Source organism: Rhizobium sp. 2MFCol3.1, assembly GCF_000377565.1.
Lineage (GTDB): Bacteria > Pseudomonadota > Alphaproteobacteria > Rhizobiales > Rhizobiaceae > Rhizobium.
Window position 1 is genome coordinate 1 of sequence record NZ_KB898373.1, and the last position, 97,498, is coordinate 97,498.

Here is a 97,498-nt window from a genome sequence, read left to right on the forward strand (position 1 = left end):
AATCCGAAAAGTGTCAGGCATGTCTCCGAACATCTGTCAGGTATGTATCAAGGCTGTACAACGAGCCCGAGGATGACGTCGAGCGAGTTTTTGACTCGGCGTTTCAATGCGTTACGGCCGGCGTCATCCGTTTCGCCGTAATCCTGACTTTGCCCCGTGATCTCGTAAGCATCCCTCAAATATCGTAGGTATGCGCGGCGTTGATCGTCGAGATGAAGCGCTTGGTGCGTTCGCGTTCCGGGGCGGTGAAGATGTTCCGCGCGCTGCCGGTCTCGACCACGCTTCCCGCTTCGAGGAAGACAACATCGTTGGCGATTTTCGAGGCTAGCCTCAGGTCGTGGGTCGCCATGACCATGGTCGTGCCCTCGCTGGCGAGGCGGCCAAGGACGTCGACGACTTCGGCGGAGAGTTCCGGGTCGAGCGCGGATGTCGGCTCGTCGCAGAGGAGGACGCGGGGTGAGGGAGCCAGCGCGCGGGCGATCGCCACGCGCTGCTGCTGGCCGCCCGAGAGTGTCGAGGGCCAGGCGTCGGCCTTGTGGGCCATGCCGACCTTGGTCAGGAGTTCCATGGCGCGGTTGCGGGCCTTTTCCTTCGGCCATTTCAGCACGGTCACCAGGCTTTCCATGACGTTTTCGATCGCCGTCTGGTGCGGGAAGAGCTGGAAGTTCTGGAACACCATGCCGGTCTGCCGGCGGATCTTCTGGATCGCCTGCCAGCTGGTCTTCTGGCCGGGCTTGAAGGTCAGGGTTTCCTCGCCGAGGCGGATCGTGCCCGCCGTCGGGATCTCCAAGAGGTTGATGCAGCGCAGAAGCGTGCTCTTGCCGCCGCCCGAGGGGCCGACGAGTGCTGTAACGCTGCCTTCGGGAATGCGGATGCTGATGTCCTTCAGGATGACGGCGTCGCCGAAGCGCTTTTCGATGTTATCAAGCTCGATCATGCGTTTGCCTCCAGCATGCCGCCATAGCGGGCGAAGCGGCGTTCCAGCCTGACCTGCAGGGCCGAGAGAACGGAACTCAGCGCGAGATAGATGAGGGCCGCCTCGATGTAGAGGATCAGCGGTTCATAGGTGGTGGCGACGATGCGCTGGGCGGCCTGGAAGAGTTCCGGCACGGTGATGGCGGCTGCGAGCGACGTATCCTTGACCAGCGAAATGAAGGTGTTCGACAGCGGCGGCACGGCGACGCGGCCGGCCTGCGGCAGGATGGTGCGGCTCATCGCCTGGCGCCAGCTCATGCCGATCGAGTAGGCGGCCTCCCACTGGCCCTTGGGGACCGAGGAGATGACGGCGCGGATGATCTCGGAGCTGTAGGCGCCGATGTTGAGCGTGAAGCCGATCAGGGCTGCCGGGAAGGCGTCGAGCAGGATGCCGATGCTGGGCAGGCCGTAGAAGATCACGAAGAGCTGCACCAGAAGCGGCGTTCCGCGGATCACCCAGACGTAGAAGCGGGCGATCGCCACGAAGGGGGCGGCGCCGAAGAGCCGGGCAATGGCGGTCGCAAGGCCGAGCACGAGCCCGAAGGTGAAGGACAGCAATGTCAGCGGAATGGTGAAGACCAGCCCGGCCCACAACAGGGGCACAAGCGAATCCGCCATCAATTGAAGCCAGTGCGGCACGAGCGTTCCCTTTCGCGGGGGTTATCGGTTCGACGTGGAATACCCCTCCGCAACCCCTTCCCACAAGGGGGAGGGGTGAAGAGGCGGCACCGTGCGTGCAAAGTTAGTCTGAAAGCGCCCAATAAAAAGCCCCTCCGCCTTGCGGGGAGGGGTTGGGAGGAGATCTGCGCTGTCGATCAGACTTACTTCGAGACGTCCTGGCCGAAATACTTGTCGGAGATCGTCTTGTAGGTGCCGTCGGCCTTGATATCGACGAGCGCCTTGTTGATGGCCTCAAGCAGTTCCGGTTCGCCCTTGCGGATGATGATGCCGGAGTGGTCGGCATTTTCTTCCTGTGCGGCGATCTTTACCGGAGCGTCGGGCTTGTGCTTCTTGAAGTCGAGGAAGGACAGGCTGTCGTTGATGGTGGCGTCGGCGCGCTTGGTCAGAACCAGCTGGATCGACTGGTCGAAGCCATCGGTACCCACGAGCTCGGCGCCGGACTGTTCGGCGAGCTTGCCGAAGTTGCTGGTCAGCGACTGGGCCGACTTCTTGCCCTTGAGATCGGCGAAGGTCTTGATGCTGTCGTCGCCGTCGCGAACGATGAGGACGGCCTTGGAGGCGATGTAGGGCTCGGAGAAGTTATACTTCTGCTTGCGCGCATCGGTGATGCCGACCTGGTTGATGACGGTGTCGTAGCGCTTGGCGTCGATGCCGGCGATCAGGCCGTCCCACTTGCCTTCGACGAACTCGGCCTTGACGCCGAGCTTGGCGGCGACGGCTTCGCCGATCTCGACGTCGAAGCCGACAAGCTTGCCGCTGGCATCATGGAAGGTGAACGGGGCGTAGGTGCCTTCGGTGCCGATCTTCAGCACGCCTGCCTGCTTGATGGCGGCGAGGTTTTCGCCGGCCAGTGCCGGCATCAGGGCGGCGGCCTGGATCAGGGCTGCGGTGGCGAGGGTCTTCAGGAGGTTCATGTGTCTGTCCAATTCACCAGTGTGTTCGATGGCTGGAAAATCGCAGAAAAGCCGATGTTGCGATGCGTCAAAAACTGCGAATAAAATCGGCAACTGCGAATATTTTTCTCATTTATCACGGTTTTGGTGTTCAGTGTTTCACAATGTGAAGAGATGATTTGTTCGCTGCTGCTTGTCTGCACGTTTGTATCGGTTTATGCATGATTCAATCGATTTGAGATTTGTCAGGCTAAATCCGGCATGAACACGAACGAACTTCTGCTGCAGGAGCGCAAGAGCGTAATTTCGCGCAAGCTGCAAACGCATGGGCGCGTGCTGGCCGCCGAGCTCGCGGCGGAATTCGGCGTGTCCGAGGATACGGTTCGCCGCGACCTGCGCGAGATGGCGGCAGCAGGGCTCTGCGAGCGGGTCTATGGCGGCGCGCTGCCGGTTTCGCCTGCCGGCGGCAGCCTCAATCACCGCGCCGGTATTGCGCGCGACCGCAAGCAGGCGCTGGCAGCGGCCGCCGTTTCGCAGATCGCAACCGATATGACCGTGTTCTTCGATGCGGGCAGCACGAACCTGGCGATCGCCATGGCGCTGCCGATGGATCTGCCGCTGACGGCGGTGACCAACGCGCCGTCGATCGCCGCGGCGCTGATCGACAAGCCGCTCGTCAACGTCATCCTGATCGGCGGACTGATCGACCGGCAGGTGGGCGGCGCGCTGGGGGCAAAGGCGATGCGCGACATGGAGCCACTGTCGCCGGATCTCTGCATTCTTGGCGCCTGCGGCGTCGATATCGCGGCAGGTGTCACCGTCTTCGGTTTCGAAGACGCGGAGTTCAAGCGCTTCGTCGCAACCAAAAGCCGGCAGGTGCTCGTCGCCGTCACTTCCGACAAGTTCGGCACGGCCGCGCCACATGGCGTGCTCTCGGCCGCCGATTGCGGCTGTCTCGTGGTCGAGCGCGACGCCGATCCTCAGATGCTTGCGCGCTACCGCGATCTTGGATGCAAGACGCTGGTTGCCGGCGAAACCGAATAGATATCGTTCAATGATGCGCCGGACGAGGAGTGCCGGCGCCAGTGCATATGGGAAGAGACATGGATAATCACGTCAACACAGCGCTTCCGGTGAGAAGCGGCTACGTCACCAAGAACAGGACAGCGGTGTCGCTGCTGTTCCTGATCAACGGTTTCACCGTCGGTTCCTGGGCGCCGAAGATTCCGGAATTCGCAGAGCGGCTGGAGCTCAGCAAGTTTCATCTCGGGCTGATGATCCTGGTGCTTGGGATCGGCTCGCTGACGCTGATGCCGATCGCCGGCGCGCAGATCGCGCGGCATGGATCGCGGGTCGTATCGCTGGCCATGGCTGTCTGCCTGCTGCCCGGCCTGCTGGCGTTGACGCTGGCGCCCAATATCGTGACGGCGGCGATCGCGATCTTTCTGTTCGGCGGCTTCATGGGGGCCATGGACGTTGCCATGAATGCCAATGCGGTTGCCGTCGAGCAATCGATGCGGCGGGCGATCATGTCGTCCTGTCATGCCTTCTGGAGCCTCGGCGGCTTGATCGGCGCCGGCCTTGGTGGACTTTTGATCGCGCATTTCGGCGTGTTCGCGCATGCCGTCGTCGCCACGGCTCTCGCGGCCATTACGCTTGCGATTGCCTGGAACATGATCCTTGCCGACCAGCCGCATCCCGATACGAAGAAAGAGAAGACACGCCTGCCGATGGTGCCGCTGCCCTGGCTGCTCGGTCTCGTCGCGCTGTTTTCGATGATGCCTGAGGGGGCGGTGCTCGATTGGGGCGCGCTTTATCTCCGCGAGGAACTTGGTGCTTCGGTTGCGCTCTCGGGCTTCGGTTTCGCGGCCTTCTCGCTGACGATGGCGGCGATGCGTTTTGCCGGCGACCTCGTTCGTGATCGCCTGGGCGGCGTCATGACGCTCAGGATCTGCACCCTGTTCGCCATCGCGGGCATGCTTCTCGCAGGTTTCGCGCCGAATGCGGAGATCGCCATCCTCGGCTTTGCCTTCTGCGGTATCGGCATCTCCAACATGGTGCCAATCGCTTTCTCGGCAGCGGGCAATATTCCGCATCTGAAGGCAGGCATCGGTATCTCCGTTGTTACCACCATGGGCTATTCCGGCATGCTGGTGGCACCGTCGGCGATCGGCTTCGTGGCCGAGCATGTCGGCTTCTCCGTGGTGTTCATGGCGCTGCCGGTGCTGCTCCTCGTCGTGCTGGCGCTTTCCAGTCTGGCGCGCTACGCCGACGGCATTTCCGGTGGCGGTCACTAAGAGACGTCAAACAAAGTGATGGATGCCGCGGGTTGACAAGCGGGCGGTCATGATCCACCTGAAAGGCACGAAATTTAAGGGTTCAAGAGCTCTATCCATGTCTTCAGCTACGGATTTTGATCCGAAACCGCGCCGCGCATCCGTTGCCGTCGATGTCGGCGGCGTCATCGTCGGAGGCGGCGCGCCCGTCGTCGTGCAGTCGATGACCAATACGGATACGGCCGATATCGACGCCACGGTCGCCCAGGTGGCCGCGCTCTACAAGGCCGGCTCCGAGCTCGTCCGTATCACCGTCGATCGCGATGAAAGTGCCGCCGCCGTGCCGCGCATCCGCGACCGGCTGCTGCGTCTCGGCATGGACGTGCCGCTGGTTGGCGACTTCCATTATATCGGCCACAAGCTGCTGGCCGATCATCCTGATTGCGCCGAGGCGCTGGCGAAGTACCGGATCAATCCTGGAAATGTCGGCTTCAAGGACAAGAAAGACAAGCAGTTCGGCGACATCATCGAGATGGCGATCCGCTACGACAAGCCCGTGCGTATCGGCGTCAACTGGGGGTCGCTCGACCAGGAACTGCTGACCGCGCTGATGGACCAGAACTGGGCGGCGGGTTCGCCGCTTTCGGCGCGTCAGGTCACCCGCGAGGCGATCGTGCAGTCGGCACTGATCTCGGCCAATCTTGCCGAAGAGATCGGCTTGCCGCGCAACCGCATCATCCTGTCGGCCAAGGTCAGCCAGGTGCAGGACCTGATCGCCGTCTATTCCATGCTGTCTGAACGTTCCGACCACGCACTGCATCTCGGCCTCACCGAAGCAGGTATGGGCACCAAGGGCATCGTCGCCTCCTCGGCTGCCATGGGCTATGTGCTGCAGCACGGGATCGGCGACACGATCCGCGTGTCGCTGACGCCGGAGCCGAATGGCGACCGCACGCGCGAAGTGCAGGTGGCACAGGAAATCCTGCAGGTCATGGGCTTCCGCCAGTTTATTCCTGTCGTCGCGGCTTGTCCCGGCTGCGGCCGTACGACGTCGACGGTCTTCCAGGAGTTGGCGCAGAACATCCAGAACGACCTGCGCAAGAACATGCCTGTGTGGCGCGACAAGTATCCGGGTGTCGAGGCGCTCAACGTCGCGGTCATGGGCTGCATCGTCAATGGTCCGGGCGAGAGCAAGCATGCCGATATCGGTATTTCGCTACCCGGAACCGGCGAAAGCCCGTCGGCGCCCGTCTATATCGACGGGCAGAAGGCGATGACGCTACGCGGACCGAATATCGCGTCGGATTTCGAGGCGTTGGTCGCCGATTACATCGAAAAGCGTTTCGGCCAGAACAGGACGGCGGCGGAGTAATCCGCGCCGTCGCTTTCCTTACCCAAATCAGATGCGGCTGGTGAGCAGCTTCAGCCCTGCGAAGCAGTAGAAGGCTGCCATCGCGCCTTCGATCCAGCGACGCAGGCTTGAATAGATCTTCAGCGCCTGCGGTGTCGAGAAGAGCACGGCATAGCCCATGAAAACGATAAAGCCCGTCGTCAGGCAGATGCCGACGATCAGGCCTGCAACGGATGCCGGCGCGCCCTGCGGCATGCCGAGCGCGATGATCGCCAGCCACGCGAAGATCGCCTTCGGATTGGTGACGTGAATGCCGTAGCCGCGCAGGAGCAGCGCGCGCGTCGACATGTTCTTCGGCGTCGTGGCCTGCTGGATATCGGGGTTGGCGCGCACGGCCTTGAAGGCCTTATAGGCAAGGTAGAGCAGATAAAGGCCACCGAATATCTTCAGGATTTCGAGCGCCACCGCATAGGTATTGAGGATCGTGGCAAGCCCGAGTGCCGCCGCACAGGCCCAGGTGAAGGAGCCGGCGAAAATGCCGAGCGAGATCGTCATGCCGGCCTTGCGGCCATGCACCATGGATGTCGAGACGATCGCCATGATGGCCGGGCCGGGGCTGATGACGGCGACGATATAGGCGATATAGGCAGGCAGGATCTGCGGAAGGTAGCTGAGGGTCTCGTGCATGGCGCTTCTCTTGGAAACGGCCGCGCATCGTTGCGGCCTTGCGCCAAGTTTTAGGCGCGCCACGTGTCGCTCGGCAAGAGAGCGGAGCCCGAGGGAGCGCCGGAATCTTGTCTCGGTGACGCTTTTTCAGCAGTTGCTGATGCTTGTCCGCCTCAGCTCTTGCGCTCGGCGATGAAGCGGGCGGCTTCGACGAGAGCCGTGGCGCGCTCGCCATAGGGGGCCAGCAAGGCCTCGGCTTCCTTCACATGGGCGGAGAGTGTCGCCTCGGCCCAGGCCATGCCGTGCAGGCCCACCAGTGTGCCCTTGCCGCGGCCGGCGTCCTTGCCGGTTGCCTTGCCCATGGTAGCGCTGTCGGCAGTCAGGTCGAGGATGTCGTCGGCCAGCTGGAAAGCGAGGCCGATGCGTTCGCCGAACCGGCGCAATGTCGCGCGGTCTTCAGCCGGGCGGCCGGCCACGATGGCGCCCGCCTCGCAGGCGAAGCGGATGAGCGCGCCCGTCTTCATCGCCTGCAGCATGATGATGCCCTGTTCGTCCGGCGCGTGCTTTTCGGCGGCCAGATCGAGCGCCTGTCCGCCGGCCATGCCGCCGAGACCGGAGGCCCGCGACAGCGCCAGGATCAGCGCGACCTTGCGCGACTCGTCGAGGTCAGGCGTCGAGGCGATGATGTCGAAGGCATAGGTGAGCAGGCTGTCGCCGGCGAGAATGGCGGTCGCCTCGTCATAGGCGATGTGCACCGTCGGCTTGCCGCGGCGCAGGTCGTCGTCGTCCATCGCGGGAAGGTCGTCATGGACGAGCGAGTAACAGTGAACGCATTCGAGCGCCGCGCCGATCCGCAAGGCGGTGTCGCGATTGCCGCCGAGCATCGTTGCCGTCTCGACAACCAGGAACGGGCGCAGCCGCTTGCCGCCGTTCAGCACCGCGTAGTGCATGGCCGAGCGCAAGTTTTCCGGGCGGGCGATCTCGTCGTTCAGAACCTGCTGCGAGAGCAGCGCGTCGAGCACGCCTTCGATCTCACGGGCGTTGGCTGAGAGCCGGCTTTCGAATGTCTTCAGATGCGCGTTCATGCGGCGTTGTTTGGCACGGGCGGGCTTGGGCTTGCAACGGAATTGTCGACAGAGCGACCAAGATTTCCTTTGTGTCTGGCCATGCCAGTTTGCAGGCGGTATGGAGAAGAGGGGAACGAGACTGGGTCAGGGGAATTGGACATCACGCCGGAGACAGACGACAGCATGGCCATGCCGATCCATCGGCGCGCCCTCGTTTGGCTAAAGGGTCGTTCGCTTATGATGCGTATTGTTCTGGCGATCGCCGCGCTGCTTGTTCTGCCCTATGTGCTGATCTTCCTTTATGTGCTGCCCTTCATCCATCCGGTCTCGACCTTGATGCTGCGCGATCTGGTGCTTTTGCGCGGCTATGACCGGCAATGGGTGTCGATCGACCAGATCTCGCCGGTTCTAGTGCAATCGGTGATGATGTCGGAAGACGGGCAGTTCTGTTTCCATGGCGGCGTCGATTGGGGCGAAATGCGGATGCTGGTGACCGACACGCTGCGCGGTGAAGCAACGCGCGGCGGCAGCACCATTCCAATGCAGACGGCGAAGAACCTGTTCCTGTGGAACAGCCGCTCCTTCGTGCGCAAGGCGATGGAGTTGCCGCTGGCGGTGACCGCCGATTTCGTCTGGTCGAAGCGGCGGCTGATGGAGATCTATCTCAACATCGCCGAATGGGGGCCGGGTATCTACGGCATCGAGGCGGCGGCGCGCTATCATTTCAAGGTGCCGGCGTCGAAGCTCACCAGCCGGCAGGCGGCCCTGCTTGCCGTCTCGCTGCCCAACCCGATCGACCGCAATGCCGGCAAACCTGGCCGCGGCCTGCGCAGTCTTGCCGGCGTCATCGAGCGCCGGGCGCGCAGTTCCGGCGAATACATCAGATGCATTTATGACTGACATCAGAAGATGTCGCTGGTGAGCCCAGATGTCATCTGGCATGCGTGATCGCACGTATGAAGGATGGTGTGCGGCTCGGCCGCGCTTGCTTGCAAGGGAGAGATCTTTGGACCGGCTGACGCTCTATATCGGCAACAAGAACTATTCCTCGTGGTCGTTTCGTCCGTGGATCGCGCTGACGGCGGCCGGCATCCCGTTCGACGAGGTTCTGGTTCCCTTCGACAACGCGGCCGGCAATCCGCACTTCCGGGCGTTTTCGCCGACCGGGCAGGTGCCGGTGCTGCAGCATGGTGCCACCCGCGTGTGGCAGTCGCTCGCCATCATCGAATATGTTGCCGAGCTTTTTCCCGAAGCCGGACTGTGGCCGAAGGCGCGCGAAAAGCGGGCCGTGGCGCGCGCGGTGTCGATGGAGATGCTTTCGGGCTTCAGGGCGCTGCGCAACGCCTGTCCGATGAACATGCGCCGCCCGAAGGGGCGGATCGCGCTCGCCGACGGTGTCATGGCCGATGTGGCGCGCATCGAGACGATCTGGCGGGATCTGCGCGCCCATTCCGGCGGTCCCTTCCTGTTTGGTGAGTTCTCCGGCGCCGATGCGATGTTCGCGCCTGTCGTCAATCGCTTCGAGATCTACGATCTGGTGGCGTCGGGCGACACGTTGAGCTATATGGCGGCGATGAAGGCCCTTCCGGCCTGGAAGGCCTGGGAGGACGCGGCGCGCGCGGAGCCCTGGATCGTCGAGGAAGACGAGGTCTGATGAGAGATTCAAGTGAATCTCAAAAAATAAAGCTGGGGACTGGTCAAGCCCCTCCAAGGCATGTATAAGCGCGCAAAATTTCCGAAATCGCGATATGTCGTTTCGGCCGCCAGTCTGGCCGTTGGATGTGTTCGCCTGTGAAGTGGAGTAAGAAAAATGGCTGTACCTAAGAGAAAAACAAGCCCGTCCAAGCGCGGTATGCGCCGCTCTGCTGACGCGCTGAAGGCCCCGACCTACGTTGAAGACAAGAACTCCGGCGAACTGCGTCGCCCGCACCATATCGATCTGAAGACCGGTATGTACCGCGGCCGTCAGGTTCTGACGCCGAAGGAAAGCGCATAATTTCATTATGCGTTCTGCTTCAGCAGAATTCGCAAGGCCGGCCGTGTGCCGGCCTTTTGCGTTTTGGCAATAATATATCGCATGATCACTTGAAGTGACGCGGTGATTTACGGCACTATTCTTCCACCGAGGGAGAATACCGCCACATGTTCACTGCAATTCCGCTGATGGTCGTGCCTTTCATTCTCTATAATCTTGCGATGGTCGGGTTCATGGGCAGCGGCGGACTTCCCGCGCTTCACAATGACCTCATCGTACTGTCGATGATCTCAGGGGCGATCTGGAGCATGTCGCTCGGCGACCTGTTCATCGTCGTGGCGCTCGTCGTCCTGTTCTTCGAGATCTTGCGCGCAACCCGCAACGCGCGCGGCAGCCTGGCCAACCACATGCTGTCCATGCTTGTCTTCATCGCGTTTCTGGTGGAGTTCCTGCTCGTTTCCGATGCGGCGACGCAGGTGTTCTTCATTCTTCTGACGATCGCGCTGATCGATGTCGTCGGCGGCTTCGCGGTATCGATCCGCAGCGCCGGGCGGGATGTCTCTATCGGGCTTTGAGTTTAGGCATCTCCCCGAGCTCTCGGCTTGAGGAGATGCGAAGCGATCGGGGTCTGGTATCAGAGACTGTCGAGCTTGCTCTGAAGCGCGCGCAGCTGTTCCTTCAGTTCGTCGATATCCTTGGCTTCGGCCTTACGGCTTTCCTTGGCGGCAGTCGCCGGCGCCTTGAAGGGCGAGAACATCTGCATGGCCTGCTGGAACATCTCGGTGTTGCGGCGCACCTGGTCCTCGACCATCTGCATGGGCAGCTGCAGGTTCTTGGTCAGCGGCGTCTCGCCGAAGGCACGCGTCACCTGCTCGCGCATCTGCGTCTGCTGCTCGGTAAAGGCGCGCATGGAGTGTTCCAGGAAGCTCGGAACCACCATCTGCATCTGGTCGCCATAGTAGGTGATCAGCTGGCGCAGGAAGGAAATGGGTAGCAGCGTGTTGCCGGTCTTCGATTCCTGCTCGAAGATGATCTGCGTCAACACGGAATGCGTGATGTCGTCGCCGCTCTTGGCGTCCTGTACGGTGAAGTCCTCTCCCTTCTTCACCATCTCCGCCAGGTCTTCCAGCGTCACGTATGTGCTGGTGCCGGTGTTATACAGTCGGCGATTGGCGTATTTCTTGATTGCTACCTGGCCCTCATTCTTCGCCATATGAATCTCCCAAAGCCCGTCTTATTGTCATTGAAATTCCTCCACTTGGGAGTGTAGACGCAAAATCGGGCCGGTGACAATCTCTTTGTGCGATGCGGCAAGCCCCTTTTAGTGCAACACAATTCACGCAGCGTAAGTTCTTTCGAAAATTCGCATGTGCTGTCTTGTCGTTTGACTTGGCGATGAAGCTTTGTCAGTTTCAACCTATATGTGGTGGAGCAAACGAGGAGACCTTCATGTCCAGTCCGTCTATCGTCATCGCCAGCGCCGGCCGTACGGCTGTCGGCTCTTTCAACGGCGCTTTCGCCACCGTCGCCGCCCATGAACTGGGTGCCGCGGCCGTCAAGGGCGCGCTCGATAGGGCAGGCGTCGATGCCTCCGAAGTCGACGAAGTGATCCTCGGGCAGGTGCTGCCGGCGGGCGAGGGGCAGAACCCGGCGCGCCAGGCGGCGATGAAAGCCGGCGTTCCCAAGGAAGCGACCGCCTGGGGCCTCAACCAGCTTTGCGGTTCCGGCCTGCGCGCGGTCGCACTCGGTATGCAGCAGATCGCGCTCGGCGATGCGAAGATTATCGTCGCCGGCGGCCAGGAATCCATGTCGATGGCGCCGCATGCAGCACACCTGCGCAGCGGTACCAAGATGGGCGACATGAAGATGGTCGACACCATGATCAAGGACGGCCTCACCGACGCCTTCTACGGCTACCACATGGGCGTGACCGCCGAAAACATCGCCCGCCAGTGGCAGCTGACGCGTGAGGAGCAGGACATGTTCGCCGTCGCCTCGCAGAACAAGGCCGAGGCCGCGCAGAAGGCCGGACGTTTCGCCGACGAGATCATTCCCTTCGTCATTCAGACCCGCAAGGGCGACGTCACCGTGGATGCGGACGAATATATCCGCCACGGCGCCACCATGGAGGCGATGGCGAAGCTTCGCCCGGCGTTCGACAAGGAAGGCACGGTCACGGCCGCCAACGCTTCGGGTCTCAACGATGGCGCGGCCGCTGCCGTGCTGATGACCGAACAGGAAGCATCGCGTCGCGGCATCCAGCCGCTGGCGCGCATCGTCTCCTGGGCCACCGCCGGCGTCGATCCGCAGATCATGGGCACCGGGCCGATCCCGGCTTCGCGCAAGGCGCTGGAGAAGGCCGGCTGGTCGATCAACGATCTCGACCTCGTCGAGGCCAACGAGGCCTTCGCCGCGCAAGCTTGCGCGGTCAACAAGGACCTCGGTTGGAACCCCGAGATCGTCAACGTCAATGGCGGGGCGATTGCCATCGGCCATCCGATCGGTGCGTCCGGCGCGCGCGTGCTCAACACGCTTCTGTTCGAAATGAAGCGCCGCGGCGCCAAGAAGGGACTTGCGACATTGTGCATCGGCGGCGGAATGGGCGTCGCCATGTGCTTCGAAGCATTCTAATAGCCTGCTTTACATCATGTCTTGGTTGAGCTCCGGTCATAGCGGAGCCTTACATTTGGGGAGCGGAACATGAGCAGAGTCGCTGTTGTCACCGGCGGTACGCGCGGTATTGGCGCCGCCATTTCACTGGCCTTGAAGAGTGCAGGCTATCGGGTTGCGGCCAACTATGCGGGCAATGACGAGGCCGCGCAGGCTTTTCACGCGGAGACCGGCATTCCAGTCTTCAAGTGGGACGTGTCGAGCTACGAGGCCTGTTCCGAAGGTCTGGCGCGGATCGAGGCCGAGGTCGGCTCGATCGAGGTGCTGGTCAACAATGCCGGCATCACGCGCGACGCGATGTTCCACAAGATGACGCCGCAGCAATGGCACGAGGTGATCAACACCAACCTCACCGGCCTCTTCAACATGACGCATCAGGTCTGGGCCGGCATGCGCGAGCGCAGCTTCGGCCGTATCGTCAACATCTCGTCGATCAATGGTCAGAAGGGCCAGATGGGGCAGGCGAACTATTCGGCGGCGAAGGCCGGCGATCTCGGCTTCACCAAGGCGCTTGCCCAGGAAGGCGCGGCGAAGAACATCACGGTCAACGCCATCTGCCCCGGCTATATCGGCACGGAGATGGTGCTGGCGATCCCGGAGAAGGTGCTCAACGAGCGCATCATTCCGCAGATCCCGGTCGGACGTCTCGGCACGCCCGACGAGATCGCGCGCTGCGTGGTGTTTCTGGCTTCGGATGATGCCGGCTTTATCACCGGCTCGACGCTCAGCGCCAATGGCGGGCAGTTGTTCGTCTAAAGCGCATCGCGCTCTAGCGATGCATGCTTAGCGGATCGAGGCGGTATGTTCGGTATCGCTGACGGTCGTCTGGTGCGACGGCTTATGCGGGGTCTTGCTCGTGTCGTATGGGTTGAGCGAGGCCGCATAAGTGGCGAGCGCAATCGTCAAGATTGCCGCAGCGCCGATGATCTTCGTCATTGTCTTTCCCTCCCAAGCCGGTCGAGGCATTCCTGATCCCGACCGGTGTCGATATTGGGGCGAATTCGAGGAATTATTCGGTCATTCAACCGTTGGGATGGTGCCGGTCGCGGACCTTCACAGGCACGCGGACGCGCACCTGGTTTTCAGTGCGGAGCGCCATTGCAGCCGTTGCCAGAAATGCCGCCGCGATCAGGATGGCGGTTGCCGAATTCAGGATGATCTGGGCCATGATTTTGTCCTCTCACAGGGGTGGCGCATCTGATGCGCCGCCGTTTCGTGGGAGGAATATGAGCCTGCCCGCCGTTAACGGATAGACCAGGCTTTACCGACCGATTGTCAACGCATAATTGACAATCGGCATTTCGCGGTCACGCAGGCTCGCCGCTGATCCAGGTCTGGTTGATCTTGATGCCGTCGCTCATATGCACGAGATCGGCGCGCAGGCCGGGCGCGAGGCGACCACGGTCATCGAGCTTCAGGAAGCGGGCCGGATAAAGCGTGGCCATGCGCAACGCTTCCGCGAGCGAGAGGTCGAGATAGGTGAGGCCATAGCGGATCGCCGAGGCCATATCCACGTCGGAGCCGGCGAGCGTGCCGTCGGAGAGAACCAGCCTCGAGCAGAAGGCGCCCGTCTCGCGCCGCACCGTGCGGCCGTTCAGCGTGAAGCTGTTCTCTGCGGAACCTACCAGCGACATGGCGTCGGTGACGAAGAACAGCTTGCCCTCGCCACGCTTGGCTCTCAGCGCCGTGCGCAGTGCCTTGGGATCGACGTGGTGGCCATCGGCGATGATGCCGCACCAGACGGACGGATGATCGATTGCCGCGCCCACCAGCCCGGGCGTGCGATGGCCAAGCTGGCTCATGGCATTGAACAGATGCGTCACGCCACGGGCGCCGGCGTCGAAGCGCGACTCGGCGGCCTCGCTCGTGCAATCGGAGTGACCGATGCTGACGGTGACGCCGGCTTCGCTCAGTTCGCGCACCTGTCGTGCCGTGACCTGCTCGGCTGCCATCGTGACCAGAAGCGTGCCGATCGCCTCGGCGGCGGCGGAAAGCGCCTTGACGTCGCGATCCTCAACCGGGCGCATCAGTTCGGCCAGATGCGCGCCCTTCCGGGCAGGGGCAAGATGTGGACCTTCGAGGTGAAGGCCAGCCACGCCGCGGTTCGCCTTGACCGCTTCTTTCGCGGCGTCGATCGCGGCGGCCGTCGCCTCGCCGGTATCGGTGATCAGCGTCGGCAGCAGCGATGTCGTGCCATAGGGGCGATGTCCCTCGGCGATGCGGTACATGGAGGCGGGCGATGGTTCGTCGTTGAGCATCCGGCCGGCGCCGCCATTCACCTGGGCGTCGATGAAGCCGGGCGCGAGGATGCCGCCGTCGAGCGTGATCGTCTCGCCATCAGGAAGGTCGTTCAGGCCGGCGATCGTCTCGATGCGGCCGTCGGCGACGACAAGCGTCTTGTCGTCGTGAAAGCGCTCGCCGTCGAACATGCGGGCGCCGGTGAAGATCTTGCGCGACATCAGACGGTCTCCGTCACCTTCAAGAGGTTCGCCGGCTTGTCGGGGTCGAAGCCCTTGCGGCGGGTGACCGCCTCGATCATGCGGTAGTAGACCAGCAGCGAAACCAGCGGGTCCAGTAGGCCGTTGCCTGTCGTGGGGACGCGCAGGTTGATGCCGGGGAGTTCCTTGGTCGAGAAGGGTACCGTGGTGGCGCCGAGCTTGCTCAGGCGCTCCAGCGCCTTGACGTTGTTGGCATAGGCGGCGTCATCGGGCGTGAAGGCAAGGATCGGGAAACCCGGCTGCACGAGGCGCATCGGGCCGTGCATGAGCTCGGCAAGCGAGAACGCTTCGGCATGCAGGCCGGCGGTCTCCTTGGCCTTCAACGCTGCCTCGAGAGCGATGGCGAAGGCCGGGCCGCGGCCGCCGGTGTATAGCGAGGTGGCGTTGAAGAGCACGTCTTCGGCGGCAGCTGTGTCGATGCCCGATGTGGCGCTTAGCGCTTCGGGAAGCTTTTCAAGCGCTGCCTGCAGGTCGCCACTGGCGCCGATTGCCGCCGTGACGCCCGACAGGGCCGCGACCGAGGCGATAAAGGACTTGGTTGCCGCGACGCTCTTTTCGGCGCCGGCGTTGAGGTCGAGCACGAGATCGGCCTGCTTCGCGAGCGGGCTGTCGGTGACGTTGACGACGGCGATGGTGGTCGCGCCGCCGCGCTTGGCCGCTTCCTGAAGCGCCACGATATCGGGGCTCGCGCCCGACTGCGATACGGTGAAGTGAATGCCGCCCTTGAGGCGCAGTGGCGTGCCATAGACCGACGCGATCGATGGGCCGACCGAGGCCACCGGAATGCCGCAGGTGATCTCGAAGAGATATTTGAAGAAGGTGGCGGCATGGTCGGACGAGCCGCGCGCGGCGGTGGTGACGACGCTTGGCGCGTTCTTGGAAAAGAGCTTGGCGATCTCGTCGAAAACAGGCTTTTCCTTGCGCAGCAACGTGGCGACCACCTCGGGGGACTGGCCGGCTTCCTGCAACATCAGCGACTGGGTTTCACTCATAGCTCGTCTCCAATTCTCAATTCTGCAACAAAATCATATGCATCGCCACGATAGTGGGAGCGGGTGTATTCAACGACGCGCTGGTCTTCCAGGCGCGATACGCGTTCGATCAGAAGGGCCGGCGCACCGGCCGCGACGTCGAGCGCTGCCGCCGAGGTCGCGTCGAGCGTGACGGCAGAGAGTTTCTGCAGCGCGCGCACCGGGCGGTGGCCGCTGGCCGTCAGCGCGTCGTAGAGCGAGCCTTCGCCGCCGGCGGTGTCATCGAGAAACTTCACGGGAACCACGGAGCGATCGATCGCCAGCGGCAGCCCGTCGGCAAGGCGCAGGCGATCGAGGCGCAACACACGCTCGTCGACGCCGAGCCCCAGCAGGAAGGCCTCCTCCGGCGAGGGCTTGTTGATGGTGCGCGACAGGATCCTTGCCGCCGGCACGCGGCCGCGCGAGCGCATGTCTTCCGAGAAGGACGAAAGCCGCCAGAGCGACTGCTCCATGCGCTCCACCTTGGCCGAGACGAAGGTGCCGCTGCCATGGCGCGATTCCAGCGTGCCTGAATTCAGGAGATCGCGATAGGCGGTGCGCACCGTGACGCGACCGATCTTCAGGGATTCGGCCAGATCGCGCTCGCTCGGCAGTGCTGCCCCTGGCTTCAGCAGGCCCTCATTGATCAGGCCGGTCAGTGTCTGTGCCAGACGGCGATAGAGAGGCCCGCTGCGCGCTGTGTCGCGCAGTCCGCGTGCCTCGATCTCGGCTATCAGACTGGTTCTATCCATGAGATTAAAATAGAACCTCTTTGGAACCAATTGCAAGCGCTAACTTGTATGAAAAAACCCTCGCAGAGGTCTGCGAGGGTTTGATGACATCAGGAGCGGTCGGCTTGCTGCCGTCAGTTCTTCGAGAAAATGTAGTCCGTTTCCTGGCGCAGGACTTCGCCGGGGCGCAGAACCGCGTTGGGGAAGCCCTCGTGGTTGATGGCGTCGGGCCAAATCTGCGTTTCCAGGCAGAAGCCGGCGAAGGGGCCGTATTTGCGGCCGCCGATACCAGGCACCGGTACATCGAGCTTGAAGGCGGCGTAGAACTGGACGCCGGGCTCGGTCGTTCGCACTTCCATCGAGACGCCGGAATAGAGGCTGCGCGCCAGCACCACGGAGCGCTTGGCGACACGTTCGGACGAGAGGCAGAAATTGTGGTCGTAGAGCGCCTGGGTGTCGCCTTCGAAGCGCTTCAGCGAGGCCATTTCGCGGAAGTCGAACACCGTGCCTTGCACTGGGCGGATCTCGCCGGTCGGGATCTGGCGCTCGTCGGTCGGAAGATAGCTGTCGGCCGCGATCATGATGTCGTGGCCAAGCGTGTCATCGCGGCCGTCGAGATTGAAATAGGCGTGCTGGCAGACATTGGCGATGGTCGGCTGGTCGCTGGTCGTCTCGTAGACGACCGAGAGTTCGCCGTCGCCATGCACGCGGTAGGTGACGAGGATGGTGCAATTGCCGGGATAGCCGCCGCGGCCATCGGCATCGACGATCTTCAGGACGACGCGGTCGCTGTCATGCTCGACGATCGTCCAGTTGCGCAGCGCGATGTTCTCGAAGCCGCCATGCAGGTGGCTGACGCCGTTTTCGTTGAGGTCGAGCTGATAATTCTTGCCATCGATCGTGAACTTGCCGCCGCCGATGCGGTTGGCGTTGCGGCCGGGCGTCGCGCCGAAATAGGCGGAATGGGCGGGATAGCTGTCGAAATCATCGAAGCCGAGGGTGAGCGGCGCGTCATGGCCTTCGAGCCTGAGATCCTGGATGACGGCGCCCCAGGTGATCACCTTGGCAGTCAGGCCGCCGCCCGAGATCTCGACGCGATGGACGGTTTCGCCCGTCTTCGTCGTTCCAAAAACGTCCCGCTTCAATCCATCCGCCATCCTGTTTCCTCCCCGGTTCGCGTCCGCAATTTCGGGCCAGAACCTGCTCTCAATTGAATGAAATCGCAACCGCCGCGATATAAAAAACAAACGCCGCCGGTCAGGTCCGGCGGCGTATCAAGCAAAGCGAAAAGGTCTCAGCCGTCCTCGCCAATATCTTCCAGATTGTAAGGCGTCGTCTGGTAGATTTCGTTGATCCAGTTACCGAACAGCAGATGCGCATGGCTGCGCCAGCGGTTCTGCGGCGGAATCGACGGGTCGTTGTGCGGGAAATAGTTGTGCGGCATCTTGATCGGAACGCCGGCATTCACGTCGCGGAAATACTCGTCGCCGAGCGATGTCGAATCATATTCGACGTGGTTGAAGATATAGAGCCGGTTGCCCTTCTTCTCGTGCACGAGGCACACGCCCATCTCGCTCGATTCCATCAGGATTTCCAGCGTGTCGGATTTTTCGATATCGGCGCGGCGCACTTCCGTCCAGCGCGAGACCGGAACCTCGAAATTGTCGGAGAAACCGTTGAGATAGACGGAAGACGGCTTGAGGTTCTTGTGGCGATAGACGCCAAAGGCCTTTTCCGTCAGCGCGTGCTTGGGAATATCGTGGAAATGGTAGATCGCGGCCATTGCGCCCCAGCAAACATTCATCGCGGAGTGCACGTTGGTGCGCGTCCAGTCGAAAATCTGCTGCATTTCATCCCAATAAGTAACGTCTTCGTATGGAAGCGTTTCGATCGGCGCGCCTGTGATGATGAAGCCGTCGAACTTCCGGTGTTTGATCTCCTCCCAGGTCTGGTAGAAAGAGAAGAGATGATCTTCCGAGGTGTTCTTCGCCTTGTGGTTCCCGACGCGAACAAGCGACAGCTCGACCTGCAGCGGCGAGGCGCCGATCAGGCGCGCCATCTGGATCTCGGTCTTGATCTTGTTCGGCATGAGGTTCAGAAGCCCGATCTGCAGGGGGCGAATGTCCTGACGGATCGCGGCCGTCTCGGTCATTACGCGCACACCTTCCTGAACCAGGGTTTCAAAGGCGGGCAGGGTATCGGGGATCTTGATCGGCATAGCGGTCACTCGATGAGAAAACGAAAATATCGCTATCGGTCCGCACGCGGCCCTTTAGCAACTTCTTTAACGTGGCTGCAAGCCGGCCGGCCAAATCACCACGGAGCGCTCTAAATAGACCCAGTCAGGCCGCGAATCAATGACCGATACGTGGCGTCGCTTATTTGCCGAGGTAACTCGCGCATTACCTGATGCTAGAAACTGTTGCTGGACAGGCTGACTCACGGTGCTATTCAGGGGCTACATACGCGTAAGGAAGCATGATGGCAGAGGACGTCAAAAGCAGACCGAGCATCCAGGGGCAGGACCGGGTAGGATATGATCTCAGCCTGATCTTCCGCCTCAAGGTGATGTTTTCGGCATTCTGGCACTCCAGGGTGCGCGCGCCGGTGCTCATTCTCTCGACGGCGCTGATCGGGATCATTCTGGCGACAGCCTATGCCACCGTCATCCTCAACCAGTGGAACGCGCCATTCTATGACGCCATCTCGCGCCGCGACCTGCCGGGGTTCTTCCACCAGCTGAAGATCTTCGCGCTGATCGCCGGCATGTTGCTTTTGCTCAACGTGGTGCAGGCCTGGCTGAACCAGATGACGGCGCTTTACATGCGCGAGGGGCTGACGCGCGATCTCGTCGACCAGTGGCTGCAGCGCAAGCGGGCGCTCAGGCTCGCCTCCAGCGGGCTGATCGGCGTCAATCCGGACCAGCGCCTGCATGAGGATGCGCGCAATCTGGCGGAAAGCACCACCGGGCTCGTCATCGGTCTGGTGCAATCGACGATCCTGTTGGTGAGCTTCATCGGCGTTCTCTGGGAACTGTCGAGCGGGTTCGTCTTCCGTTTCGGCGAATACGCCTTTTCCATTCCGGGCTATATGGTCTGGGCGGCGATCTTCTATGCCGCGTCCGCCTCGGTGCTCAGCCAGCTCGTCGGGCGCAAGCTCGTCAAGCTCAATGCCGACCGTTTCTCCAAGGAAGCCGAGCTGCGTTTCGCGCTGATGCATGCCAACGAGAACATTCCGGCGATCACGGCTGCGCGTGGCGAGGAGAACGAGCGGGGGCGGATCAACACCGATATCAGCGCCGTTCTCGCCGTCATCAAGAAGCTGGCTATGGCCAACGTCAACCTGACCTGGGTGTCGGCTGGTTACGGCTGGCTCGTCGTCGTCATTCCGATCATCGTGGCCGCACCCGCCTATTTCTCCGGTGGCCTCACCTTCGGTCAGCTGATGATGTCGGTCGGCGCCTTCAACCAGGTCAATACGGCGCTGCGCTGGTACGTGTCGAACTTCGGCCCGATCGCCGAATGGCGCGCGACATTGATGCGCGTCACCGATTTCCGCCAGGCTCTCACCACTATGGGCGACGATGTCGATCTCAAGGAAACGATCGCCTACGAGCGCAGCGCGCCGGGCACGTTGACGCTCGAGGACGTGACCATCGCCACCAAGATGGACGAGGAGATCGACCAGTGCGGCGGCTTCCGGCTGCATGAGGGCAGCGTCACCATCAAGGCCGGCGAGAAGGTAATGATCAACGGCGATCACAACGTCAATCGCAAGCTGCTGTTCCTGGCGATGTCGGAGCTGTGGCCCTGCGGCAGCGGCAAGATCGGCCTGCCGCCCACCGACGACATGCTGTTCGTGCCGCAATCGGCCTATATTCCCGGCGGTACCTTGCGCGAAGCGCTGGCGTTTCCTGCGGCCGCCGACACCTACAAGAACGACGATGTGGTGGCGGCGCTCGAAAAGGCGGGGCTGCACAATCTCGTTGCCCGTCTGGATACGCGCGCACGCTGGGACAAGCTGCTCGATGCCGACGAACAGCGGGCTATCGGCTTCGCGCGCCTCTTGCTGGTGCGGCCGCAATGGATGGTCTTCGACGAAGTGCTCGAGGGCATGGAGCCCGAATGGCAGTCGACGATGATGAAGGTGCTTGAGGCGATGCCGGATGCGACGATGATCTATATCGGCCGCTCCGACGCCTATATCGAGGCCTTCCATCCGCGCGTGCTGCATCTCGAAGCGCTTGCCGCCAAGCCCGATGAGAGCAAGATCGCCGATAAGGCGCCGAACACGCCGGCGCCTGCGCTCTGATCGCTTCGATCGGGATCACATCGGCGGAACGACGCCGTTGGTGCCGACCGTGACCTGTGCCGCGGAGACCGTTCCGTCGGCTGCCTTTTGGCCCATGACGATGACATGCGCGCCTGGCGTCAGGTCGGACTTCTGCGCGGCGGTGAAGGTCACAATCGGCGTATCGTTCGATATCGAGATGGTCTTTTCCTTGCCCTGATAGGTCAGCGTCACGGTGTGGCCATCGACGGATTTGACCGCCTTGGCGACGGTCGCGTTGGTCATGCTGCTGTTGGGCTTCAGATCCCAGGGGCGGCTGCCTTCGCCGGTGCCCTTCATGGCTGCCGGAAAGATCAGCACCTCAAGCGCGCCATCGCCGCCATCCTGCTTGGGCAGCGAGGCGATGCCGACGAAATCGCCGGGCTTGATGTCCTCGACCGACGCCTTCTTGATGCCACCAACCTTCCATTCAGGCTTCAGCGTAATGGTCTGGTCGGCGCCCTCGCGGGTCTTGACGACAAGCGTGTCGCCGGTGAGGCTAGCGATATCGCCACGGACGCGCACGCGCTGCGCATCAGCCGCCAATGTGATCTGCGACGTGCTCAGAAGAATGCCAACGGCAAGCGCCGCGACATGGCTGGTAATCAGATAGCGAGACATGGGTTTTCTCCTCTTGGCTCCGGGGGCGGGAGCCTTCGGGAGCTTAGACACGAGGTCTTAGCGCTGGCCAATCAATGAAATGTGAGGGTTTCCGGCTCCGAGACGGGAACTATCTGGCAGGGTATGCCAATGGGTGGGAGAGCTTGAATGCCGGAGACGAGACTTGCGGCTGTATATCGCGCCTATATCGGCTGCCTGAATTCCCAGGATTGGGAAAACCTCGGCACCTATGTCGGGCAGGATGTGAGCTATAACGGCCAGGTTGTTGGGCTGGATGGCTATCGGCAGGCGCGTGAGGCCGAGTTTCGCGCGATCCCCGACCTCCATTTCGACGTCCAGATTCTGATCGCCGATGACACCACAGTCGCCAGCCGGCTGAATTTCAACATCAGCCCGCAAGGCACATTTCTCGGCGTGCCCGTTAACGGCAGGCGGATTTCATTTTCCGAGAACGTGTTTTACGAGTTTGCCGACGGCAAGATCGCCAACGTTTGGTCGATCGTCGACAAGGCGGCGATCGAGGCTCAGCTTTCAGCGGCATAGAGGGCGATCAGCCCTCCAGCTCTTCCCGGAGCATTTCGAGTTCCAGCCACTCTTCTTCCATCTTCACTAGGCTGTCGCGGAATTTCTCCATCTCGGCGGCCAGGCGGCTGAAGGTCGTGGGGTCTTTGGAGAAGAGGTTGGGGTCGGCCATCTTTTCCTCGCGCTTGGCGATCTCGGCTTCGGCCTTTGCCATCTCCTTGGGGAGATTTTCGAGCGCGAACTTCTGCTTGAAGGAGAGCTTTCCCTTGCCCTTCGGCGCTTCGGCGGCAGGGGTTGCCTCCTGCGTTTTCGCTTTTTCGGCTTTTTCCGCCTTCTTGCGCTCGTCGGCGGCACCCTTGCGCTGCGCCAGCATGTCGGAATAGCCACCGGCATATTCGATCCAGCGGCCATCGGGCGCATCGGGAACGGCAGGTGCGATGGTCGAGGTCACGGTGCGATCGAGGAAGTCACGATCGTGGCTGACGAGGATGACGGTGCCCGGGAAGCCGGCCACGACCTCCTGCAGCAGGTCCAGCGTCTCGATGTCGAGGTCGTTGGTCGGTTCGTCGAGGATCAGCAAGTTGGACGGTCGCGCCAGCATGCGGGCGAGCATCAGGCGGGCGCGCTCGCCGCCAGAGAGGTTCTTGATCGGCGTGCGGGCCTGCTCCGGCTGGAACAGGAATTCCTTCATGTAGCCGGTCACATGGCGCTGTTCGCCGTTCACAAGCAGATTTTCGCCGCGCCCATCGGTCAGATAATGCGCCAGCGTGTCCTCTGGGTTCAGATCCTCGCGCTTTTGGTCGAGCGTGGCGATCTCCAGATTGGTGCCGAGCTTGATGATGCCGGTGTCGGGCGGCAGCTGGCCAGTCAGCATCTTCAGGAGGGTGGTCTTGCCGGCGCCGTTCGGGCCAACGAGGCCGATGCAATCGCCGCGATGAACGCGGATCGAAAACGGCGTGACGATCGGGCGTTCGCCATAGGTCTTGGTGATCTTGTCGGCTTCGATAACGAGCTTACCGGATTCCTGCGCGTCGGAGACGGTCGCCTGCACGGTGCCCTGCGGCCCCTTGTGGCCGCGATAGCTGGCGCGCATCGTCTGCAGCTCGCCGAGGCGGCGCATGTTGCGCTTGCGGCGCGCGGTGACGCCGTAGCGCAGCCAGTGCTCCTCGCGCTCGATCGCCTTGCCGAGCTTGTGCTGTTCCATCTCCTCGGCCTCGAGCACCTGGTCGCGCCAGGCTTCGAAATGGGCGAAGCCGCGGTCGAGGCGGCGCGAGGTGCCGCGGTCGAGCCAGACGGTGGCGGTGGAGACCTTTTCAAGGAAGCGACGGTCGTGCGAGATCAGAACCAGCGCGCTGCGGGTCTTCTGCAGTTCGCCTTCCAGCCATTCGATGGTGGGTAGGTCGAGGTGGTTGGTCGGCTCGTCCAGGAGCAGGATATCGGGCTCGGGCGCCAGAACGCGGGCAAGCGCCGCGCGGCGCGCTTCGCCGCCTGAGAGGTTCTTCGGGTCTTCCTCGCCGGTGAGGCCGAGATGCGAGAGAAGGTAGGTGACGCGGTAAGGGTCGTCGCCCGGCCCAAGGCCTGCTTCCGCATAGGCCTGGACGGTGCTGTAGCCGGCGAAATCGGGCGCCTGTTCGAGATAGCGTACGGTCGACGACGGATGGCGGAACACCTCGCCGGACTGCGCCTCGACCATGCCGGCGGCGATCTTCAGCAACGTCGATTTGCCGGAACCGTTGCGGCCGACAAGGCAGATCTTGTCGCCGGGCTCCACCTGCAGGGCAGCGCCCGCCAGAAGCGGCGCGCCGCCGAAGCTCAGGAAGATATCGTCGAGTTTAAGGATAGGGGGCGCCAAAAATCAGACTCCGGAAAGATCGTAAGGGCGGGCGAGCACGATGGCGCGGCCGCTTTCAAGCGAGAAGCGCACGGGGCCTTCCGCGACATTGGAAATGGTGCGTGACGAGCCGAAGGGCAAATGGAAATCGCTGAGCGGATAGCGGGCGTTTTCGATGAAGAGGCCGTTGAGCTCGCTGAAGGCGGGCACGGAAAACAGGCTGTTCTTCGGCAGATCGAGCGTGATGCTGCCCGCGATCAGCGGCACGGCTTCCTCCGTGCCCGAGGTGAGGAGCACGTCGAGGCCGGTCTCGGCGAGGCTGACGGCGTAGAGCAGGTGCTGCAGCGCGTGGTCGGAGCGGTCGCCTGAAAGGGCGCCCACAAGGATCAGCCGCTTTGCACCGCGGGCAATCGCTTCCGATACGGCGATCTCGCCATCGGTGGCGGCCTTGGCGGCGGGGTAGGGCTTTCTCGGGATATCTGAGAAAGCGGCCGTCAAATCATCCGGCGTGGAATCGAAATCGCCAACCCAGAGCTCCGGCCTGACGTCGAGCGCCAGCGCGTGCCGCATGCCGCCATCGGCCGCGATGAAACGGCTGCCGGAGACGGCGGCGCGAAGGCGCTCCGTCATGTGCAGCTCGCCGCCGAGCAGGATGGTGAAGGTGGATTGGCTCATGGGCATTGCCCATAGCGCAAAGCGGGGGAAAAGGGAAAGGGCGCGGACATGGTTTGTCCGCGCCCTCTGGCGTTTCTGCGTGAAAGACTGGTTTAGAAACGGTAGGTGACGCCGGCGCCGATCAGCCAGGGATCGAGCTTGGCCTTGCCGGTCATGTCGGTGCCGCCGACGTTCACGTTGAAATCGGGACGCAGGAAGATCTTCTTGACGTCAACGTTGAGGCCCCAGTGCTCGTCGAACATGTAGTCGAAGCCGGCCTGGAGCGCGACGCCGAAGGTGTTGTCGATGTCGAGGCTCTGGGCACTCTTGCCCTTCTCGTTGTAGAAGATGGTGTAGTTCAGGCCGGCGCCGACATAGGGCTTGAAGTTGCCGAAGTCGGTGAAGTGGTACTGCAGCGTCACCGTCGGCGGCAGCAGCCAGGTCTTGCCAACCTTGCCGAGCCCGTCGATCGTGCCTTCGCCGGTGACGTTGGCGAATGTCGTGCCGAGAATGAGTTCGGCGGCGATGTTGTCGGTGAAGAAGTAGGTGACGTCGAATTCAGGAACGACGGTGTCCGAATAGGAGAGATCCGATCCTGCGACGCCGCCAACGTAGCCGGAATCCTGGGTGATGACGCCAAGCGCGCGCAGGCGGATCATCCAGGGGCTCTGGCTTTGTGTCGCTTCCTGTGCCGCGGTCGGCTGGGTCAGGTCGGCGGACATAACAGGATGGGCGGCGGCAACCAGAACGACGGCAGCGAACATGCCCTTTAGTTTTGCCAGGCGGCGTTTCATTCGATTCTCTCCTGAGTTTATGGTCAGGGGGAGTTCTATGAAACGCGGCAAGGTAACTGTTTGATTCAGATCAATCTCTCGATCTATTTTCCGGCTTTTGGTGTCGCAGGCAAATGTTTGTCCGGCATGGCGAAAACGCGCTCGAAGCCGGTCATGTACCGATCAAACAGCTCGGCGAAGTTTTTGGCATCCTCGGACGACCAGTCGGAGACGACATCCTTGATGATCGCGAGCTTCTGAGATTTCAGTTCCGTGAGCAGGCTCCAGCCGGATGGCGTGATCACCACCAGGATCCGCCGGGCGTCCTGCTGCGATGCTGCGCGTTCGAGCACACCGCGGCCCACCATATCGGCGACAATGCGGCTTGCGCGGGACGGATCGATGCGCATGGCCTCGGCAATCGTCCCCACGGTCACCTCGCCATTCCTGCGGGCGAGCTTGACGGCTTCGAGAACATCCAGATGCGAAAGCTCCAGATCCGGAGCCACCTTTTCGATGGCCAGGCGAGCAATGAGCCGTCGCCCCGTGATCATGCGCATACGGCTCATGCTTTGGCCGATATGGGCGATATCGTCTTCGGTCGGCGTGGTGTCGGGGTCGATTTGCAAACTATCTGTCATGGGGTGGAGGATAACAGAAGCGATCGGGGAGGAAAATATGCTGATGTCATTTATATGACGTTGACATTTATATGCTGATAGCACATAAATTGCGCCGCAACCAGAAAGATCGCCCCCATGAATCCACAGATCGCCGCGCAGCCGCTGGTGACCGATCCCCGTCGCCGGCTCATTCTCTTTCTTTTCCTGATGACCGCCATGTTCATGGCCATGCTCGACAACCAGATCGTCGCCACGGCGCTTCCGACAATCGTCGGGGAGTTCGGGCATCTCGAGCGGTTCAGCTGGGTCGGCTTGGCCTATCTGCTGGCTGTCAGCGCCGTGATGCCGCTCTACGGCAAGCTCGGCGATCTCTTCGGCCGCAAGTATGTGATGATGGCGGCGATCCTGATCTTCACCGTCGGTTCGGCGGTTTGCGGGCTGGCGGTTTCGATGAACACGCTGATCGCCGCGCGCCTGCTGCAGGGTCTCGGCGGCGGCGGCATCATGGTGTCGATCTTCGCGGTAACGGCCGATCTCTTCGAGCCGCGCGAGCGCGCCAAGTATCAGAGCTATGTCAGCCTTGTGCTGATGGCGTCGGGCGCTATCGGGCCCGTGCTCGGCGGCACGATGAGCGATCTTTTCGGCTGGCGCTCGATCTTCCTCGTCAATATTCCGATCGGTGTTGTCGTGCTCGGCGGCCTGGTTTTCATGCTTCCCTATCGCAAGCCGAACCGCCGCCCGACAATCGATTATGCCGGCGCCATTTTGCTGGCGCTGACGACGACAAGCATCGTTCTGGCCGCTGATGGCGCGCAGGTGTTCGGTTCGCTAATCGCGCCGCTGAACCTTGCAATCATCGCCGCCGGCGTGGTCTTCCTGGTGTCGTGGGTGTTCGTCGAGCGCCGTGCCGCCGAACCGATCATTCCGCTGTCGCTGTTTCGCAATTCGACCTTCAGCCTGCTGCTGATCATGTCAATCATGAGCGGCGGCATTGCCATCGGCATGGTCAACTATTTCGCGCTCTTCCTGCAGACCACGACAGGGCTTTCTCCGTCCGCGGCCGGGCTGCTCTTCATCCTGCTGACCGGAGGCCTGATGTGCGGGTCGATCTCGGCCGGGCGGATCATCTCGGTGACTGGGCGCTACAAGCCGTTCGCCGTCGCCAGCCTCAGTTGCAACGCCTTGGCCTTCGCGCTGTTGTCGCAGTTTCATGCCGGCACGCCGATCATCTTCATCGGCGCGGTGATGACACTGCAGGGTGTCGGCGTGGGCCTGGCACAACAGGTGCCGATCATCGGCGTGCAGAACGCGGCGCCGGTGCGCGATATCGGTGCGGCGACCGGTTCGGTGACACTGTCGCGCATGGGCGGGGCCTCGATCGCGATCTCGATCTACGGCGCGATCATCGGCTCGCAGCTCTCGCGCGTCGGTTCCTCCATTCCCGGCGTGGCCGATATCGAGCAGCTGACGCCGAAGATGCTGGCCGCCTTGCCGGAGGCCGCACGCCAGGCGGTTGCCGAGGCCTATGCCAACGCCTTCGTGCCGCTGTTCATGACCTCCTGCGGTATCGCGCTGATCGGGCTTGTGGCGGCACTGATGCTGAAGCCGGTGCAACTGCCGCGCACAGGTGGCGCGCCGGCGAAAGCGGCCGCCGAGGCTGCCGAATAGCCAACGAACCTGGCTGACTGAACCTGGCCGACGTCCGCTCTTGCCAGACGCCGGCTACGGATATACACCTTGCGACGCTCTAACGGGGTGCCTTGTGTCTTCCAGATGCTTGGCTGAGAGGCTTGCAAAAGCCAACCCGCGGAACCTGATCCGGCTAACACCGGCGGAGGGATTAGACGCGTGACACCAGGCACCGCCCTTTTCCCCTTCATTGAACCTAGAGGAGAGGTGTCATGACCCATTTCAAGACCTATGCGCTCGGCGCCGCCATGCTGTTGGCGGGCTTTTCGGCAACGGCAGCACATGCGGCCGACAAGACGCTCACCATCTACACCTATGAGAGCTTCACCTCCGAGTGGGGCCCCGGTCCCAAGGTGAAGGCAGCGTTCGAGAAGACATGCGGCTGCACGGTCAATTTCGTCAGCGTCGCGGATGGCGTGGCGCTGTTGTCGCGTCTCAAGCTCGAAGGCGCAGGCACCAAGGCCGATGTCGTGCTCGGTCTCGATACCAACCTCATCACCGAAGCCAAGGCCACCGGCCTGTTCGATGCCAGCGGCGTCGACACCAGCGGGCTCCAGGTCCCCGGCGGCTTCAAGGACGACGTCTTCGTGCCTTATGACTACGGCCATTTCGCCGTGATCTACGACACGCAGACAATCAAGACGCCGCCGGCGAGCCTGAAGGAACTGGTAGACGGCGATCCCGCGCAGAAGATCGTCATCGAGGACCCCCGCACTTCGACGCCGGGCCTCGGCCTGCTGCTCTGGGTGAAATCGGTCTATGGCGACAAGGCGCCGGAAGCCTGGGCCAAGCTCAAGAAGCGCGTGCTGACGGTGACGCCCGGCTGGTCGGAGGCCTATGGCCTTTTCACCAAGGGCGAGGCGCCGATGGTGCTCTCCTATACGACGTCGCCCGCCTATCACATGGTCTCGGAAAACACGGATCGCTATCAGGCAGCCGCATTCTCCGAGGGGCACTACATCCAGATCGAGGTGGCGGGCCTGCTGAAGAACGCGCCGGACAAGGCGCTGGCGCAGGACTTCCTGAAGTTCATGGTCACGCCTGGCTTCCAGGACACGATCCCGACCAACAACTGGATGATGCCGGTGTCCAAGACTTCGGAGCCGCTGCCGGATGCTTTCGGCAAGCTCGTCAATCCGTCGAAGACCTTCCTGATGAGCTCGGATGAGGTCGCCAAGAACCGCAAGGCCTGGATCGACGAATGGCTGGCCGCCATGAGCATGAATTGATGAGCATGAACTGATGCTTATTGCGCCGTCCGAAAGACGATACGCGCTGGCCGGCGGGGCGCTCAGCCTCGCCGCCATCATCGTCTTCGTGACGGTCGCGACGCTATCCCTGCTGATCTCCACCGACGGCATGCCTGTCGGTTCGATCGTTTCTGATCCATACATCCTGCGCGTCTTGCGCTTCACGCTTTTACAGGCGACGCTGTCGACGTTGCTGTCGCTCGTGCTGGCCATCCCGGTGGCGCGCGCGCTGGCGCGGCAGCCGCGGTTTATCGGCCGCATCTGGATCATCCGGCTGATGGCGGTACCGATGGGGCTGCCGGTGCTGATCGGCGCGCTCGGCCTGATCGGCATCTGGGGCCGGCAGGGCGTCGTCAACACGATGCTGTCATGGGCGGGTATCGATCAACCCGTCAGCATCTATGGTCTGTCGGGCATTCTGCTCGCGCATGTGTTCTTCAACCTGCCGCTTGCCTGCCGACTGATGCTGGCGGCGCTGGAGCGGGTGCCGGGCGAATACTGGCTGGTGGCGAGCGGTCTCGGCATGCGGCCGGTGTCCGTCTTCCGCTTCATCGAGTGGCCGGTGCTGCGTTCGGTTATCCCTGGCGTTGCCGGGCTGATCTTCATGCTTTGCGCCACCAGCTTCACGCTGGTGCTGATGCTCGGCGGCGGACCGGCAGCGACCACGATCGAGGTGGCGATCTACCAGTCGCTGCGCTTCGATTTCGATCCTGGCCGCGCGGTGGGCCTGTCCCTACTGCAGATCGCGTTGACGGCCGTGGTGCTCGGCATCCTATCGCTGCTGCCGGCATCCGGAGATGCGGGGCTGACGGCGGGCCGCACGATCCGGCGCCCTGATGGCGCGCTGCTCGGTGCATGGGTCGCCGATCGCGCGCTTCTCACGTTGGCGGTGCTGTTTCTCGGCCTGCCGCTGCTTTTCATCGTCATCGCCGGCCTGCGCGCCGATCTGATGAAGCTCGTCGGTGAAGCGATCTTCTGGCGAGCGCTTGCCACCAGCGGTGTGATGGCGCTCTCGTCGGCCTTGCTGTCGTTCGCCCTGTCGATGCCGCTCGTGCGCGCGCGCCATACGCTTTCGCTTGAGCGCAAAGCGCGGTACGGCACGCGGTCCTTCTTTGCTGCCATGGGTGCGGCATCATCGCTCGTGCTGCTCTTTCCGCCCATCGTTCTCGCCACGGGATGGTTCCTGGCGGCGCGGGATGTCGGTGACGTCAATGTCGTGGCGCCGGTGCTCGTCGTTGCCATCAATGCGCTGATGGCGATGCCTTTCGTCGTCAGGGTGCTGGAGCCGGCCTATGCGATCCACCAGCGCCGCACGCAGCGGCTGAGCGCCAGCCTCGGCATCTCCGGCCTCGCCAAGCTGCGGCTCATCTCGTGGCCGGATCTGCGCAAGCCGGTGCTGACGGCGCTGTCCTTTGCCATGGCGCTGTCGCTGGGCGATCTCGGCGCCGTCGCGCTGTTCGGTTCGGATAGTTTCGTCACGCTGCCGTGGCTGGTCTATTCCAGTCTCGGGAGCTATCGCACCAATGATGCGGATGGGCTGGCGCTGATCTTGGGGGTGATCTGCCTGCTGTTGACGATTTCGGGCACGATAGGCTCGGGGGTGGCGGATGAACCGAAGCGGGAGGCGCTATCGCATGACTGATGCCATCGAGATGCGCGGCGTGACGCTGCGGCTGGGCCAGAACTCATTCGTGTTCGATTGCGCGCTGCCCGAAGGCGCCGTTATCGGCGTCACCGGCGCATCGGGCGCGGGCAAGTCGACCTTCCTCAATCTGCTGGCCGGTTTCGATACGGCGGATGGAGGACAGATCCTGTTTGACGGAAAGGATATCGGCCACCAGCATCCAGCCGAACGTCCCGTGTCGCTGGTGTTTCAGGACAACAATCTCTTTGCGCACCTCAATGTCTTCACCAATATCGGGCTCGGCATTCATCCGGCGCTGAAACTTGGCGATGCCGATCGGCGGGCGATTACGTCGGCGCTCGCGAAGGTCGGGCTGTCAGGCTTCGAAAAGCGGATGCCGGCGACGCTTTCCGGTGGCGAGCGGCAGCGGGTGGCGTTTGCCCGGGCGCTGGTGCGTCAACGCCCCATCCTTTTGCTCGACGAACCCTTCGCCGCGCTTGATCCAAGCCTTCGGCGCGACATGGCGGCGTTGCTTCTGGTCATGCATCGCGACAGCGGCAACACCGTCGTGATCGTGTCGCACGATGCCGACGAGATCAGGCGGATTGCCGACTATGCGATTTTCATCGATCAGGGCAGGGTCGCGGTGGCGGCGCCGATCGAGCGGTTTTCGACCGGCGAGAACAATTCCGCGCTGCGGCAATTTCTGCGGATCGACGAATCTTAACAAGACAACGGCACTTTCGCCATAATTTGCGGCGACCCAGAGAACTCCTTAACCACGTTAGGCTTGCTAAAGTATAAAGCCGCCATATTTAGGCAGAGTCTCGCTATGCAACCGATGCGGAAATCAGCTAAAGCAAAGACTTGGGTCCTCGATTGTGCACTGCGGAAACGGGGGCGTACGCCTGTTGAACCTTGATGAAGACGACCGGGGCGCCATGACGGCGAGCCGGCCGAGAAGCGCGATGACTCGGAGAGCCAGACTGGACCGCATGACGACGTGGAAACTGCCCGCGCCTTCCAGTGATGTGTTCTTCGCAGCGTGCCGCTGGGCGCGACGGGCGTCGATCCTGTCCGCCTCCACCGTGGCGCTCTACGGCTGTCAGTCGGCGCTCGAACAATCCTATCAGCCCAGTGTCGGCCCTTCGTCCAATCCGCAGATCGTCGACGAAGTGCAGAAGAACGATCCGCGTGCGGCCATGGGCGCGCGCGAGCATCCGCGCATCGTCGCGAGCTATGGTGGCGAGTACAAGGATGCCAAGACCGAGCGGCTGGTGGCGCGCATCGCCGGCGCGCTGACGGCGGTGTCGGAAAATCCGAGCCAGTCCTACCGCATCACCATACTGAATTCGCCCGCGATCAACGCGTTCGCGCTGCCCGGCGGCTATCTCTACGTGACCCGCGGTCTTCTGGCGCTCGCAAACGATGCGTCGGAAGTGGCCGCCGTGCTGTCGCACGAAATGGGCCACGTCACCGCCAACCACGGCATCGAGCGGCAGAAGCGTGAAGAGGCGGAAGTGATCGCCAGCCGCGTCGTCGCCGAGGTGCTTTCGAGCGATATCGCGGGCAAGCAGGCGCTGGCGCGCGGCAAGCTGCGGCTTGCCGCCTTCTCGCGCCAGCAGGAATTGCAGGCCGACGTCATCGGCGTACGCATGCTCGGCGAAGCCGGCTATGATCCTTATGCGGCTAGCCGCTTCCTCGATTCCATGGCCGGCTACAGCCGCTTCATGTCGGTCGATCCCGATGCCGACCAGAGCCTGGACTTCCTGTCGAGCCATCCGAACTCGGCGCAGCGCATAGAGCTTGCGCGCGACCACGCCCGTGCCTTCGGCCAGGAGGGCAAGGTCGGCGATACCGGGCGCGGATATTATCTCGACGGCATCGATGGCCTGCTCTACGGCGACAGCCCCGAAGAGGGCTATGTTCGCGGCCAGACCTTCCTGCATGGTGGTCTCGGCATTCGCTTCGACGTGCCGCCGGATTTCAAGATCGACAATAAGGTCGAGGCGGTCATGGCGACCGGTCCCGGCGATATCGCCATCCGCTTCGATGGCGTGGCCGACAACCAGAACCAGTCGCTGACCAATTATATCTCGAGCGGCTGGGTCACCGGGCTCGATCCGTCGACCATCCAGCAGATCACCGTCAACGGCATGGAGGCCGCCACCGCACGCGCCAGTGCCGATCGCTGGGATTTCGACGTGACTGTCGTGCGCAACAACTCGCAGATTTTCCGCTTCCTCACGGCCGTGCCGAAGGGAAGCACCGCGCTGCAATCGACGGCTGACGTGCTGCGCTCCAGCTTCCGGCGCATGACGCCGGCCGAGGCCGCGTCGCTGAAGCCGCTCCGGGTGCGCGTGCTGACGGTGCAGCCGGGCGATAACATCACCACGCTTGCGGCACGGATGATGGGGACGGATCGCAAGCTCGATCTGTTCAAGCTGATCAACGCCCTGCCGACCGGTGCCTCGGTGGCACCCGGCGATCGCGTGAAAATCATCTCGGAATAAAAAGAGGCCCGGCTTGCGCCGGGCCAGTTGCATCACTGGGGAGTAATCTCGGAGTAATCGGGGTTAGTGCGCGGCCATGTACGGATCGGCGCTGACGAGCGCTGTCCGGAGCTTTTCCATGGCGCGGCTTTCGATCTGGCGGACGCGCTCCTTGGAGATGCCGAGGTCGGCGCCCAGCTCTTCGAGCGTCGCGCCATCTTCTGCAAGGCGGCGGGCACTGATGATCTTCATCTCGCGTTCGTTGAGATGCGTGAGCGCGGAAGCGAGCCACACCCGGCGGCGTTCGCCGTCGATCATGTTGGTGACCTGTTCATCGGGCAGCGGTTCGTTGCTGACCAGGAAATCCATCTTCTCGGCGCTGTCGGCATCGCCAGACACCGAAGGTGCCTGGAGCGAGGCGTCGTTGCCGGAAAGGCGTGCATCCATGGTCTGAACGTCGGAGAGGCTGACGCCGAGTGCCGCGGCGATCTCCTGGTGGATCGATTGCAGCGTCAGCTGCGTGTCGCCCTTGGCGAGCTTGGCGCGCAGGCGGCGCAGATTGAAGAACAGCGCTTTCTGCGCCGAACTGGTACCGCCGCGCACGATCGACCAGTTGCGGAGAATGTAATCCTGGATCGAGGCGCGGATCCACCAGCTTGCATAGGTGGAGAAACGGACATCGCGCTCCGGCTCGAAGCGGGCGGCAGCCTCCAGAAGGCCGACATAGCCTTCCTGGACAAGGTCGCTCATCGGAAGTCCGAAGTTGCGGAATTTCGCGGCCATGGAAATGACGAGGCGCATATGCGCCATTGCGATCTGGTTGCGTGCCCCGCGGTCGTCGTTGTGCTTCCAACGGACGGCGAGGTCGTGTTCTTCCTCGCGGGCAAGATAGGGAGCCGCCATGGCGATCTTGATCATGCGCCGGTCTGCAGACATGTTCTTCATATCGGTCTCCTGAGTTCAGACTTTTAGCCCGGAAAAAGGGCAAACAAGGCTTGCTTCCGGACATTGCGGGCCGGATCAAATTCATGGCTGGAAGATATGAAGGCCTCTAACTCTGGACGTCTCAGAGAGAGGCCCTAGTTACTGCTATGTGCTGGTTATGCCGCGAGCCCAGACCGTTTTCTTCACGTTGCCAAACCGGCAATTTGTGGAAGGCATGATCCGCTCCTCGTCGCATCCTGACATGAAAACCGGACCTCCAGCGAAATTGCTTTCTCCCGGAAGTCCGTGGTGACAGTGTGTAAACGCGCGACCGTGGAAAAGGTTCCAATAAAAAAACCCGGCACGATGGCCGGGTTTTTTGGTGAGAAGAAAGCCTTAGATCAGGCTGCTTCTTCCTCTTCTGCTTCGTCTTCTTCCACAGCCTTGCCGCGCTTCGGACCCTTGTTCAGGTTCGTCTCGACGAGGCGGACGGCTTCGGTTTCCGAGAGCTTGTTCACGGCGGCGATTTCGCGCGCCATGCGGTCAAGCGCTGCTTCGTAAAGCTGGCGTTCGGAATAGGACTGTTCCGGCTGGTTTTCGGCACGATAAAGGTCGCGAACGACTTCAGCGATCGAGATCAGGTCGCCGGAGTTGATCTTGGCATCGTATTCCTGCGCGCGACGGGACCACATGGTGCGCTTGACGCGCGCCTTGCCCTGCACGACCTTCAAAGCACGCTCGACGAAATCCGTCTCGGAAAGCTTGCGCATGCCAATGCTCATGGCCTTTGCGACCGGCACTTTCAGGCGCATCTTGTCCTTCTCGAAATCGATAACGAAAAGTTCGAGCTTCATCCCGGCAACTTCTTGCTCTTCGATGGCGCTGATGGTACCGACGCCATGAGCGGGATACACGATCGATTCACCGGTCTTGAAACCATGGCGGGCTGCTGAAGGCTTTTTCTGCTGGATCGTCATTCTTGTCAAAAACTCCCTGTTACGCTTCCGGCCAAGGCCGGAGCCGGGTCAGTCAGGCCCGGATGAGACGGTCGGATCCGTCGGGTGACTTTACTTCTGGTCCCACCGGGAAGAAGCAAGCATATTCAGACACGCAATCTTGGGGCGTGACAGCTCAAGATTATGATATGTCACGGAAATCGCGCTTGGATTTGTTTGCTTTCGTGGTGGTTTGGGGCATCCTTGATGCCGCAAAAGGAACAGTGTGTGAAAGTTACCACAAAAATATGAGGAAATCAATAATTTACTGCGTATGAGTCATGCGGGCAACACATGTCGCCCCCATAAGTCATGCATATCCGCCGTGAGATTGGGCAGATTCCGCCCCTGTCTCAGACTATAGTATCAACGGGCGATCAATCGCCGGCGCCGGGCTTTTCCGAGAAGTATTTCTCGAACTTTCCGGTCTCGCCATCCACGTCCTTGGCGCCATCCATCGCGTCCTTCTTGACGGTGATGTTGGGCCAGATGCTGGCGAACTCGGCATTGATCTTCAGCCACTTGTCGAGGCCCGGTTCGGTGTCCGGCTTGATCGCCTCGGCGGGACATTCCGGCTCGCAGACGCCGCAGTCGATGCATTCGTCAGGATTGATCGCGAGGAAATTCTCGCCTTCATAGAAGCAATCAACGGGGCAGACTTCAACGCAATCGGTATATTTGCAGCGAATGCAGTTGTCGGTCACGACATAGGTCATGAAGAACTCCAGGATTTTCACGCAGACGGGGCCGGGCAACCTGGAACGTCGCGCCTTTCCCCTGGCCGGAGACGGACATGACCAGTCTTGGGAACTGCCACGCCATCCGGCAAGTTGCTTGTGAAGTATCGGCTTTAGTGCCGGATTTCAAGGATAAAGAAAGCGCGAAAGCGCCGAGTTTGGAGACGGATTTTCTAATCGTCGTCGGACATCAGGCGGTCGATTGCGCGGCGCTCTTTCTTGGTCGGTCGTCCAGCGCCCGTATCGCGGGTCGCCTGCTCGTAGGGCGTCAGCTGTTTGCGGTCTTGCGCGGAGGGTGAGATGTCGTCGTAGAGGAGGCGGGCCTCCTCGAAAGGGCCGCGCCGCGCGCCACCGGATTTGACGATCAGAACGAACTCGCGACGGTCGAGCGAGAGCTCGATCCTGTCCCCGGTCTTGATCTGGTGGCTTGGCTGGGAAACGCGCTCGCCATTGATGCGCACATGCCCCGATTGAACATGGGCCTGTGCCAGCGAGCGCGATTTGATCATGCGCGTGAAGAACAGCCACTTGTCGATGCGCTGGCGCGAACCGCTTGATGGCTGTGTCTTCTCGCTCATCGATTACTTCTTCATCTGCTCCTTCAAGGCAGCGAGCTTTGCGAAGGGCGAATCCGGATCGACCGGCTTTTCCTTGCGCGGGGGCTTTGCCTCGAAGCGCAGCGGCTGGGAGCCGCCACGGTTGTTGTTGCGGTCGTCGCGACCCTTGCCGCCGCGGTCCTGACGGTCGCCGCGCTGGTCGTTGCGGCCCTGGTGCGGCTTGCCGCCGTCCTTGCCGCGGTTCTGGCGGTTGCCGTCGCGGTTCTCGCCTTCGCCGCCTTGGCGACGATGGCCGTGGCCACGATCCTGGCGATCACCCTGGCGCTCACCGCGCTCCTGACGCTCACCCTGGCGTTCGCCGCCACGGCGCTCGCCATGGCCGCGTGCCTGACGCTGGTTGCCGTCGGTGCGGCCGCCAAGGCGCCAGAGCAGAACCGGCTTCGGCTCTTCGGCTTCGGCAGCCGGCGCTTCCGCTGCGGGCGCAGCTTCGGCAGAGGCTTCCGTCGCGGTTGCTTCAGCGACGGGGGCTTCGGCGGTTTCGGCGGCCGGTGCTTCCGCAGCCGTCTCGTCAGCAGAGGCGCTGTCGGCGTCGTCGTGCTCGGCCGTTTCAGCGGCGGCGTCAGCGGTTGCTTCCGTCGTAGCTGCTGCGGCAGGCGTCGCGGCGGCGTCCTGTGCTGCCAGATAGGTGGCTGCTTCCTCGGCCTTCACGGCGTCGGCGCGGTAGCCGAGACCCTTCAGTATCTCTTCCATGTCTTCGAGCGTAGCGCCGAGAATGGAGAGCATCGCCGTGGTCGTGGTGAAGCGGCGGCCGTCATAGGCACCCTCGGGGCGGTTCGGCTGACCCGGCTTCCACTGCAGCAGCGGACGGATGATGTCGGCCAGGCGCTCGAGGATGTCGACGCGAACGGCGCGCTTTCCAAGGAAGCGGAAGCCCGCCAGCTTGTAGAAATTGCGCTCATAGCTCGGATCGGTGACGACAGAGGTGCGGCCGGCGGCCAGAACTGGAATGAGGTCGCCGTAACCCGGCTTGTCGAGACCGTCATTCTTCAGCGCCCAGAGCAGCGTGATGAGCTCGGCCGGAGCCGGCTTCAGGAGCGCTGGAACGAAGATGTGGTAGGCGCCGAAGCGAACGCCGTAACGGCGCATCGAGGCGCGCGCGTCCTGATCCAGCGACTTGACCTCTTCGGTCACGTCGCGACGGAAGAGCACGCCGAGATTTTCCACTAGCTGGAAAGCAAGACCCTTGGCGAGGCCCTGCAGGTCTTCAGCGCGCGACAGATCGTCGAGCGGCTTCAGCACGGTCGAGATGTGGTGATTGACGAAGCGCTCCAGGCGGGCGGCGACGTGGTCGCGCGCATTGCCGGTCAGCTGTTCGTCGGCAAGCAGGATCAAGCGCGGACGCATGATGTGCTCGGTGCCGGCCAGACGTGCCACGGGATCGCCGAGCCAACGGATCGAGCCGTCGGAGCCGATCGCCAGATCGCCGTTGCCAGACGCGTGAATACGCGCTGCGCGGGCTTCGAATTCCAAAGCAAGCGCCTTTTGCGAAGCAGCCTGGACAGCCTTCGCGTCCGGACCATCCGCTCCCGATACAGGCGTGAACCGGAAACCCGACAACTGCCCTACATGATGTCCTTCTACGAAGACATCGCCATTTACACTGATTTCAGCTTCCAGCATCGCATTCTCTCTCAGGCGCTTCATGAGCACAGATGTCCTGCGATCAACAAAGCGTTTCGTCAACCTTTCATGTAACGCATCGGACAATCGATCTTCGATTTCCCGCGTCTTTTCCTGCCAGTGTGTCGGATCGGCAAGCCAGCTGGGCCGATTCGATACATAGGTCCACGTCCTTATCTGCGCGATTCGCGCCGAAAGCGTGTCAATTTCACCGTCAGTTCGATCTGCGCGGTGCACTTGTTCGGCAAGGAAATTCTCATTTACCGTGCCATAGCGCACGAGATCGGAAAAGAGGGTCGCGATCAGATCGGCGTGCTGGGCCGGCGTAATGCGCCGATAATCCGGCAGCGCGCAGGCCTCCCACAGCTTTTCGACCCTTGCCGGCGTGTCGGCCAGATCGCGAATCTCGGGATAGCGCGACAGCTGCTCAAGCGCCTGCTGGTCGACTGCCGGCAGCGCGCGCGTCAGCCCGGGCACGCGGGGCCCGGTTTCAAGGCTGGCGCGCAGCGTCTGTATCGACTTGAAATCGAGGTCCGTGGTGCGCCACTGCAGCACCTTGACGTTGTCAAAGTGGTGGCCCTCGATGCGGCCCACCAGCTCCTCGTCGAACGGATCGACATGGCCCGTGACACCGAATGTGCCGTCGCGCAGATGGCGTCCGGCGCGGCCGGCGATCTGGGCGAGCTCGGCGGGATTGAGGTTGCGGAACTGGTAGCCGTCGAACTTGCGGTCCTGGGCAAAGGCCACATGGTCGACATCGAGGTTGAGCCCCATGCCGATCGCGTCCGTCGCCACCAGATATTCGACGTCGCCTGCCTGGTAGAGCGCCACCTGGGAGTTGCGGGTGCGCGGGCTCAGCGCGCCGAGAACGACGGCTGCGCCACCGCGCTGGCGGCGGATGAGTTCGGCGATCGCATAGACCTCGTCGGCCGAAAAGGCGACGATGGCCGAGCGCTGCGGCAGGCGGGTGATCTTCTTCTGGCCGGCGTAGAGCAGATGCGACAGGCGCGGACGCTCGACGACGGTAATGCCGGGAAGCAGATGCTGGAGGATCGGCCGCATGGTGCCGGCGCCGAGCAACAGCGTCTCGTCGCGGCCGCGCAGATGCAGGATACGGTCGGTGAAGATGTGGCCGCGCTCAAGATCACCGGCCAGCTGCACTTCGTCGATGGCGACGAAGGCGGCCTTGGTTTCGCGCGGCATGGCTTCGACGGTGCAGACCGAGTAGCGGGCATTCGGCGGCGAGATCTTCTCTTCGCCGGTCACCAGGGCTACATTGTGGACACCGACTTTCTCGCAGACACGCGTATAGACCTCGCGCGCGAGCAGGCGCAGCGGCAGGCCGATGATGCCGGTGCCGTGGGCAACCATCCGCTCGATGGCATAATGGGTCTTGCCTGTATTGGTTGGACCGAGCACCGCGGTCACGCCGCGCCCACTCAGTATCATCGGCTGCGATGTCAGTGTCTTTGTCCTGCAGACGGGGCGGGGGTGCCCCGGGGGTAAAACCAAGCTCCTGATCCGAAGCAGACAAACAAATGGACAGCCGCTGGCGCAAACGCAAGGGCTGATTTCAATTTCACCGGCGGATTTTAGCTCTCGCGAATAGCTTGTGGAATGCTCGCATAACGATTCGGAACAGCTGTAGAACGAATCGGAGACGAATCGCTGACTCCCGATGATTCAGGGTTTGTTCACTGCTAAGTATTGATTTTGAATCACTTTTTCCCACCAGATGCTGAATCGGAAGATTCTCGTTTGGCGTGTGTCGAGGTTTTTGTTCGGCGGATAAGGAAGGGGCTCCCAGCCGTGACTTCGGTCCCGCCCGAGATGTAAAAAATCCGTTTCGAAGCGGACCCGATCAAATCCGGAACAAAGAGCAGACGAATCAGCGACTTTGCCGACTTCCTGCTTTGTTCACGACAACCTATTGTATTTTATGGAAATTTTAACCATAGGCGCAAATGCGCTTCTTGCGCCGTGCCTGCCATGCGTCAGCGCGATGATGCCAGGTGACGTCGGCTTACCTGCTGAAAAATATTGTCCTCTTGGAAAAATAGACGGAACCAAAAGCCGGCTTACGTGTTTCTGGCTCATTCAAACTCGAAATGCGCTGAGGTCACGGGATATGCTTGGAACGATACTACTCATTATCCTTATTCTGCTTTTGCTCGGAGCCCTACCGAATTGGGGTTATAGTCGCAGCTGGGGCTATGGACCTTCTGGCGGTTTGGGCTTAGTTCTTGTGATTATTATCATTCTCGTACTCATGGGCCGCATCTAAAGCGCGCCAAAAACCCTGGGAGACATAGTTATGATGAAGAAGATTGTACTCATCGGCGCTCTGGTCGGCGCGCTCGCATCCTGCACGGCCACGGAACAAGGCACGGCGATCGGCGCCGGCACCGGCGCCGTCATCGGCGGCGCGGTCAGCCACAGCTGGGGTGGTGCGGCAGTCGGCGCTGTTGCCGGTGGTCTCGCCGGCGCGCTCATCGGCCAGTCGGTCGAACGCCGCGGATACTGCGTCTACCGCGACCGCTACGGCCGCCGCTACGAAGCACGTTGCCCGCGCTAATGGCTTTGGCCTGAGCGATCAGGCCTACGGATAAGAAAAGGCGTCGGTTTTCCGGCGCCTTTTTTGTGTCTTGTAGCCGGGGAAAACCGTCAAAGAAAAAGGCCGCATCGCGGAAGCGATACGGCCTTTGAAGCTTCGGTCGGCGCCGGATTAGTTCTTGGCGCGCTCGACGTAGGAGTTGTCTTCGGTCGCGATGACGACGCGGGTGCCGGCGTCGATGTGCGGGGGAACCGAGGTGCGGACGCCGTTGGAAAGCATAGCCGGCTTGTAGGAAGACGATGCCGTCTGGCCCTTGACGACCGGCTCGGTCTCGGTGATTTCGAGCGTCACGTGGCGCGGCAGCTGCAGGGCAAGCGCTACACCTTCGTGCATCGACAGGATGCAGACCATGCCTTCCTGCAGGTAGGCCTTCTGGTCGCCCATGGTTTCGACATCGACGACAACCTGGTCATAGGATTCCGGGTTCATGAAGTGGAAGCCTTCGCCGTCCTCGTAGAGGAACTGGTGGTTGACGTCTTCCACGAAGGCGCGCTCGACCTGCTCGGTCGTGCGCCAGCGCTCGGAGACCTTCACGCCGTCGACGATGCGACGCATGTCGACCTGGGTGACCGGCGTGCCCTTGCCCGGGTGGAAGTTGTTGGCCGTCAGAACGACGTAGAGCTTGCCGTCCACATCGAGGACGTTGCCCTTGCGGACGGAAGAGGCGATGACCTTGACCATAAGAGTTCCTTGTAACTCGGCTTTTGGCGTCGTAGAGGACTGTCGAAATGGCCCCGGAGACGCAATCAGGTGTTCTTTGGGGGCGCAACTAACCTAAAATCCGGCAAATAGCCAGCCCTTGCGTTGGTTGATCCGGTCAGGACAGCATTCGATGAAACCCTCGATCGCCAAAGCGTCGCCCTGGTGGACGCCCAGTGTGCATGCCGACCGCCGGCCGTTCCTGATCGGACGCAACCGGATTCAGGCAGCGCTGCGCGGCTATTTCGCTCGCGAGGATTTCATCGAGGTGGACACGGCGACGCTGCAGGTGTCGCCGGGCAACGAGGCGCATCTGCATGCGTTTGCCACAGAGGCGTTGACCACGGACGGTCATGCCGCACCCTTTTATCTGCACACCTCGCCCGAGTTCGCCTGCAAGAAGCTGCTTGCCGCCGGGGAACAGCGCATTGCCTGCTTCGCGCATGTCTATCGTAACCGCGAGCGCGGACCGCTGCATCATCCCGAGTTCACCATGCTCGAATGGTATCGCACCGGCGAGAGTTACGAGAGCCTGATGATGGACTGCGTGCGCATCATAGCGCTGGCGGCCGAGACGATGCAGACGACGATGCTCAGCTACCGTGAGGCGGCCTGCAATCCCTTCGCCGGGCCGGAGCGCCTGAGCGTCGCCGAGGCGTTCCGCCGTCATGCTGATATCGATCTTCTGGCCTCGGTCAGCGCCGATGGCTCGACCGACCGCGAGCATCTGGCGGCCGAGATGCGGCGCAATGGCATGCGCGTTGCCGAGGACGACCAGTGGGCCGATCTCTTCAGTCGGGTTTTGGTCGAGAAGGTCGAGCCGCATCTTGGCATGGGGCGCGTGACGATCCTTGACGAATATCCGGTCTGCGAAGCAGCGCTCGCGCGGCCGTCGGCCGCCGACCCCCGTGTGGCCGAGCGCTTCGAGGTTTATGCCTGCGGCGTCGAGCTGGCGAACGGGTTCGGCGAGCTGACCGATCCCGTCGAGCAGCGCCGTCGCTTCGAGATCGAGATGGCAGAGAAGAAGCGGATTTACGGCGAGACCTATCCGATCGACGACGACCTGCTCAACGCGTTGGCAATCATGCCTGACGCCAGCGGCATCGCGCTCGGCTTCGACCGGCTGGTGATGTTGGCAACGGGCGCGCGGCGGATCGATCAGGTGCTGTGGGCGCCGGTTGCGGAGTACGGGCAGTGACGATCACCCGGCCGATCAAGACGGTGGACGAGCTCGCCAATGCCGGGCTCATCGCCGATCGCGACCGCGAGGCGCTGGACGAGGTCGCAGCGCGTTATGCGATCGCGGTCACGCCTGATATGGCGCGGCTGATCGACCATGACGATGCCAATGATCCGATCGCGCGCCAGTTCGTGCCCGATGCCGCCGAGCTCGTGATGACGCCGGAAGAGCGGGCCGATCCGATCGGCGATCACGCGCATAGCCCGGTCGAAGGCATCGTTCACCGCTACCCCGATCGCGTGCTTCTGAAGGCGGTGCATGTCTGTCCCGTCTACTGCCGCTTCTGTTTCCGCCGCGAAATGGTGGGGCCGCAGGGGCTGGGGACGCTCGATCCGGCCGCGATGACGGCGGCCTTCGATTATATCCGGGGCCATGACGCGATCTGGGAGGTCATCCTCACCGGCGGCGATCCGCTGGTGCTGTCGCCGCGCCGGCTGCGGGATATCCTCGAACAGCTCAAAGATATCGATCACGTCAAGATCGTCCGCTTTCATAGCCGCGTGCCTGTCGTCGACCCTGACAGGATCGACGCGGCGTTGATCGAGGCGCTGAAGGCGAGCGGCAAGACCACCTATGTCGCGCTGCATGCCAACCACCCGCGCGAGCTCACGACCGAGGCGCGCGCCGCCTGCGCCCGGCTGATCGATGCCGGCATCGTCATGGTCAGCCAGTCGGTGCTGCTCAAGGGCGTCAATGATGATCCCGATGTCCTGGCGGAGCTGATGAAGGCCTTCGTCGAGACGCGGGTGAAGCCCTATTATCTGCATCACCCCGATCTGGCGCCCGGCACCAGCCATTTCCGGCTCTCGGTGGAAGAGGGACAGGCGATCGTCGCTTCATTGCGCGGTCGCATCTCTGGATTGTGCCAGCCGACCTATATTCTGGATATTCCCGGTGGATACGGCAAAGCCGATATCGGCCAAAACTCGATCCGCAGAAACGCGGAGGGTTGCTATTCGGTTTCCGACTACAACGGACAAGAGCATATCTACCCGCCGCGCGGGAGTTAACTGTTCCGTTCTTCGTTTCATTTCAGCACTTGCGATCATCCTTGCATGGGCAAAGCGTTGTTTAAGCTTTTCCCGCAAAGCAATGATCCGATTTGCTTTATCTCTACTGATGAGCCGAAGACGCTAAATTCTTAGCTTTTCATCATGGCCAGATTTAACCACATGCCTTAGCGGAATATTGGGTTTTCCTCCTTAAAAGCACCTCCATGACAGGGCGATGAGCGCCCGCTCTGGTTATGACAGCTTGGAGATGTGAGGATGAATACGACGATCCGCGAACTGCTTGCGAAATTCGGCAAGCTGCCTGTGGCCATCGACACCGTGGCCGACGATGCCGATTTGTACGCGGCGGGGCTCACCTCCTTCGCTTCGGTTCAGCTCATGCTCGGCATCGAGGACGCCTTCGATATCGAGTTCCCGGACAATCTCCTCAATCGCAAGTCCTTCGCCAGCATCTCGGCCATCGCCCGGACCGTTGATCTGATCAAGGATAGCCGGAAGGTCGCCTGATGAACTTCCCGGTCAAAATCACGGAAGACAGTTATGCAGCAAGGGCTGCCCGCGTTGCCGCTATCGCGGCGAAATTCGCGGACGCCGTCGATTTTGAAGGCCGGTTTCCTCAGGAAGCCGTGGATGCGATGAAGGCGGAGCGCCTGCTTAGCATCCAGATTCCACGCAGCCTCGGCGGCGAAAGCGCAACGACGACCGAGATCGCCGAGCTTTGCTCTATGCTTGGCCAGGCCTGCGCCGCCAGCGCCATGGTTTTCGCCATGCACCATATCAAGCTCTCAAGCCTCGTCGAGCATGGGGCGGAGAGCGCGTGGCACGCCGACTTCATGCGCCGCATCGCTGCCGAACAGCTATTGATCGGGTCGGCAACGACCGAAGGCGGCATCGGCGGCAATCTGCGCAACAGCATTTGCGCCATTCATGTCGAGGGCGGTGTTTGCCGTCTCGAAAAGGATGCGACGGTCATTTCTTACGGCGCCCACGCCGATGCGATCCTGATTACCTCGCGCGCTCATGCGGATGCCGCGCCTTCCGATCAGGTTCTGACGGCGTTTCTGAAGGATCAGTATACGCTCGAAAAGACGCATGCCTGGAACACGCTTGGCATGCGTGGCACCTGCTCCGACGGCTTCCTGTTCAAGGGTGAAGCGCCGGCGAGCCAGATCCTGCCGAAGCCTTTCGCCGAGATCGCCGCGCAGTCGATGCTGGCGTCCTCGCACCTGCTCTGGAGCGGTGTGTGGTACGGCATCGCCATCGATGCATTCTCGCGCGCGCAGGCCTTCGTGCGCGCCGCCGCTCGCAAGTCGCCGGGCGCGCCGCCTCCGGGCGCGCTGCGTCTCGCCGAAGTGTCGAACCTGTTGCAGATGGTGAAGTCCAACGTCGTCGCGGGCCTCAAGGCCTACGAAGATGCCAAGGCCGATCCCGACAAGCTGTCGTCCATGGCCTTCGCCGTGGCGATGAACAACGTCAAGATCGCATCGTCGGAAACGATCCTCGAGATCGTCAACCACGCCATGCTGATCTGCGGCATCATGGGCTACAAGAACGGTACGCCCTTCAGCCTCGGCCGCCATCTTCGCGATGCGCATTCCGCTCAATTGATGATTTCCAACGACCGCATCCTTGGCAACACGTCGAGCATGCTCCTTGTCCACAAGCAGGACACTAGCCTACTGGGGTGAACGACATGGATATGCAGACCTCCTTTCTGGACCGGCTCTTTGAATCCGGCCTTCTGATCGATATGGGCGTCGATGGCCTCTATGGCCGCAGCGGCCAGTTCGAGGACGTGATTGCCGCCTTCGAGCGCCTGATCGATCGCTTCGGCGGCGAGGACGGCGCGGAAGCGATGCGCTTTCCGCCAGGCATGAACCGCGAGATCTTCGAAAAGAGCGGTTACATGAAGAGCTTCCCGCAGCTGGCCGGTACGGTGCACAGCTTCTGCGGCAACGAGCTCGACCACATGAACCTGTTGCAGTGCATGGAAGTGGGCGACGACTGGACCAAGGGCCAGGAAGCCACCGAAATCGTGCTGACGCCGGCCGCCTGCTATCCGCTCTACCCGACGGTCGCCCGCCGCGGCAACCTGCCGAAGGACGGCGCGCTGTTCGACCTGCAGTCCTACTGCTTCCGCCATGAGCCGTCGCGCGATCCGGCCCGCCAGCAGCTGTTCCGCATGCGCGAATATGTCTGCATGGGCACCGAGCTGCACGTCACTGATTTCCGCCAGAAGTGGATGGATCGCGGCCTTGAGATGATGAAGCTCGTCGGTCTCGACGTCACCATCGACGTCGCCAACGATCCGTTCTTCGGCCGCGCCGGCAAGATGATGGTCAACAACCAGCGTGACCAGAACCTGAAGTTCGAGCTTCTGATCCCGATCACCTCGACGGCCAATCCGACGGCCTGCATGAGCTTCAACTTCCATCAGGATTCCTTCGGCCAGAAGTGGGGCCTGAACCTCGAGGACGGCAGCGTCGCGTTTACCGCCTGCGTCGGCTTCGGTCTGGAACGCATCGCGCTGGCGCTGTTCCATCACCATGGCCTCGACGTCAAGCTGTGGCCGGCCTCCGTGCGTCAGGCGCTCTGGGGCTAAGGGGAACGATGGCATCCGTCTTCCCGGGGATCAGCCCGGACAGCTATTCCCCACATGCGCTGCATTCCATGGAGCGCATGTGGCCGGAGACCAATTGCTATATCGACCTCTGGATCGAAGTGCTGAACACGCTTGGGCTCGCGCCTCAGGCGATGCTCGGCTTCACGCTCGGCCAGGATTTCGAGGGCGACCAGTTCACCTTCTTCAAGGTGCCGCTCGAGGATCTGGAAGCGCTCTACGGTATCAGGGTCACCGAGCTTGCGATCTTCGACAAGGTCGAGCGGCACGTCACGACGCAGATTGCGCGCGGGCGTCTTTGCCTGATCGAGATGGATAGCTTCTACATGCCCGACACGCAGGGCACCGCCTACCGGCAGGAGCACGGCAAGACGACGGTTGCTATCAACCGGCTGGATGTCGCGAATAAGCGGGTCGACTACTTCCATAATGGTGGCTTCTTTTCGCTCGAAGGTGAGGATTTCGACGGGCTGTTTCAGCTCAATCTTCGCGACGAGGATCCGCAGTTCCTGCCCTACACCGAGTTCGCCAAGTTCCCCGACGTGCCTGTCGATCCGCAGGCAACGCGTGGCGTTTCGCGCGCGCTGCTGTCCTCGCATTTCGCCCGCCGCCCGCGTGAAAACCCGATCCGAGCTTTCGCTGGCGTGTTTCCAGAGCAGGTCGAGGCAGTGGCCGAGCGACCCTTCGGCTTCTTCCACAAATACGCCTTCAACACGCTGCGCCAGTTCGGCGCCAATTTCGAGCTCATGGCCGATCATCTGGTCTGGCATTCGGAGGCCGAATTCGGCGAGGCCGCCGAGCATGCGCGCAAGCTGTCGGAGGCTGCGAAATCCGTGCAGTTCCAGCTGGCGCGCGCCGTGACGCGCAAGAAGTTCGAGCCGCTTGCGACCGCGCTTGATCCGGCGGCCGATGCGTGGGATTCGATGATGGCTTCGCTCAAGAAACGTCTTTGAAGCCGGAGGCCTGATCATGCGTGGGAGACTGGCGAGCATCGCGGCGGAGGAGATTGCGCTCAGCGAGGGATGGAACCTGGTTCTGACGGAACCCGGCGTCTGCGCCAATCCGCACGACCTGCCGCTTTCCGCCCAGTTCATCCCCGCCGAGGTGCCGGGCACTGTCGCTGCCGCGCTGGAGAGAGCGGGCTTGTTCGATCGCGAAAATCCCGTGCCGCTCGACACCAGGGACGCCTGGTATGTCTGCCGCCTGTTTGACGCCGCGCCGGGTGACGCTATCCTGCGCTTCGAGGGGCTGGCGACGCTTTGCCATGTGTTCATGAACGGTCAGGAGATCCTCTCGTCCGAGAGCATGTTCACCATGCATGAGGTGCCGGTGACGCTGTCCGGCGGCGACGAACTGGCGCTTTGCTTCCGCGCGCTTGCGCCCCGCATCGCCGAAAGCGGTCCGCGCGCTCGCTGGCGGCCGCAGATGATCACGCCGCAGGGCTTGAAGAACGTCCGCACCACGCTGCTCGGCCGCATGCCCGGCTGGTGCCCTGAGATCCACGCCGCCGGCCCTTGGCGGCCGGTCACTCTGGTGCGCCGCGACGTCGTTTCGCTGGATGATGTCAGCGTGCGGGCGGTGCTGGAGCCGGATGGTTCGGGCAAGCTCAGCGTGTCGGTCCGCACCGACGCAGAGGCGCCCGAATTGTCGCTGCGCTGCGGCGGCATCGAGCAGGCGTTCGAAAAGGTGGGCGAGCGGCATTATTCGGCCATTCTGAGGCTGAAGGACGTGGAGCCCTGGTGGCCACACACGCACGGAACGCCGCGTCTCTATGACTACGCCGTCGTCATCGATGGTGCCGAACATCCACTGGGCAAGACCGGCTTCCGGAGCGTTGCGGCCGATCGCGGCACTGACGGCAGCGATTTCGCGCTTCTCATCAACGGCGAGCGGGTGTTCTGCCGCGGTGCGGTCTGGACCACGGCCGATATCGTGAAGCTTCCCGGTGCGCGGGCGGATTATGAGCCGTTCCTGCGGCTGGCGGCCGAGGCCGGCATGAACATGATCCGCATCGGCGGCACAATGGCTTATGAGACGCCCGAATTCTTCCGGCTTTGCGACGAGCTCGGGCTGATGGTCTGGCAGGACTTCATGTTCGCCAATTTCGACTATCCGAAGAACGACAAGGCCTTTACCGCGCATGTGCATGCCGAGGTCGAGGAGTTCCTGCACGGCGTGCAGGGTTCGCCGTCGCTTACGGTGCTCTGCGGCGGCAGCGAGATCTATCAGCAGGCGGCGATGCTCGGCCTGCCGCCGGAATTCTGGTCCGGCCCGATCATCGACGAGATCATTCCGGCGATCGCGGCGCGGCTCTGCCCCGAAATCCCGTACGTTCCCAATTCGCCCTCCGGCGGCGACATGGCGTTTTCGCCGAATGCCGGCGTGACGCATTATTACGGTGTAGGCGCCTATATGCGGCCGCTCGACGATGCGCGCCGCGCCAATGTGCGCTTCGCGGCCGAGAGCCTCGCCTTTGCCAACGTGCCGCAGCAGAAGACGCTGCAGCGCCATCTTGACGTTCCGCCGGTGCACAGCCCGCTATGGAAATCCCGCGTACCAAGGGATCGCGGCGCCTCCTGGGATTTCGAGGATGTGCGCGATTTCTATCTCGGCGCACTCTACGACGTCGATCCGGCGCGCCTGCGCCGCGAAAACCGCGATCTCTATCTCGACCTGTCGCGCGCCGTCACCGGCGAGGTGGCGGAGGAGACCTTCGCGGAATGGCGGCGCAAGGGGTCGAGCTGCAATGGCGCGCTGGTCTGGACGCTGCAGGACTTGTTGCCCGGCGCCGGCTGGGGTGTGATCGATTCAACCGGCGCACCGAAGCCGATCTGGTACGCGCTGCGCCGCGCCTTCCGGCCGGTGCAGGTCTTGATGACCGACGAGGGGACCAATGGCCTCGACGTGCATGTCATCAACGAGACCGAACACAGCCTGCAACTGGATCTCGAGGTCATCTGCTTCAGAAACGGCCGGCAGAATGTGGCAAGCGGCGGACGCATCCTGACGCTTGCGCCACGCAGCGCCGAGACGTTTGCCGCGACCGATCTCTTCGGCGCCTTCTTCGACACCACCTACGCGTTCCGCTTCGGGCCGCCGGCGCATGACGTCACGGTGGCGCGCCTCAGGCTTCCCGAGGGTGGCGCGGTGGTGGCCGATGCCTTCCATTTCCCGCAGGGGCGCTCGAGGGCCGTGCACGATGCCGAGATCCAGGTGTCGCTGGTCGAAGACGGCGGCGCGTGGTTTGCGGATCTCGCGACCGACAGGCTGGCACAGTCGGTGCATCTTAGCGTCGATGGTTTCCGGCCCGACGATGACTGGTTCCATCTGGCGCCGGGGGCCGCCAAGCGCGTTCTCCTGCGGCCGCTTTCCGGGCGAGGAGCGGATGATCGTCCGACCGGCGAGGTGCTGACGCCAGGCGGCGCGCGCGCCTTTTCGTTCTAGAGGCGCTCGTCGCAAAAGATGAGGCGCAATCAATTTCGAAAGACTTTCTTATTAAAATAGGCCCTTCGAACGGCCTAAAGCGGATACGGTATGTCTAAGGGAATTATCGCGAATTCTGTGATGAACGGCGCGGCGGGAATGCTGCTTCTGGTAACGGGGTTCCTGTCTTCCATCATCACCGCCCGGCTGCTCGGGCCGGAGGCGAACGGCATCGTCGCCTTCTCGCTCTGGCTCGTGGTGACAGGCGCGTCGATCGCCGAGCTTGGCTCCAGCATCACCATGTCGAAGACGCTGCCGCAGCTTCAGGCGGAAGGTTTTGACGCGCGCCGGCGACTGGGTTTCGCCTCGCTGCTCGTCACCGTCATGCTGTGCTCCACCTTGTTTTTGCTCGGCCTCTACGCGGTCTTCTTCCTGACATCAGAGAAGATGCATTGGGCGAAGACCGCCCCCTCAGTCGCCTACGTCACGGGCGCGCTGTTCTTCGTGCAGGCGATCGGATCCTTCGTCAAATTCTACCTCATCGGTGAGCGCCGGCTGACCGATTTCTTCAAGCTCGCCATGGGTGTGTGCCTGCTGCAGCTGATCGGCGTCGGCGCCGGCGCCGTGCTTTATGGGGTCGAGGGCGTGCTGGTCGGCTATCTGCTGGGGCAGATGGTGTTCTTCATCGCCACCATCCCGATCCTGATGACGCCGCGCGACCGCTGCGGGGTTCCGCTCAAATATCTGGCGGCCTCCTCGATCGTGCTCTCGGCGCAGTTCCTGATCGATTCCATCTTTCTCAACAGGCTGGAGCTTTTGTTCCTGCAGCAGTTCTGGTCGGTCGAGATGGTCGGTTTCTATGCCGTCGGCCTGTCCGTCGCCAATATCGCGCTGCAGCTGCCGATCCAGATGACGGGCAGCCTGCTCCCCTATTATTCGGAGCGGCGCCACTCGAGCGACGACCGCACCCTGCCGGTCGAGGTATTCGCGGCCGTGACCCGCAGCATGGCCTATATCATCCTGCCGATGAGCTTCGGGCTTGCCGCCATATCGAGCGAGTTGGTGCGCGCGGTGTTCGGTGAGGCATTCGCGCGCAGCGGAACCGTCGTGGCGCTGCTGGCGCTTGCCGCCCCGTCCTACACCTTCATGCAGACGCTCAGCCTCTATCTGCTGTCGATGGACCGCGCCCGCGACCGGCTGAAGGTCAGCCTCGTCGGCGCTGCCGTGATGACGCTTGGTTGCCTTGCGGTCGTTCCGTTCTTCGCCGCCGAGGGTGCCGCGATGGTGCGCATCGGAGTGTTCACGATTATGTGTATAATCATGGTGCGGCAGACCGGTTTCGGCTCTCAGCTCTCTGGTCTTTACGTAAATCTGCTCAAGACGCTTGCCGCGTCGGTTCTGTGCGCAATTATAGCCATCGGAATTTTACACTATATCAATGGTTCTATTGGACTTCTTCTCGCAGTCGTTCTTGGGGGCGCTGGCTATATTGTTGCGCTCAAGCTTTTAAAGGCAATTCCGCGAGAGGATGCCGACGTTATGTTGTCGATCGTTGAAAAATTGCCCGGCTCGGTAGGAAAGTCCGCCCACAAGGCCGTCGCCTTCATCGCGCCGGCAAACGCCAAGGCGGCGGAAGCCGAAGAGGCGATCGAGATCACCGTCGAGACCGGTCTTGCCGAGGGCGCCGGCAACGAGGCCGCGCTGCCATTCGCTTTCGATGGCACGATCGGGATGTTCAAGCCGGAGAACGCTGGCGTTGCCAAGCGCTCCACGGCGGTGCTCTTCGTCAATCCCTGGGGGCTTGAGGAAATGTGCAGCCGGCGGTTCTTCCGCGTCACGGCGGAGCATTTCGCGGGCCTCGGCGTGCCCAGCCTGCGCTTCGATTATCCCGGCGCCGGCGATGCACTCGATGTCGACGACACTGTTGGCCTGAAGGTCTGGGAAGACGCGATCCGCGACGCCGCCGAGCGGTTGAAGCAGTTGAGCGGCTGCAGCCGCATCATCATCGTCGCGCAGGGGCTCGGTGCGGCACTGGCGCAGAGAACCGCGCCGTCGATCGAAGGCGTCGATGCCATCGTCCTGCTCGGTCCCGTCATCAATGGCCGCGCTTATCTGCGCGAGCTTCGTGCATGGGCGACGTTCATCAATCATCACCTGGGATTGGGCGAGGATGCCATTCCTGAGGGCAAGCACATGATCGCCGGGCTGCAGATGCCCGATGGGATCGCCGCGGAGCTTTCGAAGGTCCGCATCGCCGCGCCGGAAACGCTGGCAGCACAGCGTTACCTCATTCTCGAGCGCCCGGAGCGCGCCGACGACACGACGCTTGCCGACAATCTGACCGCGCTCGGCGCGACGGTCGAGCAGCAGACGTTCAAGGGCTATGACAGGCTGATTTCCGACCCGGTCTTCTCGCGGACGCCGATGGAGGTCGTCGAGACGCTGGCGCGATGGGTGGACGAGCAAACGTCGGTCGATCCGGCCGCCGTGCCTTCCGCCTCCGCTGTCGATGCCCAGTCGCTCGCAGGCGATGGCTTCGAGGAAGTGCCGGTGCGTTTTGGCGCGTTCAATCATCTGGTCGGCGTCGTCACGCGTCCGGTCGGAAGGCCGCGCGGCAACAGCGTGGTGTTCCTGTCGACCGCCTACGACCGCCAGTCCGGCTGGGGCCGGGCGATCACCGACATGGCCCGGGGGCTTGCCCGCGAGGGCGTCGCGTCGATCCGCTTCGATTCCGCCAATGTCGGTGACAGCCCGCCGCGTCCCGATGCACCGGATCAGATCCTCTATTCCGCCACCCAGAACGCCGATGCGCAGGCCGCACTCGATCTGCTCGAAGGCATGGTGCCGGGCCCGCTGATGGTCGCCGGGCGCTGCAGCGGCGGCTATGTCGCCATCCGCTCGGCCGTCGACGATGTCAGGGTCAAGGCTGCCGTGTCGATCAATCCCTTCGTCTATTACTGGGATCCGAACCAGCCGGTCGAGCGCAAGCATGTCGTGTCGGTGCCGCGCAGCTTCGAGGATTACGGCCAGCGGCTTTCCAGCTTCGCCACAGTCAAGCGTCTCATGAAGGGCGATATCGACGTGCTGGCGGCGACGCGCAATGTCATCATCGCCTTCTCGCGCCGCATGTCGGTGCGCATCGCGCCGCTGCTCGAATATCTGCCGAGCCGCCGGCACACGGCGAGCGAGGTGAAGAAGTCCTTCGTCACCGTCGGCAAGCGCAAGGTGCCGCTGACGCTAATCTACAGCGAAGGCGATGTCGGGCTGGAGCACATGTATTTCCACTTCGGCCCTGGCGGCCGCAAGTTCGAGCGCCATCCGAACGTCCGGCTGGTGATGCTGCCCGATGCCGATCACAATCTGACGCCGCCGGAATCGCGCCGGACGGTGTTCGCCGAGATCGCGCGGCTGGCGAAGGCCTGAGCGGGCACAGGCATGCGCCTGTCCGCTTCGGGGTGGTCGATTTCTCTGATTATCGAGGATTGCGCCGGTTTTTGTTAGCCGGCGATAAGCTCTTTGTAGACGCCGATATAGCGCTCCGCGACGACATCCCAGGAATAGGCCGAGGCGTCGGAGAGGAGGGCGGCTCGCACCGCCGGGCCTTGCGCTTCCAGGCGCTTGTAGGCCGTTTCCAGCGCGAGGGCTGCGGCGGCCGTATCGGCGAAGTCGGCGAGCAGGACGTCCTTGTGCCGCGCGCCGAGCGTTCTAAAGGCCTCGTTGGTGTTGAGCACCGGCAGCAGGCCGGCGCTCATGGCTTCCAGCGCCACAAGCCCAAAACCTTCATAGGATGATGCGGAAGCGAAGATCGAGGCGTCGGCGATGATCCGCCCGACCGCGCCGTTGTCGGCGTCGACATGGATGGTGACGGCGTCGTTGAGCTTCAGCCGGTCGATCTGGGCCATCAGGTCCTGCCGGGTCAGATCGGATTCGACGCCGGCGATATCGAGATGCCAATCCGGATTGCACACCCTCAGCACCGCCAGGGCGTCGATCAGCCTGTCGAGACGCTTGTTGACCGAGAACCGGCCGATCGTGACGATCCGGCGCTTGGGTGTGCGGGATGCGCGGTCGGCGAACTTGCCGATGTCGGCGCCGTTTTCGATGAGAATGCTGCGGCTCGGCGCGATCTTCTCGAACTGCGCGAGATCCGACATGCTGCAGCCGATGACCCGCTTGTAGGCCATGGCCGACAGGCGGGTGATGGTCTGGAACCAGACCTTCTTGATGGCCGCGAATTTCGTCGTGTGGAAGAAGCCGCCATGTGTGGTGACCACCATCGGCTTGCGATGCAGGAAGCGGCCCCAGGCGAGCGCATCGAAGAAGAAGTCGATCGCATGCACGTGGATCAGGTCTGCATCGCCGAGATGACGGAAGACTTCTGGCGCGAGCGGATAGCGCGTGCTGCCTGACCAGGGAATGCGGACGATGTCGATGCCGTCGATGGTCTCGCGTGAAGGCAGCTTCTTGTCGCGGGCGGTAAACAGGCTGTCGAGCGTGACGACGCGGACGCGGTAGCCGCGCTTCAGCGTCTGGCGCGAGAGGTTGGCGATCACGTCCTCGAGGCCGCCGCGATTGGGCAGGAATTGGCGAATGACGTGAACGATCAGCGGCGCGCTGGCGGCGACCGGTTCGGCGTCATGGGAATAGAGCTCGGCGGCGGACATAGGTCATTCCTTCGGCCGCGATGGGATGGTCGCGGCTTTCATCGATGCCACATGGCAACCGCCTGCGTTAAGGCGGCGTTAAATGTCCGCGGCTTCGGGGATTTGCTTTTGGGAAGAGTTAACCGACCGTGACCCGAGGTCAGAATGCGCGGAAGGTTAGAGTCGTCAGCGAGCGGACAATGCCCGGAATGCTGGCGATTTGATCGTTAACGAATTTCCCGATGTCCTCGCCTTCCTGGATATAGACCTTGAGCATCAGGTCGTAATCGCCGCTGGTCGAATAGAGCTCCGAGACGCGTTCGGTCTTGTAGATGGCGTCGGCGACCTCGTAGGTCTTGCCGGGGGCGCATTGGAGCTGGACGAAGATCGGCTTCATGGGAATTTCCTGCATCGAATTCTGTTGCGGCGCATAATGCGCGAAACGACGGGTGCGGCGCAAGCGGTTCCGTCAACCGGCGGCCTCGCGGACGATCCAGTCGCGGAAGGCCGAAAGCGGGGCGTAATCTGCGCGCTCGGCGGGAAAGGCCAGATAATAGCGTTCCTTGCTTTCCATCTCGCGATTGACTGATGCCACGAGATCGCCGCGCTTCAGCTCGTCTTGGATGAGGAAGGTCGGCAACAGCGCCACGCCGAGGCCGGCGATCGCCGCTTGGGCGGCCGTGGCGAACTGGTCAAAGAGCATGCCGTGAACAGTCTGCGGCGGCACCTCATTGTCGGCGAACCATTGCTCCCAGGCATCCGGGCGGGTGGTGAGATGCAGGAGCGGCACGTCGACGAGATCGGATGGCTGGCTGATGCCGTACCGGTCGCGGAAATCGGGGCTGCAGGCGGGCACGGTCTTTTCCGACATCAGGAAGGTAAGCTCGGCGCCCGGCCAGAGCGGATGGCCGAAATGGATGGCGGCGTCGATCGAATCGAGCCGGAAATCGAAGGAGGAAAGACGGGTGACGAGGTTGATGGTAACGCCCGGATTGGCGGCGAGGAAACGGCCGAGGCGCGGCGCCAGCCAGCGGGTGCCGAAGGTCGGCAAGATCGCGAGGTTGAGCGTGCCGCCGTGCGGATTGGCGCGCAGGTTCAAGGAGGCGCTGGAGATGCGCCGCAGCGCCTCGCGGATCTCGCGGGCATAGCCGTCGCCGGCAAGCGTCAGGCGCACGGTCTGGCGCTCGCGGATGAAGAGCTCGACGCCGAGTTGCTCCTCCAGCGTCTTGATCTGGCGGCTGACGGCGCTTTGCGTCAGGTCGAGTTCCTTGGCGGCGGCCGTTACGCTGCCGGTGCGCGATACCGCCTCGAAGGCGGAAAGCAGCGCGGTGGAGGGTAGAAAACGCCTTGACGTCAGCATGGGTCATTCCATTTCAGAATGAGCTATTTCCGAAATGTCGATATTTATGGCTTTCGGGCGCTTGTAAATAGCTGCACTAATCATAATCGGAATGAACGTGGGGATCTCTATCATGGCAGGCTTCGTTTCCACAGACCGCATCCGCTCGCTGTTTACCGAAGCGATGTCGCAGATGTATCGCGCCGAGGTGCCGCAATACGGAACGCTGCTGGAACTAGTTTCCGACGTCAATGCCGAGGTGCTTGCCAAGGACAACGCGCTGCGTGAGCGCCTGACGCGGGCCGGCGAGCTGGAGCGCATCGATGTCGAGCGCCATGGCGCCATTCGTCTCGGCACGCCCGAAGAGCTTTTCACCATCCGCCGCCTCTTCGCCGTCATGGGCATGCAGTCGGTCGGCTATTACGATCTCTCGGTGGCCGGCGTGCCTGTGCATTCCACCTGCTTCCGCCCGGTCGACCAGGCGGCGCTCAGCGTCAATCCGTTCCGGGTCTTCACCTCGCTGCTCAGGCTCGAGCTGATCGAGGACGAAGCTCTGCGCGCCGAGGCTGCCGATATTCTCGCGAAGCGCCGCATCTATACCGAGCGCGCCATCCAGCTGATCGAGCGCCATGAAGAGGCCGGCGGGCTGACGGAGACGGAAGCGCAGGAGTTCGTCGCCGAGGCGCTGGAGACCTTCCGCTGGCATGGCGAGGCGACGGTCACCGCCGAGATCTACAAGCGCCTGCACGACGCGCACCGGCTGATCGCCGACGTCGTCTCGTTCAAGGGCCCGCATATCAATCACCTGACCCCGCGCACGCTCGATATCGACGCCGTGCAGGCCCGCATGCCGGAGCGCGGCATCACGCCGAAGGCCGTCATCGAGGGGCCGCCGCGCCGCGATTGCGATATCCTGCTGCGTCAGACCAGCTTCAAGGCGCTGGAAGAGGCGATCGCCTTTGCCGGCGAGACCGGTGCCACAAAGGGCACGCATACGGCGCGCTTCGGCGAGATCGAGCAGCGTGGCGTGGCGCTGACGGCCAAGGGCCGCGCACTTTACGACCGGCTGCTGGCCTCGGTTCGCGGCGAGGTGCAGGTCGGTGCCGCCGGCGCCAAGGCCGGCGATTACGACAGCGAGCTTGCCGAGCGGTTCCGCGAACTGCCGGACAGCTGGGCGGCGCTCCGGGCCGAGCAGTTGGCCTTCTTCCATTATTCCGCGACGCCCAAGGGCGTTGCCGCGGCCGTCGATGGCGCGCTTCCCGATGATGCCGAGGCGCTGATCGAGATGGGCTATCTGACCTTCGATCCAATCGTCTACGAGGACTTCCTGCCTGTCAGTGCTGCCGGGATATTCCAGTCGAACCTCGGCACGGATCAGCAGCAGAATTACGCGACCCGCTCCAACCGCTCGGCCTTCGAGGAGGCGCTCGGCGCGACCGTCACGGATGAGCTTGACCTTTACGCGGAACGTCAGGCACGCTCGCTGGAGGCGGCGATCGATCTGCTCGGGCTTTCCAGCCTGCGCCTGAGCAACGTTGCCTGATATCCGCGAACGGAGCTCTCCGATGCTGAATGATCCGCGCTCCCACGGCCTCTGGGAAAAGACCGCGCCGCAGCCGCCGGCAACGGTGCCGCTGTCAGGCTCCGTTGCGGCCGATATCGTCGTGGTCGGCGGCGGCTATACCGGGCTGTCGTCCAGCCTGCATCTGGCGGAGGCCGGCAAGTCGGTGGTGCTGCTCGAGGCCAACGAAGTCGGCTTCGGCGGCGCGGGGCGCAATGTCGGGCTGATCAATGCCGGCATGTGGGTGATGCCAGACGATCTTCCCGGTGTGCTTGGCCCCGTCTATGGCGAGCGCCTGCTCGACCTGCTCGGCAATGCGCCGAAGCTGGTGATGGAGCTGATCGACAAGCACAAGATCGCCTGCGAGCTTGAGCGCAACGGCACGCTGCATGTCGCCGTCGGCGCCGATGGCCTCAAGGAAATCACCGATCGTGCCAGCCAGTGGGCGGCGCGCGGCGCCGATGTGAGGTTGCTCGACGCCGCCGAGACGGCGCGCCGCGTGGGTACCAGCGCCTACACCGGATCGCTGCTCGACATGCGCGCCGGCACGCTGCAGCCGCTCGCCTATGCGCGCGGCCTGGCGCATGCCGCCGTCAACGCCGGCGTGGCGCTGCACACGTCGAGCCCCGTCATCGCCACCGAGAGAAACGGCAATCGCTGGACGGTCAGAACCGCGAAGGGCTCGGTTACCGCGGACTGGATCATCGTGGCAACGGATGCTTACAGCACCGGCCCCTGGGAGCAGGTGCGCAACGAGCAGGTGCATCTGCCCTACTTCAACCTCGCGACCCGGCCGCTTGGCGACAATCTGCGCAAGTCGATCCTTGCTGGCCGCGAAGGCGTATGGGACACCAAGGAAATTCTCTCCTCCTACCGCATGGACCAGGCCGGCCGGCTGGTGTTCGGTAGCGTGGGCGCACTGCGCAATACCGGGCTTTCCGTCCACAAGGGCTGGGCGCGGCGCGCGCTGAAGAAGCTCTTCCCGCAGCTCGGCGATGTCGAGTTCGAATGCGAGTGGTACGGCAAGATCGGCATGACCGACAATGCGCTGCCGCGCTTTCACAAGTTCGCCGACAATGTCGTCGGCTTTTCCGGCTATAATGGCCGAGGGATCGCGCCGGGAACGGTGTTCGGCCGCACGCTTGCCCGCCACATCCTGGGTGAGATGAGCGAGGCCGAGCTGCCGTTGCCGCTGACTGATCCCGCCGAGCCGCGCTTCCGCGCCGCCAAGGAACTATGGTACGAAGCCGGCGCCCAGGTCGTCCACTTCGCCGATGCCCGCTTCTAAGAACAATAAGGTTGGAACCACGACAATGACCATCGAAACGCTCGATCTCGCCACCGAAACCAAGACCCTGCTTGCCAAGCTCGGCGTCAGCGCCGACCGCTTCACCGGCGGCACGCTGCGGGTGACGTCGCCCGTGACAGGCAAGGAAATCGGCGCGCTGAAGGAAGTGTCGGTCGCCGACGCCAAGACCGCGATCGACAACGCCCACAAGGCGTTTCTCGAATGGCGCGCCGTTCCGGCGCCTAAGCGCGGCGAGCTCGTGCGCCTGCTCGGCGAGGAACTGCGCGCGGCCAAGGCCGAGCTCGGCCGGCTGGTATCGATCGAGGTCGGCAAGATCACGTCCGAAGGCCTCGGTGAAGTGCAGGAAATGATCGACATCTGCGATTTCGCCGTCGGCCTGTCGCGCCAGCTCTATGGCCTGACGATCGCCACCGAGCGCTCCGAGCACCGGATGATGGAAAGCTGGCACCCGCTTGGCGTCGTCGGCATCATCTCGGCCTTCAATTTCCCCGTCGCCGTCTGGTCGTGGAATGCGGCGCTGGCGCTGGTCTGCGGCAATTCCACCGTCTGGAAGCCGTCCGAAAAGACACCGTTGACCGCACTTGCCACGCAGGCGCTGTTCGAAAAGGCGCTGAAGCGCTTCGTGGCCGAAGGCGGCACGGCGCCGGCCAATCTCTCGACGCTGCTGATCGGCGGCCGCGATGTCGGCGAGGCGCTGGTCGATCATCCGAAAGTGCCGCTGGTTTCGGCCACCGGCTCGACGGCCATGGGCCGCGCCGTCGGTCCGCGCCTGTCGCAGCGCTTTGCCCGCGCCATCCTCGAGCTCGGCGGCAACAACGCCGCGATCATCTGCCCGACGGCCGATCTCGACCTGACACTGCGCGGCGTCGCCTTCTCGGCCATGGGCACCGCCGGCCAGCGCTGCACCACGCTGCGCCGCCTGTTCGTGCATGAGAGCGTCTACGACGCGCTGGTTCCGCGCCTGCAGAAGGCCTACGGCTCCGTCAGCATCGGCAATCCGCTGGAGACGGGCACGCTTGTGGGACCGCTGATCGACAGCCAGGCTTACAAAAACATGCAGTCGGCGCTGGAGCAGGCGAAGGCCGCGGGCGGCAAGGTCACCGGTGGCGAGCGTGTCGAGAATGGTGCATCCGACGCCTTCTACGTGCGCCCGGCGCTGGTCGAAATGCCCGCGCAGACGGGTCCGGTCGAGAACGAGACCTTCGCGCCGATCCTCTACGTCATGAAGTACAGCGATTTCGACGCGGTTCTGGAAGACCACAACGCCGTGCCGCAGGGCCTGTCGTCGTCGATCTTCACCAATGACATGCGCGAAGCCGAAACCTTCGTCTCGGCGCGCGGGTCGGATTGCGGCATCGCCAACGTCAACCTCGGCCCATCGGGTGCCGAGATCGGCGGCGCGTTCGGCGGCGAGAAGGAAACCGGCGGCGGCCGCGAGTCGGGCTCCGACGCATGGCGCGCCTACATGCGCCGCACCACCAACACGATCAACTACGGCAAGACGCTGCCTCTGGCGCAGGGCGTGAAGTTCGACGTCGAATAAGCGTCGCGATCAATTGCTGCATTGCAGGAAGGGCGATAACGTAACCGCGTTATCGCCTTTTTTCATTTCGCAGGTCCTTCATGCATCTGACACTCGCCGCCGCTGAGACCCTGGTTTTCGATGGGTTGACCAGAAACCGGGTGAGCGAGGCGAATGCCCGTTCGGTCGCCCGCGCGCTCGTGGCGGCGGAAGCGGCCGGGCAGGGTGGCCACGGGTTGAGGCGCGTCGAGGCCTATTCGAAGCAGGCGAGGGCCGGCAAGGTCGATGGCTTCGCGACGCCATCGCTCCTGCGCCCGCTACCCGCCGTCGTGCAGATCGACGCCAATCACGGATACGCTTACCCGGCTATTGATCTCGCACTGTCTGTTGTTCCCGATATCGCGCGCGAGCAAGGCATCGTTGCCGTCGCCTTCCGCCGCTCGCATCATGCAGGCGTGCTGGCGCTGACGGTCGAGCGCTTCGCCGAGATGGGGCTGGTGGCGCTGATGGTCGCCAATGCGCCGGCCTCGATGGCAGCCTGGGGTGGCCGCAAACCTGTCTTCGGCACCAATCCGATCGCCTTTGCCGCACCGGTGCCGGATGCCGATCCTGTTGTCATCGACATGGCGCTGTCGCGGGTCGCGCGTGGGAAGGTGATGGCGGCCAAGCAGAAGGGCGTGCCGATCAGCGACAACTGGGCCTTCGACCGCAACGGCCAGCCGACCACCGACGCCGTCGAGGCATTGGCCGGCACCATGATTCCATCGGGCGAGGCCAAGGGCGCGGCGCTGGCGATGATGGTCGAGATCATGGCCGGCGCGCTCACCGGCGCCAACTTCTCCTTCGAGGCCTCATCGCTGTTCGACGATCAGGGCGATGCGCCGGCGCTCGGCCACATGCTCATCGTCATCAATCCCGATGCCACCGGCGGCGCTGTCGCCGCCGCGCGCATGGGCCGGCTCGCCGAGGAGATCACGTCCGATCCCGATGTACGGCTACCCGGCCGTCGCGGCCAGAATGCCCGCCGCGCGGCGATCGAAAACGGCATCGACGTCGAGGACGATCTGATCGCCCTTATCCGGTCGCTCTAGAACGATTCTAAAATATACCAATTATTTCAAGCCTTTGTGATGGCCTTCGGGTCGCCTAAACTTGAAATCGAGTGCCAAGGAAAATATACCGCTGCAATATCATGGATATCGCAGATGAAATGCCATGGAGGGCATCATGACCGTCTCCCTTAATCGCCTCTCGCAGGCCGCCGCGTTCGGCGCCATGCTTCTTGCCGCGACATCGCTCGCTTCGGGCGCCAAGGCGCAGGAAGATGAGTCCGAAGGGATCGTCGTCTACAATGCCCAGCACCAGAGCCTCGGCCAGGAATGGGTGGACGCCTTCACCAAGGAAACCGGCATCAAGGTGACGATGCGCCAGGGTGGCGACATGCAGTTCGCCAACCAGATCATCCAGGAAGACGAGGCGTCGCCCGCCGACGTGTTCCTGACCGAGAATTCGCCGGCGATGACCTTGGTCGATGCCGCAGGGCTGTTTGCGCCGATCGACAAGGCAACGCTCGACCAGCTGCCGGAAGAGTTTCGCCCGAAGGACGGCATGTGGGCCGGCATCGCGGCGCGCTCGACCGTGTTTGCCTATGACAAGACCAAGCTCACCGAGGACAAGCTGCCGAAGTCGATGATGGATCTCGCCGATCCGGCCTGGAAGGGCCGTTGGGGTGCATCCCCCGTCAACGCCGATTTCCAGGCGATTGTCAGCGCGCTCTTGCAGCTGAAGGGCGAGGAGGCGACGGCGGCATGGCTGAAGGGCCTAAAGGAAAACGCCACCTCCTACAAGAGCAACACCGTTGCCATGAAGGCCGTGAACGCTGGTGAGGTCGAAGGCGCGCTCATCTATCATTACTACTGGTTCGGCGATCAGGCGGCGACCGGTGAAAACAGCAGCAACGTCGCGCTGCATTATTTCAAGAACCAAGATCCGGGCGCCTTCGTCAGCCTGTCGGGCGGTGGCATCCTGAAGTCGAGCCAGCACCAGAAAGAGGCGCAGGCGTTCCTGAAGTTCATCACCGGCAAGGCCGGCCAGGCGATCCTGAAGACCGGCACATCCTATGAATATGCCGTCGGCAAGGGCGCGGCTTCCAACGAAAAGCTGGTGCCGATGGCTGACCTGCAGGCGCCCGTTGTCGATGCCTCGCAGCTCAACAGCAAGAAGGTGGTCGAGATGATCACCGCCGCCGGCCTGATCTAGCGGCTGCCAATCGGTCGCGGGTGCTTCGGGCGAAAACTATTGCTTTTGGCTCAAGAAAACCTTAGGGCAGGACGATAAAGGGCAACTGCTTTCCAACGGCGGTTGCCTTCCTTTTTCAGCGTGTCAAAGGCGGCGGTCTTGCTGCAGGACAACAGATTTCTCAACTCCGGCCAGAACGCGCCGGCAGCCCGGCCGGCACTGAAGCTGGCGCCGCCGCGTCGGCGCATGCCGTATATGCCGGTTGTCGCCTTCGCCGCCATCGTCGCCTTCTTCAGCCTCGTTCCTCTCGGCTTTATTGCCTGGATCACTGTCGATGTCGGCTGGGAAACGGTGAAGCAGCTGGTGTTTCGCCCGCGCGTCGGCGAGCTGCTCGTCAATACCGTGTTTCTCGAAGTCATCACCGTGCCGCTGTCGATCGTGCTGGCGGTGACGCTTGCCTGGATCACCGAGCGCACCGATGTTCCCTTCGCGCGCCTATGGGCCTGGCTTGCCGTGGCGCCGCTTGCCGTGCCGGCCTTCGTGCATTCCTACGCCTGGGTCAGTCTGGTGCCAGGGATGCGCGGGCTGCAGAGCGGCGTCTTCGTTTCGGTGCTCGCCTATTATCCGTTCCTTTATCTTCCCGTTGCAGCGGCCCTTCGCCGGCTCGATCCGGCGATCGAGGATGCGGCTGCCTCGCTGGGGCTCGGGCCCTGGGCGGTGTTCTTCCGCACCGTCCTGCCGCAGCTTCGGCTCGCCATCTGCGGCGGTTCGCTCCTGATCGCACTGCACCTGCTGTCGGAATACGGGCTCTTCGTGATGATCCGCTTCGACACGTTTGCGACCGCGATCGTCGACCAGTTCCAATCCGCCTATAACAGCCCGGCTGCCAATATGCTCGGCGGCGTGCTGGTCGCCTGCTGCCTGCTTCTGCTCGCGATCGAGGTTTTGGTGCGCGGCAACGAGCGCTATGCCCGCGTCGGTTCCGGCTCGGCGCGCCCGGCCGATCGCCGCCGTCTCGGCTGGTTCGCTGTGCCGGCGGTGCTCCTGCCCCTCATCGTCGCGGCACTGACGCTCGGTGTTCCCTTCGTCACGCTGGTGCGCTGGCTTTATCTCGGCGGCGCCGGCATCTGGCGTGTCGAAGTCGGCAATGCCTTCGTGCAGTCGATCGTGCTGGCGTTTGCCGGCGGCATTCTGGCGACGATCGCCGCGGCCCCGATGGCGTGGCTCTCGGTGCGCGCGCCGGGCCGCGTGCAGCGCGTGCTCGAAGCCTGCCATTATTATGTCGGCTCGCTGCCGGGTGTGGTCGTGGCGCTGGCGCTGGTGACGATCACCGTGCGCCTCGTGCTGCCCCTCTACCAGACCTTCGCGACGCTGCTGCTTGCCTATATCCTGCTCTTCCTGCCGCGCGCCATGGTCGGCCTTCGCGCCAGCATCGCACAGGCGCCGGTGGAATTGGAGCGCGCCGCGATGGCGCTCGGGCGCACGCCGGGCCAGGCGGTGCGGCAGATCACCATGCGGCTTGCAGCGCCGGGTGCTGCGGCCAGCATCGCGCTGGTGGCGCTCGGGATCACCAACGAGCTGACGGCAACGCTGATGCTCTCGCCCAACGGCGTCGAGACGCTGGCCACGAAATTCTGGTCGCTCACCAGCGAGATCGATTACGTCGCCGCCGCCCCTTACGCCTTCATGATGGTCGTGCTGTCGCTGCCGCTGACCCTTCTTCTCCATGCTCAATCGAAACGGACTGCCGGACAATGACGCTGCTTACGATAGAGGGTGCCAGCAAGCGTTACGGTCAGGTGCAGGCGCTCGACAACATCTCGCTGGAGGTGACGGCGGGCAGCCGCACCGCGGTGGTCGGCCCGTCCGGCTCCGGCAAGACGACGCTGCTTCGCATCATCGCCGGTTTCGAACAGCCCGATCAGGGTCGCGTCACGCTCAATGGCGAATTGCTGGCCGATGGGCCGGCGGCGGTGCCGGCGCACAAGCGCGGCATCGGCATCGTCTCGCAGGAAGGCGCGCTGTTTCCGCATCTCGACGTTGCCGGCAATATCGGCTTCGGTATTGCCCGCAGCACTGATAACCGCGACAAGCGGGTGTTGGACCTGCTCGATATGGTCGAGCTCGATCGCGGCATGCTGACCCGCCGCCCACACCAGCTTTCCGGCGGCCAGCAGCAGCGCGTGGCGCTGGCGCGCGCGCTCGGCCGCGAACCGCGCCTGATGCTACTCGACGAGCCCTTCTCGGCACTCGACACGGGCCTGCGCGAAAACATGCGCAAGGCGGTGGCCCGCGTGCTGCAGGCGGCCGGCATCACCAGCATTCTCGTTACCCATGACCAGGCCGAGGCGCTGTCCTATGCCGATCAGGTGGCCGTTCTGCGCGATGGCAAGCTTGTGCAGGCCGGATCGCCGCAATCGCTCTATCTCGCGCCGCGTGATCGCGAGACGGCGCTGTTTCTCGGCGACGCCGTGATGCTGCCCGCGATCATCCGCAACGGCCATGCCGATTGCGCGCTCGGCCATGTCGCCGTCGACAGCCAGCATCAGGGCAAGGTCGAGATCATGCTCCGACCCGAGCAGATCCGCGTCGTCACCGACAGCAGCGAAAAGCCCTATGGCGGGCGCGTGATCGAGGTGGATTTCGGCGGCGCGACCTGCACGGTCGCCGTGTCGCTCGACGGCGTGGCGCTGCCGCCGATCCTGATCAAGACCTCGAGCGTGGCACTGCCTTCGCGCGGCGACCGGGTGCGGCTCGAGATCGCCGGCAAGGCGCATGTTTTCGTGCGCTGAGGGGCGCCCTCCGCGCTTGCCCGCCAGTTAAACGCCGTCAGGCGATCTTGAGCTCTTCGTCTTCTGCTTCATCTTCTAGCCAGCCGCCGGTAAAGCCTGCCCGTTCCAGGCCGGTGCGGATGACGTCGGACTTGCGCATCAGGCTCCAGATGAAATCGGAGCGATCGTTTTCGATCGACATGACGAGCAGCCCCTGGTCGATGCCGACGCAGCGATCGTCCACCCACCCCTCTGGTCCCGCCGTCTTGACCGATGGGTTGAAGCCGCCGGGGAAGCGTCCTTCGTAGCAGAGGTCGGGATAGGCCTGCAGCAGCGCCCGCGTCCCTGAGATCGCCGCCTCGCGGTCATAGGGCAGAGCGGCGAGCGCGCACCATGGGGCCAGCGTGCCATCATCGGGGCCGAGCGGCGCGCCACGGGCGGCGTAGCCGAGCACGCTCGGGCGCCGGTCGCCATGGCGGCTGCGCGACGGCGGTGGTCCGTCGGAGGCGGAGAGGCCCCAGACATCCCTGGAATAGCCGATGAAATGGCCGGGGTTGCGCTCGGCGTAGTCGCGCTGCACCTCGATGCAGATCTGTGTGTTGCGGAAGTAATCGCTGTCGCGCGCCGCCATCGGTCTGTCGCGGATGCCGCGAAAATCGATCCAGGCATGCGAGAAGAGGTGGATGAAGAAGGGCCCGGCATAGAGATAACACTTCTCGCCGAAGAGCATCCACGAGTAGCTCGAGGTGAAGGCGTCGTAGCTCGATTGCGGGATCGGGTGCGTGGGCGAGGCGAGCGCCAGCGTGTAGAGCAGCACAGCCTCGTCATAGCCCTGCCAGCGCCAGCGCAGGAAGCCGCTTGATGGCTTCCAGCCCATGCAGATGGTCTCGCCCTTGTTCAGCGCCCAGTGCCAGTCGATGCGCTCGTAGATCAGCGTCGAGAGCCGACGGATCTCCGTCTCGGCCTCGTCGTCGCCATCGAAATAGGCGGCTGCCGTCAGCACGCCGGCGACGAGCAGCGTCGTGTCGATGGTCGAGAGCTCGCTGTTCCAGGCGCGGTGGCCGGTGTCCATGTGCAGGAAGTGGTAGAAGAAGCCCCTGTAGCCGATCGCATGCCGCTCGCGGCCCTGATGGCCGTTGGCGAAGAAGCAGAGCGTCGTCGTGGTGCGTGATATCGCGTCCGCCCTTGTCATCCAGCCGCGCTCGACGGCGACGGTGTAGGACGACAGCGCGAAACCGACGGCCGCGATGCTGCAGGGCACGTTTGCGACCGATGTATCGGCGACAAGCCCGTTATCGGGGTTGGAATGTTTCAGGAAGTAATTGAACGCCGCCTGCTGCAGTCTGTCGACCAGCGCGGCATCTGTTTCCTCGGTCCGTTGCAGCATCTTCTCCCGCCCAATCGCTTATCCTGCCCCTTGCTTCAACATGGGCAGGTGCGACGCGCAAATCAATGTTTTTTGAGGGGTGGGGGTTGGGTCGTTGCTCAGGCAGCTTCCTGAACGGAGACCACGATCGTCTTGCCGAGCGCCTGCATCGCCTCCTGCAATGCGCCGATTTTCGAATGGTGGTCGGGATCGAGGATGCGGCGGGCTTCGTTTTCCGTCTTGCCCATGCGTCGCGCCAGTTCTCGCTTGGAGATGCCGGCTTGTCTGAAGGCTTCGATCACCGCGAGCTTGATCGCGTCCTCGGGATCGACGGCGATGGCAACGCCTGTTTTCGCGGAGGGGAGCGGTATCGCGCGGCCGTCCTGGACGATGCCGCGAAGTGCAAGGCCGAGCGCTTCTTGCGCGCTGGCGATGGCCTCATTGCGGTCGCCGCCATGGGTTATCGCTTCTGGAACATCAGTAAAGGTGACGAGATATCCGCCATCAGGATCGGGCCGGATCTCCGCCAAATATACGTATCTCATGCCGTTCTCCATTGCCTATCAGGCGATACCGAGCTGCTTCTTGATCAACCGCACGTAACCCGGCGTCAGCTCGCCCGACTTCACGGTGGTGAAGCGGCCGTCATACATGATGCGGTAGTGCGAGCCTTTGCCCCTGTTCTCGAACACCTCGAAGGTCTTGCCGGTTTCGCTGGCCAGTTTGCGCAACTCGCGGATCAACTGCTCACGCTTCATCCACTCTCCGTTTCCAGATATGCGCACAAAAATGTACGCGGCGCAACGATGGATGCGATGGTGGAGCAGAAGGGGAGGTGTGAACAGTCGGCAATAGGGATGACGACATACGAACAAGGCGCTCTGGAGCGCCTGATGCATCATATTTCTGTCGGTTGGGAAGATTTGGAGCGGGCGAAGGGGTTCGAACCCTCGACCCCAACCTTGGCAAGGTTGTGCTCTACCACTGAGCTACACCCGCTCATAATCCCGACGGCCTGTGGTAGTTAGAGAGGACCGTGGGCGCCACCTTGCGGCGACGGGCGCTATATCGCCCAAACGATTTTCAAATGCAACAGGGAAATGACGGAAAGGCGAAGAAAAATTTGAAGAGCTTTTCCCGCCCAACCTAAAATGCCGCAAATGCAGGGAAAAGCGGCGAATAGGCACGTTGCAAAAAAGGGGAGGGAGACGTAATCAGGGGGCGCCTTATCCCAATAGAGTGCTGGAACGAGCCATGACCGAGAAGACGCCGAAGACCGCAGCCGAACTCTACGCCTTTCTCGACGGGCTCGGCATCAAGCACAGCACCAAGACGCATGCGCCGGTGTTCACGGTGGCCGAATCGGTGGCGCTGCGCGACGAGATTCCCGGCGGTCACACCAAGAACCTGTTCGTGAAGGACAAGAAGGACCAGTTCTTCCTGCTCACCGTCGAGGAGAATGCCTCGGTCGATCTGAAGACGGTGCACACGCTGATCGGCGCCGCGAGCAAGGTGTCGTTCGGCAAGCCGGAGAAGCTGATGGAGTATCTGGGCGTCATTCCGGGCTCGGTCACGGCCTTCGGCGCGATCAACGATTCCGACCACAAGGTCACATTCGTTCTTGATGCCGATCTCATGAAGGACGAGATTATCAATTGCCATCCGCTATCCAATGACGCGACCACGTCGATCGCAAGCGCCGACCTCGTTCGCTTCATGGAAGCGACCGGTCACACGCCGCTTGTCTTGAAAGTGACGTCCTGACATACGATTTTAACGCTAGAAAAGCCGGCTGACCGGCGCGGCGGGAGATACTCATGAGCGGCAACGACAATCCCTACAGCAATTCCTTCGGCCAGATGTCGGCAACGGCGAGCTATGGCGGCGCGCCTGCAGCACCGGCCCAGGCAGCGGCGCCGGCACCGGTGGCGGCCGCCGGCGGCTATATCAAGGATACGACGACGGCGACCTTCAGCAAGGACGTCATCGAGGAGTCGCGCAACCAGCCCGTTCTCGTCGATTTCTGGGCGCCCTGGTGCGGCCCTTGCAAGCAGCTGACACCCGTCATCGAAAAGGTGGTCAACGAGGCTCAAGGGCGCGTCAAGCTCGTCAAGATGAACATCGACGACCATCCGTCGATCGCCGGCCAGCTCGGCATCCAGTCGATCCCCGCCGTCATCGCCTTCGTCGGTGGCCGTCCGGCCGATGGCTTCATGGGTGCGGTGCCCGAAAGCCAGATCCGTGAGTTCATCGATCGCGTCGCCGGTCCTGCCGGTGCCGATCAGGCGGCCGAGATCGAGGCCGTGCTCGTCGAGGCCGATGGGCTGCTCGCCAGCGGCGACATCAATGGCGCAGCACAGCTCTACGGCGCCGTCATGCAGGCCGACCCCGATAATGCCAAGGCGCTCGCCGGCATGGCGCAGTGCATGATTTCAGCCAACCAGCATGAGCGGGCGCGCGAGGCGCTGAAGGAACTTCCCGACGAGATGGCCGCCGATCCGGCGATCCAGGCGGTGGTGAAGAAGTTGGAACAGATCGAGGAAGCCCGCAAGCTCGGCGATCCCGTGGCGCTGGAGCAGGCGCTTGCCGCCAACCCCGACGATCACGAAGCGCGCATGAAGCTCGCCAAGATCCGCAATGTCGAGGGTGCACGCGAGGAAGCGGCCGATCACCTCCTCTACATCATGCGCAAGGATCGAACCTTCGACGACGACGGCGCGCGCCGCCAGCTGTTGCAGTTCTTCGAGGTCTGGGGCTTTAAGGATCCGGCCAGCGTTTCGGGACGGCGCAAGCTTTCAGCGCTGCTGTTCTCTTAAGCATCAGCGACATTTCGCCTTCCTGTTTGCCGCCATCGACCCTTGCGTTTTCGATGGCGTACCCCACATTCGTTTAGATGCGGATGTGTGGTTTAGGTCCGCCGATTATGCGGGACGAGTGCCGATGCAAGTGGGGAATGCACGATATCTGAAGAGCGGCGATGTGCCTGACACGATCGCCGTCTTCCCCTTGACCGGCGCTCTGCTGCTTCCCACCGGCCAGCTCCCGCTCAACATCTTCGAACCTCGCTATCTCGCCATGTTCGACGCGGCGATTTCAGGCAACCGGCTGATCGGCATGGTGCAGCCGGCGCTTGGCGAGAGCGACGACAAGAATAGCGAAGGCAATCTCAGCGCCGTCGGCTGCGTCGGGCGCATCACCTCGTTCGCGGAGACCGGCGACGGTCGCTACATCGTCTCGCTGACCGGCGTCTGCCGCTTCCGTCTGCTTGACGAGAAGGACACGCACCAGCCCTACCGCACCTTCCGCATCGCGCCGTTCATCTCAGATCTTTCGGCGCGCAACGAAGAGGACGCGGTCGATCGCGCGGCGCTTCTCGCCGCCTTCAAGGCCTATCTCGAGGCCAACAAGCTGGAGGCGGATTGGGAGAGCGTGGAGCGCGCCAGCAACATGACGCTGGTCAATTCGCTGGCGATGATGTCGCCCTTCGGCCCGGCGGAAAAGCAGGCGCTTCTCGAGGCGCCGGATCTGAAGACGCGGGCGGAAACGCTGATCGCCATCACCGAGATCGTCCTTGCCCGGGTCTTCGGTGACTCGGATACGATTTTGCAGTAGAAGCGGTCGCATGGACGAAAAACTGAGCCGCGTCGATCCCAAGCTTCTGGAACTGATGGTCTGCCCGCTGACAAAGGGGCGGCTGACCTATGATCGCGAGCACAACGAGCTCGTCTCCGAAAAGGCAAAGCTCGCCTACCCGATCCGCGACGGCATTCCGATCATGCTGGTGTCGGAAGCGCGCGAGATCGAGGAATAGAGCAGGCCCGTTTCTCTTTCGGATAAATTCTGTTGCTTCTGCAAATCAAGGTTGCAATTATGCGTGCTGAAGCAATCTCGGGCTTTTCCATGGGCGACAGTGAAGAAACAGCGGGCACGAAAAGGCTCGAGCCAGATCTGGTGGAAATAGAAGCGACGAAGTTTCTCGCGAACTTTATCGACCGCGCGGCAACCGCGCTTTTGGTCGGCGGCGTGATAACGCCATTCTTTACGTCGGCCGGGCTTGAGCTATTGCCGAGCGTAGGAAATCCGGCATCCACCGCAGGCGTTTGGGTGTTTTGCGCTATTGTGTTACATTTAGTCGGTCATGCCACTCTTTCGAGATTGAGACGCCAACCATGACGGACAGCCTCTACTGGTCGTTTTATCTCGTGCCGCTCGGCGTTACGGCGGCATGTCTTCTTCTTTATGCCGGACACGGCCTTTACCTTGGCTACCGCAGGCGGCTTAGAGTGGCTCGCGCGTCAGGCAGCGCTACGCTTGATTCCAGTCGTATCAAGGCAGTCATTCCCACGCGCGAAGATTGGGGTTGGTTTCCCGCGTTCGCAACGGCTCTGATTTTGGTCGGCATATTTGTCTTCGCCACCCGACCGCCACTAGCCTGACACAACGTCCTAAATCGCCTCGCCCGCCAGCAAGCGCGGGTTGCCCGCCGCCGTCGTGCCGGCGGCTTGGCCGATAAAGTAGGATTTCAAACCCGGCAGGCGGTCGACGAGGCCGAGGCCGAAGTCGCGGGCGATGCGGATCGGCGCGAGGTCGTTGGAAAACAGGCGGTTCAGCACATCGGTGGTCACGCCCATGCGGAAGGTGTCGAAACGGCGCCAGGCCTGGTAGCGCTCGAGAATGTTGATCGAGCCGATGTCGAGGCCGAGGCGATCGGCTTCGACGATGGTTTCGGCGAGCGCCGCCACATCCTTGAAGCCGAGATTGAGGCCCTGGCCGGAGATCGGGTGGATGCCGTGGGCGGCGTCGCCGGCGAGCGCCAGGCGCGGGGCGACGAAGGCGCGCGCCAGCGTCAGGCCGAGCGGGAAGGCGCGCTTGTCGCCCACCACCTTCAGCGCGCCGAGCTTGTGGCCGAAGCGGCGCTCCAGCTCTTCCTCGAAAATCAGCTCGTCGGAGCGCACCAGCCGGTTGGCATCCGCCGTCGTTTCGGTCCAGACCAGCGAGGAGCGGTTGTCCTTCAGCGGCAGGATGGCGAAGGGGCCTGAGGGAAGGAAGTGCTCCTCAGCGCAGCCATTGTGCGGGCGCTCGTGCTCGACGGTGGTGACGATGCCGGACTGGCCGTATTCCCAATGGACTGTCTTGATGCCCGCGAGATCGCGCAGGTGGGAGCGCACGCCGTCGCAGGCGACCACCAGCTTGGTCTCGATCGTGCTGCCGTCGGAGAGCGTGATCTCGGCGTGGGTGTCGAGCGTCTTCAGGCCGGTGGCACCGAGGCCGTGGGTAATCTCGATGCCGAGCCGTTCGCAGGCGCCGCGCAGCGCGCCGACCATCGCGACATTCGGGATCATGTGGGCGAACGGCTTACCGTCCTCGACTTCGCCATCGAAAGTCAGGAAGACCGGGCGGACGGGATCGGAGGTTTTCGAATCGGTGACGATCATCTTGGTGATCGGCTGCGCCGTCGGCTCGATCTCGTTCCAGATGCCGAAAACGTCGAGCATCTTGGTGGCGGCGGCGATGATGGCGGATGCGCGCGGGTCCTTGCGCCAGACGTCAGCGGGCGCTGCTTCGACCACCGCGACATTGAGATGCGGCGCCGCCTGCTTGACCGCGACAGCCATGGAGAGCCCGACATAACCTCCGCCAACCACAAGCATGTCACGCATAACGCCCGTCCCGTTCTTTTAGAATATCCTATTGATCTATATAGATCATCATCGCCACACTTCCTACCTGCCGGAGCCATACAAAATGACGCGCCTCACCGAAAAGCCGACCGCGATGGAAACCCTGCTCGCGACACTCGATCTTGAGCCGATCGAGGTCGATATCTTTCGCGGCACCAGCCCGCAGGTGGGCTGGCAGCGTGTGTTCGGCGGACAGGTGATCGCGCAGGCGCTGATGGCCGCGCAGCGCACCGTCGATGCCAAGCGACTGGTGCATTCGCTGCATGCGTATTTCATGCGGCCGGGAGACCCCTCGGTGCCGATCGTCTACCAGGTCGAGCGCATCCGCGACGGGTCGAGCTTCAACACCCGCCGCGTCGTCGCCATCCAGCACGGCAAGGCGATCTTCGCGCTGTCGGCGTCGTTCCAGATCGAAGAGCCCGGCTTCGAGCACCAGGTCGCCATGCCCGACGTGCCGATGCCCGAGACGCTGATCGACGAAAACGAGATCGCCAAGCGCTATCTCGCGCATGCGCCCGAGGCGATCCGCAAGTATTGGGGCCGCGAGCGGCCGATCGAGATCCGGCCGGTCTCGCTCACCCATTATTTCTCCGACAAGAAGCTCGATCCGCTCCAGCATGTCTGGGTGCGCGCCAATGGTCCGGTGCCCGATGACCGGCACGCCCAGGCGGCGGTGCTCGCCTATATTTCCGACATGACGCTGCTCGACACGTCGCTCTACCCACACGGCACCTCGATTTTCGACCAGACGATCCAGGTCGCCAGCCTCGACCACTCCATGTGGTTCCATCGCCCGGTCAAGCTCGACGACTGGCTCCTTTATACACAAGACAGCCCATCCGCATCCGGCGCGCGAGGTTTGACGCGTGGTAGCCTCTATACGCGAGATGGTGTCCTGATTGCGTCGGTGGCGCAGGAGGGCTTGATTCGTAAAAGGGCAAATGACTAATTTGGGTGCAAATTTGTCGGTTTGTGTATTTTTTGAGCGATTATTAGGCAATCATTTGCCTGTTTATTGGCGCTCATAAATATACCCCTTATTTTTCAATACCTTAACAAATCGTTTCGAATCTGGCACGGCCCTTGAATGTAAGAGGACGGTCGCTGGTCGCAAACGGCAGTGGCAAGGAGAGTCGGCTCCGTGCCGAGGGTAACGAAGGATGGGAAACCAGATGAAAATTGTGATGGCCATTATCAAGCCGTTCAAGCTGGATGAGGTGCGTGAAGCCCTCACCGCGATCGGCATTCAGGGCCTGACCGTGACCGAAGTGAAGGGTTACGGGCGCCAGAAGGGACATACCGAAATCTATCGCGGCACCGAATACGCGGTCAGCTTCCTGCCGAAGCTCAAGATCGAGATCGCCGTCGCAACGGAGATCGTCGACAAGGCTGTCGAAGCCATCGCCTCGTCGGCCAAGACCGGCCAGATCGGCGACGGCAAGATCTTCGTTTACTCGATCGACCATGCCGTGCGCATCCGTACCGGCGAAACCGACGCAGAAGCGCTGTAAGTAACGGTAGAGCCAAGGAGCTTTTCTCTATGTCAATTTCGAAGTTTTCTCCCACTCTGGCGCGCCTTGCCACTGCGTCCGCAGCGCTTCTCGCGCCGGTCGTCGCCTTCGCGCAGGATGCCGCCACGACGGCCGCTCCGGCTGCTGCTGCCGCTCCGGTTCCTGATAAGGGCGACACCGCCTTCATGTTCATCTCCACGCTTCTGGTGCTGTTCATGATCTTGCCGGGCCTGGCGCTGTTCTACGGCGGTCTCGTTCGCGCCAAGAACATGCTGTCGGTTCTGATGCAGTGCACGATGGTTGCCGCCGTCATGATGCTCATCTGGGTCATCTACGGTTACTCCTTCGCCTTCGGCGGCTCCGAGAGCGCCTATTGGGGCGGTACGGCGAAGATGTTCCTCGCCGGCGTCACCAAGGATTCGACCGCTGCGACCTTCTCTGAAGGCGTCGTCATTCCTGAGTTCATCTTCGCGATGTTCCAGATGACCTTCTCGGCCATCACGCCTGCTCTGATCGTCGGCGCGTTTGCCGAGCGCATCAAGTTCTCGGCCGTGGTTCTGTTCTGCGCACTGTGGGCCACTTTTGTTTACTTCCCGATCGCTCACATGGTCTGGGACGCTAACGGCCTGCTCTTCAAGATGGGCGCGCTCGACTTCGCCGGCGGTACCGTCGTTCACATCAACGCCGGCGTTGCCGGTCTGGTTGGTGCGATCATGGTCGGCAAGCGCATCGGCTTCGGCAAGGACATGATGGCGCCTCACTCGATGACGCTGACCATGGTCGGTGCCTCGATGCTCTGGTTCGGCTGGTTCGGCTTCAACGCCGGCTCCAACCTGGAAGCTTCCGGCGGCGCGATGCTCGCTACCGTCAACACCTTCGTTGCCACGGCTGCTGCCGTCGTTTCGTGGGCTGTCGTTGAAACGCTTACCCGCGGCAAGGCCTCCATGCTCGGTGGTGCTTCCGGTATGGTTGCCGGTCTGGTCGCCATCACGCCGGCTGCCGGCATCGTCGGCCCGATGGGCGCGATCATCATGGGTCTGATCGTTTCGCCGCTGTGCTACTTCTTCGTCTCCGTGGTGAAGAACAAGTTCGGCTACGACGATACCGCTGACGTCTTCGGCGTTCACGGCATCGGTGGCATGTTCGGCGCGATCTTCACCGGCATCTTCGCCAGCGCATCGCTCGGCGGTGTCGGCTATGCCGAAGGCGTAACGATGGGCGGCCAGGTCATGACGCAGATCACGGCGATCGCCATCACCATCGTATGGTGCGGCATCGGTTCGGCGATCCTCTACAAGATCGTCGACGTCATCGTCGGCCTGCGCGTTCCTGTCGAAGCCGAGCGCGAAGGCCTCGACCTCGCAACGCACGGCGAAGCCGCTTACCACTCCTAATCAAGGCTTGCGGCGCCTGAAAACAGGCGCCGCTGAACAGCCCGTCGCGGCTTGATCAACACTCGAGCCGCTTTTGGCCCGGACCTTTCGAAGGTTCGGGCCTTTTTATTTTCCGATGCATCGGCCAGACCCTCGCATGGTTAACATCGCTTTAACCGTCCTTTGGTTAGGTGGAGCGGACGCATTGGGCGCGAAGCGCATTGGCGATTCGCACGCATCAGGCATTGGACGGGTACAACACATGGCAAGAAGCACATCGCCAGCAATGGATGGCCGGCCGGACCGTTTCTCCCTCTCGGGGTTCATTTTCCGGCAGGCGCAGACCCTTTTTGGGTTTGCCATCTTCATTGCGCTGGCACTGGCCGTCGCGGCATTGGCAACCTGGAACGTCGCCGATCCGAGCTATTCCTACGCCACCGGCAACGAGCCCACAAATGTGCTCGGCTATAGCGGTGCCGCCTTCGCCGATATCCTGATGCAATTCTTCGGGCTTGCGAGCGTGGTTGCGCTGCTGCCCGTCGTCGCCTGGGCGCTGGCGCTGATCTCCGGCCGCCGCTTCACCCGCATTCCGGCGCGCGCCGCCGCCTGGGGCCTCGGCTCCGTTCTCTCCTGCGCCGTTCTCGGCTGCTTTCCGCCGCCGCTCACCTGGCCGATCCCCAACGGCATCGGTGGCGTCATCGGCGACATGATCCTGCGCTTTCCGGCGCTGTTTGTCGGCGCCTATCCGACCGGCACCTTCGCCACCGCCGTCGGCTGCATCTTCGCGGTCCCCTGCGTCTGGATGATGCTCTTTGCCGCCGGCATCGTCGGCCGCACCGAAGAGGAAGAGGCCGAAGAGGAAGAAGAAAACTACGCCGCCAGCCGTTCCAAGCTGCGCTCGGTGGGCGATGAGGACGAGGAAGACGACGAGGGCGGCTGGCTTGCCTTCGGCGCGCTGACGCATGCCTGGTACATGAGCCAGGCCCGCATGCGCCGCATGCTCGGCATGGGTCCGCGCAAGCGCAAGCTCGATGATTACGACGCGCCCTACGATTTCAACGATGACGAGTTCGGCAAGCTCAACGAACCGGTGCGCGCCAAGGCGCCCCAACGCGGTGAGCGCATGGATCCCTCGATGGATCCGTCGATCGCTCCCCGGGCCGGTTCGCCGCGCCGCGTGGTGTCGGCGCCGTCGATCTCGCTCAACGACGATGACGACGACGATATGGGCTACGACAGCGACATGCCGCCGCGCCCGGCCGACATCCTGCCCGACGACGAGGACGACAATGGCTGGATGATGCGTGCGCCTGCCAAGCAGCCCGGTGGCCGCGCCGAGCCGCGCGTGCAGCAGGCCGCTCAGCGCCCCAAGCTCGGCGCCCGTATCGAGCGCGAGCAGCAGGGCTCCTTCATCCGCCCAGAAGGTTTCCAGCTGCCGTCCATGCATCTTCTCGCCGAGCCCAAGGCCGTCGTGCGCGATTCGACGCTGTCGGCCGATGCGCTCGAACAGAATGCCCGCATGCTGGAAGGCGTGCTTGAGGATTTCGGCGTCAAGGGCGAGATCATCCATGTTCGCCCCGGCCCCGTCGTCACGCTTTACGAACTGGAGCCGGCCCCCGGCATCAAGTCGTCGCGCGTCATCGGCCTTGCCGACGACATCGCCCGCTCGATGAGCGCGATCGCCGCCCGCGTCGCCGTCGTGCCCGGCCGCAACGCCATCGGCATCGAACTGCCGAACAATATCCGCGAGACCGTCTATCTGCGCGAGATGATCGCCTCCAGAGATTTCGAGACCTCCAAGGCCAAACTCGCCATGGCGCTCGGCAAGACGATCGGCGGCGAAGCCGTCATCGCCGACCTCGCCAAGATGCCGCATCTGCTCGTTGCCGGCACCACCGGCTCGGGTAAATCGGTCGCCATCAACACCATGATCCTGTCGCTGCTCTACCGCATGACGCCGGAGCAGTGCCGCCTGATCATGATCGATCCGAAGATGCTCGAACTCTCCGTCTATGACGGCATCCCGCATCTGCTCTCGCCCGTCGTCACCGATCCGAAGAAGGCCGTCGTGGCGCTGAAGTGGACGGTGCGCGAGATGGAAGAGCGCTACAAGAAGATGTCGAAGATCGGTGTGCGCAACATCGACGGCTTCAATTCGCGCGTCGAGCAGGCGCTCGCCAAGGGCGAGGCGATCTCGCGCACCGTGCAGACGGGCTTCGACCGGGAGACCGGCGAGGCGATGTACGAGACGGAAGAGTTCGACCTGAAGCCGCTGCCCTATATCGTCGTCATCATCGACGAAATGGCCGACCTGATGATGGTGGCCGGCAAGGATATCGAAGGCGCCGTGCAGCGGCTGGCGCAGATGGCGCGCGCCGCCGGCATCCATGTCATCATGGCGACGCAGCGTCCGTCGGTCGACGTCATCACCGGCACGATCAAGGCCAACTTCCCGACCCGCATCTCCTTCCAGGTGACGTCGAAGATCGACAGCCGCACCATTCTGGGCGAGCAGGGCGCCGAACAGCTTCTCGGCATGGGCGACATGCTCTACATGGCCGGCGGCGGCCGCATTCAGCGCGTCCACGGTCCGTTCGTGGCCGACGGCGAAGTGGAAGACATCGTCGCCTATCTGAAGACGCAGGGTGCGCCGCAATATCTCGATGCAATTACCGCCGATGACGATGAGGATGGCGATTACGGCGGCGGACCCTCCGGCACCGGCAATCTCGCGGATTCCGACGATCCCTACGACCAGGCCGTTGCGATCGTCCTTCGCGACGGAAAGGCCTCGACCTCCTACGTCCAGCGCCGCCTCGGCATCGGCTACAACCGCGCGGCGTCGCTTATCGAGCGCATGGAGCAGGAGGGCATCATCGGCCCGGCCAACCACGCCGGCAAGCGCGAGATCCTGGTTCCCACCGAAGGCGATATTCTCGACCGGTAAGGGCGCTCGCGCCCTTGATTCCGGCATTTTCAGCGCGATTTATGTCGCATGGGCCTGAACTTCACGGAAACCTGATCGGCGCGAAAACGTTACCTTTGGCCGGTCGTGCGAACACGCCATGAAGACGCCGCGTTTCGGCAGCATGCAGACTGCATAAAGGAGACTTTCATGAACCACTCCGACACATTCCTGGACCGCTTCACGCTGACACGGCGCCACATGCTGGGTGCGCTTGCTGTCGCGGCTGCGTCCACCGCGCTGCCGCTCAACGTCTTCGCCCAGGCGGCTGCGGCTGCGTCCAACAGCGGCACCGCGCAGGCGATCGCCGACCACTTCTCCTCGGTCGCCACGATGCAGGGCGAGTTCGTGCAGTTCGGCCCCAAGGGCGAGCAGACCGGCGGCAAATTCTTCATCCAGCGGCCGGGCCGCCTGCGCTTCAACTACGACGACCCGTCGCCGATCCGCGTGATCGCCGATGGCAAGAACGTGGCGATCGGCAACATGAAGCTGAAGACCTGGGATCTCTACCCGCTGTCGAAAACGCCGCTCAGCCTGCTTCTCGCACAGAAGATCGACCTGTCGGCGGGCTCGGTGAAGAGCGTCAAGGAAGAGTCCGACCTGACGACCATCGCGCTCGGCAACAACACTGTCTTCGGCAATTCGACCATCACGATGATGTTCGACCCGAAGACCTATGACCTGCGCCAGTGGACGATCACCGACAACCAGGGCAAGGATACCTCGGTCATGGTGTTCAACGTCAAGACCGGCGTGCAGTTCGACGACAAGGTGTTCAAGGTGCCTTACGAGGTCATCCCAGGGACGGCGGCGTATCGCGATTGAGGACGTCGCCTCCGCCTCCCTGACCGTTGCAGTCCTGGAGGCGTGCTCAGATCGAGGGGTGTGAGCCTTTTCGTTTCAATGGCTTATAGCTGCTGCTCGACTATTTCGTTGGCGGCAGGAAGCCTACTCGTCCAGCAGATCCGGCCGCCGCGCGCGCGTCAGCGTCACCGCCTGCTCGCGGCGCCATTTCTCGATCGCGCCGTGATTGCCCGATGTCAGCACCGCGGGGATCTCGCGGCCTTCCCATTCCTGCGGACGCGTGTAGTGCGGATGCTCCAGCATCCCGCCCTCAAAGCTTTCGTGCAGGCCGGAGAGGTCGTTGCCCATGACGCCGGGGAGGATGCGGACGATCGCGTCGAGCACGGTGAGTGCCGCCGGTTCGCCGCCTGACAGCACGTAGTCGCCGATCGACACTTCTTCCAGTTCTCGCGCGTCGATCACCCGCTGGTCCACGCCCTCGAAACGGCCGCAGACGATGATGACGCCTTCGCCCGCTGCCAGTTCGCGCACGCGCTTTTGCGTCAGCGGCTTGCCGCGCGGGCTCATCAGGAGGCGCGGGCGGGTGTCGTTTTCGGAGACCGTATCGATGGCGCGGGCGAGCACGTCGGGCTTCAGCACCATGCCGGCGCCGCCGCCGGCCGGCGTGTCGTCGACGGTGCGATGCTTGTCGGTGGCGAAATCACGGATCTGCACGGGCTCAAGCGCCCACTGGCCACGCTCCATCGCCTTGCCGGCCAGCGAATAGCCGAGATGGCCGGGAAACATCTCCGGGTAGAGTGTCAGGACCGTCGCCCGGAAGGCCATCTTGTCGCTCACTTCTTTTTCTTCGGCTTGTCGCCGCCGGAATCGTCAGGCGTAAACGACGGACCGTCGTCGTCGCTGTCGACGAGGCCTGAGGCCAGCGGATCGATGGTGATCTTTCCCGCTTCGAGGTCGATCTCCAGCACCGAGGCTTCCGAAAACGGGATCAGCACCGGGCGCTTGCCAGGACCCTTGAGCTCGAGCAGGTCGCCGGCGCCGAAATCGAAGATGCCGGTGACGGTGCCGTAGCTGACGCCTTGGTCGTCGACGGCCTCGAGCCCCTCGAGATCGGCATAGAAGAACTCGTCTTCCTCGAGCTCGTCGTCAGGCAGGTTGTCGCGGTCGATATAGAGTTCGAGACCGTTCAGCGCCTCGGCGGCATTGCGGTCGTTGATCCCCCGGAAGCGGACGACGACGACATTCTTCATCTCGCGGATTTCAAGCACCTCGAAGGTGCGGCCATCCATGCTGTGCAGGTGGCCGTAATCGCCGAGCGCGGTCGGATCGGCGCTGTAGGACTTGGCGCGCACTTCGCCGCGCAGCCCCTGCGCGCCACCGATCGTTGCCATCAGCACCGGATTTTCTAGCTTTGTCATGGCGTCCCTAATGTCGAAGCCGGAGGTTTGGTTCGTCATAGCCGAAGTGAACGGGAATGGAAACGAAAACGGGCGGCATGTCGCCATGCCGCCCGTTCGATCAAGGCCGAAGCCCGGAATTATTCCGCGGAAGCAGCAGCTTCTGCAGCGTCGGCGATCTTCTGAGCCTTTTCAGCTGCACGCTCCTGAGCGCGCTTGCCGGGCTTTGCCTTTTCCGGGTTGTTCTTGGCTTCGCGCTTTGCGATGCCGGCTTCGTTCAGGAAGCGCAGAACGCGGTCGGTCGGCTGTGCGCCCTGTGCGATCCAGTGGGTGATGCGCTCGGCGTCGAGCTTGACGCGGGCATCGTTGTCCTTGGCGAGCATCGGGTTCCAGGAACCGAGGTTCTCGAGGAAGCGGCCATCGCGCGGCGAACGGGCGTCAGCGAGAACGATGTGGTAGTACGGGCGCTTCTTGGAACCACCGCGTGCGAGACGAATTTTCAGTGCCATTTTCTTTACTCCTTGGATGTGTCTGAACCGCTTTTTCTTGAAGCGGCCTTGTTACTTTGCAGCAGCGCCGTTTTCGGCGTGGTCCGCTGCGATCTGCTCATGATGCCGGATGACTTCCTTGATGACGAAGTTCAGGAACTTCTCGGCGAAATCCGGATCCAGATTGGCATCCTTGGCCAGGTGGCGAAGGCGTTCGATCTGGTATTCCTCGCGCGCCGGGTCTGCCGGCGGCAACTTGTACTTGGCCTTGAGAACGCCGACCTCTTTGGTGCAGCGGAACCGTTCGGCCAGGATATGGACCAGCGCCGCGTCGATATTGTCGATCGACTGGCGATAGCTCAAAAGCTGGGCTTTGATTTCAGGATCAATCATAGTCTGGGCGACCCCTTCACTTCTTCTTTGGCAGGCCGGGAAGGCCCGGGAAACCACCGCCGAGGCCGGGCAGCTTGGCGCCGCCGAGACCTGGCAAACCACCGCCACCGAGACCCGGCATGCCGCCGCCCGGCTTGCCGAGGCCGGCCGCTTCCGCCTGCTTCTGCAAGGCTTCGAGCTGCTTCGGATCGATGTTGGAGAGATCGGGCATGCCGCCCATGCCGCCGCCAAGGCCACCGAGGCCCATCTTGCCGGCAAGGCCGCCCATCATCTGCTTCATCATGCCGCCTTTGCCCTTGCCGCCCATCATCTTCATCATGTCCGCCATCTGGCGGTGCATTTTCAGAAGCTTGTTGATGTCGGAGGCATCGGTGCCGGAGCCGGCCGCGATGCGCTTCTTGCGCGAATGCTTGAGCATGTCGGGATTGGCGCGCTCGGCCTTGGTCATCGAGGAGATGATCGCCAGCTGGCGACCGAACAGGCTGTCGTTGAGGCCGGCCGAAGCCATCTTGTCCTTCATGCCGGCCATGCCGGGCATCATGCTCATGATGCCGCCCATGCCGCCCATCTTCTGCATCTGGCGCAGCTGGTCGGCGAGGTCGTTGAGGTCGAACTTGCCCTTGGCCATCTTGGCGGCCATGGCGGCCGCCTTTTCGGCGTCGATGTTTTCGGCGGCGCGCTCGACCAGCGAGACGATGTCGCCCATGCCGAGAATGCGGTCGGCGATACGGCGCGGGTGGAACTCCTCGAGTTCGCCCATGCGCTCGCCGACACCGATGAGCTTGATCGGCTTGCCGGTCACCGCGCGCATCGAAAGCGCCGCGCCGCCACGGCCGTCGCCGTCCATGCGGGTGAGCACGAGGCCGGTGATGCCGACGCGTTCGTCGAAGTTGCGCGCCAGGTTGACAGCGTCCTGACCGGTCAAGCTATCGGCGACCAGCAGGATTTCATGCGGGTTCGACTTCTTCTTGATGTCGGCCATTTCGACCATCAAGGGCTCGTCGATATGCGTACGGCCGGCGGTGTCGAGGATGACGACGTCATGGCCGCCGAGCCGGGCTGCCTGTACGGCGCGCGCGGCGATATCGGTGGGCGACTGGCCGGCAATGACGGGCAGCGTGTCGACATTGGTCTGCACGCCGAGCTGGCGCAGCTGCTCCTGGGCGGCCGGGCGTCGCGTATCGAGCGACGCCATCAGCACCTTCTTCTTCTCGCGGTCGGTGAGCCGCTTGGCGATCTTCGCAGACGTCGTCGTCTTGCCCGAGCCCTGCAGACCGACCATCATGATGACGACCGGGGCAGCGGCATGCAGATCGACGCCCACGCCTTCGCCGCCGAGCATCTCGATCAGCTCGTCATGGACGATCTTGACGACCATCTGCCCGGGCTTGATCGACTTCAGGATCTCGGCGCCGACGGCCTTTTCACGGACGCGATCGGTAAAGGCGCGCACCACGTCGAGCGCGACGTCGGCCTCCAGAAGCGCACGGCGAACCTCGCGCAGCGCTGCGGAAACATCGCTTTCCGAAAGCGCGCCACGGCCTGTCAGTCCATTCAGAATGGATCCAAGACGGTCCTGGAGGTTCTCAAACATCGGCTCTTCCTTGTGATTTCCGGATAGGGAAACCTTGTGCTTTTCCTTGACGAAAACAAGACGCATAGCCAAAAAGCACCCGAGGGCGCATCGCGCTGTCGGGTGTGGACCTCCGGGATCGATTTATACCTTTGCGGGTCCCGGTCGGTGGCTCGAGTCTTGAAGCTCGTCGCAGATTGAGCGGCGGTAAACAGGAAAACGGCCGGAGAGTCAAGGCAATCAGGGGAAATAAGCGGTTTTCGGCCTTCCAAAACCCGGCACGGCAACCCAAATGCAGATGCCCGAACAGCATATCACGGCGACAAGGCTTCCACCGCATGGCAAACGCCAAACCCAAAAATCCCTACTATCAAGGCCCGGTCACCGACCATTTCGACGGCACCCGCTTCTTCAATCCCGGCGGCATCGCACCCCTTGGCTTTCGCGCCATGCTGCGCTGGCAGTTCAACGGCGAACGGCAAAGCTGGCAAAAACAGGTGCCAAGCCCCTTCCCGCAGGCGAAGCCCGAAGAGCGTATCGAAGGCGACGGCCTGAGGGTCACCATGGTCGGCCACGCCTCGATGCTGGTGCAGGTGGCGGGTCTCAACATCCTGACCGACCCCGTCTGGTCCGACCGCGTCAGCCCCTTCTCTTTCGCCGGCCCGAAGCGGGTGACTGCCCCCGGCATTCGCTTCGAGGACCTGCCCAAGATCGACCTCGTCATCGTCTCGCACAATCACTACGACCATCTCGACGTCGCGACGCTGAAGCGGCTGCAGGCGGCCCACAGGCCCCACTTCGTCACGCCCCTCGGCAACGACACCATCATCCGCCGCGCCGCACCCGATGCCAAGATCTCCGTCATGGACTGGGGCGACCGCATCGCGATCTCTGATGGCATCGCCATCGACGCTGAACCGGCGCATCACTGGTCGGCGCGCGGCACTGGTGACCGCAGCATGGCCCTCTGGGCCGCCTTCGTCATCTCGACGCCATCGGGCAAGATCTACCACGTCGGCGACACCGGCTTCCACGACGGTATCAACTATCGCGCGGCTGGAGAGAAACACGGCCCCTTCCGCCTCGCTATCCTGCCCTTCGGCGCCTACGAGCCGCGCTGGTTCATGCAGGGCCAGCACCAGAACCCCGACGAGGCCGTCCGCGGCATGCAACTCGCCAACGCCGCTTACGTCGCTGGCCATCATTTCGCGACGTTTCAGCTGACCGACGAGGCGATGGACGCGCCGGGGAAGGCGCTGGAAGTCGCGTTGCGCGAACATGGCGTGGCGCCTGAGCGCTTCCGGCCGCTTAGGGCCGGCGAGGTGTTCGATGTGCCGCTGGGGTAATCCTCGTTCGTTTTTGCATCCATGACCGTTGCATTCCGGGAGACGTGCTCAGATCCTCGGGACAAGCCCGAGGATGACGTCGAGAGTGTTTTCTTCTCATCAATTCAATAGGTTGCCGTCCGCCACCACAAACGCCACCGTCATCCTCGGGCTCGTCCCGAGGATCTAAGCACGGTCCCGCTTGCCCGACGTTAGTGGACACTTGGCGCCAGTTAACATGCGTGATGCCGCCATCAACGGCCACCGCCTGCCGCGACGGGTGCGTCAATGGCTGCCTTCGCCGCTTGCAGCCATCACCGTTGCGTTCCGGGAGGCGTGTTTCGATCCTCGGGACGAGCCCGAGGATGACGCCGAGAATCTTTTTTGTCTATTTATATCAATAGGTTAATGTCTGCCTCCACAAGCGCCAGCGTCATCCTCGGGCTCGTCCCGAGGATCTAATCACGGTCCCGTTTGCTCGACGTGAGTGGACACTTGGCACCACACGCCCTTTGCTCTAAAGCCCTTCCAACAGAATTGGAAAAGGCAGCGCAATGGGCTTCTCGATCACCACCTGGAACATCAATTCGGTCCGGCTGCGCATGCCGATCGTCGAGCAGCTCTTCCTCAAGCATCGCCCCGATATCATCTGCCTGCAGGAAACCAAGGTGCCGAACGAGCTGTTCCCGTTGGCGCCCTTGAAGGCGATGGGCTACGAGCATGTGATCATCCATGGCCAGAAGGGCTATCACGGGGTGGCGATCGCTTCGCGGTTTCCGCTGGTCGAGGACCACAGCACCGACTACTGCAAGGTCGGCGATGCCCGGCATATCTCGGCCGTGTTCGAGCGCGGCGGCAAGCGTATCCGCATCCATAATTTCTATGTGCCGGCGGGTGGCGACGAGCCGGATCGGGCGATCAATCCGAAATTCGGCCACAAGCTCGACTTCATCGAGGAGATGAAGCTCTTGAAGGCCGATGGCGAGGCCAACACATCGGCGATCCTGGTGGGCGATCTCAATATCGCGCCGCTGGAGCACGACGTCTGGTCGCACAAGCAGCTGCTGAAGATCGTCAGCCACACGCCTGTCGAGACCGAGGGCCTGCTTGATGTCATGAAGCGCGGCCAGTGGCTCGACCTGATGCGCCAGAATGTGCCGGAGACGCAGAAGCTTTATACGTGGTGGAGCTACCGCGCCAAGGATTGGGAAGCGGCCGATCGTGGCCGGCGTCTCGACCACATCTGGTCGTCGCGCGATCTCGGGCCGCACCTGCAGCGCATCGAGATTCTCAAGGAAGCGCGTGGCTGGGACCGGCCGTCCGACCACGTGCCGGTGACGGCGCATTTCGATCTCTGATCAGCTTGGAAAAGAGCCTCAGGCGAAGCGGTGAAGCTCGGCGGCGGCCTTGGCCGCCAATGCCGCGATATTGTCGCGGATGCGCTGCTGGATCAGCAAAGCCGCATCCGGATACTCCTCGATCAGCCGGTGAAACAGCGCGCGGGTGATGCGGATGATCGCCGTGTCCTCGCGGGCGATCGCCGTGAACTTGCGCTCGACGAGCGTGACCAGCGCAAGCTCCGACAAAAGCGTGCCGGACCCGACCACAGCCTGAACCTCAGGCTTGTTGTCGCGTCCGGTGTGGCTCAGTTCGACGCTGCCGCTGACGATGACGTAGGCGCTGTCGGCGGGAGAGCTTTCGCGAAAAAGCATCTGCCCGTTCGAGATCACGCGCCGATCCGCGCCGAAGGCGATCAGCCTCAGCTGATCCTCCGACATTCCGTTGAAGAGCGGAAGCTGCGCGAGCAGCTGGATATCGTCATTCAGCGCCATGATTACGGAACGATCTTGTAGCCGCCGTTTTCCGTGACCAGGATTTCGGCGTTCGACGGATCGCGCTCGATCTTCTGGCGCAGGCGGTAGACGTGGGTTTCGAGCGTGTGGGTGGTGACGCCGGAATTGTAGCCCCAGACCTCTTCGAGCAGCACGTCGCGGGTCACGACCTTCTGTTCGGCGCGGTAGAGATAGCGGATGATCGCCGCTTCCTTTTCGGTGAGGCGGATCTTCTGGCCGTTTTCCGTGGTCAGCAACTTCTGGCTCGGCTTGAAGACATAAGGCCCGACGCTGAAGGTGGCGTCCTCGCTCTGCTCGTGCTGGCGCAGCTGCACGCGGATGCGTGCAAGCAGAACCGCGAAGCGGAACGGCTTCGTCACATAGTCGTTGGCGCCGGCCTCGAGGCCGAGAATGGTATCTGAATCGGTGTCATGGCCCGTCAGCATGATGATCGGCGCCTTGAGGCCGCCCTTGCGCAGAAGCTTCACCGCTTCGCGTCCATCCATGTCGGGAAGGCCCACATCCATGATCAGGAGATCGATGGCCGTCGCGCGGGCGCGTTCGACACCCTTGGCAGCCGTGGATTCCTGGAGAACCGTGAACTCGTCATAGAGCGAGAGCTGCTCCGTGAGGGTTTCGCGGAGGTCGTCGTCATCATCCACCAACAAAATGGTGCGTGCTGTCATGCGGCTATGTCCCTCGCCATCTGGTCCCCTTACTCCTACGCCAACTTGAGGGTGTTGGCAAAGATCAGGATACCAAGCTGTTGTCGTATATGGTGCTATATGATTTCAATCATTGCCCCGGCAATTGCAAAAACATGTGAGAAACATGGAAAAAACAAGGCGGAAACCGTCTATACAACCAACGATCATCACGGTTAGACCCGCACCGGGGCAGAAAAGCCGGGCTTTGCTGCAATTCGGCACAGTCGTGGTGCCCGCGGCGGTTGGTCGTTCGGGGCGCACCACACGCAAGCGTGAGGGTGATGGGGCCACTCCGATCGCCGAAATGCGGCTGATTTCGGGTTTCGTGCGCGGCGAAAAAACCTCCGGTTTGCGAACGCGGCTACCGATTCGCCTTATCCGCGAGGACATGCTCTGGTGCGATCAGCCTGATGACGCCAACTACAACAGACCAGTCAAGGCGCCGTTCAGCAAAAGTCACGAAAAGATGAAGCGCGACGACGGGCTCTATGACGTCTGCCTCGTCATGGACTGGAACATCAGCTCACGCGCCCGCAATCGTGGCTCGGCGATCTTCTTCCACCTCATCCGCCCCGGCTACCAGCCGACGGAGGGCTGCATCGCCATTCACCCGCGCGATATGAACCGGATCCTGCCTTATTTGCGCAAGGGCACCGTCGTCAGGGTTTTGTAAGCCCGACGTATAGAGCAGGGGTGATATCGCGCGCCGCCTGACCTATATGCAATCCGACCGACGCCCGGGCTGAGAGGCGTTTCGGGAAATGGCGGGATACCCGCCGTTCAACACGCCCCGTTCCATTCATCGCTTTCGCGGAGATTTATTGTGGCACAGCAATCCATCATTACGTTTCACGACGGACATTCCATTCCCCAGGTCGGCCTTGGCGTCTGGCAGACACCCAACGACATGGCGGCACCCGCGGTGCGCGCCGCTATCGAAGCCGGCTATCGCCATGTCGATACGGCCGCCGTCTATGAAAACGAAGAGGGCGTCGGCGAGGGCATCCGCTCGTCGGGCGTCGACCGCAAGGACGTCTTCCTGACGACCAAGCTCTGGAACGCCGACCAGGGTTACGACACGACGCTGAAGGCCTTCGACAAGAGCCTGAAGCGCCTCGGCACCGATTATGTCGACCTCTACCTTATCCACTGGCCGGCGCCGAACCGCGACGCCTATGTCGATACCTGGAAAGCCTTCATCAAGCTGCGCGAAGAGGGCCGGGCGAAATCGATCGGTGTCTCGAATTTCTATCCTGAACATATCGAGCGACTGATTGCAGAGACCGGCGTCGTGCCCGTCATCAACCAGATCGAGCTGCATCCGGACTTTCAGCAGAAGGTGGCACAGGAAGCGCACAAGAAGCTCAACATCGCCACGCAGTCCTGGAGCCCGCTCGGCCAGGGCAAGCTGATCGCCCATCCTGCTCTTGCCAAGATTGCCGAGAGGCACGGCAAGACGCCGGCGCAGGTGATCATTCGCTGGCACATGGATAGCGGCCTCGTCGTCATCCCGAAATCGGTAACGCCGTCGCGTATCGTCGAGAACTTCCAGGTCTTCGACTTCAAGCTCGATGGCGACGACATGGCCGAGATCGCCAAGCTCGACAGCAGCTCGGCGCGCATGGGCCCGGACCCGAAGACGGCGACGTTCTAAGGATGTGAATTAGGGTTCGGGCCTGGAGCTTTTAGCTCTAGGCCCCGCCCTGCCAGGTCTTCACCGCCTCCAGCGGCCAGACCAGCATCAGCACGTTGAGCGTCAGATTGTCCCGGATCATGTAGCCGGTGAAGATCTCGAAGAAGATGGCGATCGTAACCGTCAGCCAGACCGGCGCGCGCCAGGCGAAGAAGAAGCCGATCACCATGAACACCGTGTCCATCGCCGAGTTCAGAATGCTGTCGCCGTAATAATCGAGCGAGATCGTCGCCGTGCGGTAGCGGTCGATGATGATGGGGGAGTTCTCCAGCAGCTCCCAGCCGGATTCGATCACCAGCGCCAGAAGCAGCTTCATCGCGATCGGTTTGCCGCGCAGCACCAGATGCGCAAGGCCGTAGAACAGGAAGCCGTGGATGATGTGGGATGGCGTGTACCAGTCCGACATGTGCTGCGAGTTGCCGCTGGAATTGACGGTGCCCTCCCACAGCTTGACGTAGCCGCAGGTGCAGATCGGCGTGCGCCCCATCAGATATTCGGCGACGATCTGCGCGATGAGCACGCCGAGGCAGGCGATGAACCAGTAGGTCTGATGCCTGGCTCTGTCAGTCGCCTGAAGCGCCGTCACTGGCCGGCCTCGCCCTCGGGCGCGATCGTGTGCTTCATGATCAGCGGCATCTGCGCCAGCGTGAACAGGATGGTGATCGGCATCGTGCCCCAGACCTTGAAGGCGACCCAGGTATCGTCGGAGAAATTGCGCCAGACGACTTCGTTGAGCACCGCGAGAAACAGGAAAAACACGCCCCAGCGAACGGTGAGCTTGCGCCAGCCTTCGGCATCGAGCTGGAAGGCGGCGTTGAAGACATAGCCGAGCAATGACTTGCCGAAGAGCAGTCCGCCGAGCAGCGTGAGGCCGAACAGCGAATTGATGATCGTCGGCTTCATCTTGATGAAGGTCTCGTCCTGCAGGTAGATCGACAGCGAGCCGAAGATCAGAACGACGATGCCCGAGACGAAGGGCATGATCGGCAGGTGGCGGAGCACGACCTTCGAGATGACGAGCGAAATGACCGTCGCCGCCATGAACAGCGCGGTCGCGACGAAGAGCGGGCCGCCGAGGGAACCCAGGACCGGGAATTTCTCAACCAGCCAGGGGCCGCGCAGATTGGCGAAGAAGAAGATCAGCAGCGGCCCGAGCTCCAGCGCCAGCTTGAGCATCGGGTGATGCTTGTCTGTCGCCGACGGGGTGATATCGCTCTCGGTCGTCATGAGGTCCCTAATCCGTTCCCAAGTCAGTTTTTATCGTCAGTCTTCGTCGTCAGTATTGGTCTCGGACGCTTGCGCGCCCTTGCGGGCATATCTGTGGCATCAATCGTGATCGGCGGCAATGGTGCGCACAATCAGCCCCGCGCGTCTCCGAGGCCCGCGATCGCATGGGCAAAATCCTCGGCCTCGAAGGGCTCCAGATCATCCACGCCTTCGCCGACGCCGATGAAATAGACCGGCAGCTTGTGCTTGGCGGAGATGGCGACGAGGATGCCGCCGCGTGCGGTGCCATCGAGCTTGGTCATGATCAGGCCGTTGACGCCCGCGACGTTGCGGAAGATCTCGACCTGGCTCAGCGCATTCTGGCCGGTGGTCGCGTCGAGCGTCTGCAGCACGGTGTGCGGCGCGTCCGGATCGAGCTTGCCAAGCACGCGCACGATCTTCTCGAGCTCGGCCATCAGCTCCATCTTGTTCTGCAGGCGGCCGGCGGTATCGATGATCAGCACGTCGCATTTCTTCTGCTTCGCCTGTTCGAAAGCATCATAGGCAAGTCCCGCCGCATCGGCGCCGAGCTTGGTGCCGATGAATTCCGACTTGGTGCGGTCGGCCCAGATCTTCAGCTGCTCGATCGCCGCCGCGCGGAACGTATCGCCGGCCGCGACCATCACCTTCAGCCCGGCGCCGGAAAGCTTGGCGGCGAGCTTGCCGATGGTGGTGGTCTTGCCGGTGCCGTTGACGCCGACGACAAGGATGACATGCGGCTTGTGGCTGAGATCGAGCTGCAGCGGCTTGGCCACCGGCTTCAACACCTTGGTGATCTCGGCCGCCATGATGCGGCTCACATCCTCGCCCGACACGTCCTTGCCGTAGCGTTCCGACGCCAGCGTATCGGTGACCCGCAACGCCGTCTCGACGCCGAGATCGGCCTGGATCAGGAGGTCCTCGAGATCCTGCAGCGTGTCGTCGTCGAGCTTGCGCTTGGTGAAGAGCGCCGAGATCTGGCCCGTCAGCTGCGACGAGGTGCGCGCGAGGCCGGCGCGCAGGCGCTGGAACCAGTTGAGCTTGGCCGGGGGGACGATGGTGACGGGTTCCGGGGCCGCGGTGGCGGTGGCGAAGCCCTTGGGGAGGATGGGGGCGTCGGAGTCGGTCGGATCCGAGGCGTCACCGTCCGTGGCTTCCCCCCCTACCCTGCCGGGCATCCCCCCCACAGGTGGGGGGAGACTTGCGGCGGCGTCTTGCGCCTCGATAGCGTCTTCGCTCTTGGCGAGGTCAGCATCGGGTTCATCCGCGCTGTCGTCAGCTGGTTGGCGAAGGTCATGCTCCAGCTCAATCCCCCCACCTGTGGGGGGGATGCCCGGCAGGGTAGGGGGGGTCTTTTCAACAGGCTCCGCCTCCGCCTCAGCTTCCAGCAACGACAACGGCACCAGCCCGACATCATCGGTCGCCAGCGCCGTCGGCAGATCCTCGGAAACCTCGTCCTCGGCAACATCCTCGCCATCCGCCGAAGGCCCACCCGCAGTCTCCATCTCCTCCGGCAACACCGGATCGACGGCAACAGGCAACGCGTCCACCGGTGCGGATGGCACCGGCGCCGTCACCTCGGCAGCAACAGGCGCCTCCGCAACCGGCTCGACCGCAACCTCGGCGGCCTTGGTCTCGACCGTATCCGGCGCCTGCTCTTCCGCCGTCTTGTCGGGGCCGAAGGTGAAGACCTTTTTGATGAAGCTGAACGCCATGAGAATTCCGTCAGGTCAGGCCGCGGAGGCGGCCGTCAGTTGCATGTCGAGGTGCTTGCCGTTGTGGCCGATGATATCGACCTCGACCAGCGCGCGGGGGCTTAGCCCCGCCGCTGCGACAAGCGTGAAGTTTTCCGTATGCGCCAGTCCGTTGTTTTCCACCAGCAGCCATTGCCGCGTGCCGACCATGCGATCGAGATGGGACTGATGCAGCATATGTCCAGTGGCGCGCAGCCGTGCCGCCCGCTCCTTGACGAGCGCCCGGTCGAGCTGCGGCATCCGTGCCGCCGGCGTTCCCGGTCGCGGGCTGTAGGGGAAGACGTGCAGATGCGCGATTTGCGCGTCCTCGGCGAGCCTCACGGCATTGCCGAACATCTCTTCCGTCTCCGTCGGGAAACCGGCGATCATGTCGGCGCCGATCGAGATCTCCGGCCGCAGCCGTCTGACCTCGTTGACGAAATGAAGCGCATCGGCGCTGGAATGCCGCCGCTTCATGCGCTTCAGGATCATGTCGTCGCCATGCTGCAGCGACAGATGCAGGTGCGGCATGAAACGCGCTTCGTCGGCGATGAGATCGAGGAGATGCCGGTCCGCCTCGATGCTGTCGATCGACGACAGTCTGAGACGCCGGATATCCGGAACCTGCTTCAGAAGCGTCTTCGCCAGCAACCCGAGCGTCGGCTCGCCCGGCAGGTCGGCGCCGTAGCTGGTGGCGTCGACGCCCGTCAGCACGATCTCGCGATAACCGCTTTCGACGAGCTTGCGCGCCTGATCGACCACCGATCCCATCGGCACCGAGCGCGAATTGCCGCGGCCATAGGGGATGATGCAGAAGGTGCAGCGGTGGTCGCAGCCGTTCTGCACCTGGATGAAGGCGCGCACGTGGCCGTCGATGTGCTTGACCATCTGCGGCGCGGTCGCCTTGACGCTCATGATGTCGTTGACGCGCAGCTTCTCTTCGGCCGAGACGCCGAAATCCGGCAGCGCGCGATAATTGGCGCTCGCAAGCTTCTCTTCGTTGCCAAGCACCGCGTCGACCTCGGCCATCTCGGCGAAGGTGTGTTTCTCGGTCTGCGCGGCGCAGCCGGTGACGATGATGCGGGCATGTGGATTGTCGCGACGCGCACGGCGGATCGCCTGGCGCGCCTGGCGCACGGCCTCGCCCGTCACGGCGCAGGTATTGACCAGAATTGCGTTGTTCAAGCCGGCCTTTTCGGCCTCGGCCCGCATCACTTCGGATTCGTAGGTATTCAGACGACAGCCGAAGGTGATGACCTCGACCCCGCTCACTTGGCTTCCGCCCCCGGAGCCTCGACCGCCTCATCGCGCTGCCATACGCCCGTGGTGGGATCGACGGTGCCGGACCATTCCCATTCGGCGGGACCGGTCATGACGACATGGTCGTCCTCACGCCATTCGATTACCAGCGGCTGCCGGCTCGGCGCGGTGGCGACATCGATCGTGACCTTGCGGCCGGTACGCCCGGTGCGCGCGGCCGAGACGCCGGCGGCACAGGCGGCCGAACCGCAGGCAAGCGTCAGGCCGGCGCCGCGCTCCCAGGTACGGGTGCGCAGACTTGCGTCGGACGTCACCTGCGCCAGCGTGATGTTGGCCTTCTCGGGAAACATCGGATGGTTTTCGAGCAGCGGTCCGAAGCGCTCCAGATCGAAGCTCATCGGATCCCTGTCGACCCAGAAAATCGCATGCGGATTGCCGATCGACATGGCCGACGGCGAATGCAGCACCGGATTGTCGATCGGGCCGATCTGCAGCTCGATGCGGCTGGTATCGAAGAACTCTTCCGCCAGCGGGATCTTTTCCCACTGGAACACCGGCCGGCCCATGTCGACCGAGATCGTCCCGTCCTCGTGCTCGGCGGCATTCAGGATGCCGGCGACGGTCTGAAAGGTGAAGACCTTCTGGCCTGTTTCGGCCGACAGCGCCTGCACCACGCAGCGCGTGCCGTTGCCGCAGGCCTGCGCCTTGGTGCCGTCGCAGTTGAGGATATCGATCCAGGCATCGGTGCCCTCGGCCTTCGGATCGTGGATCGCCATGATCTGGTCGAACTGGGTCTCAGAGGCCGCATTGAGAGCGATCGCGGCTTCGGGTGTTACCTTGTCCTTGCGCCCGCGCATGTCGACAACCAGGATCTTGTTGCCAAGCCCGTTCATCCTCGCGAATTCGACCGTTGCGCTCATTGTCTCATGTCCATGTGTGTTTGGGCTGTATATGGCGGAAATGCGCGGGAATTACCAGTGGCGGCGTGATCGGCCCATCCGCTCGCTCCGTCACCGTGGCGACGGGGAAAATTTCGCACCCCGACCAAGAAACATCGCGACATTATCAGCATGATAGCCGAATTCACGACGCTTGTTCATCCCCGTCACCCCCGATCGCCACACACTGGTGACGTCATTGGACAGGGAGCCGGGTTCGCGAACCGGTAACGCCAAGGTTGGCATCCGGCGTTCGGTGATGGTTGTGAAGAGGTGGTTCCAAGGCCGTCAGGGCCAAGGGATCATCCGGCAAGGAAAGGCCGAGAGACGCTCCTGTCGGTCCGGACGAACCGGAACCTTGAAGCAACCGGGCAGGTGGAAACGCCTGACACACATACCACTTGATACAATACCGCCTGCCCGTTCCCTTTTTCAGCCCGCTGCCGTCGCCGAGCTTTGCTCCGCGCGGGATTTTGTGGTGCCTGAGACGCGGGCAGTCACTTCGACTGCAGAGAAGAATGCCCGGCCGAAGCCGGGCACGCCATTTATCGCGAGGCAGCACCGACGGCGGAGCCGCGGGTGGTCATGCGCAGGAGATAGTAGACCCCGCCGCCGATGCCGACGCCGAAGAACCAGCCGTATGTGCCCCACCACTCCGGCAGAACAGACGTGAAAGTCGGCAGGATCGAGGAGAAGAGCGCGCCGATCGCGAACGCGATGAAGGCGTTGACGTGCCAGCCGCTCTGGAAGCGGAATTCGCCGTCTTCGCGGTAGAGGGCCGCGACGTCGAGTTCGCCCTTCCGGATCAGGTAGTAGTCCACCATCATCACCCCGAAGATCGGCCCCATGGTCGAGCCGATGAAGTTGACGAAGTGGGCGGCTCCCGTCTCCCAGGGGGCGAATGGGTAGAGCACCAGCGCGATCAACGCCGCGATATAGCCGCCGCGCTTGAAGCTGATGTGGCGCGGGAAGACGTTGGAGAAGTCGAAGGCCGGCGAGACGAAGTTGGCGACGACGTTGATCCCGAGCGTCGCCACCGCGAAGGTGAGGGCCGCCAGAAGCGCCAGGAACCAGCTGTCGAACTTCGCCGAAATGGCTTCGGGATGCAGCAGCACCTCGCCATAGACGGTGAAGGCCGCCGTGGTCGTGACACCAGCCACGAGGCAGAAGGCGAGCAGGTTGATCGGCAGGCCCCAGAGATTGCCCTTTCGCAGCGTCTTCACATCCTTGGCGTAGCGCGAGAAATCGCAGAAGTTCAGGTAGAGGGCGGCGAAATAGGTGATCCAGGTGGCGGCGACAGCGGCGAGCGCAGGGAAGGTGCCCGGTTCATAGGGAACGCCGGCATCCTTGGTCTTTTCGATCAGCACGTCACGCGGGATTTCGGCTCCGAAGGAGAACGTGCCGGCCTTGACGACGAGATAGACGGCCAAGACAAGCATCATGATCCAGACGGCCGGTCCGGCCCAATCCTGGAACTTGCGCACCGTTTCCATGCCGCGCTGGATGATCAGGAGTTGCAGCGCCCAGACGATGACGTAGCAGATCACCTCCAGCGTCGAGTGGCCGAGGAAATGGCTGTTCTGGTGAAAGGCGAGAATGCTCTCGTTGCGGATCAGCAGCGCCACGATGGCGCCCGAGGCGGCCGCCGTCTGCGCGCCATACCAGAAGCAGGCGACGACCGCGCGCACCAGCGCCGGCGCATTGGCGCCAAAGGTGCCGAAGGAGGCGCGGGCCAGCACCGGGAACGGCACACCCGTCTTGACGCCGGCATTGCCGACGAGGCTCATCAGCACGAAGATGACAAGCGAGCCGAGACCGATGGCGATGACGAAATTGATGAAGCTGCCGCACAGAAGAAAAAGACTGGCGGCGAGATAATAGCCCCACAGGCTGTGAACGTCCGAGGTCCAGACGTTGAAAATGCTGAAGGCGCCCCACTTCCTCTCCCGAGCGGGCGCCAGATCCTCGTTGTACAACGAGGGCGACGGATTGCCAGATGTCATGTAATCCCCTCCTAGGATTCGCGGGCCACAAAATGGCCACAATCGAACTTGCTCCCGATTTGGGCATTTGACAAATATTTAATCAAATAATGCACAGGGGGACCGAGGACCCCTCTGCACGTGGTATAAAGACCCCTCCCCAACCCCTCCCCACGAGGGGGAGGGGCTAACCTGTGGCGACCTCCCTGCCAGCTCGTGTTCTCGGTGCTTGTTGAAAGGCTTCAGTTTGGTGGGGAAGGTGCGCCCAGCAAGCCCCTCCCCCTTGTGGGGAGGGGTTGGGGAGGGGACTAAACGCGGGCCTGGGAATGACCCAATCACGACCTCCCGCCAATGAATCTCACGCGCAAGGGGTGACAAAGCCCGCGTGATAGAGTATGCGCACCCCCGGAATGGGAATCTCCCATCAACCAAGCAAAGAAAGACAGACGCATTCGCCCCTGCCTGAAGAGGCATAGACCCGAGGCTTGACCCAAGGATCGATCGCAGGGCGCTCTGGTTGTCGAACCAACAATGAGGTTGACACATGAACATCATTCAGCAGCTTGAGGCCGAACAGGTCGCCAAGATCGAAGCCAAGCGCACGCTCCCGGAATTTTCTCCTGGTGATACCGTCCGCGTCAACGTGAAGGTCACGGAAGGCACGCGTACCCGCGTACAGGCCTACGAAGGCGTTTGCATCGCTCGCTCCGGCGGCGGTCTGCAGGAAAACTTCACGGTCCGCAAGATTTCCTACGGCGAAGGCGTCGAGCGCGTATTCCCGGTCTACTCGCCTGCCATCGAAAGCGTAGAAGTCGTTCGCCGCGGTAAGGTCCGTCGCGCCAAGCTCTACTACCTGCGCGACCGTCGCGGCAAGTCGGCCCGTATCGTTGAAGACACCGGCGTTCGCGCCCGCAAGCTCAACGACGCCGAGCGCGCCGCTCTCGCCCAGGAAAAGGCACGTCTGGAAGCTGAAAAGGTTGCAGCTGCTCAGGCTCTGGCAGCCGAAAAGGCAGCACAGGAAGCCGCCGAAAAGGCAGCTGCCGAAGCAGCAGCAGCTGAAGCAGCCGCCGCGGCCGAGCCGGCAGCGGAATAAGCTTCATCCGCAAGGATTGACGAAAAGGCGACCTCCGGGTCGCCTTTTTTGTTTTGGTGGTGTGGTCTTCCCCCTACTCCGCAATCTCCGGCTCGATCAGCCGCGCCATGTTGCGCAGCGATTCCTGCCAGCCGAGGTAGCATGCTTCCGGCGGGATGAGGTCGGGGATGCCGGCCTGGGTGATGTTGATCTCGGTACCGACGGAGACCTTCTTCAATTCGACCGTGACTTCCATCTCGCCCGGCAGATTGGGGTCGTCGAAGCGGTCGACATAGCGCACGCGCTCGCCGGGCACGAGTTCGAGATATTCGCCGCCGAAGGAATGGCTGTTGCCGGTCGTGAAGTTGCGGAACGACATCTTGAAGGTCCCGCCGACGGTCGGCTCGAAATGGTGGACGCTGCAGGTAAAGCCGTTCGGCGGCAGCCACTTGGCCATCGCGTCGGCTTCGATGAAGGCGCGGTAGACCTTCTCGGGCTTGGTGGCGAGAACGCGGTGCAGGCGGATAGTGCTTGGCATGGGATGTTCCTCCGAAGTTGATGCGATGGTTGGACCCTAAGGACGGATGGGCGGTGGATGATCCGACATCCGATTGGGAATTTGTTCAAGGGGGGACGATGGCCAGTGTTTTACCGTGTGGCCCCCTCATCGCCTCGCTGCGCTCCGGCACTTCTCCCCGCTGGGGCGAAGGGGCTGGTGGCTGGCGTCGTGCGCCCTCACAACGCCTATAGCGTTTTGTTTTGGCTGGGACGGTGCCACATCTGCCCTTCTCCCCAGCGGGGAGCAACCATGTCTCATCCATTCACATATTTCGGCGTCCATTCGGTCTGCCTGGTGAGGATGGTGTTGGCGAGAATGACGAGTTTTCTGGCGACCGCGATGACCGCGCACAGGTGCTCCTTGCCGTTGCCGCGCAACCGCTTGTAGAAGGCCGCCAGATCCGGATTGTGCCGGCTGGCGGTGAAAGCGCACATGAACAGGCTCTTGCGCAGCCTTTCGCGACCGCCCTGGATCCTGCGCCTGCCGCGATGCTTGCCGCTGTCGTCATCATAGGG

At 62.7% G+C, this 97,498-nt stretch carries 94 protein-coding genes, 1 tRNA gene, 1 pseudogene and 2 riboswitches; of the genes and pseudogenes, 49 read left to right on the forward strand and 47 right to left on the reverse strand.

Features of this window, described 5'->3' with window-relative positions; genetic code table 11:
• Positions 1 to 175: 175 nt before the first annotated feature.
• From D460_RS0127525 to D460_RS0127535, 3 genes are all read right to left on the reverse strand, one after another.
• The gene (locus tag D460_RS0127525; RefSeq protein WP_018901833.1) at positions 176 to 937 is read right to left on the reverse strand and encodes an amino acid ABC transporter ATP-binding protein; all 762 of its coding nucleotides are present in this window, start codon (positions 935 to 937) and stop codon (positions 176 to 178) included.
• Entirely contained in the window at positions 934 to 1,614 is a 681-nt protein-coding gene (locus D460_RS0127530) for an amino acid ABC transporter permease (RefSeq protein ID WP_026283611.1), read from the reverse strand. Before D460_RS0127530 ends, D460_RS0127525 begins: the two co-directional genes overlap by 4 nt.
• Positions 1,615 to 1,796: 182 nt before the next feature.
• Positions 1,797 to 2,570 (reverse strand): amino acid ABC transporter substrate-binding protein, encoded by a 774-nt coding sequence (locus D460_RS0127535; protein ID WP_018901835.1) that lies wholly within the window; start codon positions 2,568 to 2,570, stop codon positions 1,797 to 1,799.
• A gap of 240 nt (positions 2,571 to 2,810) precedes the next feature.
• Between D460_RS0127535 and D460_RS0127540 the strand changes: the two genes are divergently transcribed.
• The 3 genes from D460_RS0127540 (at position 2,811) to ispG (ending at position 6,197) form a co-directional block, all read left to right on the forward strand.
• The gene (locus D460_RS0127540) at positions 2,811 to 3,593 is read left to right on the forward strand and encodes a DeoR/GlpR family DNA-binding transcription regulator (protein ID WP_018901836.1); all 783 of its coding nucleotides are present in this window, start codon (positions 2,811 to 2,813) and stop codon (positions 3,591 to 3,593) included.
• 59 nt (positions 3,594 to 3,652) lie between these two features.
• Positions 3,653 to 4,846, forward strand: a complete 1,194-nt coding sequence (locus tag D460_RS0127545) for an MFS transporter (RefSeq protein WP_018901837.1) — start codon at positions 3,653 to 3,655, stop codon at positions 4,844 to 4,846.
• 97 nt (positions 4,847 to 4,943) lie between these two features.
• Positions 4,944 to 6,197 carry a flavodoxin-dependent (E)-4-hydroxy-3-methylbut-2-enyl-diphosphate synthase gene (gene ispG, locus D460_RS0127550; protein ID WP_018901838.1) on the forward strand — a complete coding sequence of 418 codons (1,254 nt, stop codon included), beginning with the start codon at positions 4,944 to 4,946 and terminating at the stop codon, positions 6,195 to 6,197.
• Positions 6,198 to 6,224: 27 nt separating this feature from the next.
• Here the strand turns inward: ispG and D460_RS0127555 are convergent, their stop codons facing one another.
• Together D460_RS0127555 and D460_RS0127560 are read right to left on the reverse strand one after the other, a co-directional pair.
• On the reverse strand, positions 6,225 to 6,863 hold the full coding sequence (locus D460_RS0127555) for a LysE family translocator (RefSeq protein WP_018901839.1): 639 nt from the start codon (positions 6,861 to 6,863) through the stop codon (positions 6,225 to 6,227).
• Positions 6,864 to 7,015: 152 nt separating this feature from the next.
• Positions 7,016 to 7,927, reverse strand: coding sequence for a polyprenyl synthetase family protein (locus D460_RS0127560; RefSeq protein WP_018901840.1), 912 nt, complete (start codon positions 7,925 to 7,927; stop codon positions 7,016 to 7,018).
• 135 nt (positions 7,928 to 8,062) lie between these two features.
• Here D460_RS0127560 and mtgA point away from each other — a divergent pair, with 135 nt between their 5' ends.
• The 4 genes from mtgA (at position 8,063) to D460_RS0127580 (ending at position 10,459) form a co-directional block, all read left to right on the forward strand.
• Entirely contained in the window at positions 8,063 to 8,809 is a 747-nt protein-coding gene (gene mtgA, locus D460_RS0127565; RefSeq protein WP_018901841.1) for a monofunctional biosynthetic peptidoglycan transglycosylase, read from the forward strand.
• A gap of 106 nt (positions 8,810 to 8,915) precedes the next feature.
• Positions 8,916 to 9,563, forward strand: a complete 648-nt coding sequence (locus tag D460_RS0127570) for a glutathione S-transferase family protein (protein ID WP_018901842.1) — start codon at positions 8,916 to 8,918, stop codon at positions 9,561 to 9,563.
• 156 nt (positions 9,564 to 9,719) lie between these two features.
• Positions 9,720 to 9,905: a 50S ribosomal protein L32 gene (gene rpmF / locus D460_RS0127575; RefSeq protein ID WP_003543812.1), complete on the forward strand. Its 186-nt coding sequence runs from the start codon at positions 9,720 to 9,722 to the stop codon at positions 9,903 to 9,905.
• Between the two features lie 146 nt (positions 9,906 to 10,051).
• On the forward strand, positions 10,052 to 10,459 hold the full coding sequence (locus D460_RS0127580; RefSeq protein ID WP_018901843.1) for a hypothetical protein: 408 nt from the start codon (positions 10,052 to 10,054) through the stop codon (positions 10,457 to 10,459).
• A gap of 59 nt (positions 10,460 to 10,518) precedes the next feature.
• Here the strand turns inward: D460_RS0127580 and phaR are convergent, their stop codons facing one another.
• Positions 10,519 to 11,097 carry a polyhydroxyalkanoate synthesis repressor PhaR gene (gene phaR, locus D460_RS0127585; RefSeq protein WP_018901844.1) on the reverse strand — a complete coding sequence of 193 codons (579 nt, stop codon included), beginning with the start codon at positions 11,095 to 11,097 and terminating at the stop codon, positions 10,519 to 10,521.
• 236 nt (positions 11,098 to 11,333) lie between these two features.
• Between phaR and D460_RS0127590 the strand changes: the two genes are divergently transcribed.
• Positions 11,334 to 12,515: an acetyl-CoA C-acetyltransferase gene (locus D460_RS0127590; RefSeq protein ID WP_018901845.1), complete on the forward strand. Its 1,182-nt coding sequence runs from the start codon at positions 11,334 to 11,336 to the stop codon at positions 12,513 to 12,515.
• Between the two features lie 69 nt (positions 12,516 to 12,584).
• Positions 12,585 to 13,310 carry a beta-ketoacyl-ACP reductase gene (locus D460_RS0127595; protein WP_018901846.1) on the forward strand — a complete coding sequence of 242 codons (726 nt, stop codon included), beginning with the start codon at positions 12,585 to 12,587 and terminating at the stop codon, positions 13,308 to 13,310.
• A 27-nt stretch (positions 13,311 to 13,337) separates the two neighbouring features.
• Here D460_RS0127595 and D460_RS36200 read toward each other — a convergent pair whose 3' ends face one another.
• The 7 genes from D460_RS36200 to metA all read right to left on the reverse strand — a co-directional run bounded on the left by D460_RS36200 (position 13,338) and on the right by metA (position 19,011).
• Positions 13,338 to 13,490 carry a hypothetical protein gene (locus D460_RS36200; protein WP_018901847.1) on the reverse strand — a complete coding sequence of 51 codons (153 nt, stop codon included), beginning with the start codon at positions 13,488 to 13,490 and terminating at the stop codon, positions 13,338 to 13,340.
• An 85-nt stretch (positions 13,491 to 13,575) separates the two neighbouring features.
• Complete coding sequence (locus D460_RS36570; protein WP_018901848.1) at positions 13,576 to 13,722, reverse strand: hypothetical protein; 147 nt, start codon at positions 13,720 to 13,722, stop codon at positions 13,576 to 13,578.
• Positions 13,723 to 13,861: 139 nt separating this feature from the next.
• Entirely contained in the window at positions 13,862 to 15,013 is a 1,152-nt protein-coding gene (gene nagA, locus D460_RS0127610; protein WP_018901849.1) for an N-acetylglucosamine-6-phosphate deacetylase, read from the reverse strand.
• A complete protein-coding gene (locus tag D460_RS0127615; protein WP_018901850.1) occupies positions 15,013 to 16,044 on the reverse strand; it encodes an SIS domain-containing protein in 1,032 nt (343 codons plus the stop codon). The genes nagA and D460_RS0127615 overlap by 1 nt, the downstream gene beginning before the upstream one ends.
• Positions 16,041 to 16,814 carry a GntR family transcriptional regulator gene (locus D460_RS0127620; protein WP_018901851.1) on the reverse strand — a complete coding sequence of 258 codons (774 nt, stop codon included), beginning with the start codon at positions 16,812 to 16,814 and terminating at the stop codon, positions 16,041 to 16,043. The genes D460_RS0127615 and D460_RS0127620 overlap by 4 nt, the downstream gene beginning before the upstream one ends.
• A gap of 113 nt (positions 16,815 to 16,927) precedes the next feature.
• Positions 16,928 to 17,950: an aldose epimerase family protein gene (locus D460_RS0127625; protein WP_018901852.1), complete on the reverse strand. Its 1,023-nt coding sequence runs from the start codon at positions 17,948 to 17,950 to the stop codon at positions 16,928 to 16,930.
• Between the two features lie 137 nt (positions 17,951 to 18,087).
• Positions 18,088 to 19,011 (reverse strand): homoserine O-succinyltransferase, encoded by a 924-nt coding sequence (gene metA / locus D460_RS0127630; protein WP_018901853.1) that lies wholly within the window; start codon positions 19,009 to 19,011, stop codon positions 18,088 to 18,090.
• A 34-nt stretch (positions 19,012 to 19,045) separates the two neighbouring features.
• Positions 19,046 to 19,123, reverse strand: a riboswitch (SAM riboswitch).
• Between the two features lie 151 nt (positions 19,124 to 19,274).
• On the opposite strand from metA, the gene D460_RS0127635 reads away from it, so the two are divergent.
• A complete protein-coding gene (locus tag D460_RS0127635; RefSeq protein WP_018901854.1) occupies positions 19,275 to 21,104 on the forward strand; it encodes an ABC transporter ATP-binding protein/permease in 1,830 nt (609 codons plus the stop codon).
• Between the two features lie 15 nt (positions 21,105 to 21,119).
• On the opposite strand, the gene D460_RS0127640 is transcribed toward D460_RS0127635, so the two are convergent.
• Positions 21,120 to 21,743, reverse strand: coding sequence for a DUF5666 domain-containing protein (locus D460_RS0127640; RefSeq protein WP_018901855.1), 624 nt, complete (start codon positions 21,741 to 21,743; stop codon positions 21,120 to 21,122).
• 147 nt (positions 21,744 to 21,890) lie between these two features.
• Between D460_RS0127640 and D460_RS0127645 the strand changes: the two genes are divergently transcribed.
• Positions 21,891 to 22,286, forward strand: coding sequence for an ester cyclase (locus D460_RS0127645; RefSeq protein ID WP_018901856.1), 396 nt, complete (start codon positions 21,891 to 21,893; stop codon positions 22,284 to 22,286).
• Between the two features lie 7 nt (positions 22,287 to 22,293).
• On the opposite strand, the gene D460_RS0127650 is transcribed toward D460_RS0127645, so the two are convergent.
• The 4 genes from D460_RS0127650 to D460_RS0127665 form a co-directional block, all read right to left on the reverse strand.
• Positions 22,294 to 24,117 carry an ABC-F family ATP-binding cassette domain-containing protein gene (locus tag D460_RS0127650; RefSeq protein WP_018901857.1) on the reverse strand — a complete coding sequence of 608 codons (1,824 nt, stop codon included), beginning with the start codon at positions 24,115 to 24,117 and terminating at the stop codon, positions 22,294 to 22,296.
• A gap of 3 nt (positions 24,118 to 24,120) precedes the next feature.
• A complete protein-coding gene (locus tag D460_RS0127655; RefSeq protein ID WP_245206354.1) occupies positions 24,121 to 24,777 on the reverse strand; it encodes a thiamine diphosphokinase in 657 nt (218 codons plus the stop codon).
• Positions 24,778 to 24,863: 86 nt separating this feature from the next.
• Entirely contained in the window at positions 24,864 to 25,544 is a 681-nt protein-coding gene (locus D460_RS0127660) for an OmpW family protein (RefSeq protein WP_018901859.1), read from the reverse strand.
• An 83-nt stretch (positions 25,545 to 25,627) separates the two neighbouring features.
• Positions 25,628 to 26,092, reverse strand: coding sequence for a MarR family transcriptional regulator (locus tag D460_RS0127665; protein WP_245267823.1), 465 nt, complete (start codon positions 26,090 to 26,092; stop codon positions 25,628 to 25,630).
• Between the two features lie 189 nt (positions 26,093 to 26,281).
• Here D460_RS0127665 and D460_RS0127670 point away from each other — a divergent pair, with 189 nt between their 5' ends.
• From D460_RS0127670 to D460_RS0127690, 5 genes are all read left to right on the forward strand, one after another.
• Complete coding sequence (locus D460_RS0127670) at positions 26,282 to 27,814, forward strand: MDR family MFS transporter (protein ID WP_018901861.1); 1,533 nt, start codon at positions 26,282 to 26,284, stop codon at positions 27,812 to 27,814.
• 73 nt (positions 27,815 to 27,887) lie between these two features.
• A riboswitch (TPP riboswitch) is annotated at positions 27,888 to 28,003 on the forward strand.
• A gap of 80 nt (positions 28,004 to 28,083) precedes the next feature.
• Positions 28,084 to 29,064, forward strand: a complete 981-nt coding sequence (gene thiB, locus D460_RS0127675) for a thiamine ABC transporter substrate binding subunit (protein WP_245267824.1) — start codon at positions 28,084 to 28,086, stop codon at positions 29,062 to 29,064.
• 13 nt (positions 29,065 to 29,077) lie between these two features.
• Positions 29,078 to 30,727: a thiamine/thiamine pyrophosphate ABC transporter permease ThiP gene (gene thiP, locus D460_RS0127680; protein ID WP_018901863.1), complete on the forward strand. Its 1,650-nt coding sequence runs from the start codon at positions 29,078 to 29,080 to the stop codon at positions 30,725 to 30,727.
• Entirely contained in the window at positions 30,720 to 31,436 is a 717-nt protein-coding gene (locus tag D460_RS0127685) for an ATP-binding cassette domain-containing protein (protein WP_018901864.1), read from the forward strand. Before thiP ends, D460_RS0127685 begins: the two co-directional genes overlap by 8 nt.
• A 241-nt stretch (positions 31,437 to 31,677) precedes the next feature.
• A complete protein-coding gene (locus D460_RS0127690) occupies positions 31,678 to 33,222 on the forward strand; it encodes a M48 family metalloprotease (protein WP_026283613.1) in 1,545 nt (514 codons plus the stop codon).
• Positions 33,223 to 33,285: 63 nt separating this feature from the next.
• Here the strand turns inward: D460_RS0127690 and D460_RS0127695 are convergent, their stop codons facing one another.
• The 5 genes from D460_RS0127695 to D460_RS0127715 form a co-directional block, all read right to left on the reverse strand.
• A complete protein-coding gene (locus tag D460_RS0127695; protein ID WP_018901866.1) occupies positions 33,286 to 34,146 on the reverse strand; it encodes an RNA polymerase factor sigma-32 in 861 nt (286 codons plus the stop codon).
• A gap of 380 nt (positions 34,147 to 34,526) precedes the next feature.
• The gene (locus D460_RS0127700; RefSeq protein WP_018901867.1) at positions 34,527 to 35,102 is read right to left on the reverse strand and encodes a CarD family transcriptional regulator; all 576 of its coding nucleotides are present in this window, start codon (positions 35,100 to 35,102) and stop codon (positions 34,527 to 34,529) included.
• A 395-nt stretch (positions 35,103 to 35,497) separates the two neighbouring features.
• On the reverse strand, positions 35,498 to 35,836 hold the full coding sequence (gene fdxA, locus D460_RS0127705; protein WP_026283614.1) for a ferredoxin FdxA: 339 nt from the start codon (positions 35,834 to 35,836) through the stop codon (positions 35,498 to 35,500).
• A gap of 194 nt (positions 35,837 to 36,030) precedes the next feature.
• Entirely contained in the window at positions 36,031 to 36,435 is a 405-nt protein-coding gene (locus D460_RS0127710) for an RNA-binding S4 domain-containing protein (RefSeq protein WP_018901869.1), read from the reverse strand.
• A gap of 3 nt (positions 36,436 to 36,438) precedes the next feature.
• Positions 36,439 to 39,543: a helicase-related protein gene (locus D460_RS0127715; protein WP_018901870.1), complete on the reverse strand. Its 3,105-nt coding sequence runs from the start codon at positions 39,541 to 39,543 to the stop codon at positions 36,439 to 36,441.
• A 679-nt stretch (positions 39,544 to 40,222) separates the two neighbouring features.
• Here D460_RS0127715 and D460_RS35520 point away from each other — a divergent pair.
• A complete protein-coding gene (locus tag D460_RS35520) occupies positions 40,223 to 40,378 on the forward strand; it encodes a DUF3309 family protein (protein WP_081619995.1) in 156 nt (51 codons plus the stop codon).
• A gap of 30 nt (positions 40,379 to 40,408) precedes the next feature.
• Complete coding sequence (locus tag D460_RS0127720; RefSeq protein ID WP_018901871.1) at positions 40,409 to 40,669, forward strand: YMGG-like glycine zipper-containing protein; 261 nt, start codon at positions 40,409 to 40,411, stop codon at positions 40,667 to 40,669.
• 150 nt (positions 40,670 to 40,819) lie between these two features.
• Here the strand turns inward: D460_RS0127720 and efp are convergent, their stop codons facing one another.
• Positions 40,820 to 41,389: an elongation factor P gene (efp, locus tag D460_RS0127725; protein WP_018901872.1), complete on the reverse strand. Its 570-nt coding sequence runs from the start codon at positions 41,387 to 41,389 to the stop codon at positions 40,820 to 40,822.
• Positions 41,390 to 41,540: 151 nt separating this feature from the next.
• Here efp and epmA point away from each other — a divergent pair, with 151 nt between their 5' ends.
• From epmA to D460_RS0127765, 8 genes are all read left to right on the forward strand, one after another.
• Positions 41,541 to 42,605, forward strand: coding sequence for an EF-P lysine aminoacylase EpmA (gene epmA / locus D460_RS0127730; RefSeq protein WP_018901873.1), 1,065 nt, complete (start codon positions 41,541 to 41,543; stop codon positions 42,603 to 42,605).
• Positions 42,602 to 43,657, forward strand: a complete 1,056-nt coding sequence (locus D460_RS0127735; protein WP_018901874.1) for a lysine-2,3-aminomutase-like protein — start codon at positions 42,602 to 42,604, stop codon at positions 43,655 to 43,657. Before epmA ends, D460_RS0127735 begins: the two co-directional genes overlap by 4 nt.
• A gap of 258 nt (positions 43,658 to 43,915) precedes the next feature.
• Positions 43,916 to 44,167: an acyl carrier protein gene (locus D460_RS0127740; protein ID WP_018901875.1), complete on the forward strand. Its 252-nt coding sequence runs from the start codon at positions 43,916 to 43,918 to the stop codon at positions 44,165 to 44,167.
• Positions 44,167 to 45,348 (forward strand): acyl-CoA dehydrogenase family protein, encoded by a 1,182-nt coding sequence (locus D460_RS0127745; protein WP_018901876.1) that lies wholly within the window; start codon positions 44,167 to 44,169, stop codon positions 45,346 to 45,348. Before D460_RS0127740 ends, D460_RS0127745 begins: the two co-directional genes overlap by 1 nt.
• A gap of 5 nt (positions 45,349 to 45,353) precedes the next feature.
• Positions 45,354 to 46,262 (forward strand): amino acid--[acyl-carrier-protein] ligase, encoded by a 909-nt coding sequence (locus tag D460_RS0127750; protein ID WP_018901877.1) that lies wholly within the window; start codon positions 45,354 to 45,356, stop codon positions 46,260 to 46,262.
• A complete protein-coding gene (locus D460_RS0127755) occupies positions 46,253 to 47,233 on the forward strand; it encodes a DUF1839 family protein (protein ID WP_026283615.1) in 981 nt (326 codons plus the stop codon). The genes D460_RS0127750 and D460_RS0127755 overlap by 10 nt, the downstream gene beginning before the upstream one ends.
• A 16-nt stretch (positions 47,234 to 47,249) precedes the next feature.
• Positions 47,250 to 49,724: a glycoside hydrolase family 2 protein gene (locus tag D460_RS0127760; RefSeq protein WP_018901879.1), complete on the forward strand. Its 2,475-nt coding sequence runs from the start codon at positions 47,250 to 47,252 to the stop codon at positions 49,722 to 49,724.
• Positions 49,725 to 49,814: 90 nt separating this feature from the next.
• Positions 49,815 to 53,126, forward strand: a complete 3,312-nt coding sequence (locus D460_RS0127765; RefSeq protein WP_026283616.1) for an alpha/beta fold hydrolase — start codon at positions 49,815 to 49,817, stop codon at positions 53,124 to 53,126.
• A gap of 74 nt (positions 53,127 to 53,200) precedes the next feature.
• On the opposite strand, the gene D460_RS0127770 is transcribed toward D460_RS0127765, so the two are convergent.
• From D460_RS0127770 to D460_RS0127780, 3 genes are all read right to left on the reverse strand, one after another.
• Positions 53,201 to 54,367 (reverse strand): glycosyltransferase family 4 protein, encoded by a 1,167-nt coding sequence (locus D460_RS0127770; protein WP_018901881.1) that lies wholly within the window; start codon positions 54,365 to 54,367, stop codon positions 53,201 to 53,203.
• Positions 54,368 to 54,506: 139 nt separating this feature from the next.
• The gene (locus D460_RS0127775) at positions 54,507 to 54,743 is read right to left on the reverse strand and encodes an Lrp/AsnC ligand binding domain-containing protein (RefSeq protein ID WP_018901882.1); all 237 of its coding nucleotides are present in this window, start codon (positions 54,741 to 54,743) and stop codon (positions 54,507 to 54,509) included.
• A gap of 72 nt (positions 54,744 to 54,815) precedes the next feature.
• On the reverse strand, positions 54,816 to 55,706 hold the full coding sequence (locus tag D460_RS0127780; protein WP_018901883.1) for a LysR family transcriptional regulator: 891 nt from the start codon (positions 55,704 to 55,706) through the stop codon (positions 54,816 to 54,818).
• 91 nt (positions 55,707 to 55,797) lie between these two features.
• Between D460_RS0127780 and D460_RS0127785 the strand changes: the two genes are divergently transcribed.
• The 7 genes and pseudogenes from D460_RS0127785 (at position 55,798) to D460_RS0127815 (ending at position 65,107) form a co-directional block, all read left to right on the forward strand.
• Positions 55,798 to 57,228: a VOC family protein gene (locus tag D460_RS0127785; RefSeq protein WP_026283617.1), complete on the forward strand. Its 1,431-nt coding sequence runs from the start codon at positions 55,798 to 55,800 to the stop codon at positions 57,226 to 57,228.
• A gap of 22 nt (positions 57,229 to 57,250) precedes the next feature.
• The gene (locus tag D460_RS0127790) at positions 57,251 to 58,534 is read left to right on the forward strand and encodes an FAD-binding oxidoreductase (protein ID WP_018901886.1); all 1,284 of its coding nucleotides are present in this window, start codon (positions 57,251 to 57,253) and stop codon (positions 58,532 to 58,534) included.
• A gap of 25 nt (positions 58,535 to 58,559) precedes the next feature.
• On the forward strand, positions 58,560 to 60,098 hold the full coding sequence (locus D460_RS0127795) for an aldehyde dehydrogenase family protein (protein WP_018901887.1): 1,539 nt from the start codon (positions 58,560 to 58,562) through the stop codon (positions 60,096 to 60,098).
• An 80-nt stretch (positions 60,099 to 60,178) separates the two neighbouring features.
• A complete protein-coding gene (locus tag D460_RS0127800; RefSeq protein ID WP_018901888.1) occupies positions 60,179 to 61,168 on the forward strand; it encodes an Ldh family oxidoreductase in 990 nt (329 codons plus the stop codon).
• 136 nt (positions 61,169 to 61,304) lie between these two features.
• Positions 61,305 to 62,336, forward strand: a complete 1,032-nt coding sequence (locus D460_RS0127805) for an iron ABC transporter substrate-binding protein (RefSeq protein ID WP_026283618.1) — start codon at positions 61,305 to 61,307, stop codon at positions 62,334 to 62,336.
• Between the two features lie 74 nt (positions 62,337 to 62,410).
• Positions 62,411 to 64,073: pseudogene (locus D460_RS0127810) on the forward strand (iron ABC transporter permease).
• A complete protein-coding gene (locus D460_RS0127815) occupies positions 64,070 to 65,107 on the forward strand; it encodes an ABC transporter ATP-binding protein (protein WP_018901891.1) in 1,038 nt (345 codons plus the stop codon). The pseudogene D460_RS0127810 and the gene D460_RS0127815 overlap by 4 nt, the downstream one beginning before the upstream one ends.
• 37 nt (positions 65,108 to 65,144) lie before the next feature.
• Here D460_RS0127815 and D460_RS0127820 read toward each other — a convergent pair whose 3' ends face one another.
• The 4 genes from D460_RS0127820 to D460_RS0127835 all read right to left on the reverse strand — a co-directional run bounded on the left by D460_RS0127820 (position 65,145) and on the right by D460_RS0127835 (position 67,451).
• A complete protein-coding gene (locus D460_RS0127820) occupies positions 65,145 to 66,473 on the reverse strand; it encodes a glucoamylase family protein (RefSeq protein ID WP_018901892.1) in 1,329 nt (442 codons plus the stop codon).
• 98 nt (positions 66,474 to 66,571) lie between these two features.
• Entirely contained in the window at positions 66,572 to 66,997 is a 426-nt protein-coding gene (locus D460_RS0127825) for a type II toxin-antitoxin system HicB family antitoxin (protein ID WP_018901893.1), read from the reverse strand.
• Positions 66,998 to 67,015: 18 nt separating this feature from the next.
• A complete protein-coding gene (locus D460_RS0127830) occupies positions 67,016 to 67,210 on the reverse strand; it encodes a type II toxin-antitoxin system HicA family toxin (protein ID WP_018901894.1) in 195 nt (64 codons plus the stop codon).
• A gap of 166 nt (positions 67,211 to 67,376) precedes the next feature.
• A tRNA-Gly gene (locus tag D460_RS0127835) sits at positions 67,377 to 67,451 on the reverse strand.
• Positions 67,452 to 67,706: 255 nt separating this feature from the next.
• Between D460_RS0127835 and D460_RS0127840 the strand changes: the two genes are divergently transcribed.
• From D460_RS0127840 to D460_RS34025, 6 genes are all read left to right on the forward strand, one after another.
• On the forward strand, positions 67,707 to 68,216 hold the full coding sequence (locus tag D460_RS0127840) for a prolyl-tRNA synthetase associated domain-containing protein (protein ID WP_018901895.1): 510 nt from the start codon (positions 67,707 to 67,709) through the stop codon (positions 68,214 to 68,216).
• Between the two features lie 53 nt (positions 68,217 to 68,269).
• Positions 68,270 to 69,268 carry a thioredoxin gene (gene trxA, locus D460_RS0127845; RefSeq protein WP_018901896.1) on the forward strand — a complete coding sequence of 333 codons (999 nt, stop codon included), beginning with the start codon at positions 68,270 to 68,272 and terminating at the stop codon, positions 69,266 to 69,268.
• 124 nt (positions 69,269 to 69,392) lie between these two features.
• Positions 69,393 to 70,064, forward strand: coding sequence for an LON peptidase substrate-binding domain-containing protein (locus tag D460_RS0127850; RefSeq protein ID WP_018901897.1), 672 nt, complete (start codon positions 69,393 to 69,395; stop codon positions 70,062 to 70,064).
• 10 nt (positions 70,065 to 70,074) lie between these two features.
• Complete coding sequence (locus D460_RS0127855) at positions 70,075 to 70,263, forward strand: Trm112 family protein (protein ID WP_018901898.1); 189 nt, start codon at positions 70,075 to 70,077, stop codon at positions 70,261 to 70,263.
• A 32-nt stretch (positions 70,264 to 70,295) separates the two neighbouring features.
• Positions 70,296 to 70,625: a hypothetical protein gene (locus tag D460_RS34020; protein WP_018901899.1), complete on the forward strand. Its 330-nt coding sequence runs from the start codon at positions 70,296 to 70,298 to the stop codon at positions 70,623 to 70,625.
• On the forward strand, positions 70,622 to 70,888 hold the full coding sequence (locus tag D460_RS34025; protein WP_018901900.1) for a hypothetical protein: 267 nt from the start codon (positions 70,622 to 70,624) through the stop codon (positions 70,886 to 70,888). Before D460_RS34020 ends, D460_RS34025 begins: the two co-directional genes overlap by 4 nt.
• Positions 70,889 to 70,897: 9 nt before the next feature.
• Here D460_RS34025 and D460_RS0127865 read toward each other — a convergent pair whose 3' ends face one another.
• Complete coding sequence (locus tag D460_RS0127865; RefSeq protein ID WP_018901901.1) at positions 70,898 to 72,112, reverse strand: ubiquinone biosynthesis hydroxylase; 1,215 nt, start codon at positions 72,110 to 72,112, stop codon at positions 70,898 to 70,900.
• A gap of 85 nt (positions 72,113 to 72,197) precedes the next feature.
• Here D460_RS0127865 and tesB point away from each other — a divergent pair, with 85 nt between their 5' ends.
• The 5 genes from tesB to D460_RS0127890 all read left to right on the forward strand — a co-directional run bounded on the left by tesB (position 72,198) and on the right by D460_RS0127890 (position 78,807).
• Positions 72,198 to 73,082: an acyl-CoA thioesterase II gene (tesB, locus tag D460_RS0127870; protein ID WP_018901902.1), complete on the forward strand. Its 885-nt coding sequence runs from the start codon at positions 72,198 to 72,200 to the stop codon at positions 73,080 to 73,082.
• A 211-nt stretch (positions 73,083 to 73,293) separates the two neighbouring features.
• Complete coding sequence (locus D460_RS0127875) at positions 73,294 to 73,644, forward strand: P-II family nitrogen regulator (protein ID WP_018901903.1); 351 nt, start codon at positions 73,294 to 73,296, stop codon at positions 73,642 to 73,644.
• 29 nt (positions 73,645 to 73,673) lie between these two features.
• Positions 73,674 to 75,038: an ammonium transporter gene (locus D460_RS0127880; RefSeq protein WP_018901904.1), complete on the forward strand. Its 1,365-nt coding sequence runs from the start codon at positions 73,674 to 73,676 to the stop codon at positions 75,036 to 75,038.
• A 241-nt stretch (positions 75,039 to 75,279) separates the two neighbouring features.
• Positions 75,280 to 77,964, forward strand: a complete 2,685-nt coding sequence (locus D460_RS0127885; protein ID WP_026283620.1) for a DNA translocase FtsK — start codon at positions 75,280 to 75,282, stop codon at positions 77,962 to 77,964.
• A 168-nt stretch (positions 77,965 to 78,132) separates the two neighbouring features.
• Complete coding sequence (locus D460_RS0127890; protein WP_018901906.1) at positions 78,133 to 78,807, forward strand: outer membrane lipoprotein carrier protein LolA; 675 nt, start codon at positions 78,133 to 78,135, stop codon at positions 78,805 to 78,807.
• 123 nt (positions 78,808 to 78,930) lie between these two features.
• On the opposite strand, the gene trmD is transcribed toward D460_RS0127890, so the two are convergent.
• The 5 genes from trmD to ffh all read right to left on the reverse strand — a co-directional run bounded on the left by trmD (position 78,931) and on the right by ffh (position 82,658).
• A complete protein-coding gene (gene trmD / locus D460_RS0127895; protein WP_026283621.1) occupies positions 78,931 to 79,611 on the reverse strand; it encodes a tRNA (guanosine(37)-N1)-methyltransferase TrmD in 681 nt (226 codons plus the stop codon).
• Between the two features lie 8 nt (positions 79,612 to 79,619).
• Positions 79,620 to 80,204 carry a ribosome maturation factor RimM gene (gene rimM / locus D460_RS0127900; protein ID WP_018901908.1) on the reverse strand — a complete coding sequence of 195 codons (585 nt, stop codon included), beginning with the start codon at positions 80,202 to 80,204 and terminating at the stop codon, positions 79,620 to 79,622.
• A 119-nt stretch (positions 80,205 to 80,323) separates the two neighbouring features.
• Complete coding sequence (gene rpsP / locus D460_RS0127905; RefSeq protein ID WP_018901909.1) at positions 80,324 to 80,692, reverse strand: 30S ribosomal protein S16; 369 nt, start codon at positions 80,690 to 80,692, stop codon at positions 80,324 to 80,326.
• Positions 80,693 to 80,743: 51 nt separating this feature from the next.
• Positions 80,744 to 81,064, reverse strand: coding sequence for a chorismate mutase (locus tag D460_RS0127910; RefSeq protein WP_018901910.1), 321 nt, complete (start codon positions 81,062 to 81,064; stop codon positions 80,744 to 80,746).
• Positions 81,065 to 81,080: 16 nt separating this feature from the next.
• On the reverse strand, positions 81,081 to 82,658 hold the full coding sequence (ffh, locus tag D460_RS0127915) for a signal recognition particle protein (RefSeq protein WP_026283622.1): 1,578 nt from the start codon (positions 82,656 to 82,658) through the stop codon (positions 81,081 to 81,083).
• A 317-nt stretch (positions 82,659 to 82,975) separates the two neighbouring features.
• Between ffh and D460_RS0127920 the strand changes: the two genes are divergently transcribed.
• Positions 82,976 to 83,983: an MBL fold metallo-hydrolase gene (locus tag D460_RS0127920; protein WP_018901912.1), complete on the forward strand. Its 1,008-nt coding sequence runs from the start codon at positions 82,976 to 82,978 to the stop codon at positions 83,981 to 83,983.
• Between the two features lie 533 nt (positions 83,984 to 84,516).
• Positions 84,517 to 85,320 carry an exodeoxyribonuclease III gene (locus D460_RS0127925; protein ID WP_018901913.1) on the forward strand — a complete coding sequence of 268 codons (804 nt, stop codon included), beginning with the start codon at positions 84,517 to 84,519 and terminating at the stop codon, positions 85,318 to 85,320.
• 18 nt (positions 85,321 to 85,338) lie between these two features.
• On the opposite strand, the gene D460_RS0127930 is transcribed toward D460_RS0127925, so the two are convergent.
• Both D460_RS0127930 and D460_RS0127935 read right to left on the reverse strand, forming a co-directional pair.
• Positions 85,339 to 85,794 carry a cyclic nucleotide-binding domain-containing protein gene (locus D460_RS0127930; RefSeq protein ID WP_018901914.1) on the reverse strand — a complete coding sequence of 152 codons (456 nt, stop codon included), beginning with the start codon at positions 85,792 to 85,794 and terminating at the stop codon, positions 85,339 to 85,341.
• A gap of 2 nt (positions 85,795 to 85,796) precedes the next feature.
• Positions 85,797 to 86,480, reverse strand: coding sequence for a response regulator transcription factor (locus D460_RS0127935; RefSeq protein WP_018901915.1), 684 nt, complete (start codon positions 86,478 to 86,480; stop codon positions 85,797 to 85,799).
• Between the two features lie 172 nt (positions 86,481 to 86,652).
• Here D460_RS0127935 and D460_RS0127940 point away from each other — a divergent pair, with 172 nt between their 5' ends.
• Together D460_RS0127940 and D460_RS0127945 are read left to right on the forward strand one after the other, a co-directional pair.
• Positions 86,653 to 87,174, forward strand: coding sequence for a L,D-transpeptidase (locus tag D460_RS0127940; protein WP_026283623.1), 522 nt, complete (start codon positions 86,653 to 86,655; stop codon positions 87,172 to 87,174).
• 150 nt (positions 87,175 to 87,324) lie between these two features.
• Positions 87,325 to 88,155, forward strand: coding sequence for an aldo/keto reductase (locus D460_RS0127945; protein WP_018901917.1), 831 nt, complete (start codon positions 87,325 to 87,327; stop codon positions 88,153 to 88,155).
• A gap of 37 nt (positions 88,156 to 88,192) precedes the next feature.
• Here D460_RS0127945 and D460_RS0127950 read toward each other — a convergent pair whose 3' ends face one another.
• The 6 genes from D460_RS0127950 to D460_RS0127975 all read right to left on the reverse strand — a co-directional run bounded on the left by D460_RS0127950 (position 88,193) and on the right by D460_RS0127975 (position 95,373).
• Positions 88,193 to 88,780 (reverse strand): DUF2585 domain-containing protein, encoded by a 588-nt coding sequence (locus D460_RS0127950; protein ID WP_018901918.1) that lies wholly within the window; start codon positions 88,778 to 88,780, stop codon positions 88,193 to 88,195.
• Positions 88,777 to 89,421: a septation protein A gene (locus tag D460_RS0127955; protein WP_018901919.1), complete on the reverse strand. Its 645-nt coding sequence runs from the start codon at positions 89,419 to 89,421 to the stop codon at positions 88,777 to 88,779. The genes D460_RS0127950 and D460_RS0127955 overlap by 4 nt, the downstream gene beginning before the upstream one ends.
• Before the next feature lie 131 nt (positions 89,422 to 89,552).
• A complete protein-coding gene (gene ftsY / locus D460_RS0127960; protein WP_018901920.1) occupies positions 89,553 to 91,154 on the reverse strand; it encodes a signal recognition particle-docking protein FtsY in 1,602 nt (533 codons plus the stop codon).
• A gap of 15 nt (positions 91,155 to 91,169) precedes the next feature.
• Positions 91,170 to 92,444, reverse strand: coding sequence for a tRNA (N(6)-L-threonylcarbamoyladenosine(37)-C(2))-methylthiotransferase MtaB (mtaB, locus tag D460_RS0127965; protein ID WP_018901921.1), 1,275 nt, complete (start codon positions 92,442 to 92,444; stop codon positions 91,170 to 91,172).
• Positions 92,441 to 93,352, reverse strand: coding sequence for a diaminopimelate epimerase (gene dapF / locus D460_RS0127970; RefSeq protein WP_018901922.1), 912 nt, complete (start codon positions 93,350 to 93,352; stop codon positions 92,441 to 92,443). The genes mtaB and dapF overlap by 4 nt, the downstream gene beginning before the upstream one ends.
• A 563-nt stretch (positions 93,353 to 93,915) precedes the next feature.
• Positions 93,916 to 95,373: an NCS1 family nucleobase:cation symporter-1 gene (locus D460_RS0127975; RefSeq protein WP_018901923.1), complete on the reverse strand. Its 1,458-nt coding sequence runs from the start codon at positions 95,371 to 95,373 to the stop codon at positions 93,916 to 93,918.
• A gap of 523 nt (positions 95,374 to 95,896) precedes the next feature.
• On the opposite strand from D460_RS0127975, the gene rplS reads away from it, so the two are divergent.
• A complete protein-coding gene (gene rplS, locus D460_RS0127980) occupies positions 95,897 to 96,445 on the forward strand; it encodes a 50S ribosomal protein L19 (RefSeq protein WP_018901924.1) in 549 nt (182 codons plus the stop codon).
• Between the two features lie 73 nt (positions 96,446 to 96,518).
• Here the strand turns inward: rplS and D460_RS0127985 are convergent, their stop codons facing one another.
• Together D460_RS0127985 and D460_RS34030 are read right to left on the reverse strand one after the other, a co-directional pair.
• Complete coding sequence (locus tag D460_RS0127985; RefSeq protein ID WP_018901925.1) at positions 96,519 to 96,962, reverse strand: SRPBCC family protein; 444 nt, start codon at positions 96,960 to 96,962, stop codon at positions 96,519 to 96,521.
• Between the two features lie 275 nt (positions 96,963 to 97,237).
• The coding region (locus D460_RS34030) for a transposase (RefSeq protein WP_018900532.1) at positions 97,238 to 97,498 on the reverse strand (261 nt) is incomplete at its 5' end.

What these genes read in the sequence shown, in the direction of transcription:
- D460_RS0127555 (WP_018901839.1), bottom strand. Translation starts at nt 6,863, where the DNA reads ATGCACGAGACCCTCAGCTACCTTCCGCAGATCCTGCCTGCCTATATC.
- D460_RS0127720 (WP_018901871.1), top strand. Translation starts at nt 40,409, where the DNA reads ATGATGAAGAAGATTGTACTCATCGGCGCTCTGGTCGGCGCGCTCGCA.
- D460_RS0127825 (WP_018901893.1), bottom strand. Translation starts at nt 66,997, where the DNA reads ATGAGATACGTATATTTGGCGGAGATCCGGCCCGATCCTGATGGCGGA.
- D460_RS0127750 (WP_018901877.1), top strand. Translation starts at nt 45,354, where the DNA reads ATGGATATGCAGACCTCCTTTCTGGACCGGCTCTTTGAATCCGGCCTT.
- rpsP (WP_018901909.1), bottom strand. Translation starts at nt 80,692, where the DNA reads ATGGCACTGAAAATTCGTCTCGCACGCGGTGGTTCCAAGAAGCGCCCG.
- D460_RS0127840 (WP_018901895.1), top strand. Translation starts at nt 67,707, where the DNA reads ATGACCGAGAAGACGCCGAAGACCGCAGCCGAACTCTACGCCTTTCTC.
- D460_RS0127805 (WP_026283618.1), top strand. Translation starts at nt 61,305, where the DNA reads ATGACCGTCTCCCTTAATCGCCTCTCGCAGGCCGCCGCGTTCGGCGCC.
- D460_RS0127925 (WP_018901913.1), top strand. Translation starts at nt 84,517, where the DNA reads ATGGGCTTCTCGATCACCACCTGGAACATCAATTCGGTCCGGCTGCGC.
- D460_RS0127685 (WP_018901864.1), top strand. Translation starts at nt 30,720, where the DNA reads ATGACTGATGCCATCGAGATGCGCGGCGTGACGCTGCGGCTGGGCCAG.
- D460_RS34025 (WP_018901900.1), top strand. Translation starts at nt 70,622, where the DNA reads ATGACGGACAGCCTCTACTGGTCGTTTTATCTCGTGCCGCTCGGCGTT.
- D460_RS0127935 (WP_018901915.1), bottom strand. Translation starts at nt 86,480, where the DNA reads ATGACAGCACGCACCATTTTGTTGGTGGATGATGACGACGACCTCCGC.
- D460_RS0127800 (WP_018901888.1), top strand. Translation starts at nt 60,179, where the DNA reads ATGCATCTGACACTCGCCGCCGCTGAGACCCTGGTTTTCGATGGGTTG.
- phaR (WP_018901844.1), bottom strand. Translation starts at nt 11,097, where the DNA reads ATGGCGAAGAATGAGGGCCAGGTAGCAATCAAGAAATACGCCAATCGC.
- D460_RS0127890 (WP_018901906.1), top strand. Translation starts at nt 78,133, where the DNA reads ATGAACCACTCCGACACATTCCTGGACCGCTTCACGCTGACACGGCGC.
- thiB (WP_245267824.1), top strand. Translation starts at nt 28,084, where the DNA reads ATGCTGTTGGCGGGCTTTTCGGCAACGGCAGCACATGCGGCCGACAAG.
- D460_RS36200 (WP_018901847.1), bottom strand. Translation starts at nt 13,490, where the DNA reads ATGACGAAGATCATCGGCGCTGCGGCAATCTTGACGATTGCGCTCGCC.
- D460_RS0127775 (WP_018901882.1), bottom strand. Translation starts at nt 54,743, where the DNA reads ATGAAGCCGATCTTCGTCCAGCTCCAATGCGCCCCCGGCAAGACCTAC.
- D460_RS0127540 (WP_018901836.1), top strand. Translation starts at nt 2,811, where the DNA reads ATGAACACGAACGAACTTCTGCTGCAGGAGCGCAAGAGCGTAATTTCG.
- D460_RS0127590 (WP_018901845.1), top strand. Translation starts at nt 11,334, where the DNA reads ATGTCCAGTCCGTCTATCGTCATCGCCAGCGCCGGCCGTACGGCTGTC.
- D460_RS0127765 (WP_026283616.1), top strand. Translation starts at nt 49,815, where the DNA reads ATGTCTAAGGGAATTATCGCGAATTCTGTGATGAACGGCGCGGCGGGA.
- D460_RS0127710 (WP_018901869.1), bottom strand. Translation starts at nt 36,435, where the DNA reads ATGAGCGAGAAGACACAGCCATCAAGCGGTTCGCGCCAGCGCATCGAC.
- D460_RS0127785 (WP_026283617.1), top strand. Translation starts at nt 55,798, where the DNA reads ATGAACGTGGGGATCTCTATCATGGCAGGCTTCGTTTCCACAGACCGC.
- D460_RS0127695 (WP_018901866.1), bottom strand. Translation starts at nt 34,146, where the DNA reads ATGAAGAACATGTCTGCAGACCGGCGCATGATCAAGATCGCCATGGCG.
- D460_RS36570 (WP_018901848.1), bottom strand. Translation starts at nt 13,722, where the DNA reads ATGGCCCAGATCATCCTGAATTCGGCAACCGCCATCCTGATCGCGGCG.
- ispG (WP_018901838.1), top strand. Translation starts at nt 4,944, where the DNA reads ATGTCTTCAGCTACGGATTTTGATCCGAAACCGCGCCGCGCATCCGTT.
- D460_RS0127855 (WP_018901898.1), top strand. Translation starts at nt 70,075, where the DNA reads ATGGACGAAAAACTGAGCCGCGTCGATCCCAAGCTTCTGGAACTGATG.
- D460_RS0127875 (WP_018901903.1), top strand. Translation starts at nt 73,294, where the DNA reads ATGGGAAACCAGATGAAAATTGTGATGGCCATTATCAAGCCGTTCAAG.
- D460_RS0127850 (WP_018901897.1), top strand. Translation starts at nt 69,393, where the DNA reads ATGCAAGTGGGGAATGCACGATATCTGAAGAGCGGCGATGTGCCTGAC.
- D460_RS0127665 (WP_245267823.1), bottom strand. Translation starts at nt 26,092, where the DNA reads ATGAGCCGTATGCGCATGATCACGGGGCGACGGCTCATTGCTCGCCTG.
- D460_RS0127595 (WP_018901846.1), top strand. Translation starts at nt 12,585, where the DNA reads ATGAGCAGAGTCGCTGTTGTCACCGGCGGTACGCGCGGTATTGGCGCC.
- D460_RS0127815 (WP_018901891.1), top strand. Translation starts at nt 64,070, where the DNA reads ATGACGCTGCTTACGATAGAGGGTGCCAGCAAGCGTTACGGTCAGGTG.
- D460_RS0127745 (WP_018901876.1), top strand. Translation starts at nt 44,167, where the DNA reads ATGAACTTCCCGGTCAAAATCACGGAAGACAGTTATGCAGCAAGGGCT.
- D460_RS0127580 (WP_018901843.1), top strand. Translation starts at nt 10,052, where the DNA reads ATGTTCACTGCAATTCCGCTGATGGTCGTGCCTTTCATTCTCTATAAT.
- D460_RS0127660 (WP_018901859.1), bottom strand. Translation starts at nt 25,544, where the DNA reads ATGAAACGCCGCCTGGCAAAACTAAAGGGCATGTTCGCTGCCGTCGTT.
- epmA (WP_018901873.1), top strand. Translation starts at nt 41,541, where the DNA reads ATGAAACCCTCGATCGCCAAAGCGTCGCCCTGGTGGACGCCCAGTGTG.
- D460_RS0127790 (WP_018901886.1), top strand. Translation starts at nt 57,251, where the DNA reads ATGCTGAATGATCCGCGCTCCCACGGCCTCTGGGAAAAGACCGCGCCG.
- D460_RS0127545 (WP_018901837.1), top strand. Translation starts at nt 3,653, where the DNA reads ATGGATAATCACGTCAACACAGCGCTTCCGGTGAGAAGCGGCTACGTC.
- D460_RS0127760 (WP_018901879.1), top strand. Translation starts at nt 47,250, where the DNA reads ATGCGTGGGAGACTGGCGAGCATCGCGGCGGAGGAGATTGCGCTCAGC.
- D460_RS0127780 (WP_018901883.1), bottom strand. Translation starts at nt 55,706, where the DNA reads ATGCTGACGTCAAGGCGTTTTCTACCCTCCACCGCGCTGCTTTCCGCC.
- D460_RS0127880 (WP_018901904.1), top strand. Translation starts at nt 73,674, where the DNA reads ATGTCAATTTCGAAGTTTTCTCCCACTCTGGCGCGCCTTGCCACTGCG.
- metA (WP_018901853.1), bottom strand. Translation starts at nt 19,011, where the DNA reads ATGCCGATCAAGATCCCCGATACCCTGCCCGCCTTTGAAACCCTGGTT.
- D460_RS0127910 (WP_018901910.1), bottom strand. Translation starts at nt 81,064, where the DNA reads ATGATTGATCCTGAAATCAAAGCCCAGCTTTTGAGCTATCGCCAGTCG.
- trxA (WP_018901896.1), top strand. Translation starts at nt 68,270, where the DNA reads ATGAGCGGCAACGACAATCCCTACAGCAATTCCTTCGGCCAGATGTCG.
- thiP (WP_018901863.1), top strand. Translation starts at nt 29,078, where the DNA reads ATGCTTATTGCGCCGTCCGAAAGACGATACGCGCTGGCCGGCGGGGCG.
- trmD (WP_026283621.1), bottom strand. Translation starts at nt 79,611, where the DNA reads ATGGCCTTCCGGGCGACGGTCCTGACACTCTACCCGGAGATGTTTCCC.
- D460_RS0127560 (WP_018901840.1), bottom strand. Translation starts at nt 7,927, where the DNA reads ATGAACGCGCATCTGAAGACATTCGAAAGCCGGCTCTCAGCCAACGCC.
- fdxA (WP_026283614.1), bottom strand. Translation starts at nt 35,836, where the DNA reads ATGACCTATGTCGTGACCGACAACTGCATTCGCTGCAAATATACCGAT.
- tesB (WP_018901902.1), top strand. Translation starts at nt 72,198, where the DNA reads ATGACGCGCCTCACCGAAAAGCCGACCGCGATGGAAACCCTGCTCGCG.
- dapF (WP_018901922.1), bottom strand. Translation starts at nt 93,352, where the DNA reads ATGAGCGCAACGGTCGAATTCGCGAGGATGAACGGGCTTGGCAACAAG.
- D460_RS0127620 (WP_018901851.1), bottom strand. Translation starts at nt 16,814, where the DNA reads ATGGATAGAACCAGTCTGATAGCCGAGATCGAGGCACGCGGACTGCGC.
- D460_RS0127645 (WP_018901856.1), top strand. Translation starts at nt 21,891, where the DNA reads ATGCCGGAGACGAGACTTGCGGCTGTATATCGCGCCTATATCGGCTGC.
- D460_RS0127690 (WP_026283613.1), top strand. Translation starts at nt 31,678, where the DNA reads ATGACTCGGAGAGCCAGACTGGACCGCATGACGACGTGGAAACTGCCC.
- D460_RS0127635 (WP_018901854.1), top strand. Translation starts at nt 19,275, where the DNA reads ATGGCAGAGGACGTCAAAAGCAGACCGAGCATCCAGGGGCAGGACCGG.
- D460_RS0127770 (WP_018901881.1), bottom strand. Translation starts at nt 54,367, where the DNA reads ATGTCCGCCGCCGAGCTCTATTCCCATGACGCCGAACCGGTCGCCGCC.
- D460_RS0127740 (WP_018901875.1), top strand. Translation starts at nt 43,916, where the DNA reads ATGAATACGACGATCCGCGAACTGCTTGCGAAATTCGGCAAGCTGCCT.
- ffh (WP_026283622.1), bottom strand. Translation starts at nt 82,658, where the DNA reads ATGTTTGAGAACCTCCAGGACCGTCTTGGATCCATTCTGAATGGACTG.
- D460_RS0127525 (WP_018901833.1), bottom strand. Translation starts at nt 937, where the DNA reads ATGATCGAGCTTGATAACATCGAAAAGCGCTTCGGCGACGCCGTCATC.
- D460_RS0127795 (WP_018901887.1), top strand. Translation starts at nt 58,560, where the DNA reads ATGACCATCGAAACGCTCGATCTCGCCACCGAAACCAAGACCCTGCTT.
- D460_RS0127920 (WP_018901912.1), top strand. Translation starts at nt 82,976, where the DNA reads ATGGCAAACGCCAAACCCAAAAATCCCTACTATCAAGGCCCGGTCACC.
- D460_RS0127830 (WP_018901894.1), bottom strand. Translation starts at nt 67,210, where the DNA reads ATGAAGCGTGAGCAGTTGATCCGCGAGTTGCGCAAACTGGCCAGCGAA.
- D460_RS0127715 (WP_018901870.1), bottom strand. Translation starts at nt 39,543, where the DNA reads ATGATACTGAGTGGGCGCGGCGTGACCGCGGTGCTCGGTCCAACCAAT.
- rimM (WP_018901908.1), bottom strand. Translation starts at nt 80,204, where the DNA reads ATGACAAAGCTAGAAAATCCGGTGCTGATGGCAACGATCGGTGGCGCG.
- efp (WP_018901872.1), bottom strand. Translation starts at nt 41,389, where the DNA reads ATGGTCAAGGTCATCGCCTCTTCCGTCCGCAAGGGCAACGTCCTCGAT.
- D460_RS0127640 (WP_018901855.1), bottom strand. Translation starts at nt 21,743, where the DNA reads ATGTCTCGCTATCTGATTACCAGCCATGTCGCGGCGCTTGCCGTTGGC.
- D460_RS0127670 (WP_018901861.1), top strand. Translation starts at nt 26,282, where the DNA reads ATGAATCCACAGATCGCCGCGCAGCCGCTGGTGACCGATCCCCGTCGC.
- D460_RS0127625 (WP_018901852.1), bottom strand. Translation starts at nt 17,950, where the DNA reads ATGGCGGATGGATTGAAGCGGGACGTTTTTGGAACGACGAAGACGGGC.
- D460_RS0127820 (WP_018901892.1), bottom strand. Translation starts at nt 66,473, where the DNA reads ATGCTGCAACGGACCGAGGAAACAGATGCCGCGCTGGTCGACAGACTG.
- D460_RS0127615 (WP_018901850.1), bottom strand. Translation starts at nt 16,044, where the DNA reads ATGAGTGAAACCCAGTCGCTGATGTTGCAGGAAGCCGGCCAGTCCCCC.
- D460_RS0127885 (WP_026283620.1), top strand. Translation starts at nt 75,280, where the DNA reads ATGGCAAGAAGCACATCGCCAGCAATGGATGGCCGGCCGGACCGTTTC.
- D460_RS0127985 (WP_018901925.1), bottom strand. Translation starts at nt 96,962, where the DNA reads ATGCCAAGCACTATCCGCCTGCACCGCGTTCTCGCCACCAAGCCCGAG.
- D460_RS0127700 (WP_018901867.1), bottom strand. Translation starts at nt 35,102, where the DNA reads ATGACGATCCAGCAGAAAAAGCCTTCAGCAGCCCGCCATGGTTTCAAG.
- D460_RS0127655 (WP_245206354.1), bottom strand. Translation starts at nt 24,777, where the DNA reads ATGCCCATGAGCCAATCCACCTTCACCATCCTGCTCGGCGGCGAGCTG.
- nagA (WP_018901849.1), bottom strand. Translation starts at nt 15,013, where the DNA reads ATGTCGCGCAAGATCTTCACCGGCGCCCGCATGTTCGACGGCGAGCGC.
- D460_RS0127865 (WP_018901901.1), bottom strand. Translation starts at nt 72,112, where the DNA reads ATGCGTGACATGCTTGTGGTTGGCGGAGGTTATGTCGGGCTCTCCATG.
- D460_RS0127930 (WP_018901914.1), bottom strand. Translation starts at nt 85,794, where the DNA reads ATGGCGCTGAATGACGATATCCAGCTGCTCGCGCAGCTTCCGCTCTTC.
- D460_RS35520 (WP_081619995.1), top strand. Translation starts at nt 40,223, where the DNA reads ATGCTTGGAACGATACTACTCATTATCCTTATTCTGCTTTTGCTCGGA.
- rplS (WP_018901924.1), top strand. Translation starts at nt 95,897, where the DNA reads ATGAACATCATTCAGCAGCTTGAGGCCGAACAGGTCGCCAAGATCGAA.
- rpmF (WP_003543812.1), top strand. Translation starts at nt 9,720, where the DNA reads ATGGCTGTACCTAAGAGAAAAACAAGCCCGTCCAAGCGCGGTATGCGC.
- ftsY (WP_018901920.1), bottom strand. Translation starts at nt 91,154, where the DNA reads ATGGCGTTCAGCTTCATCAAAAAGGTCTTCACCTTCGGCCCCGACAAG.
- D460_RS0127975 (WP_018901923.1), bottom strand. Translation starts at nt 95,373, where the DNA reads ATGACATCTGGCAATCCGTCGCCCTCGTTGTACAACGAGGATCTGGCG.
- D460_RS0127955 (WP_018901919.1), bottom strand. Translation starts at nt 89,421, where the DNA reads ATGACGACCGAGAGCGATATCACCCCGTCGGCGACAGACAAGCATCAC.
- D460_RS0127535 (WP_018901835.1), bottom strand. Translation starts at nt 2,570, where the DNA reads ATGAACCTCCTGAAGACCCTCGCCACCGCAGCCCTGATCCAGGCCGCC.